Source organism: Pedobacter cryoconitis, from assembly GCF_003259615.1.
Classification (GTDB): Bacteria; Bacteroidota; Bacteroidia; order Sphingobacteriales; family Sphingobacteriaceae; genus Pedobacter; species Pedobacter cryoconitis.
Genome location: NZ_QLLR01000026.1, coordinates 1 through 94,229, shown reverse-complemented (window position 1 = coordinate 94,229; position 94,229 = coordinate 1). Strand labels below are relative to the sequence as shown.

At 40.0% G+C, this 94,229-nt stretch carries 90 protein-coding genes; 45 read left to right on the top strand and 45 right to left on the bottom strand.

Going from position 1 to position 94,229, the window contains the following annotated elements; all coding sequences use genetic code 11:
- Positions 1-387: 387 nt before the first annotated feature.
- Positions 388-1,875, bottom strand: coding sequence for a DUF4270 domain-containing protein (locus tag LY11_RS20335; RefSeq protein WP_111635461.1), 1,488 nt, complete (start codon positions 1,873-1,875; stop codon positions 388-390).
- A gap of 23 nt (positions 1,876-1,898) precedes the next feature.
- Complete coding sequence (locus LY11_RS20330) at positions 1,899-2,729, bottom strand: glycogen/starch synthase (RefSeq protein ID WP_111635460.1); 831 nt, start codon at positions 2,727-2,729, stop codon at positions 1,899-1,901.
- 119 nt (positions 2,730-2,848) lie between these two features.
- Between LY11_RS20330 and panC the strand changes: the two genes are divergently transcribed.
- The 3 genes from panC (at position 2,849) to LY11_RS20315 (ending at position 5,340) form a co-directional block, all read left to right on the top strand.
- Positions 2,849-3,715, top strand: coding sequence for a pantoate--beta-alanine ligase (gene panC / locus LY11_RS20325; RefSeq protein ID WP_394340919.1), 867 nt, complete (start codon positions 2,849-2,851; stop codon positions 3,713-3,715).
- A gap of 44 nt (positions 3,716-3,759) precedes the next feature.
- Complete coding sequence (gene panD / locus LY11_RS20320) at positions 3,760-4,110, top strand: aspartate 1-decarboxylase (protein ID WP_111635459.1); 351 nt, start codon at positions 3,760-3,762, stop codon at positions 4,108-4,110.
- Positions 4,111-4,200: 90 nt separating this feature from the next.
- Positions 4,201-5,340 carry an acyl-CoA dehydrogenase gene (locus tag LY11_RS20315; protein ID WP_111635470.1) on the top strand — a complete coding sequence of 380 codons (1,140 nt, stop codon included), beginning with the start codon at positions 4,201-4,203 and terminating at the stop codon, positions 5,338-5,340.
- A gap of 64 nt (positions 5,341-5,404) precedes the next feature.
- Here LY11_RS20315 and LY11_RS20310 read toward each other — a convergent pair whose 3' ends face one another.
- Positions 5,405-5,752 (bottom strand): phage holin family protein, encoded by a 348-nt coding sequence (locus LY11_RS20310; RefSeq protein ID WP_111635458.1) that lies wholly within the window; start codon positions 5,750-5,752, stop codon positions 5,405-5,407.
- 18 nt (positions 5,753-5,770) lie between these two features.
- On the opposite strand from LY11_RS20310, the gene LY11_RS20305 reads away from it, so the two are divergent.
- The 4 genes from LY11_RS20305 to infB all read left to right on the top strand — a co-directional run bounded on the left by LY11_RS20305 (position 5,771) and on the right by infB (position 11,255).
- Positions 5,771-6,205, top strand: coding sequence for a hypothetical protein (locus LY11_RS20305; protein WP_111635457.1), 435 nt, complete (start codon positions 5,771-5,773; stop codon positions 6,203-6,205).
- Between the two features lie 206 nt (positions 6,206-6,411).
- Positions 6,412-6,876, top strand: coding sequence for a ribosome assembly cofactor RimP (gene rimP, locus LY11_RS20300; protein WP_111635456.1), 465 nt, complete (start codon positions 6,412-6,414; stop codon positions 6,874-6,876).
- Between the two features lie 2 nt (positions 6,877-6,878).
- Complete coding sequence (gene nusA / locus LY11_RS20295; RefSeq protein ID WP_111635455.1) at positions 6,879-8,114, top strand: transcription termination factor NusA; 1,236 nt, start codon at positions 6,879-6,881, stop codon at positions 8,112-8,114.
- 72 nt (positions 8,115-8,186) lie between these two features.
- Positions 8,187-11,255, top strand: a complete 3,069-nt coding sequence (gene infB / locus LY11_RS20290; RefSeq protein ID WP_111635454.1) for a translation initiation factor IF-2 — start codon at positions 8,187-8,189, stop codon at positions 11,253-11,255.
- 127 nt (positions 11,256-11,382) lie between these two features.
- On the opposite strand, the gene LY11_RS20285 is transcribed toward infB, so the two are convergent.
- Complete coding sequence (locus LY11_RS20285; protein WP_111635453.1) at positions 11,383-12,618, bottom strand: glycosyltransferase; 1,236 nt, start codon at positions 12,616-12,618, stop codon at positions 11,383-11,385.
- Positions 12,619-12,863: 245 nt separating this feature from the next.
- On the opposite strand from LY11_RS20285, the gene LY11_RS20280 reads away from it, so the two are divergent.
- Positions 12,864-13,715, top strand: coding sequence for a hypothetical protein (locus LY11_RS20280; RefSeq protein ID WP_111635452.1), 852 nt, complete (start codon positions 12,864-12,866; stop codon positions 13,713-13,715).
- A gap of 11 nt (positions 13,716-13,726) precedes the next feature.
- Here LY11_RS20280 and LY11_RS20275 read toward each other — a convergent pair whose 3' ends face one another.
- Positions 13,727-14,680 carry a nucleotide-diphospho-sugar transferase gene (locus tag LY11_RS20275; protein ID WP_111635451.1) on the bottom strand — a complete coding sequence of 318 codons (954 nt, stop codon included), beginning with the start codon at positions 14,678-14,680 and terminating at the stop codon, positions 13,727-13,729.
- A gap of 314 nt (positions 14,681-14,994) precedes the next feature.
- On the opposite strand from LY11_RS20275, the gene LY11_RS20270 reads away from it, so the two are divergent.
- Complete coding sequence (locus tag LY11_RS20270; RefSeq protein WP_111635450.1) at positions 14,995-15,816, top strand: glycosyltransferase family 2 protein; 822 nt, start codon at positions 14,995-14,997, stop codon at positions 15,814-15,816.
- Positions 15,817-15,836: 20 nt separating this feature from the next.
- Here the strand turns inward: LY11_RS20270 and LY11_RS20265 are convergent, their stop codons facing one another.
- From LY11_RS20265 to LY11_RS20245, 5 genes are all read right to left on the bottom strand, one after another.
- Entirely contained in the window at positions 15,837-16,652 is an 816-nt protein-coding gene (locus LY11_RS20265) for a DUF5672 family protein (RefSeq protein ID WP_111635449.1), read from the bottom strand.
- Positions 16,653-17,759, bottom strand: a complete 1,107-nt coding sequence (locus LY11_RS20260; RefSeq protein ID WP_111635448.1) for a glycosyltransferase family 4 protein — start codon at positions 17,757-17,759, stop codon at positions 16,653-16,655.
- A gap of 28 nt (positions 17,760-17,787) precedes the next feature.
- Entirely contained in the window at positions 17,788-18,510 is a 723-nt protein-coding gene (locus tag LY11_RS20255) for a glycosyltransferase family 2 protein (protein ID WP_111635447.1), read from the bottom strand.
- Positions 18,511-18,522: 12 nt separating this feature from the next.
- Entirely contained in the window at positions 18,523-20,349 is a 1,827-nt protein-coding gene (locus LY11_RS20250) for an ABC transporter ATP-binding protein (RefSeq protein ID WP_111635446.1), read from the bottom strand.
- Between the two features lie 88 nt (positions 20,350-20,437).
- Positions 20,438-21,340: a glycosyltransferase gene (locus tag LY11_RS20245; RefSeq protein ID WP_111635445.1), complete on the bottom strand. Its 903-nt coding sequence runs from the start codon at positions 21,338-21,340 to the stop codon at positions 20,438-20,440.
- A gap of 84 nt (positions 21,341-21,424) precedes the next feature.
- Here LY11_RS20245 and meaB point away from each other — a divergent pair, with 84 nt between their 5' ends.
- Positions 21,425-22,318 (top strand): methylmalonyl Co-A mutase-associated GTPase MeaB, encoded by an 894-nt coding sequence (meaB, locus tag LY11_RS20240; protein WP_111635444.1) that lies wholly within the window; start codon positions 21,425-21,427, stop codon positions 22,316-22,318.
- 9 nt (positions 22,319-22,327) lie between these two features.
- Here the strand turns inward: meaB and LY11_RS20235 are convergent, their stop codons facing one another.
- The gene (locus LY11_RS20235) at positions 22,328-22,984 is read right to left on the bottom strand and encodes a glycosyltransferase family 32 protein (RefSeq protein ID WP_111635443.1); all 657 of its coding nucleotides are present in this window, start codon (positions 22,982-22,984) and stop codon (positions 22,328-22,330) included.
- A gap of 6 nt (positions 22,985-22,990) precedes the next feature.
- Positions 22,991-24,289 (bottom strand): aminopeptidase P family protein, encoded by a 1,299-nt coding sequence (locus tag LY11_RS20230; protein WP_111635442.1) that lies wholly within the window; start codon positions 24,287-24,289, stop codon positions 22,991-22,993.
- A gap of 169 nt (positions 24,290-24,458) precedes the next feature.
- Here LY11_RS20230 and LY11_RS20225 point away from each other — a divergent pair, with 169 nt between their 5' ends.
- From LY11_RS20225 to recG, 4 genes are read left to right on the top strand one after another with little or no spacing between them, the layout of a single operon-like run.
- A complete protein-coding gene (locus LY11_RS20225; protein ID WP_111635441.1) occupies positions 24,459-25,805 on the top strand; it encodes an OmpA family protein in 1,347 nt (448 codons plus the stop codon).
- A gap of 52 nt (positions 25,806-25,857) precedes the next feature.
- Positions 25,858-26,016 (top strand): DUF6728 family protein, encoded by a 159-nt coding sequence (locus LY11_RS27250; protein ID WP_311676427.1) that lies wholly within the window; start codon positions 25,858-25,860, stop codon positions 26,014-26,016.
- Positions 26,017-26,019: 3 nt separating this feature from the next.
- Positions 26,020-26,400 carry a RidA family protein gene (locus tag LY11_RS20220; RefSeq protein WP_111635440.1) on the top strand — a complete coding sequence of 127 codons (381 nt, stop codon included), beginning with the start codon at positions 26,020-26,022 and terminating at the stop codon, positions 26,398-26,400.
- 53 nt (positions 26,401-26,453) lie between these two features.
- Positions 26,454-28,559, top strand: coding sequence for an ATP-dependent DNA helicase RecG (gene recG, locus LY11_RS20215; RefSeq protein ID WP_111635439.1), 2,106 nt, complete (start codon positions 26,454-26,456; stop codon positions 28,557-28,559).
- A gap of 12 nt (positions 28,560-28,571) precedes the next feature.
- On the opposite strand, the gene LY11_RS20210 is transcribed toward recG, so the two are convergent.
- Positions 28,572-29,780 (bottom strand): serine hydrolase domain-containing protein, encoded by a 1,209-nt coding sequence (locus LY11_RS20210; RefSeq protein ID WP_111635438.1) that lies wholly within the window; start codon positions 29,778-29,780, stop codon positions 28,572-28,574.
- A 137-nt stretch (positions 29,781-29,917) separates the two neighbouring features.
- On the opposite strand from LY11_RS20210, the gene fumC reads away from it, so the two are divergent.
- The 6 genes from fumC to LY11_RS20180 are packed head-to-tail and all read left to right on the top strand — an operon-like array spanning position 29,918 to position 34,142.
- Entirely contained in the window at positions 29,918-31,315 is a 1,398-nt protein-coding gene (gene fumC, locus LY11_RS20205; protein WP_111635437.1) for a class II fumarate hydratase, read from the top strand.
- Between the two features lie 37 nt (positions 31,316-31,352).
- The gene (locus tag LY11_RS20200) at positions 31,353-31,814 is read left to right on the top strand and encodes a fumarate hydratase (protein WP_245952843.1); all 462 of its coding nucleotides are present in this window, start codon (positions 31,353-31,355) and stop codon (positions 31,812-31,814) included.
- Between the two features lie 9 nt (positions 31,815-31,823).
- Positions 31,824-32,624, top strand: a complete 801-nt coding sequence (locus LY11_RS20195; protein WP_111635435.1) for a S1/P1 nuclease — start codon at positions 31,824-31,826, stop codon at positions 32,622-32,624.
- A gap of 4 nt (positions 32,625-32,628) precedes the next feature.
- Entirely contained in the window at positions 32,629-33,069 is a 441-nt protein-coding gene (locus LY11_RS20190; RefSeq protein ID WP_111635434.1) for a low molecular weight protein-tyrosine-phosphatase, read from the top strand.
- A gap of 3 nt (positions 33,070-33,072) precedes the next feature.
- Positions 33,073-33,633 carry a DUF1543 domain-containing protein gene (locus LY11_RS20185; RefSeq protein WP_111635433.1) on the top strand — a complete coding sequence of 187 codons (561 nt, stop codon included), beginning with the start codon at positions 33,073-33,075 and terminating at the stop codon, positions 33,631-33,633.
- Between the two features lie 50 nt (positions 33,634-33,683).
- Positions 33,684-34,142: a ferritin-like domain-containing protein gene (locus LY11_RS20180; RefSeq protein ID WP_111635469.1), complete on the top strand. Its 459-nt coding sequence runs from the start codon at positions 33,684-33,686 to the stop codon at positions 34,140-34,142.
- Between the two features lie 59 nt (positions 34,143-34,201).
- Here LY11_RS20180 and cphA read toward each other — a convergent pair whose 3' ends face one another.
- Positions 34,202-36,817 (bottom strand): cyanophycin synthetase, encoded by a 2,616-nt coding sequence (gene cphA, locus LY11_RS20175; RefSeq protein ID WP_111635432.1) that lies wholly within the window; start codon positions 36,815-36,817, stop codon positions 34,202-34,204.
- 588 nt (positions 36,818-37,405) lie between these two features.
- On the opposite strand from cphA, the gene LY11_RS20170 reads away from it, so the two are divergent.
- From LY11_RS20170 to LY11_RS20155, 4 genes are all read left to right on the top strand, one after another.
- Positions 37,406-38,281, top strand: a complete 876-nt coding sequence (locus tag LY11_RS20170; protein WP_111635431.1) for a cyanophycinase — start codon at positions 37,406-37,408, stop codon at positions 38,279-38,281.
- A 4-nt stretch (positions 38,282-38,285) separates the two neighbouring features.
- Positions 38,286-39,128, top strand: a complete 843-nt coding sequence (locus LY11_RS20165) for an isoaspartyl peptidase/L-asparaginase (RefSeq protein WP_111635430.1) — start codon at positions 38,286-38,288, stop codon at positions 39,126-39,128.
- 22 nt (positions 39,129-39,150) lie between these two features.
- Positions 39,151-39,822: a tetratricopeptide repeat protein gene (locus tag LY11_RS20160; protein WP_111635429.1), complete on the top strand. Its 672-nt coding sequence runs from the start codon at positions 39,151-39,153 to the stop codon at positions 39,820-39,822.
- A gap of 216 nt (positions 39,823-40,038) precedes the next feature.
- Complete coding sequence (locus LY11_RS20155) at positions 40,039-42,168, top strand: carboxy terminal-processing peptidase (RefSeq protein ID WP_245952842.1); 2,130 nt, start codon at positions 40,039-40,041, stop codon at positions 42,166-42,168.
- A 60-nt stretch (positions 42,169-42,228) separates the two neighbouring features.
- Here the strand turns inward: LY11_RS20155 and LY11_RS20150 are convergent, their stop codons facing one another.
- Positions 42,229-43,152 carry an SPFH domain-containing protein gene (locus LY11_RS20150; RefSeq protein ID WP_111635427.1) on the bottom strand — a complete coding sequence of 308 codons (924 nt, stop codon included), beginning with the start codon at positions 43,150-43,152 and terminating at the stop codon, positions 42,229-42,231.
- 124 nt (positions 43,153-43,276) lie between these two features.
- Between LY11_RS20150 and LY11_RS20145 the strand changes: the two genes are divergently transcribed.
- On the top strand, positions 43,277-43,462 hold the full coding sequence (locus LY11_RS20145; RefSeq protein ID WP_111635426.1) for a hypothetical protein: 186 nt from the start codon (positions 43,277-43,279) through the stop codon (positions 43,460-43,462).
- On the opposite strand, the gene LY11_RS20140 is transcribed toward LY11_RS20145, so the two are convergent.
- Together LY11_RS20140 and LY11_RS20135 are read right to left on the bottom strand one after the other, a co-directional pair.
- Positions 43,459-44,568 (bottom strand): CapA family protein, encoded by a 1,110-nt coding sequence (locus LY11_RS20140; RefSeq protein ID WP_111635468.1) that lies wholly within the window; start codon positions 44,566-44,568, stop codon positions 43,459-43,461. The two genes, LY11_RS20145 and LY11_RS20140, sit on opposite strands and share 4 nt — an antisense overlap.
- Positions 44,569-44,637: 69 nt before the next feature.
- Positions 44,638-45,192: a C40 family peptidase gene (locus LY11_RS20135; RefSeq protein WP_041878629.1), complete on the bottom strand. Its 555-nt coding sequence runs from the start codon at positions 45,190-45,192 to the stop codon at positions 44,638-44,640.
- 235 nt (positions 45,193-45,427) lie between these two features.
- Between LY11_RS20135 and pdhA the strand changes: the two genes are divergently transcribed.
- From pdhA to hisS, 3 genes are all read left to right on the top strand, one after another.
- Positions 45,428-46,423: a pyruvate dehydrogenase (acetyl-transferring) E1 component subunit alpha gene (pdhA, locus tag LY11_RS20130; protein ID WP_068404218.1), complete on the top strand. Its 996-nt coding sequence runs from the start codon at positions 45,428-45,430 to the stop codon at positions 46,421-46,423.
- A gap of 32 nt (positions 46,424-46,455) precedes the next feature.
- Complete coding sequence (locus LY11_RS20125; RefSeq protein WP_111635425.1) at positions 46,456-48,120, top strand: pyruvate dehydrogenase complex dihydrolipoamide acetyltransferase; 1,665 nt, start codon at positions 46,456-46,458, stop codon at positions 48,118-48,120.
- A 72-nt stretch (positions 48,121-48,192) separates the two neighbouring features.
- Entirely contained in the window at positions 48,193-49,593 is a 1,401-nt protein-coding gene (gene hisS / locus LY11_RS20120; protein WP_111635424.1) for a histidine--tRNA ligase, read from the top strand.
- Here hisS and LY11_RS20115 read toward each other — a convergent pair.
- From LY11_RS20115 to LY11_RS20095, 5 genes are all read right to left on the bottom strand, one after another.
- Positions 49,590-50,360 (bottom strand): dienelactone hydrolase family protein, encoded by a 771-nt coding sequence (locus LY11_RS20115; RefSeq protein WP_111635423.1) that lies wholly within the window; start codon positions 50,358-50,360, stop codon positions 49,590-49,592. The two genes, hisS and LY11_RS20115, sit on opposite strands and share 4 nt — an antisense overlap.
- Before the next feature lie 42 nt (positions 50,361-50,402).
- Positions 50,403-50,873 carry a nuclear transport factor 2 family protein gene (locus LY11_RS20110; RefSeq protein ID WP_111635422.1) on the bottom strand — a complete coding sequence of 157 codons (471 nt, stop codon included), beginning with the start codon at positions 50,871-50,873 and terminating at the stop codon, positions 50,403-50,405.
- Between the two features lie 206 nt (positions 50,874-51,079).
- On the bottom strand, positions 51,080-52,537 hold the full coding sequence (locus LY11_RS20105) for an SDR family oxidoreductase (RefSeq protein WP_111635421.1): 1,458 nt from the start codon (positions 52,535-52,537) through the stop codon (positions 51,080-51,082).
- Entirely contained in the window at positions 52,534-53,892 is a 1,359-nt protein-coding gene (locus LY11_RS20100) for an ABC1 kinase family protein (protein WP_245952841.1), read from the bottom strand. The genes LY11_RS20105 and LY11_RS20100 overlap by 4 nt, the downstream gene beginning before the upstream one ends.
- Entirely contained in the window at positions 53,837-54,493 is a 657-nt protein-coding gene (locus LY11_RS20095; RefSeq protein ID WP_111635420.1) for a TetR family transcriptional regulator C-terminal domain-containing protein, read from the bottom strand. The genes LY11_RS20100 and LY11_RS20095 overlap by 56 nt, the downstream gene beginning before the upstream one ends.
- Before the next feature lie 192 nt (positions 54,494-54,685).
- Here LY11_RS20095 and LY11_RS20090 point away from each other — a divergent pair, with 192 nt between their 5' ends.
- The 3 genes from LY11_RS20090 (at position 54,686) to LY11_RS20080 (ending at position 58,630) form a co-directional block, all read left to right on the top strand.
- Entirely contained in the window at positions 54,686-55,030 is a 345-nt protein-coding gene (locus LY11_RS20090; RefSeq protein ID WP_146610879.1) for a hypothetical protein, read from the top strand.
- A gap of 144 nt (positions 55,031-55,174) precedes the next feature.
- Positions 55,175-57,493: a TonB-dependent receptor gene (locus tag LY11_RS20085; protein WP_111635418.1), complete on the top strand. Its 2,319-nt coding sequence runs from the start codon at positions 55,175-55,177 to the stop codon at positions 57,491-57,493.
- A gap of 147 nt (positions 57,494-57,640) precedes the next feature.
- Entirely contained in the window at positions 57,641-58,630 is a 990-nt protein-coding gene (locus tag LY11_RS20080) for an alpha/beta fold hydrolase (protein WP_111635417.1), read from the top strand.
- 38 nt (positions 58,631-58,668) lie between these two features.
- Here the strand turns inward: LY11_RS20080 and LY11_RS20075 are convergent, their stop codons facing one another.
- Complete coding sequence (locus tag LY11_RS20075; protein WP_245952840.1) at positions 58,669-59,448, bottom strand: M90 family metallopeptidase; 780 nt, start codon at positions 59,446-59,448, stop codon at positions 58,669-58,671.
- Entirely contained in the window at positions 59,448-60,464 is a 1,017-nt protein-coding gene (locus LY11_RS20070; protein WP_211321615.1) for a Gfo/Idh/MocA family oxidoreductase, read from the bottom strand. Before LY11_RS20070 ends, LY11_RS20075 begins: the two co-directional genes overlap by 1 nt.
- Before the next feature lie 133 nt (positions 60,465-60,597).
- Here LY11_RS20070 and LY11_RS20065 point away from each other — a divergent pair, with 133 nt between their 5' ends.
- Positions 60,598-60,942 (top strand): hypothetical protein, encoded by a 345-nt coding sequence (locus tag LY11_RS20065; protein WP_111635416.1) that lies wholly within the window; start codon positions 60,598-60,600, stop codon positions 60,940-60,942.
- A 92-nt stretch (positions 60,943-61,034) separates the two neighbouring features.
- Here the strand turns inward: LY11_RS20065 and LY11_RS20060 are convergent, their stop codons facing one another.
- The 4 genes from LY11_RS20060 to LY11_RS20045 form a co-directional block, all read right to left on the bottom strand.
- The gene (locus LY11_RS20060; protein ID WP_183866226.1) at positions 61,035-61,715 is read right to left on the bottom strand and encodes an OmpA family protein; all 681 of its coding nucleotides are present in this window, start codon (positions 61,713-61,715) and stop codon (positions 61,035-61,037) included.
- Positions 61,716-61,928: 213 nt separating this feature from the next.
- On the bottom strand, positions 61,929-63,209 hold the full coding sequence (locus tag LY11_RS20055) for a replication-associated recombination protein A (RefSeq protein ID WP_111635414.1): 1,281 nt from the start codon (positions 63,207-63,209) through the stop codon (positions 61,929-61,931).
- Positions 63,210-63,302: 93 nt separating this feature from the next.
- Entirely contained in the window at positions 63,303-64,619 is a 1,317-nt protein-coding gene (locus LY11_RS20050) for a DEAD/DEAH box helicase (protein ID WP_211321614.1), read from the bottom strand.
- A gap of 133 nt (positions 64,620-64,752) precedes the next feature.
- Entirely contained in the window at positions 64,753-65,556 is an 804-nt protein-coding gene (locus LY11_RS20045; RefSeq protein WP_111635413.1) for a DUF4197 domain-containing protein, read from the bottom strand.
- A 153-nt stretch (positions 65,557-65,709) separates the two neighbouring features.
- Here LY11_RS20045 and LY11_RS20040 point away from each other — a divergent pair, with 153 nt between their 5' ends.
- Both LY11_RS20040 and LY11_RS20035 read left to right on the top strand, forming a co-directional pair.
- Entirely contained in the window at positions 65,710-66,288 is a 579-nt protein-coding gene (locus LY11_RS20040) for an RNA polymerase sigma factor (RefSeq protein ID WP_111635412.1), read from the top strand.
- A complete protein-coding gene (locus LY11_RS20035; protein WP_111635411.1) occupies positions 66,281-67,186 on the top strand; it encodes an energy transducer TonB in 906 nt (301 codons plus the stop codon). The genes LY11_RS20040 and LY11_RS20035 overlap by 8 nt, the downstream gene beginning before the upstream one ends.
- A 61-nt stretch (positions 67,187-67,247) precedes the next feature.
- Here the strand turns inward: LY11_RS20035 and LY11_RS20030 are convergent, their stop codons facing one another.
- From LY11_RS20030 to LY11_RS19995, 8 genes are all read right to left on the bottom strand, one after another.
- The gene (locus LY11_RS20030) at positions 67,248-68,276 is read right to left on the bottom strand and encodes an inorganic phosphate transporter (RefSeq protein WP_111635410.1); all 1,029 of its coding nucleotides are present in this window, start codon (positions 68,274-68,276) and stop codon (positions 67,248-67,250) included.
- Between the two features lie 11 nt (positions 68,277-68,287).
- The gene (locus LY11_RS20025) at positions 68,288-68,929 is read right to left on the bottom strand and encodes a DUF47 domain-containing protein (RefSeq protein WP_068404177.1); all 642 of its coding nucleotides are present in this window, start codon (positions 68,927-68,929) and stop codon (positions 68,288-68,290) included.
- An 87-nt stretch (positions 68,930-69,016) separates the two neighbouring features.
- Complete coding sequence (locus LY11_RS20020; RefSeq protein ID WP_111635409.1) at positions 69,017-70,042, bottom strand: sensor histidine kinase; 1,026 nt, start codon at positions 70,040-70,042, stop codon at positions 69,017-69,019.
- 41 nt (positions 70,043-70,083) lie between these two features.
- Entirely contained in the window at positions 70,084-70,869 is a 786-nt protein-coding gene (locus tag LY11_RS20015; RefSeq protein WP_111635408.1) for a TIGR03915 family putative DNA repair protein, read from the bottom strand.
- A gap of 1 nt (position 70,870) precedes the next feature.
- Entirely contained in the window at positions 70,871-72,127 is a 1,257-nt protein-coding gene (locus tag LY11_RS20010) for a putative DNA modification/repair radical SAM protein (protein ID WP_111635407.1), read from the bottom strand.
- A gap of 45 nt (positions 72,128-72,172) precedes the next feature.
- Positions 72,173-72,826: an HD domain-containing protein gene (locus LY11_RS20005; RefSeq protein ID WP_111635463.1), complete on the bottom strand. Its 654-nt coding sequence runs from the start codon at positions 72,824-72,826 to the stop codon at positions 72,173-72,175.
- A 38-nt stretch (positions 72,827-72,864) separates the two neighbouring features.
- Complete coding sequence (locus tag LY11_RS20000) at positions 72,865-73,116, bottom strand: helix-turn-helix domain-containing protein (RefSeq protein WP_111635406.1); 252 nt, start codon at positions 73,114-73,116, stop codon at positions 72,865-72,867.
- Positions 73,117-73,297: 181 nt separating this feature from the next.
- A complete protein-coding gene (locus LY11_RS19995; RefSeq protein WP_111635405.1) occupies positions 73,298-74,503 on the bottom strand; it encodes a THUMP domain-containing class I SAM-dependent RNA methyltransferase in 1,206 nt (401 codons plus the stop codon).
- A 71-nt stretch (positions 74,504-74,574) separates the two neighbouring features.
- Between LY11_RS19995 and LY11_RS19990 the strand changes: the two genes are divergently transcribed.
- The 4 genes from LY11_RS19990 to LY11_RS19975 all read left to right on the top strand — a co-directional run bounded on the left by LY11_RS19990 (position 74,575) and on the right by LY11_RS19975 (position 79,927).
- A complete protein-coding gene (locus tag LY11_RS19990) occupies positions 74,575-74,943 on the top strand; it encodes a DUF3127 domain-containing protein (protein WP_041887175.1) in 369 nt (122 codons plus the stop codon).
- 149 nt (positions 74,944-75,092) lie between these two features.
- Complete coding sequence (locus tag LY11_RS19985) at positions 75,093-76,919, top strand: sensor histidine kinase (protein ID WP_111635404.1); 1,827 nt, start codon at positions 75,093-75,095, stop codon at positions 76,917-76,919.
- Positions 76,920-76,931: 12 nt separating this feature from the next.
- Positions 76,932-77,624: a response regulator transcription factor gene (locus LY11_RS19980; RefSeq protein WP_068404157.1), complete on the top strand. Its 693-nt coding sequence runs from the start codon at positions 76,932-76,934 to the stop codon at positions 77,622-77,624.
- Positions 77,625-77,671: 47 nt separating this feature from the next.
- The gene (locus LY11_RS19975) at positions 77,672-79,927 is read left to right on the top strand and encodes a helix-turn-helix domain-containing protein (protein WP_111635403.1); all 2,256 of its coding nucleotides are present in this window, start codon (positions 77,672-77,674) and stop codon (positions 79,925-79,927) included.
- On the opposite strand, the gene dapF is transcribed toward LY11_RS19975, so the two are convergent.
- Positions 79,924-80,739 (bottom strand): diaminopimelate epimerase, encoded by an 816-nt coding sequence (dapF, locus tag LY11_RS19970; RefSeq protein WP_111635402.1) that lies wholly within the window; start codon positions 80,737-80,739, stop codon positions 79,924-79,926. The genes LY11_RS19975 and dapF overlap by 4 nt on opposite strands.
- 276 nt (positions 80,740-81,015) lie before the next feature.
- Here dapF and LY11_RS19965 point away from each other — a divergent pair, with 276 nt between their 5' ends.
- From LY11_RS19965 to LY11_RS19950, 4 genes are all read left to right on the top strand, one after another.
- Positions 81,016-82,551 (top strand): Do family serine endopeptidase, encoded by a 1,536-nt coding sequence (locus tag LY11_RS19965; RefSeq protein WP_111635401.1) that lies wholly within the window; start codon positions 81,016-81,018, stop codon positions 82,549-82,551.
- 220 nt (positions 82,552-82,771) lie between these two features.
- Positions 82,772-83,452 (top strand): succinate dehydrogenase cytochrome b subunit, encoded by a 681-nt coding sequence (locus LY11_RS19960; protein WP_111635400.1) that lies wholly within the window; start codon positions 82,772-82,774, stop codon positions 83,450-83,452.
- A 29-nt stretch (positions 83,453-83,481) separates the two neighbouring features.
- Positions 83,482-85,461, top strand: coding sequence for a fumarate reductase/succinate dehydrogenase flavoprotein subunit (locus LY11_RS19955; RefSeq protein ID WP_111635399.1), 1,980 nt, complete (start codon positions 83,482-83,484; stop codon positions 85,459-85,461).
- A 23-nt stretch (positions 85,462-85,484) separates the two neighbouring features.
- Positions 85,485-86,255 carry a succinate dehydrogenase/fumarate reductase iron-sulfur subunit gene (locus tag LY11_RS19950; RefSeq protein WP_111635398.1) on the top strand — a complete coding sequence of 257 codons (771 nt, stop codon included), beginning with the start codon at positions 85,485-85,487 and terminating at the stop codon, positions 86,253-86,255.
- Positions 86,256-86,335: 80 nt separating this feature from the next.
- Here the strand turns inward: LY11_RS19950 and LY11_RS19945 are convergent, their stop codons facing one another.
- From LY11_RS19945 to LY11_RS19935, 3 genes are all read right to left on the bottom strand, one after another.
- Positions 86,336-88,201 (bottom strand): M56 family metallopeptidase, encoded by a 1,866-nt coding sequence (locus LY11_RS19945; RefSeq protein WP_111635397.1) that lies wholly within the window; start codon positions 88,199-88,201, stop codon positions 86,336-86,338.
- A complete protein-coding gene (locus LY11_RS19940) occupies positions 88,198-88,575 on the bottom strand; it encodes a BlaI/MecI/CopY family transcriptional regulator (RefSeq protein WP_111635462.1) in 378 nt (125 codons plus the stop codon). Before LY11_RS19940 ends, LY11_RS19945 begins: the two co-directional genes overlap by 4 nt.
- A gap of 164 nt (positions 88,576-88,739) precedes the next feature.
- Complete coding sequence (locus LY11_RS19935; RefSeq protein ID WP_111635396.1) at positions 88,740-89,015, bottom strand: hypothetical protein; 276 nt, start codon at positions 89,013-89,015, stop codon at positions 88,740-88,742.
- A gap of 336 nt (positions 89,016-89,351) precedes the next feature.
- On the opposite strand from LY11_RS19935, the gene LY11_RS19930 reads away from it, so the two are divergent.
- Positions 89,352-90,377 carry a sensor histidine kinase gene (locus tag LY11_RS19930; RefSeq protein WP_111635395.1) on the top strand — a complete coding sequence of 342 codons (1,026 nt, stop codon included), beginning with the start codon at positions 89,352-89,354 and terminating at the stop codon, positions 90,375-90,377.
- A gap of 18 nt (positions 90,378-90,395) precedes the next feature.
- On the top strand, positions 90,396-91,145 hold the full coding sequence (locus tag LY11_RS19925; RefSeq protein WP_111635394.1) for a LytR/AlgR family response regulator transcription factor: 750 nt from the start codon (positions 90,396-90,398) through the stop codon (positions 91,143-91,145).
- Between the two features lie 44 nt (positions 91,146-91,189).
- Here LY11_RS19925 and LY11_RS19920 read toward each other — a convergent pair whose 3' ends face one another.
- A complete protein-coding gene (locus tag LY11_RS19920) occupies positions 91,190-91,924 on the bottom strand; it encodes a lysophospholipid acyltransferase family protein (protein WP_111635393.1) in 735 nt (244 codons plus the stop codon).
- A gap of 6 nt (positions 91,925-91,930) precedes the next feature.
- Positions 91,931-92,485: an NUDIX domain-containing protein gene (locus tag LY11_RS19915; RefSeq protein WP_111635392.1), complete on the bottom strand. Its 555-nt coding sequence runs from the start codon at positions 92,483-92,485 to the stop codon at positions 91,931-91,933.
- 110 nt (positions 92,486-92,595) lie between these two features.
- Here LY11_RS19915 and LY11_RS19910 point away from each other — a divergent pair, with 110 nt between their 5' ends.
- Positions 92,596-92,934 carry a hypothetical protein gene (locus tag LY11_RS19910; protein WP_111635391.1) on the top strand — a complete coding sequence of 113 codons (339 nt, stop codon included), beginning with the start codon at positions 92,596-92,598 and terminating at the stop codon, positions 92,932-92,934.
- A 28-nt stretch (positions 92,935-92,962) separates the two neighbouring features.
- Here the strand turns inward: LY11_RS19910 and LY11_RS19905 are convergent, their stop codons facing one another.
- From LY11_RS19905 to LY11_RS19895, 3 genes are all read right to left on the bottom strand, one after another.
- Positions 92,963-93,379: a hypothetical protein gene (locus LY11_RS19905; protein WP_111635390.1), complete on the bottom strand. Its 417-nt coding sequence runs from the start codon at positions 93,377-93,379 to the stop codon at positions 92,963-92,965.
- Positions 93,345-93,770, bottom strand: coding sequence for a hypothetical protein (locus tag LY11_RS19900; protein WP_111635389.1), 426 nt, complete (start codon positions 93,768-93,770; stop codon positions 93,345-93,347). The genes LY11_RS19905 and LY11_RS19900 overlap by 35 nt, the downstream gene beginning before the upstream one ends.
- Before the next feature lie 139 nt (positions 93,771-93,909).
- A partial coding sequence (locus LY11_RS19895) for an IS3 family transposase (RefSeq protein ID WP_211321613.1) occupies positions 93,910-94,229 on the bottom strand: 320 nt, incomplete at its 5' end.

Below are 94,229 nucleotides of genomic sequence, written 5' to 3'. Positions count from 1 at the left end.
TGAAGATTAATGAAATTATAATTTTCCCTTTGACTAACCCATGGACAACTGCGGACAATTGCAGACAGCTGCGGACAATTGCGGACATTTTTTACGCATCAGGATAATCTTTAACGCTAATAGCTTACATTGGTGGAAAAGCACCTATTTATTATGGGAAGTTTAACGGGTAAATTTGTAAAGGGAATTCTGGGCGATTTCATTTTTAAAGCAGCAGTTTGGAGTACTGGTTGTTTCAAAAGGTATGTACTGGGCATATTGAAACAATAAAGCAAAATCAGGGACTGACATAACTCTTCCTTTACAGTCCGGTAGCAGGCTGAAAAACGGCTTAAAACAAAAACGGCCGCCCTGTTGAAGGCGGCCGTTTGTATCCTGGGTTAAAAACTAATTCGGGTTTTTAACGTAATAAATATTAAGTCTTATTTTCCGGTTTGCTGGGTTGTTGAATGAGCCGATTACTGCTCTTCCCGCAGAGGTTGCATAAGGCTGCAGATTAAATTCTGTTGTTGCCGTTGGGGCCAGGTAAGTCCCGTAATCAATAGTTTTTCCGTCAACAATATCCTGCACATAGCTGGTCACTACAAAAGTGTAGCTCTTTTTCGTTTTGTCGTAGAATCCTCCGAAAGGTAAGATTGCCCTTGGGTCACCAGTTGGGTTTGTAGTGGAAGCGACATTGTTATCCGGCAGATTCTGTCTTTGTTTCGCCAGATCTAATCTGTACAAAGAAAGACGTGGTGGTATTTTAAAGGGAACTGAATCTGTTGGATCACTGATGTCAACTACCAATTCAGCTTTGTTAATTACAATTTTCGTCCCTAAGGAAGCTTTCAGGTTCTTCAGGTATGGGAAAGTGATTTTGTTTCTCACTCCACTCATCGCCTGCAAATAAGTTACTGCATAATCTGCAGGAGTTTTGATCTGAGCTGCGATAGCTGTATTGGTATAATCATGTTTAACAGATGCGGCAACTGGTCCTGCGGTTGCAGAGATAGGAAATTGTGCTGCCACAGTATCTCTAAGTGTTGCCGTAGTTGCATTTTGCTTTTTATAATAAATCTCCAGGTTAGAATTGCTGCCTGCGAAATCAAAGAACATGACTGCTCCGGGTTTTCCGGAAACCAGGCTTGCGGTTACTTTCAGTCCTTTAAATGCAGCTGCTAAATTAGCGTTTGTGCTTAAAGTTACAGAGTCCAGTGCCATGATCTTACTTTTGATCAATGCTGCTGACAATTTAATCCTTACTTGCGGAGCGGCATTATATGCAGTGTCTACTGCTCCGGGGATTACTCTGAGTACTCTGACAGAAGAACCTGGTCTTGGCGTTATTGTTGCCGATCCAAGAACATCTGTTGACGCATAAGTTGCGGTATTCAGGAAAGCTGTCTGAGTCGAAATATTCGTATTTAACTGGGTAACCTGAACATTGAATGTTGAAGTACTGTCGCCATAAAACTGTGCGAGCTGGCTTCCGATAGTGGCCTGTACTGATGCAGGAACTGCAGTGTTTGTGGCGTAAGACATCACCAATACTGCAGAGTCAATTTCAGCAGCTGTACCAAAACTGTAGGTGGTACCTGATGGTAAGCCTACTGCCATTGCCAGACTTGCTGTAGTTGAACCGAAAATCGGATCAGCCATTTGTCCCAGTGGGTATCTGACTAAACCAACAGCTGAGCCTGTAGCTGCAGGAGGGTAAGTAGAAGCAGGGTCATCTAATTCAGTGCGGGAAGTAACCGTAACTGTATCTAAAAGAATCCCACTGACTGCGTTAGCCGGATTAATATCTAAACCAATAGAACTGGAGTCTTTACAAGACGAAAAAAGAAAAAGACTTATCAACAGTGTCAATAAGTCTAGTTTTGAAAATTTCATAATTAATTTAATAATACCTGAGTTTATGCTATTGAAACCAATTCATCATTCGAGATTTCTTCATATAAAGCGTAGAAGTTCTCGAAATTTTCGGTTAAATTAAAGGCTAAAGTTGGCTTATTTGAATCTTTAACAAATTTTAACACATCAGCATCAATTTTCTCATCGGCTAAAACTACAGCGTCAGCGTAAGTAATTGCACCAATATGCAAAGTATTGCTGTCTGCATTTTCGAAAACTTTGGTGTCGTCTGCTGTCATGTTGTTCATCACTGCTTTTTTATGCAAATCAGCATGTAAAGTTTCAGTGAAGCAGTTTTCATAAACAGAATAAACAACTTTAGAGTTCTTAAATGTAGGGTCGTTTTTGTAAGAAGTTTTGATGTAAACAGGAACCAATGAAGTCATCCAGCCATGGCAATGCACAATATCCGGTGCCCAGCCTAACTTTTTAACAGTTTCCAGCGCGCCTTTGCAAAAGAAGATTGTTCTTTCGTCGTTGTCTGCATAAAACTTGTTTTCTTTATCTCTGAATACATACTTGCGCTGGAAATAATCTTCATTATCCAGGAAGTAAACCTGCATACGGGCTGCTGGAATTGATGCGACTTTGATAATAAGCGGGTTGTCATTGTCATCAATCATGATGTTCATTCCTGATAAACGAATAACTTCGTGCAGCCTGTTCCTCCGTTCGTTGATGTTACCGAACCTAGGCATAAGAATCCGGATCTCAAATCCTTTTTCTTGCATTGCCTGAGGCAATTGACGGGTAATCTCTGAAATTTTGGTGAGTTCCAGGAAAGGCGACATCTCGTGTGTAACAATCAGTAGCTTCGTTTTTGCCATCTCCATATTTGTGAATAAATATTTATGTTAAAGAAAAGATAATCAAGGGGCAAAGGTAAGCAATTTATTCAAATTTATCAATATCTTGCTTAGATGTTTTGTTGGGATTATATAATTAACCAACTTTGGACTTTGAAATTTTACAACCCGGTTTGGAAGTTATAAATACAATAGCAGGATTAAATAGCTTGCTGAAGCCACTAAAACTGGCTCAACAAAAAATAGCATTAGTGCCTACAATGGGTGCTTTGCATAAAGGACACGTATCTCTCGTTAAGATCGCTCAGCAACATGCAGATGTTGTAGTATGCAGTATTTTCGTGAATCCAACGCAGTTTACTGACCCTAAAGACCTGGAAAAATATCCCAGGCCACTACAGCATGATATTGAAATGCTGCAGGAAGCGGGATGTGATTATGTGTTTATGCCGTCCGTCAAAGAAATGTACCCTTCGCCTGATAACTGGCATATCGACCTCGGGCCAGCGGAATTTCTGCTGGAAGGAGAGTTCAGAAGAGGACATTATCAGGGCGTAACCCAAATCGTTAAAAAACTTTTTGATGCAGTTGATCCTGATCTGGCGTTTTTTGGTCAGAAAGATTTTCAGCAGGTACTGATGATCCGCAATATGGTCGCTCATTTCAATTTGCCGGTCAAAATTGTTTCCTGTCCGATTATCAGAGAAGAAGATGGGCTGGCTATGAGTTCGAGAAATATTCACCTTTCTGCAGCAGAACATGAGCATGCTTTGATCTTAAGCAAGGCACTGAGTTATGTGAAAGATCATTTTCAGGCAGAAATTATAGAAATCTTATTAAAAGAAGCCATAACTATCATTCAAAGCGTAAAAGGAGTAGAGCTCGATTATTTTACGATTGCGAACAGTGAGACGCTTCTTCCGGAAAATGATAAGGCGGCACAGCACCTGGTTGCCCTGGTTGCGGCAAAAGTCGGAGAAACCAGGCTGATCGATAACATGATGCTCAACTGACAAGAATTACAATGAATCAATATAATATTATCTAACTTTACAGCATGATTATCGAGATATTAAAATCGAAAATACACCGTGTCAGGGTGACACAGGCGGAATTAAACTATGTGGGCAGCATCACTATTGATGAGGACCTGATGGATGCCGCGAATATCATTGCTAATGAAAAGGTACAGATTGTCAATAATAATAATGGGGCAAGATTTGAAACCTATGTGATTAAAGGTGAACGCGGTAAAGGTACAGTATGTTTGAACGGTGCGGCTGCAAGGCAGGTACAGGTTGGAGATACGTTAATTATCATTTCTTATGGCTCTTTACCTATTGAAGAGGCTAAATTGTATAAGCCTATCCTGGTGTTCCCTGATGATAACAATCATCTTCTAAAATAATTATTTTTCGGAAAGATACTATGCAACCATAGTATCTTTCAGTTTGAAATACTAAATTTGGCAAAAAGTAATTTTCCAAAAATAATTATTATGCTATTTCAACTAAGTGAAGAACAATTGATGATCCAGCAGGCTGCGAGAGATTTCGCGCAGCATGAATTAAAGCCTGGTGTAATTGAAAGAGACGAACATCAAAAATTTCCGGCAGAGCAGGTGAAAAAACTTGGCGAACTGGGTTTTTTAGGGATGATGGTTTCAGAAAAGTTCGGTGGAAGCGGTTTAGATGCGGTTTCATACGTGCTGGTTATGGAAGAGCTTTCTAAAGTTGATGCCTCAGCCTCAGTGGTGGTTTCTGTCAATAATTCTTTAGTTTGTTATGGCTTAGAGGCTTACGGCTCTGAATTTCAAAAAGAAAAATATCTTACACCTTTAGCTTCAGGACAACAGATCGGTGCATTCTGTTTATCTGAGCCAGAAGCAGGTTCTGATGCAACTTCTCAGCAGACTACTGCAGAAGATAAAGGGGATTATTACCTGTTGAACGGAACAAAAAACTGGATCACCAACGGAAGCACGGCTTCTACTTACCTGGTTATCGCGCAAACACATCCTGATCTTAAACATAAAGGAATCAATGCTTTCATTGTAGAAAAAGGCATGGAAGGCTTTACAATTGGTCCGAAAGAGAATAAAATGGGTATCCGCGGGTCTGATACACATTCTCTGATGTTCAATGACGTTAAAATTCCTAAGGAAAACAGAATTGGCGAGGATGGATTCGGGTTTAAGTTTGCGATGAAGACTTTAGAGGGTGGCCGTATTGGTATCGCTGCTCAGGCTTTGGGTATTGCAGCTGGTGCGTATGAATTGGCGCTTGATTATGCCAAACAACGTAAATCATTCGGTAAACCAATTGCAGAACATCAGGCGATTGCCTTTAAATTAGCGGACATGGCTACAAGTATTGAAGCAGCAAGAATGCTGGTTTATAAAGCGGCATGGTTAAAAGATCAGGGGCTGCCTTATACATTAGCTGGCTCTATGGCCAAATTATATGCTTCGAAAGTGGCGATGGATGTGACTGTTGAGGCTGTTCAGGTACATGGCGGCTATGGATTCGTTAAAGAATACCATGTGGAGCGTTTAATGCGTGATGCAAAAATTACACAGATCTATGAGGGTACTTCTGAAATCCAGCAAATGGTAATTTCAAGAGAGATATTAAGATAATATAGTCCAATAAAAACTTTGTAAAGGGCCGTTTCCTGTTTTGGAAATGGCCCTTTTAATTTGGTTAATCGTTATCAGTACCGGCAATTGTACCGAATAAAGCTTTGATTATAGCGACAACAATGGCTAAAAATGCAGCAGCAAAGAAGCCGGAAGTATTAAATCCTGACATCATACTGTCTACTAACAAGATCATTAATACGGTAATGATGAAAGACATCAGGCCCAGTGTAAGAAAGTTAATAGGAAAAGTAAGCAGTCTTAAAATAAAACCGATGGTCGCATTGGCCAGTGCAATCAGCACGGCAGCTATAATAGCAGTGCCGAAACCGTCGATATGAACGCCCGGAACAAGGTATGAACCCAGCAGCATGGCCAGACCCATCAATAAAATTTCAATAATAAGTTTCATAATGGTTAGTTTTAAAAAATGTACAGCTGTTTATTAAAATTACCTCCGCTGCTGTTTGGGATGGCTTGTTTAATGTCATGTTCTTCAGCAAATAATAAGCCACTTTCTGTCCGGTTTTCAGCGGATAGTACTGCAATTATCCTTTCAGACATTGATCCGGCTGGTTTAGGGCTGATCAGGAACATACCCGGGGTAGATACCGCGCATGCAGATTTAATTACTGTTTTAGAGACACCTGCTGATGAGGATACAATCAGCATGGAACATAATGTACCCGGTAAGCTTGAAGTAACAGACAGTACTTTGGTTTTTAAACCTGCTGAATCATTTATTTCAGGAAAAAATTATTTAGTGATCTCCTATATGAATGCAAAATTTGCCAGCACGGAGAAAATAATCAGCGGCCGGCTAAATCATAGTGTAAAGCCTCAGCAGGTCATGCTAAAGCGTTAAGGCTTTAATAACACCTGCTTTTATTTTTTTTTTATTTTCTGTTTCAGGCTGTTATTTAATTTTTTTAAATTAGATCTGGTAAACAACAATGGATTTACAAGCGGTATTTGTTTTTATTTTTGAAATAAAATCCCTACCTTTGCACTGATATAGAGGGGCAAGAGGGGGCAGATGTCCCCTCTTTTCTTTTATCCGCAAATTGGTTTATGCAAGTAGAGAAGAGAGTAATAGAATTAGTAGAGGAAAAAATTTCGGACAGACCGGAGTTGTTTTTAGTGGAGGTAAAGCTGTTGCCTGGCAATAAGTTAATCATTCATGTAGATGGTGATCAGGGCATCAGTATTCAGGATTGTGCTGCAATTAGCAGACATGTTGGATTTCATCTGGAAGAAGAAAATACTATTGAGAAAGCATATAACCTGGAAGTTTCCTCTCCTGGTGTCGGCGAGCCGTTAAAGCTTCAAAGACAGTACGAGAAAAACATCGGACGCGAATTGAGTGTTAAAGTTACCGGAGGTGATATTATGGAAGGAAAACTGCTGGATGTAAATGCACAGTCGATCACCATTGAAGCGAAAGTAAAAGAAAAAGGAAAGAAAGCACAATTGGTTGAAACCAGTCTGGACTTTAGTAATATAATAGAAACAAAGGTTTTAATTTCATTTAAATAAAAATGAGCAATATTAATTTAATCGATTCATTTCAAGAATTCAAAGAGTTCAAGAACATCGACCGTCCTACGGTGATCAGTGTGCTGGAAGAAGTATTTCGTAGCATGTTACGTAAGAAATATGGTACTGATGAGAATTGTGATGTAATTGTTAACCCTGACAATGGTGATTTAGAGATCTGGCGTACAAGAAAAGTAATGGAAGACGGCTTTTCTGAAGATGATGATCTTGAAATTGAACTGGCTGAGGTTAAGCAGTTAGATGCAGATATGGAAGTTGGAGACGACTACATTGAGCAGATTACTTTAGAGAGTTTTGGAAGAAGAGCAATTTTAGCTGCACGTCAGACACTGGTATCTAAAGTACTTGAATTAGAGAAAGACGAGATCTTTAAGAAATATAAGGACAGAGTTGGAGAAATCGTAACAGGAGAAGTTTACCAGGTTTGGAAAAAAGAAACGTTAGTACTGGATGATGAGGGTAATGAGTTGATCATGCCTAAAACTGAACAGATACCAGCTGATTATTTCAAAAAAGGTGATACTGTACGTGCGGTAATCTTAAAGGTGGATATGATGAATAGCACGCCAAAGATTATCATTTCAAGAATTGCTCCTGAGTTTTTACAGCGTTTGTTTGAAATTGAGGTTCCTGAGATCTTCGACGGTTTAATTACAATTAAGAAAATTGTTCGTGAACCAGGGGAACGTGCTAAAGTAGCCGTGGAATCTTATGATGACAGAATTGACCCGGTGGGTGCTTGTGTTGGTATGAAAGGTTCACGTATTCATGGAATCGTGAGAGAACTTAAAAATGAGAATATTGATGTAATCAATTTCACTAATAATATTTCTCTTTATATCACCAGAGCTTTGAGCCCTGCTAAAATCACTTCGATCAAATTGGATGATGTAACCAAACATGCTTCGGTTTACCTGAAGCCTGACCAGGTTTCTCTTGCAATTGGCCGTGGCGGACATAATATCAAGCTTGCCGGTAAATTAACTGGTTATGAGATTGATGTTTACCGCGAAGCTGGTGAAGAAGATGAAGATGTGGATATCGAAGAATTCTCGGATGAAATCGATAGCTGGATTATCGATGAATTGAAATCAATTGGCTGTGATACAGCAAGAAGCGTACTAGCGCTGTCAGTAGACGAATTAGTAAAAAGAACTGATCTGGAGGAAGAAACTATTAAAGAAGTTATCAGTATATTACAGTCAGAATTTGAATAAGCGTTGACTTGATGAGAAAAAACAAGAATAAACGTTACTTTTGTATAAGAATTAAGAAAAAATAGGATATCAATGTCAGACGACAAACCAATAATTTTATTCAAAGCAGTTAAGGAACTTAACGTAGGGATAGCTACGGCCGTTGAGTTTTTAGAAAAGAAAGGCTTTTCTGTTGAGAATAAACCCACTACTAAACTCTCCCGCGATATGTATAATGCATTATTGAAAGAGTTTCAGGGAGATAAAATCGTAAAAGAAGAAGCCAATCAAATTGTTATAGGTAAAATTCGTCGTGATGAACCTGAAGTAACTGAAAAAGTTGCGGATGCACCTAGAAAAAATGTTGAATTCGAAAGCGAGGGCATTTTAATCAAGAACCTTCATTCCTACACTCCTCCTACAGTTGAGAAACCTAAGGAAGAAGTAGCTCCTGTACCTGCTCCTGAAAAAGAAGCAGTAGTAGAAAAGGAAACTGAAAAGGTTGAAGAAGGCGCATTGAAAGGTGTTAAAATTGTAGGGAAAATTAATCTTGATGATTTAAACGCTAAAACCCGCCCTGCAAAAAAAGAAGAACTTCCAGCTGCTGAAGTTGTGAAAGCTGAAGCTCCGGTTACACCGGCTGCTCCTGTTGAAGCACCTGCACCAGCAGCGATTATCCCGGAGGCACCTAAGGTTGTTCAGGAGGAAGTTAAGCCAGTAGAAAAACCTATTGAGGCTAAACCTGTTGAAATTAAACCTGAAGTAGTTAAAGCTGTGGAAGAAGAAGTTAAAGAAGAAAAACCAAAACCTGTGGAATCACCTGTTGTTAAAGCAGAGCCGGTTAAAGAAGTTGTTGCACCAAAAGCGGATAAACCTGACGAAGTTGAGGTTATCAAAGCCCGTTCTGTAAAACTTTCCGGACCAAATATTATTGGTAAAATTGTCTTGCCGACAACACCTGAACGTAAATCGCAACCTGTCGCTTCTTCGGCGGACAGCAATGACGCGAAAAGGAAACGCAAGCGTAAAAAGGCTCCGGGTGCACCTGGACAGAATCAGTCGTCGGGAGGTAATCCTTCAGCGCCTGGTCAGCAGGGAGGAAATAATCCTGCTACACCTGCAAAACCTGCGGGCGTGCCAACTTTTACCAACAGACCTGATTTCAGGAACAATACAAACAATACTGCCAACAGGCCTAACTTTAGAAACAGCAAACCAGGCGGACCTGGAGGCTCTAAAGAAGAACCTACGGAAAAAGAAATACAAGATCAGATTAAAGCAACGCTTGCACGTTTAAGCGGAGCTGGTAAATCTGGTAAATTTGCACAGCGTGCAAAACTGCGTCGTGGTAAACGTGATGATGTGGCTCTTTCTGCGGAAGAAGCTGCAATGGAACAGGAACTACAGTCTAAAGTGTTGAAAGTAACAGAATTTGTTACGGCAAACGAATTAGCGAGCATGATGGATGTACCGGTTACCAAAATTATTGGTACTTGTATGAGTCTGGGTATGTTCGTTTCGATCAATCAGCGTTTAGATGCAGAAACATTAACGATCGTTGCAGATGAGTTTGGTTACGAAATACAATTCGTTAAACCGGATGATGAAGGCGATAGTATCATTGAAGAATTAGATAATCCTGAAGATTTAGTACCAAGAGCACCGGTAGTTACGATCATGGGTCACGTCGATCACGGTAAGACCTCTTTACTGGATTATATCCGTAAAGCGAATGTGGTAGCTGGTGAAGCTGGTGGTATTACACAGCACATTGGTGCTTATATGGTAACTACACCAACTGGTAAAAAAGTAACCTTCTTAGATACACCGGGTCACGAAGCCTTTACAGCGATGCGTGCACGTGGTGCGAAAGTAGCAGATATTGCAATTATTGTTGTTGCAGCGGATGATGCAGTGATGCCTCAGACTAAAGAAGCAATCAGTCATGCTCAGGCAGCTGGCGTTCCTTTGGTATTCGCCTTCACAAAAATTGATAAACCAGGTGCAAACTCTGATAAGATCCGTGAGCAGTTATCTGTCATGAATATCTTAGTAGAGGATTGGGGTGGTAAATTCCAGTCTCAGGAAATTTCAGGTAAAAGCGGCTTAAACGTTGATCTTTTACTAGATAAAGTATTATTAGAAGCTGAATTGTTAGAATTAACAGCTAATCCTAATAAACGCGCTACTGGTAGTGTAATTGAAGCGACCTTAGATAAAGGACGTGGTATTGTGACTACTGTACTGGTTCAGGCTGGTACATTAAAAGTAGGTGATCCGATTTTAGCGGGTAGCTACAGTGGTCGTGTGAAAGCGTTATTTAACGAACGTGGACAAAAAGTAGAACAAGCAGGACCTTCAGTACCAGTACAGGTATTGGGTATGCAGGGCGCACCTACAGCGGGTGATAAATTCAATGCTGTAGAGAATGAGTCTGAAGCGAGAGAGATTGCAAACAAACGTTTACAATTGATGCGTGAGCAGGGCTTGAGAACTCAGAAACACATTACACTGGATGAGATTGGCCGTCGTTTAGCGATTGGTAACTTTAAAGAGCTTAACCTGATTGTTAAAGGTGATGTGGATGGTTCGATTGAGGCATTGGCCGATTCATTACTGAAACTATCTACTGAAGAGATTCAGATTAATATCATCAGTAAAGCGGTAGGTCAGATCTCAGAATCTGATGTATTGTTAGCTTCGGCTTCTGATGCGATTATTATCGGTTTCCAGGTTCGTCCTTCTTCAGGTGCAAGAAAACTTGCTGAAGCTGAGCAAATCGATATTCGTCTGTACTCAATCATCTATGATGCGATCAACGAGATCAAAGCTGCGATGGAAGGTATGTTAGCTCCGGAATTCCAGGAGAAAATTACTGCCAACGTAGAGATCAGAGATACCTTCAAAATCACGAAAGTGGGAACAATTGCTGGTTGTATGGTCTTGGATGGAACGATTACCCGTAACAGTAAGATCCGTATCGTAAGAGACGGTGTGGTTGTCTACACTGGTGAGCTGGCTTCACTGAAACGTTATAAAGATGACGTGAAAGAAGTAGCAAGAGGTTACGAATGTGGTCTGAACATACAGAACTTTAATAACATTGAAGTTGGTGATATTGTTGAAGCTTACGAACAAGTAGAAGTTAAGAGAAAACTATAAGTTTTCAAACCCTTATAACCAGAACACCCTGCTGTTCAATTCCTTTTAAGGTTTGAATCAGCAGGGTGTTTTTTATGTTATGAATCTATCGCTGAAGAAAGGATAAAATAGCATTTATCCGCTTCAACTACCGTACTTTTTTAAACTGGTATAGTAGTTTCTTCAAGAATTCAGGGCTTCCATGCAAGTCAATGCACCTTTTGATATAATCGTTTACAAGGTCGGTAGAAAAGTCCTTGAACAGCGGCTTTTCATGTTCATGACTGTTCATTCCAAGATGTTTGAATATCAGGAGTTCCATACTTCTCACAATATCATTTGCTCTGTATTCTTCCTGTACCTTTTGTCTGGAAGAAGCGGCTAATTTCAATCTGAAGTCTTTATTTTTATAAAGCAGCCGGAGCGCATTGGCTATTTTTCTTTTATCGTGTCTGACTACCAGGCCAGTGTGGTGATTGTCTACTAGTTCTACCTGTGCATTGTCTCTTTTTTTAGTACTTACAGTAACTACAGGTATGCCGGCTACCATAGCTTCTGCAATGACCATCCCAAAACTTTCGCCAATAGCACTGATGGCCATGTAAACATCCATAGCCTTATAATAGATTAGCAGTTGCTGCAGATCACTCGTGTTTTCGAAAATAATAAGCCGGTCGGTGATTCCCAGCTTTTCTGCATGGTCCCGCATTTTTGGAGTAGCACCTACCAGTAAAAACCGTGCTTCAGGTACTTTGGCCGCAAATTCTGCAAATGCATCCAGGGTAATTGTATCGAACTTATGGTCATCGGCTCTCCCTATCCGGCCGGCAATGAATGTATTCTTCAGGTTGTTTTGCTGTTTGAAACTGGCAATCTGGGCGGCTGTTGGTAAAAGGCTGGTGATATGATCTACATCTACCGGATTATGGAGTACTTTCCTTTTATAACTGAAATTATCTGGTAAATTCTTATCTTTTTCCATTCTTCTAATCAGGATCATTTTAGAAACATAGAGATCATAATCAAGAATAGGATAAAAAGGAGAATTATCGAATGAGCCGAATACATTTGTCTGCATTACGATTTTAGGCTTATTGGCATTGATTACACTGAAAAGATCATGAGGCAGTTCACCGCCATGGTGCCAGTGGAATACATCGGTTTCTTTCAGCAGCTCTGCCAGCTGGTTCAGGTCTCCGTTAAGAACAATTACCTGAATACCCAGGTCTTCGATTAGTTTAACACGGGCACCGCCCTCTTTTAAAGCGACTGCAGTAACTTCAAAATATTCTTTGTTAAGGAACTTGCTGAAAAGCTGAAGTACATATTCTGTTCCGCCTAATCCCAATTGATTTACGGCTTCGATAACTCTTATTTTACGCATAATTTTTAAAAGATATTGCTGTCTGATCAACTTTGTGCAGCTATATTTTTTTATCCTTTTAAAGGATTAACCAGAATAAGTGGCTAATTTCATGTTTTTTTTCTTAATTATCGTTTTTTAAAAAGATTATTACCAGGAAATATTAACCTGATTTACATAAGAAAGAGAACTACCTGTTTAGGTTTTAAATAGTTAAATTAAATGATGAAATTGCGGCATTATTTCATCAGAGATACAAATTTTAAATGAGTGTTATAAAAGCCGGATACCTGATTGCCTATGATTATGAGTTTGTGAAAAACTCATTGCCCAGAGTATATGACCATGTTTCAGAAATTATTTTTGCTGTCGATATTGATCGTAAAACCTGGTCTGGGGTTGATTTTGTAATACCAGATGAATTCTGGGACTGGGTATCAGCCTTTGATACCGGCGATAAGATCACTATTTATCAGGATAACTTTTATATTCCTGAGCTGTCACAGATTAATTGTGATACCAGAGAGCGGAACATGCTTGCTGAGAAAATGGGGCAATGTGACTGGTATATTCAAATTGATTCTGATGAGTATTTTGTAGATTTTGGTGCCTTTGTACAAAAACTAGAAAACTATAAACCAACTGAGCCAACTACTGTAAAATGTACTGTAGCGGCTTTGTATAAGCAGGTGTCGTCTGGTTTTCTGGTGGTTAACAAATCTACAGAAACCCTGTGTTTTGCGACCAATAATCCAGTCTATGATATGGCCAGAGACAATACATCAGGTAATAAATATGTGTATTGGGATGATTTGGTTTTACACCAGAGCTGGGCAAGAAACCCCGAAGAAATTAAACTGAAGTTAAGGAGCTGGGGACATAGCCCTGATTTCGATATTGAAAGTTATTACAACCTGTGGAATGCGGTTGATGAGTTTAATTGTTATTGCCTCAGAAATTTTCATCCGTTCACTCCTGAAATGTGGCCTGAATTACTGGCTGTTAAGGGAACAATTGATGAGATATTAAATTCGCCAGAGATAAGGGCAGTAGTTTCCCTTCCTCCTGTTAAAAAGAAAGGGCTGCTGTCCAGAACATGGAAACAAATAAGGGGCTAAACAGGCTCCGGTTAGCTTCTGGAAGTTTTTTTGAATTGGCTTTTGATCCATCTTTTAAATCGTCTCCTCAGCAGGTTATGTTTCCTGATGCGTTCTTCCAGGTCGAACTCCCTGTTTAGTACGGCATAATCAGCTTCCTTGTCTGGTAGGGTATACTTTGGATAGGTGACTTCACTAAACTCTTCTAAAGGGATATTTGAATATTTATTATTTGAGTTTACGGTGTGAGTAGCATCCGCTCTGAATCCGATATTGGAAATCAGGTTGACATTTGGCATGACTGATAAGCCATTATTAAAAAAATTAAGGAATGCAAGCTGGTAATCCCATGTATCTATTTTGCCGGCCTTGAGGTCTTTAAAAATATTGACCCACATAGTAACCAGCATCGGAGTGGAAAAGATATTACTCAGTTGTGTATGTACTTCTTCCAACTGGTACATTATAAGGTCTTTATCGTAATCTTTCCATACCCTTTTCCAGCTTGCCCAGCCCCATACATGCGTTTGATTGACAAAGAAAATACTGTCATTTCCCCTTTTGTCGCCTAACATCAGGTTGCAGCCGGAAATATGCCTGATACGTGTATCTGTTCTGTATCTTTCCAGCATCGTATCGCAGTAATAAAAAAAGCTGTTTGAAGGCAGGCAATCGTCTTCTAGTATAATTCCTTCTTCCTCTTGTTCAAAAAACCAGTCTATAGCAGACGATATTGCATTTTTGCAGCCTAGGTTGGTGCTGCGATATAGCGTTTTAACATCGCACTCCCAATCTATCTGCGCCGCAACCTGCAGCGTTTCAAGGCAGAGGACCTGATCATCGGCCCGGTCTTTTCTCGGCCCGTCTGCAGCAATATACAGCCTGGATGGTCTCGTCTTTCTGATTTCATTAAAAACCTGTGCCGTGGTATCCGGCCTGTTGAAAATAAGAAATAATATTGGCGAGCTTGTTTTATAATCAGTCATAAATAAAGTAATCGGTATAGTGGCCTGGATTTAGACCGGCAGATGTCTGCTAGTCAAAAATATAAATTACATCCTGAATTCGGGCAATAAATTTAGGGCAGTTTGTTTTGCTGTAACAGGGGTTTTTCAGTCTGTCTGATAGCTGTACCTGTTACGGAATAGGATTTTTAAGAGTTAAATGGGTTTAAAAACTTACCTTTGCTATAGTAATTCCGAAAAAGATATTACTGCAGTAATTTATTATATCACAGCGATGAATGCAGTCTTTTAAGTAGCAGATTCAATTCATCATTATTAACAACGACTTAAGTTAAATGGCTGATCGTATTTCTGTAGCACTGGTTATTTCAACCTACAACTGGCCAGAGGCTTTAAAACTTGTATTAGAGAGTGTTTTAAAACAAACCATACTGCCCGATGAAATTGTTATTGCAGATGATGGCTCGGGGAAAGAAACCTATGATCTGATTCGGTCCTATACAAAGCGCTTTAATATACCGGTAAAACACTTTTGGCATGAAGATAATGGTTTCCAGAAAACGATTATCCTGAATCAGGCTGTTCTGGGTACAGCATCAACTTATATTGTTCAGATAGATGGTGATATTATTCTGGAAGAACACTTTATTGAAGATCATTTAAACGCAGCTGAGCAGGGTTATCACGTGCTGGGTAGCAGAGGGCTTCTCACGGTAGATAAGAGTAAGGAATTACTGAATGGCAATAGCCTGGGCTTTATTTCGGCTTTTTCGAAAGGTATTAACAATGGGTTCAATATTATCCGTTTTCCCCTGGTTAAATCTTTTTTTGTGACAAAAAGGAAAAGATCAAATAATTTTAAAGGGTGCAACTGTGCTTTCTGGAAAGCGGACTTCTTAAAAGTGAACGGGTATAATAATGGTTTAACGGGCTGGGGACATGAGGATATAGAACTGGGCGCCCGCTTTATTAACCTTGGGATCACTCAGAAGAAAATTAAAATGGTCGCAATCTGTTACCACATTTATCACAAGATAAATGACCGCGGCAGCGAAAAAAGCAATTACAAAGTTTACCAGCAGACCGTAAATGATGGAAATTATTATTGTGAGAACGGTTGCGATAAAATGGAAGTTAATGCAGCCTTATTGAAATAATAACTGCACTAAAATAATGATTATGCAGAGGGAAATACAACACCTTCTTTTTCGAGGATAGGCTGCCAGAAATTAAGATTTCTGTCCCATGCATGGCAGCCAAAAGGAAGTTTCCCACCGGTGATTATCAATGCGTGTTCACAGCTGTTTTCAAAGGAGAAATGAGCGGCTTTTTTATAATCCGGAATATTCAGCCTTTTACTTTTCCTGTTTACTTCCAGGCTCCAGTATACGTCTTCACCAAAATGGTATTCAGGCCGGCTGTTGTAAAAATCTATCATCTGGTGATCTTCCATACAAATAATATGGAATTTCTGGATATTGCGCAGAGAAAATCCGCCGTTACCCACCCGGTTTTCAAACTGCATGTCGCTCGGAAGATCAGTGCCTGGCTGTTTAACATTCTGTTTGATATGACGGGCAATCCGGAATTCATTTTTTATTTTTTTAATCAGATCAGGATAGGGTGCTTCTCTAAGCCATGGAGCTCCGATATAATCGTACCCTTGTTCGCACCAGTAGCGTAAATCATCTCTGAATACAAATACATCAGGCTGATAGATCAGCATATATTTGTAAGCCAGAAATTTCTCATAAAAAGAGGCATTCCGCATGAGCTTGTTATAACCTGCCGGATTCTTGAAAAACTCATCCTCAAACGAAACCACGTCATCAAACTTGAAGTTGTAGGCACTCAGACTAAGACTATGGGGCTTGATGGCAATGATTTTATAACCGGAGAGCATCTTGAAGCATTGCTGAAGCGAAATTTCTTCAAGAGGATCAAGTTTGACCTTATATAAAGGTACTATAACGGTAGCTATTTCCTGAGTCATTTAAGATTTAATTAAAGAAGTATAACAGTCCAGGGTTTGATCCAGACAATTTTGAAAAGTAAATTTTTGAAGCTGCTCATACCCGTTGTTAACAAGCCCCTCCCTTTTTTCAGGATTGCTGATCAGGGCAGACACGGTCTCCCTGATGGAAGAAACAATTGCAGGATTAAAATAACCCACTGCATTACCGCCTACTTCTGGTAAGCAAGAGGTATTACTGCAGGCAACAGGACATCCAGCTTTAAAAGCTTCCAGTATAGGAAATCCAAAGCCCTCCTCTATGGATGGATAAATGAACAGTAACGCGTCCCTGTAAAGTTGCGCCATCTGAGCGTCGGACGCATTGATTTGAGTCGTATACTGCAGTATATTATTTCTTGCCAGTAAATCCAGTTCCGCCGGATTAAATTCTCCCCCGCCAGCACAAATCAGGTGAAGCTTCTCTTCGCTGGTTATCAGCGGTGAAATAGCTTCGACCATAGCCACAAAGTTTTTATAGGGTGTATATCTGTCCCCAACATAAAGTAAGTACCGCTGTGGAAGGGATTGATTTGCAGAAACAGTCTTTGTATCGGGTAAGCCGTGATAAATCACTCTTATCTTACTTTCCAGCTGTGGATAGTGGCGTAAAAGTTCTTGTTTTGTAAATATGGAGATGGCAATTATCAGGTCGGCAGCTTCTATTGTCTTTTTTTTCTGGCTGATTACCTCTTCAGCATCATTGAAAATTTCAGGATAGTTTTCATGAATCATATCATGAACGGTAATGACCAATGGCTTTTTCAGGTTTTCTAAAAAATACGGGTTATAATAGGTCGCATGAAAAATATCAAAATCCGATCTTTTTATAGTGCGTTTTGATAACAAGAGATTCCATCGGGTTCTGTTATAGGTTTTTTTGAGAAACAGGCTGCCAATCCCGCTGTTGAGCAATTGAGGAAAGTTACGGATGTAATAATTAGTGGAATAAACTAAAGGAAGTTCTGCGCAGAAATTACTGGTTTTCTCAATACCGGTTATCAGATTTGCAAAATATCTTGTGATACCGCCGTAGTTTTGTTTATCAAACATTTGAGGATCATAGAGTATTTTGAGTTTTTTAGACATGTATGCTTAATTTATGCGATCTGTTTAATCAGTATGGGGTTTTGTCTGCTGCCTGCCTGTTAAATAGCCACCACTTTACTTCTCTGAACTGGAACCGCATCCAGATGATCAGACCAAAGTTTTTTAATATTAAATTGCTTTTATCTTTTTCATACAGCGTATCAATGGATAAAGATGATAAACCTGTTTCGTTAAATTCAGCGATGGTATAATCAACAAATTGAATAGGAAAGCCGGGATCAGCCCAGCACCTCATATTCAGATGATGATCGGCAGCGATTCTGTAACGTTCATCAAAGGTATATTTATCAAATACAATTTTTGGATAAATCATCGCCTGATGACAGATTCCGGTTTTTGCCTGCAAATATGGATTTAAATACCCCATATATTTCTTTTTGCCTTTAAGAACGCTCCCATAATAGATGGTGTTTTGTTCTTTCAGCTCAGTTAACATCCTGGAGAAATCAGGCAGAACAATATCATCTGCGCCTAAAAAATATACCCAATCCCCGGTAATCATTTTTAGGGCCTTATTCATCGCATTGTATATCCCGCTATCTTTTTCGCTGATCCAGTGAGTAACTATATCGCTGTTCCGCTTCAGAATCTTTACCGTTTCGTCCTGAGATAATCCGTCTGCGACGATCACTTCCAAAGGCGTATAATTTTGTTCCTTAATGCTGTCCAGGCATTGCTGCAGATCGGCTGCGGCATTGTAAGTGACTATAATAATTGATACTTTATTCATGGACAGGCAGGATTATTCTGCAAAAGTCTGCATGTTAATTAGTCTTTTGTATACGCCGTCCTGGTTCATCAGTGTGGAGTGCGTGCCTGTTTCTACGATCTGGCCATTATTAACCACCAGGATCATATCTGCATGCTGAATGGTACTTAGCCTGTGCGCAATGATAATGGACGTTCTGTTCTCCATTAACCTGTTTAGTGCGTCCTGAACGAGTTTCTCTGATTCGGTGTCCAAAGCTGAGGTAGCTTCATCCAGCAGCATAACAGGTGGATTTGCTAATACTGCCCGGGCGATACAAATACGTTGTTTCTGTCCTCCGGATAGTTTATTTCCCCGATCTCCAATACTGGTTTCATAACCATTTTCTGTATTCAGAATGAAATCATGGGCATTAGCAATTTTAGCGGCAGCAATAACTTCGTCTCTTGTCGCATCTGGTTTACCAAAAGCAATATTATTGAAAATAGTTTCATTGAAAAGAATGGACTCCTGGTTAACAGTTCCCATCTGGTGTCTGAGGCTATTTAAAGCCACGTCTTTCAGGTTGATGTCATCGAAATAGATATTCCCGGCCTTTGGATCGTAAAATCTTGGGATAAGATCTATCAATGTGCTTTTTCCACCACCTGAAGGGCCAACTAAAGCAACGCTTTGTCCTTTTTTAATGGTGAAACTAACATTACTTAATATTTCTTTTTCACCGTAGTTGAAATATACATTCTCAAAACGGATGGAATCTTTAAAATCTAGTATTTGTATAGGATTTTCAGCATCCGTTAATTCTGGTTTGGTGTCGATCAGGCCTAATACCCTTACTCCAGCGGCTAATCCGGAGTGAATAGAGCTAAATGAGTCAGCCAGTGCTTTAATAGGTTGCATTACCTGTGAAAATGTAGCGATGTATACCAGGAACTTTGAAGGGGTAAGATCTCCCTGGTTCTGCAAAATCATACTTCCTCCATACAGGACGATAAATACAACGACTAGTACACCCAGTGTCTGAGATACCGGAGAAGCTAATTGCTGCCTGCGGGCCATTTTTCTGTTCAGGTCAGAATAAAGCACATTTTCGCTGTGAAACTTATCCTTAATCCGGGTGGTTGCATTAAAGGCTTTAATAATCCTGATCCCGCCAAGGGCTTCATCCAGAAAGCCGATCATTCTTGCAAAGCTTTCGTGAGCTTCTCTGGCCTGCTGCTTTAATCTTTTCACGATCTTACTGATAATAAATCCGGAAATCGGAATTACAAGCAGGGAGAACAGCGTAAGTTTTAAAGAAATTGATAATAATACGGCGATATAAAACAGTAGCTGTAAAGGTTCTTTAAAAACCACTTGCAGGGTGTTCGTTACTGTGCCTTGTACTACCTGTACATCTGAAGCCACTTTTGAGATAATATCACCTTTTTTTTCATTGCTGAAATAGCCAAGGTGAAGATCCATCACATTATTGAAAACAGCTTTACGCAAATTTAACAAGGTATGTACTCTCAGGTCTTCCATGAAGCGCTGCGAGAGGTAGCGGAATAAGTTAGAAAGGAATACACAAGCTACAATTGCCGCACATACAATTTTTAAAGTATATAATTTCCCGTAGGTTTCAATGGTATAGCTTATATAACCGTTGATTTGTCCAATAACGTCAAATGAAGATACTTTATCCATGATCGTCTGACTGGCACCTGCTGTTTTTGAGGCAAAAAGTGTTTCCAGTAACGGACCCAGAAGGGTAAAAAGTACTGTATTAAAAAGGATAGCTAATATGGTAACCAGGGCATAAGGAATAGCGTATTTTTCTATCGGCCTTGCAAAGGTTAGTAATCTAAAATAGGTCTTCATTAAAATTTAGAAATTTTTCAAAGTTAAGGAATTACTAGCTTTATTTATAATATGACCACATAACGTGTTTCTTTGCCTTGTAAACACCCTATTTTATGATTTTATAATTTTTATATTCACCAATCCGCCATCCGGTAAGCATTTCGATCCTGTGCAGGAACATTCTCCGTGGTGATAAATCTATCCTGGTAGGGTCATGTTTAAAAACCCAGTCCTGAGCGGCGATAGTTTTCTTCATCACCTGCGGGTGTGCTTCTTCAAAGGGGGCAAGAATATCTGCAATGCTGCCAAAATCAAATGTTTTGTACTGCTTGTAGTTTTCCAGTACCTGCTCTTTTGGCTGATAGTAACTGCCGAAGCTTTTTACTTTTCCCAGCAACAAATCAGGGTTCCGGCAGTAAGAGTAGTGAAATATACGGGCATTCAGCAGTTTAACATGTAGCTTTCTGCTGTTGGTGTTGTTTTCGTAATCTGTTACTGAAGGATAACTTCTGAACCCTTGTGAATCTTTATAAGAATAATAAGAAGGATCATTTCTGATAATCCTTATTTCTCTGCGGTGCCATTTTCTGGTTGTCCCTCTGTGTTTATAATCCCCTATGAAATGAAGAAAATCAAATAAGAAACCTTCCACTTTTTTGTCGTGCAGGTTATCTTCCATTGCTTTTTTTATTTCAGCAAGGTCATCCTCATGGAAAACTTCATCAGATTGAATATGAAACGCCCAGTCTCCGGTTACTGCTTTCAGGCCGATATTGGACTGCTGAGCGAATACTTTGCCCCCTTTGATCAAATCATCATCCCATACAGTATCTATAATCCTGATCTTAGCTGAACCAATAGCTTCGATAGCTTCGCGTGTTCCATCGTCCGATTTACCGACTACTGCTATAAATTCATCACATAAAGGGAGTACAGATTTTATAGACTCAATTACAGGGTATCCGTATTTGAAACTATTTCGCATATAAGTGAAGCCGCTTACTTTCATTTTAATCGAATTACTAATTATTTATTTTGCTAAAGAATATATATTCTGGTTCTTTGCAGGCAAAGATAGCTTAACTTTTTGCCAATGAAAACCATACCTCAATATTTGTCGGCCATACAAGAAGGCGATTATTTGTCCTTAGCACGGGTATTGACACTTATTGAAAATTCTCTTCCCGGCAGCAGTGAAATACTCAAACAGCTTGTGATTAATCAGCAGACTCCGGTAATCGGGATTACTGGTCCTCCGGGGGCTGGTAAAAGTACGCTCGTTAATGCGATGATTGACAGGCTGAGCGCGCAGGATAAAAAAATCGCAGTTTTGGCTGTTGATCCTACTTCTCCTTTTAACCTGGGCTCTTTATTAGGTGACAGGGTGCGGATGTCTGCACATTTCAATAAGCCCAATGTTTTTATTCGTTCTGTGGCCACAAGAGGGTCAGTTGGAGGGCTTTCTGCAAAAATTATTGAAATGACAGATGTTTTAAAGGCATCGGGTTTTGATTATATTATTGTAGAAACAGTTGGTGTTGGTCAGTCAGAGATTGAAATTGCAGGTTTGGCAGATATAACATTAGTTGTTTTAGTGCCTGAAGCAGGTGATGAGATTCAGCATATTAAATCAGGGCTCATGGAAATCGGTGATGCTTTTGTCGTTAATAAAGCAGACCGGGAGGGGGCTGATAGTTTCGCAAATCAGCTGAAAAAAATGCTGCATCAACGTGTTCATGCGGTGCCGGTCTTTAAAACAGTTGCAGATAAACAGACTGGCGTTGATGAATTGCTGGCCTGGCTTACGGGACTGGAAATTCAGAAGAATGAGAAGAAACTATTTTTGTATACTGAAAAGGCATTCAAATTAATACAGAATGATAGAATGCAGGACGTGGTGAAAGCTGAACTTCAACAGGAAATTGCTGAAGTTCTTGAACAGAAAGATTTTAATCTTTATCGCTTTATTGGGGCCTACCTTAAATAAAAGGCGGTATCAATCTGGCTTAAGCACAGGGGTGGTCAGCTGCATTTTTTTCCAGTGATCGCCTTTTTCATATAAGAAAAACTTACCCAGTTTATATTTTACTTTTAAATAGCCATTGTAATCTGTACCCAATATCCGGTGCGGGATCTCTGGATTATTTTTTAAAGACTCCACAATGGCTTTGGTATAAACAGTGGGCCCGGTCATCTGGTGAACATCATGCGGGTATTTATTCTGACGGATGTTATCAAGGACCATATCCATTGTCTTTTTCAAAAACGGATGTCCGGGGCTGTAAATCAGTGCCCATTGTGCAAATAAATCAGGATTTCCTTCTCTGGTAATGATTGCAGTATCGTCTGGCTGAATAAACTGGTTCAGGCTTCCGTTAATTCCGCTGTCAATGTCTACATAGACTCCACCTTTCTTATATAAGACTGCATAGCGGAAAAAATCTGCTTTAGCTGCGCCTATATTTATCTTTTTATAAAGTGACAAAACTTCTGCCCCATATTCCTGAGTCAGGAAGGCTTCGATTCGCTGATCATCATAAAACTCATAACTATAATCCTGGTTTTTCTTCCTGAACCGGGATATATGCCAGCGGGTTAATAAGGGCAGTTTAGACGTTTTGAAGGTCTGGTGTATAATTTTTGGTATAGACATGATTTCTTATAAGGTTGAGCTGTTCATAATTTCTTCTATTTCTTCAGCATCAATTGGGGTATTCGCCATTAAGTCGATGTTTCCATCAGCAGTAAGTAGTATGTTGTTTTCCAGCCGGATACCAAACCCTTCTTCGGGAATATAAATTCCGGGTTCACAAGTCAGCAGGTTTCCTTCTTCGAAAGGGGTATAGCGGTTTGCAAAATCATGAACATCAAGCCCGAGGTGATGGCTGATGCCGTGCATAAAGTATTTTTTATAGGCCGGATATGCCGGGTTTTGATTCTTTACGTCCTCCATGGAAATTAGTTTCAACCCGACCAGCTGCTCAGTCATCAGCTCACCGACCTTTCCATTATAGTCGTTTCCCGAAATACCAGGCTTCATTAGTTTTTTAGCTTCCTTCAAGACCTGGTGTACTGCGTTGTAAACACTTTTTTGCCGGGGTGTAAATTTGCCGTTTACAGGAATAGTGCGCGATAAATCTGCATTGTAATTTGAATATTCTGCGCCAAAATCCATCAGAATAAGCTCATTATCTTTACAGATCTGGTTATTATCGCCATAGTGAAGGATGTTTGCGTTGTTACCAGCAGCAATAATTGGGGGATAGGCATGTCCGGTAGCTTGCTGACGGATAAATTCATGGATAATTTCTGCTTCGATTTCATATTCAGTTACCCCTGGCCTGGTAAAATTAAGAACTCTGATAAAAGCATCCCTGGTGATCGCACAGGCTTTTTGAACCAGCTGAATTTCTCCGGCGGATTTTGAGGCTCTGAGCTGACGCATAATTGGTGCGGCTCTTTCGTAGTGGTGTAATGGATATTTAGCCTTCATTTCTGCAATAAAACGAATGTCACGGTAAGCTACGGTATGTGCCTTACTGTCATTCTCATTTGTATTCAGATAAATATGGTCCGCATAAGTGATGATACTGTGAAGAATATTATCAAAATCTTCTATCCAGTATATCTTTTTTATACCTGAAGCACTTTCTGCCATTGCTTTAGTATATTTATGGCCTTCCCATACTTTAATATGCTCATTTGTCTGTCTTAAAAACAGGACTTCTCTATATAATGGATTAGGACAATCAGGGTAAAGCAGTAGTATTGTGTTCTCCTGGTCTATTCCGGTAAGATAAAACAGGTCACAATTTTGTTTGAAAGGAAAATTCTGATCACCACTCCTTGGGAACTCATCATTGGCATTGAATATAGCTAACGAGTTGTTTTTAAGGTGTTTATTGAAATTTAATCTGTGATTAATAAAGAGTGTGTTTTCTATATTCTGATATTTCATATCCTGCTTTATCGGTAGACAAATAAAGGGAAATATATCGAATTCTTAAAATTTGTTAAAATTGGAACGGAGTTTGTATATACCTTGTGAGAATTAAAAATTTGTTTAATTTTGCTACACAAAAAAATTATACATTTTTAAATTTGTTTAACCTTAAAAAAGAAAAATTATGAATTATTCTACTTTAAAGAAGGGTTTAGCAGTTTCTTTTGTTGCTGTAATGGGTGTTACTACTCTTGCTTCAGCTCAAACTGATTCTACTTCCACTTCATCTTCAGCTAAAGTGTTTGGCGGAAGAGGCCAGTACAGAACTTGGTCAATTGGTGTTAATGCTGGTGTTTTATCTCCATTCGTTGCGATTGGTGGATCAAATGACTTCAAAAACGCAGACGTTAACTTAGGTTACGGTGTTTCATTGAAAAAACAACTAGGTCATGCTTTCGGTTTAGAAGGTAACATTTTCCGCGGAAAAGTTTCTGGTACAAACAAAGATATGCCAGGTGGTCAACAAGGTGGTATCTCTAGCTTCGAAACTCAAATTGGTTACGCAGCAGACATTAGAGGTGTTGTTAACGTTGCTACAGTAGATTTCTTACGTCGTGAAAACTCAGTTAACTTCTTCGTTACTGTTGGTTACGGTTTAGTTGCTTATGCTCCTAAAGTAACAGCAGCAGGTGGTGCAGTTACTGACTGGAAAGACAAAGCTGGTGATAACCATGACAAAAAATACGTTAAAGAAGCTTACATCCCAGTTGGTGCTGGTGTGAAATTCAAAGTTTCTGACCGTGTTGCTTTTAACTTAGGTTACACTATGCACTTCATTGACAGTGATAACTTTGACGGAGTTTACGCTAAAGGAACAACTAAAGATAAATTCTCATACGGTTATGCTGGATTAGAATTCTCATTAGGTTCTAAAGCTAAACCAAACCTTGACTGGGTTAACCCTCTTGCAATTATGTATGATGAGTTAAAAGACCCTTCATTACGTCAAGAAGTTGAAGCACTTAAAACTCGTGTTTCTAACGTTGAAAAATCTGTTGAAGATTTGAAAAAAGATAGCGATGGAGACGGTGTTTCTGATCAATTCGACAAATGCCCAGGAACTCCTGCTGGTACTGCAGTTGATGGTTCAGGATGTCCACTTCCTGTTGCAGCAGCAGCTACAGTAGTAAATGCTTCTAACGCAACTGGTTTCGAAACTATCCAATTTGAATTCAACTCTTCAGTTTTAAAAACTGAATCTTACCCTACTTTAGATAAATTATCTTCAGTATTGAAAGAAAGCAATGGTAAAGCCTTAGTAAAAGGTTATGCTTCTAGCGAAGGTACTGCTGCTTACAACTTGAAATTATCTAAAGACAGAGCAAACTCAGTAAAAACTTACTTAGTTAACTCTGGAGTTAGTGCAAGCAAAGTTGCTACTAAAGGTTTAGGTGAAGCAAATCCAATCGCTTCTAACGATACTGAAGAAGGTCGTATCCAAAACCGTCGTGTTGAAACTTCAAGAAACTAATATTTCTTAAACAACATAGAAAAGGGTTCTGATTTATCAGAGCCCTTTTTTTATGCGCTGGATTTTATACATTTGTGTTATGTACTTTTTTAGAAAAAAAGATCCGAACAGGCCAACTAGTATTGACATCAAAATCATGCATGTCATCAATGCGCTTGCTATCTCAATTTTCATCATTGGAATTACTTTGAAACTTTTACACTGGATATAAATCATGAAGACAATCATCAATACCTCGAATGCGCCAGCTCCGATCGGCCCTTATAGCCAGGCTGTATTAGCTAATGGATTTTTATATGTATCCGGACAAATCCCAATTAACCCTGCAACTGGAGAGCTTACACAGTCTTCTATCAAAGAAGAAACTGAACAGGTAATGCGTAACCTGAATGCTGTATTACTGGAAGCGGGTTTTGAATTCACACATATCCTGAAATCAACCATATTTCTGTCAGACATGGATTTATTTGCTGAGGTTAATGAAGTTTATGGTTCTTACTTTGAGTCTGACTTTCCTGCACGTGAAACTGTAGCGGTAAAAGGATTACCTAAGGGCGTAAATGTAGAAATCTCAGTGATTGCTTATAAAGGATAAGAGCTTTCTGCAGTGTAATACCGCTGATCATATTAATACTAACTACCAACAGCTTGTTTGCTTCTGATTTAGATACAACGATTGAATTTTTGAAAGGAGTAGGCCCTAAACGTGCTGAAATTTTACAAAAAGAATTAGGTATATATACTTATGCTGACTTGCTGGGTTGTTATCCTTTCCGGTATATTGACCGGACACGTTTTTATAAGATAAATGAGCTCGATGCTGATTTACCTTACGTGCAGATCCTTGGACGGATTACCGGCAAGGAAACTATAGGGGAGAAACATAAGAAAAGAATTGTAGCCAGGCTGACCGATGAAACCGGAACAATTGAACTGGTCTGGTTTCAAAGTTTAAAATGGGTAGATGAAAATGTGATGCGCGGGAAGGTATATATTGCCTTTGGCAAACCAACCGTTTTCAATGGTTCCTACAGCATTTCTCATCCCGAAATGGAAAGTTACCCCAGACCTGCTACACTGACTGGAAATCTGACTCTGCAGCCTGTTTACAACTCTACAGAAAAGCTGAAGAAATTTTCGCTTGATAGTAAAGGGATCCAGAAAATGCAGGCTTTGGTTATTGAACAATGTCTGCAGGAAATCAGGGAAACAATTCCTGCTTATATTCTGGATAAGTACCGGATGGTTAACCGCCGGGAAGCCTTGTTAAATATTCACTTTCCTAAAGATACCACTGCTTTACAAAATGCACAGCGCAGGCTGAAGTTTGAAGAATTATTCTTTATCCAGCTTCAGCTGTTAAGTAATAAACAATTCAGAGAACTGAAGTTCAAAGGACACCTTTTTAGTACAGTTGGGGAGAGGGTGAATACTTTCTATAAAGATATTCTGCCATTTGAGCTGACAGGTGCGCAAAAACGGGTCATCAAAGAAATCAGGCTGGATACCCAGCGCGGCATCCAGATGAACAGATTAGTACAAGGCGATGTTGGAAGTGGAAAAACAGTTGTCGCTTTAATGAGTATGCTGCTTGCGAATGACAACGGTTACCAGGCTTGTATGATGGCTCCTACTGAAATTCTGGCGCGTCAGCATTATCATTCTATCTCTTCATTACTGGATGGAAGACTGATTAAAGTTGACATCCTGACAGGTAATACGACCAAAAAACAAAGGGTACTTTTACATGAACAGTTAGAGGCAGGGGAAATCGATATTCTGGTCGGTACACATGCACTGATTGAAGATAAAGTAGTCTTCAAAAATCTCGGCCTGGTCGTTATTGATGAACAGCATCGTTTTGGTGTAGAACAAAGAGCCAAGCTCTGGCGTAAAAACAGTACACCTCCGCACATCCTGGTAATGACCGCCACGCCAATTCCAAGAACACTGGCCATGACTTTATATGGAGATCTGGATGTTTCCATGATCGATGAACTCCCTGCGGGAAGAAAGCCCATTGAAACTAAACATTTGGTGGAAGGGCAACGGCTGCGGATGTTCGGTTTTATGAAAACGGAGATTGCAAAAGGCAGGCAGGTTTATGTAGTTTACCCATTGATTAAAGAGAGTGAAAAACTGGATTTACTCCATTTGGAAGCCGGTATAGAACAAATGCGTTATCAATTTCCACTACCAGATTTTCAAATTAGTATTGTCCATGGGCAGATGCCTAATAAGGATAAGCAGTATGAAATGCAGCGGTTTATAGATGGAAAGACTCAAATCATGGTGGCAACAACGGTGATTGAGGTTGGTGTAAACGTTCCTAATGCTTCTGTAATGATTATTGAAAATGCAGAAAGGTTTGGGTTATCACAGTTACATCAGCTGCGCGGAAGAGTGGGCAGGGGGGCAGAACAATCCTTTTGTATCCTGATGTCTGGCGAAAAGCTAAGCAGAGAAGGCAGAAAGAGATTGGAAACGATGGTGATGACCAATAACGGGTTTGAGATCTCAGAGATTGACCTGGAATTGCGCGGGCCAGGAGATCTTTCTGGTACGATGCAAAGTGGGGTACTGGATTTAAAACTGGCAGATTTAGTGAAAGACCAGCAGATCCTGCACGAAGCCAGAAATACGGTGATTGAGGTTTTTCAGCAAGACCCTACGCTTTCTTTACCGGAAAATGCTTTGTTGAAGCGCTTTGTCGATAAAAAAAGCAGAGGGATCGCTTTGGATAAAATATCTTAGAATCAGATTTTCTTAATCTTCATCACTTCCTGGCATAGAGCCTTTTCCTGTATAAGCACCTTTTCTGATCACCGGAACACCCAAATGTTTATACAAGTCATCTAAGTGCATCAAACTTCCATTGGTCAGGTTACCCAGGAAAACAATGACAATGTTCTTTTGGATGTCGCGCACATAAATGTGACGGAAACCATGCCACCAGCCCGTATGGTAAACTACTTTACGTCCGTTTTCTCCGTCATACATTCTCCAGCCGTAACCATAGTTGAAGTGGCCGTTGATAGCTTTATTATGACCTGTATAAGCAGAATCAAGACTTGCTTGTTTTAATAACCTTCCTTTTTTCAGGGCGTTATCATATAAAACCAGGTCATGAATTGTACTGTAAATACCTTTGTCACCTACCGGACCATCCAGGAAATTTTGTACTACTGAATATTTCCAGGTACGGTCATGGCCAACTACATCAACAGGTATTTTAGAATAAGCAGTAGTAGAATATACGTGTGTATGTTTCATGCCCGCAGGTTTGAAAACATTTTCCATCATATAATCTGAGTATTTTTTGCCGGTTACTTTTTCAATAATAGCACCAAGCACCATAAAATTGGAGTTATTGTAATGAAATCTTGTATCCGGTTTAGCATAACGGTTAGGTTTATATTGTGCAATGAGGTTCATTACATCAAGATTACTCATCGGTTTCTTTTTGTCTTTCCATACGCCGTCGCTGAAATATACATAGTTCATCATTCCGCTGCGGTGTGTAAGCAAAAGCTTGACAGTGATGTCTTCGTAAGGAAAATTAGGATAGAATTGTTTAACGTTATCTGTTAATTTAAGTTTACCCTGTTCCACAAGTTGCATGATGGCAACTCCTGTAAATGTTTTAGTAATAGAGGCCAGTTCAAATTCAGAATTGATCTTTAAACTGTCACGGTGAAGATAATCTGCCCACCCAATTGCTTTTTCATAAAGTATTTTACCGTCTTTGGCAACGAGCATATTTCCGTTAAACCCATATTTCTTGTGCAGGTTATCTACAAAATTAGCGATCCATTTGTCCCCTTTGGCCGGGTCATATGAAATGAGGAGGCTATCAGCTTTATCATCATTTACGGTTCTGATCTTCGGGTCCTGATGTTTTTTGTTAGCATGTGAACAGGCACTAATGAGAAAAGTGGCGAGTAAAGCCACGGGAAAAAAGGTACGGTAAGTCATGAATTAGATTAGTCTTTTTTGAAGCCTGAAAAATAAACAATATTAAGCCTTTAAACGCAAAAGAGTTTTAAACATTATCATATACTTTACATTCTTCTATAGAGATAAAAGCTTATTTTTGAAAAAAAACAAAAGAAATGAATTTTAGAACCGAACACGACACCATGGGCGAAGTTCAGGTCCCTGCTGATAAGTATTGGGGTGCACAAACTGAACGTTCACGTAATAATTTTAAAATTGGTCCTGAGGCTTCCATGCCAAAAGAGATTATCCATGCTTTTGGTTATCTCAAAAAAGCTGCAGCACTGGCTAATCAAGAACTTGGTGTGCTTGCAAGCGATAAAGCAGAATGGATTGCTAAAGCATGCGATGAAGTAATTGCCGGAGCTTTAGATGATCAGTTCCCACTGGTTATCTGGCAGACAGGTTCTGGAACCCAGAGCAACATGAACTCCAATGAAGTGATTGCAAACCGTGCACATGTGATGAACGGTGGCAGCCTGGCAGATGAGAAGAAAATTCTTCATCCGAATGATGATGTCAATAAATCACAATCTTCAAATGATACTTACCCTACAGCGATGCACATTGCGGCATATAAACAAGCTGTGGAAATTACTATACCAGGTTTAGAAAAACTGGAAAAAACATTAAAAGCCAAAGCGGTTGAGTTTGCTCAGATCGTGAAAACAGGAAGAACTCACTTTATGGACGCAACTCCATTAACGCTGGGTCAGGAATTTTCAGGTTATGCGCAGCAAATTACCAACAGTATCAGAGCAGTTAAAAATGCTTTGGTTATGATTACTGAATTAGCTTTAGGCGGTACTGCGGTAGGAACAGGATTGAATACACCAAATGGGTATGATGTACTGGTTGCCCGCAAAATTGCTGAACTTACAGGTTTACCATTTGTAACTGCGCCAAACAAGTTTGAGGCATTGGCTGCACATGATGCTATGGTAGAATTATCTGCTGCTTACAAGCGTACTGCTGTAGCTTTAATGAAAGTGGGCAATGATGTGAGAATGTTAAGCTCAGGTCCGCGTTCGGGTATTGGTGAGATCATCATTCCTGATAACGAGCCAGGATCTTCTATTATGCCGGGAAAAGTTAATCCTACGCAGCCAGAAGCATTAACGATGGTTTGTGCACAGGTAATGGGTAATGATGTAACTGTAGGTATTGGCGGCAGCAACGGACATTTCGAACTGAATGTTTTTAAACCGGTCATTGCAGCGAATGTATTGCAGTCGGGAAGATTAATTGGTGATGCTTGTGTGTCATTCAACGATAATTGTGCGGTAGGTATTTTACCAAATTTACCAGAGATCAAAAAACATCTGGAAAACTCTTTAATGCTGGTTACAGCATTGAATCCGCATATCGGTTATGAGAATGCGGCTAAAATTGCTAAAAAAGCACATAAAGAAAATAAAACACTTCGCGAAGCTGCTGTAGAACTGGGCTTATTGACCAGTGAGCAATTTGATGAATGGGTAAGACCAGAGGATATGGTAGGTAGTTTAAAATAACATGAATAGATACCATTATCTAATTATTCTATTTTGTTTGATAGCGTCTCTCGGTTGCGAGAGGCGCGCAAACGTTCAGGGTAATGGAGAAACATTTTTACAGGGGGTATGGAGTCAGGATAGCATCACCAATGCGTCTAAACTGATGAATTATACACACCACCAGGTGAAAATTACCTGTGACTCATTTTACGTTGACCTGACGACACATTCAAAAGTCAACTATTATGAGGACCCTTGTTACAATAATGGCGTTTGGAAAGAATATGCAAAGGGTGTATATCAAGTAAGAAAAGATAGTTTGTTCTTAGAAGGAACCTATACTAAAGCTAATTATAAGCAAAAGGTTTCCGGTTGTTATACGGTTGGAATATACAGGAAAAGTTTCCTGATCAAGTCAAAGGACTCCACTCATCTTTCTTTACAAAGTTTGAGTGATCAAAGGGACGTTAACCTTGTTCTGAAACAAAAAATCAAATGTGTACCGCAAGAATTATAAAATAAAACAATGATTTCAGTAGTAAATATAAAAAAGGTTTGTATCGCAGTTGCATTGATTGCTTACCTGCCATTGAATGCAGCAGCCTGGGGACAAACAGGACATCGTATTGTCGGACAGATTGCCGACTATTATCTGACTGCAAAAGCCCGCAAAGCTGTAAAACAGGTACTGGGAAATGAAAGTATGGCAATTGCAAGTAACTGGCCGGATTTCATCAAGTCAGATACGTCATATAACTACCTGACCAGCTGGCATTATGTAAATATCCCTGGTAATCTGGATCAGAATGGGGTGTTTAACTTCCTGGAAACAAGTAAGGAACCTAATGTTTATAACAAGATTCCCGAAATGATCAAAATTCTTAAGGATAAGAAAAGTACAGCTGAACAGCAGCAAATGGCTATGCGTTTACTGATCCATATGGTAGGCGATGTACATCAGCCGATGCACACGGCAAGAAAAGAAGATCTTGGCGGTAATAAAGTCAGTGTAATGTGGTTTGGTCAGCGTTCAAATCTTCACCGTGTGTGGGACGAAGAGCTGGTTGACAGACAGCAATTAAGCTATACGGAATATGCGACGGCTATTAATCATCCTTCGAAAGAGCAGTTTACGAAATGGAGCCATGATTCTCTGAAAGAAACTGTTTATGAGTCTTATGTAGCGTGCAATAAAATATATGACAAAACGAAGGCTGATGATAAATTAAGTTACCGTTATAACTTTGATTTTATTGATCTGATGAATGAGCAGTTGTTAAAAGGTGGGGTACGTTTAGCACAGATTATTAACGATATTTATTCATAAGCCGATGAAGATTCTGATGGTTTGCCTGGGTAATATCTGCCGTTCTCCGCTTGCAGAAGGGATTGTGAGGCAATTGATTGCCGAAAAAGAACTGGATTGGGAAGTTGCTTCTGCCGGAACAGGAAACTGGCATACCGGGCAGCCTGCAGATAAAAGAAGTATAGCTATAGCTAAAAACTATGGATATGATATTTCCAGACAACGTGCCCGTCTTTTTGGACAGGAACTGTTTGATGAATTTGATCATATCCTGGTAATGGATAAGAACAATCTACGTGATGTATTAAAATTGGCGGCAAATGAAGAACATCGTCAAAAAGTAAGGTTGTTTTTGACGGATGAAGATGAAGTTACTGACCCTTACTTTGATGATCAGTTATTTGACCCGGTTTTTTTAACGATAGAAAAAAGAGCAAAAAATCTGATAGAAGAATTAAAAAAGTAGAGAATGGAACCTTTGAAATTATATCAAATATTACTTGGATGTAAACCTGCTGGCAGAAATACAGAACAACATGATGTGTTTTTTGCAGTAGGGACCTGTTTAAAGGATCTGATCCCTCAAATTATGGAATTCTGGCCTGAAGCGAATGGTAAGATACATCTGGATGCCTGGAGAGAAGTTACAGCAGTAGAAGGATTTAATATCTCGATCGTTGAGAAAGCATTAGCGCATGATCAATCACCGCGGGCTTTATTTTTCCTGAACCTGGGCGGTTATAAAAAAGATGAATTTGATGAACTGCATTACAGAATGCTTTTGGTCGGAGGAGATAAAGCTGAAGTGATTAAAAAGGCTAAAGAATCTGCATTCTTTCTGCATACGGGTTTTGAGGGAGCACCTTCTCATATCGATGATAAATATGGTGTTGATGTGGATGACATTTTTGAAATTGAAGAGGTGTTGTCAGCTGATCTTAAAGAACGTTATCAGATTTTAATAGCTCCTGCTGAAACAACAGTTAAGGACGAAATTCACCTGGGTTATCTTCCTCTGAAAAATTTGTAAAACTTTTCTTTGGGGCATGCGTTACTTCCATGACTAAATTTTTTAGAGACATGGAAAACACTAAAGTAAACCCAGAAACACTGAACGACCTGATTCAAATTAATAATGACCGTATTGCTGGTTATGAAAAAGCTATTCAGGAATTATCACCGGAAGACAGTGATCTGAAAGAATTATTTGTGAAAATGATCGCAGAAAGCCATAAAATTAAATTGGCTTTAGCAACTGCAGTTCAAGGTACAGGTACTGATATGGAAACTGGAACTACAACATCTGGTAAAATATATCGTGCCTGGATGGATGTGAAAGCCGTATTTACCGGCCATGATCGCAAAACGATCTTAAACAATTGTGAAGCTGGGGAAGATGCCGCACAAAGAGCTTATAAATCAGCTCTGGAAGAGGAAGGTCTTTCTGCAGATACAAGAAGCTTGATTACACAACAAAAATCGGAGCTGCGTGCGTCTCATGACCAGATTAAAGGGTTAAGAGATCAGACCGCATCTTAAAATTATAGCAAACAAAAAGCCTGAGCATATCGCTCAGGCTTTTTGTTTATAGGGTTTGACTAAATACCAAACTCTTTGTCGAGGTACTCTGTTACTTTTTCTATCGCACTATCAATAGTATCACTCAGAATCGTAATAAAAGAACCTGATTTCGCTGTGGCTATTAAAAACTGAAGACAGTCAGCGGAGTCATTATTGATAATGATTTCCATGTTCGGTTTAACTTCTCTGATACCTGAGATCAACAGATCTATGATTTCCTGCGGCTGACGGCCACGAAGATACCTTTCCTGACAAATGATAATTTTGTCAAACATTTCTGCAGAGATACGGGCTGTTTCTTTGATGTCTTCATCACGTCTGTCGCCGGTTCCTGAGATTACGCCGATATGTTCTGTCGCTTCAATTGTTTTCAGATAGTCTTTGATCCCGTTAAATCCATTGGAGTTATGCGCAAAATCAACAAGGATTTTAAACTCTTTGAATTTAAAGATGTTCATTCTTCCTGGCGTTTGTGCAGCAGAAGGAATAAAGGTTTCCAGGGACATGCGTATATCTTCGATCTTATACCCCCATAAGAAGGTAGATAGGGTCGCAGCCAGTACATTCTGGATCATGAAATCAACACTACCGCCAAAAGTTAACGGGATATGCGTTACTTTATCTACCCTGATCTTCCAGTCCCCTTTTTTGATCGTGATATATCCGTTCTCATAGATTGCTGCTGAACCGCCTTTTTTACAGTGCTCTACAATCACAGGATTGTTCTCATCCATGCTAAAGTAAGCGACTTTACAATCTGCAGTTTCAGCTATTTTAACGCAGTATTTATTGTCTGCATTCAGTACTGCCCATCCGTCTCTTTTAACCGCTCCAATAACAACTGCCTTTACTCTGGCCAGATCATTTAAGCTATGAATATCTGCAATTCCAAGATGATCTTCCTGTATATTGGTTACTACGCCAATATCACAACGTTTAAATCCAAGTCCTGCTCTCAGAATACCACCTCTTGCGGTTTCTAACACGGCAAATTCCACGGTAGGATCTCTCAATATAAATTCTGCACTTACTGGTCCTGTGGTATCTCCTTTCATCAGCATGGTATTCTGAACGTAGATACCATCTGAAGTTGTGAAACCAACCCTTGTTCCATTGCTTTTTACAATATGTGCAATCAGCCTTGTTGTAGTTGTTTTCCCATTTGTACCCGTTACGGCAATGATTGGGATTCTGTTAGCTTTACCGGGAGGATATAACATATCAATTACCGGGGCAGCAACATTCCTTGGCAGGCCTTCACTTGGAGCAAGGTGCATCCGGAATCCCGGTGCAGCATTAACTTCCAGGATGACACCACCATTTTCTGTAAGTGGTTGTGTCAGGTTTTGCGCCATGACATCAATTCCGCAAATATCCAATCCGATGATACGGGATATACGCTCACTGATGAAAATGTTTTGCGGGTGAACAAGATCAGTTACATCTATAGACGTTCCACCTGTGCTCAGGTTAGCTGTTGATTTTAAATAAACAAGCTCTCCGTTTGGCACAACAGTTTCCAGTGTATAATTCTTTTTAGATAACAGATCAAGGGTATCGCGGTCAACAAGTATTTCTGTTAAGACATTTTCATGTCCGTAACCGCGGCGCGGATCTTCGTTTTCTTTATCAATTAATTGCTGAACAGTGGCAGTTCCATTTCCGGTTACATGAGCTGGAACGCGTAAGGCTGCGGCAACCATTTTATTGTCGATAACCAGGATTCTGAAATCGTAACCTGTAATAAAGCTTTCAATGATTATTCTTCTGGAATACTGTTTTGCATGTTCAAATGCAAGTTTAGCAGCTTCTGGTGTTTTAACATTGATGGATGCGCCTTTACCGTGATTTCCATCCAATGGTTTAAATACCAGCGGAAAGCCGATACTTTCAATGGCATCATCCAGTTCGCTTATATCAGAGATTGTAACTCCATTGGCCACTGGTATAGCCGAATCTTTTAAAATTCGTTTAGTCTCATCTTTATCTCCGGCAATATCTACAGCGATACTGTTTGTCCTTTCGGTCATGGTTGCTCTGAAGCGCACCTGATTTTTGCCGTAGCCTAATTGGATTAGAGAGCTTTTGTTTAGTCTTATCCATGGAATATCCCTTGCTATGGCTTCATCTACGATAGATCCGGTACTTGGGCCAAGGCGTTCCATTTGTCTTAATTCCCTTAAGCGGTGAATGTCAAATTCAAGGTCGTAATCAAGGTTGTCGATCAGGGCTTCTGCGATTCTAACACTGGCTTCTGCAGCATAAATACCTGCTTTTTCTTCCAGGTAGCTGAATACTACATTGTAAGTCCCTTCTGTTTTGGTTTGTCTTGTTCTTCCAAAACCAGTATCCATACCTGCAAGGGTCTGGATTTCCAGGGCAATATGTTCAATGACGTGCCCCATCCATGTACCTTCTTTAATACGGGCAAAGAAGCCTCCGGGTTCACCTTTCGAGCATCTGTGCGTAAATAAGCTTGGAATCATTTTTTCCAGACGATCACCAAACCCATCAATCAGATTTGTCGGACGTTGTTCCATGTCCTCCAGATCTAATCTCATTTGTATTAGTTTTTTCCTGTTGACCGACCAGATATTTGGTCCCCTTAGCACTTGAATGCCGAGTATTTTCATATATGTTATTTATTGTTTTTTAATGGTGATGAAGCTTGCCAGGCTGAAGGGCTCTGGCAGGTTTCATATATGTTATTTATTGTTTTTTAATGGTGATGAAGCTTGCCAGGCTGAAGGGCCCTGGCAGGTTTCATATATGTTATTTATTGTTTTTTAAAGGTGATGAAGCTTGCCAGGCTGAAGGGCCCGGGCGGGTTTTACCCAATGAAACAACCAGTTTCATCCTTCATTTGTTTTTCAGTAATATTTCTTTAACAGTGAACCTGTTGTCCCCGAGGACTGTCCTGGCTTCAGGATTAATTCGATTTTGTTTTCAATAAAGGCTGTGTATGGATAATTCCGTTGTTGTCTAATTAGGTTTTTTCGTTAAAAACGCTGTTAAACGGTTAATCAATATATGAATGTTTTTTTATAAATAGCCGAAGTTATCCGCTTAAAAACACTTAAAATATAAACGTGCATAAATTTAATCAAAGAATTGGATAATAAAGGAATAATTGTTGTTTGCACACAGATTATTGATTAAATATGGTAATATTTAAACTAATGAATATATATTTGAGATTTTAGGCTAAGAAAACAAATAAAATGGCTCCAAAAGGTAAATTGATAATTATTGGTGGTGCAATAAATACCGGAAGTTTTACTGAAACACAATTCGGACTACCTCAGAATATGAATTTCTTTGAGCGTGGTATTCTAAAACGTATTACTACTGAATCTGTTAAAGGCACTTCATCCCGTTTCGAAATCATTACAACAGCATCGCTGGTTCCTGAAAAAGTTGGGGAAGAATATATTAAAGCTTTCGCTCAGCTTGATGTACATGATGTTGGCGTACTTAATATCGTCAATAGAGAGCAGGCAAATGATCTTCTCAATTGTAAAAGGGTTAAGGCGGCCGACGTACTGGTATTTACCGGTGGAGATCAGCTCCGGTTATCTTCTATTTTTGGAGGTACAGCCATACATGAAATCTTGCTTGATAAATATGAGAATGAAAAAGTTGTAATTGCGGGTACCTCTGCAGGTGCTGCGGCAAGTTCTAAAAATATGATCTACCAGGGTAATAGTAAAGATGCCCTGTTAAAAGGAGAAGTCAAAATTACTGCCGGACTCGGTTTTATCGATGGCGTAATCGTAGACACTCATTTCGTACAACGTGGCAGGATCGGGCGCTTGCTTTATGCAACAGCCAGCAGTCCGGGGATACTTGGAATTGGCCTGGGAGAAGATACAGGTTTGTATATCTCCAATGGCAATACCATGGAAGCAATCGGTTCGGGGATGGTTATCCTTGTTGACGGAAGAAGTATGTCAGATACCAATCTTACGGATGTAGAAATGGGGCAGCCGGTTTCTATTAAGAATATGGTCGTTCACGTGATGTGTGACGGAGATATTTATGATCTTACAGCGCATCAGTTAACTATTCATCATCCAAAAGTTATACCTACACCCTAATCGTATGAAATTAATTATCCACGGCGGTTTTTTTAGTGAATCTTCCACCAATCAGAAAACTAAAAAAGCGAAGCAAGACGCGTTAGCTGAAATTGCTTCACTGTCTCATGCTTATCTGCAATCTCATACTGCGCTGGAAACTGTAGCTTATGCAGTTAATTTGCTGGAGGATAATATTCTTTTCAATGCAGGACTGGGCTCACAAATTCAAAGTGATGGTAAAATAAGACTGAGCGCTTCCATTATGGATGGAAAAACACAGAAATTTGCAGGGGTAATTAATATTCAGGATGTTCAGAACCCTGTCCGGATTGCTTCATTACTCTTAAATTATGAAGACAGCGTATTAAGCGGAGAAGGTGCAATACAATTTGCCAGAAATAATAAATTCCCCTATTTTGATCCGGTTATACCTCAGCGCTTAGCTGAATTCGAATTGAAACTTAATCAGCAGAATAACAAAGGAACAGTAGGTTGTGTAGCGCTGGACGCTGCTGGTAATCTTGCTGCGGCAACCTCTACCGGGGGAAAAGGTTTTGAAATTCCATGCAGGGTCAGTGATTCCGCAACTGTAGCAGGGAACTATGCAAATAACCACGCCGGAATTTCCTGTACCGGAGTAGGCGAAGATATTGTGAGTGTCGCGCTATCGGCCCGGATTGTGACCCGCGTTACCGATGGCTTTACCTTAAAGGACGCTTGTGACAAATCTTTCCGGGAATTGAAGGCAATCGATGGCTTTGCAGGTGTAATCGGAATTACCGCTGCTGGAGAAGTCTACCACACTGATTCACATCCCTATATGGTATGGGCTTCTTTTGATGTTAGTTTACAGGTGTTTAACTAAAATATATATATATATTTGTAATATGTATAAACTCTGTTTCGCTCTGCTATGCCTGGGATTCTCCGGGTCAGCAATGGCACAAACAAATACCTTTGTTCAGCAAGAACCACTCTCAAACAATGGTTCGATCACTATTGCTGTATCCGGAGCAGATGGTGATTTCTACTTTGAACAGGCTGAGAAGAATGAAAAGAACGGGGATTTAAACGATGCGGTTACCCTTTTTGGAAAGGCCGCCTTTGAATACAATAACTCTAAGAATTTTTCCCGTTACGGTGCCTCTCTTTTAAGATTGAGCAATGTTCATTACTTAATGGAGCACTATACAGAGGCAGAACAGGTAACCTTAAACGTTGCCCTTAAAACCTATTCAAGATTCGGAAACAGAGTCGGACAAATGGCTTCTTATAACCAATTAGGTAAAATTTATTTAGCATCAAATAAGCTGACACAGTCCATGTGGTTTTTTACCCAGCAAGGGATTTTAGCCAGACAAGTCAATAATAACTCCGCTTATATCGACTCTATACTTGGTCTTGTGCAGGTGAAAATGAAGAAAAAAGAATATTCACTGGCCTTAAAGGATATAAACCGTGCAGAATTATTCGCTAAAACGACTAATTTAAGCCAGTTTAAGGGGCAGTTTAAACAAGCCAGAACCTCTATCGCAGAAAAGAAGAGTTCACTAAAATAAAATTACCTATTATTAAGCTCCTTTGAAAATGCTGTTTACGTGTGTGTTAGCGTTTATTTTAATCGTTAACATAGATCGTATTGCCTACTATTTAATTATCTTTGGTAAAGATTACAGAAAAGAGACAGTATAATACTGTCTCTTTTCTGTTTATTTGAGAAATTGGTATCATATTGGTTGTTATTATAAAAAATGGATTTTAAATTATTTAAAGAGATGTTGAAAAGAATATTACTGGTCACCTTCACTGCAGCTGTACTTGCCTGCTCGGCCGCTCCAAAACCACAACAACTGGTTGAAGGTATCCCTAATATTAAGCCTGATGAGCAACAGAGTTTGGTATGCAAGGAAATCGTGGCGCTTATAGAAAATTATAACTATAAGAAATTAACAGTAAACGATTCTATTTCCTCTCTTGTGCTTGATAAATATATCAAGGCATTGGATCCCTATAGAAGTTATTTTCTTGCCTCAGACATTAAAGATTTCGAACAATTCAGGACTACATTGGATGATGCTTTCAGAGCAGGTGATCTAAGTGCACCATTTTATATTTTCAACGTTTATTCTAAAAGATATAACGAAACCCTGAATTATGCAATGGCACATATCAAGGACAAATATGATTTCAACCAGAATGATACTTATGTATTTGACAGAGAGAAAATGCCATGGGTAACTTCTACAGCTGCCTTGAATGATATTTGGAAAAAGAGAGTTAAATATGAACTGATTAATTTAAAGATCGCTGGTACTGCTGAAGCTAAAAATGTAGAAACATTGACTAAAAGGTATCAGAACCTGAAATCACAGTCTTCTAAATTGAATAATCAGGATGTATTCCAGATGATCATGGATGCTTTTACAGAAACCATTGATCCGCACACTAATTATTTTAATCCAGCTAAAGCTGTTCAGTTTAATGAAGATATGGCACGTTCCTTTGAAGGGATCGGTGCACGTCTGCAACTGGAAAATGATGTACTGAAGATTTCAGAGATCATTCCTGGCGGACCTGCTTTCAAAAGCAAGCAACTCAACTCTGGTGACAGAATTATTGCTGTAGGACAGGCAACAGGAGAATTCGAAGATATTATTGGATGGAGAATTGATAACTCTGTTGCTAAGATTAAAGGCCCTAAAGGAACTAAAGTAAGATTGAAAATTATTCCTGTAGGTCAGGATATGTCTTCTAAACCAGTGATCGTAGAAATGACGAGAGAGAAAATCGTGATGGAAGATCAGTCTGCTAAAAAAGAAGTTAAAACTATTGAGTCGAATGGTAAACCCTATAAAATAGGGATCATCACTGTTCCAGCATTCTATGCTGATTTTAAAGCAGCTAATGCAGGTGACCCGAATTATAAAAGTACAACCCGTGACGTAAAACTATTAATTGATACCCTGAAAAATAAAGATAAAGTTGATGCGATTGTAATGGACCTTCGTGCCAATGGCGGCGGCTCATTGTTAGAAGCTATTGATCTGACAGGGTTATTTATAGATAAAGGGCCTGTAGTTCAGGTTAAAGACTTAAAAGGAAATGTAGAAGTTAGCAATGACGAACATCCGGGTGTGGCCTGGGCTGGTCCTTTTGGTGTTATGGTAGATCGTTTGAGTGCTTCGGCCTCAGAGATCTTTGCAGGAGCCATTCAGGACTATGGAAGAGGAATTATCATCGGTACACAAACTTATGGTAAAGGAACAGTTCAGTCATCAATTGACTTAAACAAACTGGTTACTCCTTCTGTGCTGCAACGTTTGGCAAACCTGGTTCAGAAAGGTTCTCCGGCTTCTGGTTTAACAATCAAAAGTGGAAAAGATGCCCCTCAACTAGGACAGATCAATCTGACTATGGCTAAATTCTATCGTGTAAACGGTAGCAGTACACAACATAAAGGAGTAATGCCTGATATTACCCTGCCATCTTTCTACCCGATGGATAAAATTGGTGAAGACACAGAAACATCAGCATTGCCATGGGATGAGGTTCAAAAATCTAACTTTATTCCAGTTGCAAACTTAGCTGCTGTGAAACCAGAACTGGTTAAACTGCATGAGGCAAGAATGGAAAAATCACTGGATTATAAAGTGCTGATCCAGGGAATAGCGGACATGAAGAAACGTGATCTGGAGACTTCTGTTACCCTGAATGAAGGTAAACTGAAAGCAGAAAGAGATAGTCTGGAAGCTAAATCTCTGGAAAAAACCAATAAACTGAGAGCATCAAGAGGTTTGCCACCAGTTAAAAAAGGAGACAAGGTCAAGAAGAACGAAGACTTCGACTTCTTCCAGGATGAAAGTCTGAGAGTAATGGGAGATTTTATCCAGCTTAAGCAGCAATAACAACAAATCCATAAATGAAAAAGTCCCTTCTCAGCTGAAAAGGGACTTTTTTTATGCCTGTTAATTTTTAGGCTTCTGGAATTGCATAGCCATCATTTCTTTCATCGTTTTGTTCATCCCGTCAGTAGAACCATCAAGGAAAATCACATTACCATCACTGTTTTCTGCGAAATGCTTAATAGATTCAGTCCACATCGTAAACAAGATTACAGAAATATCGAGGTTTGCTTCTTCCATTTCCTGAGCTGCTTTAGTCATACCATGTGCAACCTCAGCTCTGAATAAAGCGATACCCTGTCCACGTAATTGTGCCGCTTCACGTTCAGCTGCTGCGGCAATTTTAATCGCATTACCATCGGCTTCAGCACCTTTGGTTTTCGTAATCAACAGCGCTTGTCCTTCATTCTCGGCAGCTGCTTTAAGGTTATTTGAAGCTACTACACGGCTCATAGAACGCATAATTTCATCGTCGAAAGTAATATCATTTAATTGCAGATCCTGTAAATGATAACCCCAGGACTCCAATACTATATCAATTTGTTCCTTTACGTGCATTACGATCTCATTTCTCTGCGCTAAAACATTGGCTTGTTTCTGAGTCGCTACATATGCCCTGATCGAACCCTCAATAGTACGAATCAGTGCCTGCATTAAATTGGTCGCATCTACGAACTTAAAAGCGACATTCTTGATTGTTTCTTCATCGTGATTCAGAACAGAATAGAGCAGCATGGCCTTAAAATAGACATTGGCCTGATCTTGTGTTACCGCCTGAAAGGACAACTCTACTGAGCGGTTCTGTATAGAGATCCTGGAATAGATTACCTCGATAAGCGGAATTTTAAAATTTAGTCCGGGTCTTAGTTGCCGTCTGTATTTTCCAAAGACCGTAACAACTGCAATTGTACCTTGCTTTACCGTTACAAAAGAGCTAAAAAGCACGATCAGGACAAAGAAGAAAAAAATGTACATGGCGTAATTCATGATTAATAATTTAATAAGTTAAACTTTTTCAAGATACGCAATAACTATCATATGCAAATCTTCGGGGGCTTAAACACTCCGGGCACAGATATTGTATAAGAAGATTTGAATTAACTTAATCATCATGAACGTAAAAAGAATTTTTGGTACAATCTTAACTATCCTTGGCATTATCGGCCTGATCTATGCAGGTGTTGGATTTGTAAAACATACGATGATGACGCGTGAACTTTTAGTTTCAGCAGCAATCAGTATCATCTTCTTTTTCTCCGGTATCAGCCTGGTCAAAAACACGAAAGATGAATCTTAATCCTTCATCCGGATCTGTTGACCGGTAAATTGCAGGTGATGGCCAGGGAAATCGGCAGCTGTTAAAGAGACTATCTTTTTGAAAGCAGTTTGTGCTGTATCTAAAGTAAGACGGTGAACTTTATCTTGTTTGACTGAAATTACATCAGCATATAGAAAATCTCCCTTGCCATTGATCTTAACCTGTAAAAGCGGGGCAAAGCCATTAGGGCCTTTTAAACTAAACATTCCATAGGTACAGAAATTACCAAGACTGTAGGCAATAAACTTATTCTTGTAGACTTCCACCGCGCGGGTAACATGCGGGCCCTGTCCCAATACAATATCAGCACCGGCATCAATTACCGCATGGGCGAAAGCATAAACGTCCCCCCGGTTTTCCTTGTAAAAGATCTCATTTGTTCTGGGTACATGTTCAAACCTCGCACCTTCGCCACCACCGTGGAAAGAAACAATCACAATATCGACCTGCTTTTTAAGAAAAGACACTAATTGCTTCGCACTATCTGCCTGGTTGATGGAAACCGTACCTTCATTAGGCGCGAAAGCGCAGAAACCATATTTTACACTGTCTTTTTCGAAAATAGTATAAGGATGAGAAGTTAAGCCCGCATAGTTGATTTCCAGTGAATCCAGGATTGCCGCACTGCGTTTTCTTCCCTTCCAGCCAAAATCTCCCACATGGTTATTCGCCACACTGAGTAAATTAAAGCCCGCCTGCTTATAAATTCCTGCATAACGTTCCGGCATTCTGAAAGCAAAACAACTATTGCCAATGGTATCCTTACACTTCGTTGATTTCCCGCTGTTCAGAAAACAGCCTTCCAGATTCCCGAATACAATATCGCCCTTTAAAAAAGACGCTACATTTTTAAAGCTGCCAACCGCATCATCAGGGGGCAGATTTGATTTCGAAGGGTAAGCAGAACCCAGCATCATATCGCCAACTGCAGTAATGGTCAATGTGTCTTTTTTAGACCTTAAAGTTGTATCTCTTTGAATAGCTGAGTGTTGTTCAGCTGCCATATTCACATTTCCTGTGCAGCTCAGTAAAATCAGGCTGGTTGCTACAGCAAGCAAAATAAAGCCGGTTATTTTAGTTTTCATCTTTTCATTCATAAAAAAATCCTTCTAAATTAATTTAGAAGGATCGTATAGCTATTGGTATAGAAGATATTATTCTTCGATTAAATCTTTTTTAGCAGATTCAAGAATCCGTCCGCCCTTATAAAAGAAGCGTGAATAATAAGGCTCATTCAAATTGCTGATTACAACACCTCTTGAAGAAGATGCGTGTGCAAAGCGGTTGTCACCTAAATAAATTCCGATATGTGTGATTCTTGTACTTCTGATTTTAAAGAAGACTAAGTCTCCTTCTTTGAGTTCATCTTTAGGTAGCGGGTCTACCATGCTGAAGATGTCCCTTGAATTTCTTAACAATGTAGTGTTGAAAACTTTGTCGTAAATCGCCTTGGTAAACGCTGAACAATCTATTCCTTTCTTGGTATTTCCTCCAAACCGGTAAGGTGTTCCTATCCATTCATAAATGAATTTGTAGAGCTTAACGTTAGATGTCGCGTCAACTGCGATACCCATAACCTGGGAGAAATATTGGGAAGCTAAGTTATCAGGATCCTCTAATTTGTTGGTTTCTTTTGTTTTAGTTTGCGCGTTTAAAGCAGTCACGCTGCACAAAGCAATAAGGGCAGAAAACAAAAATTTTTTTATCATGTTACACTGTTAAGTTTGGGTAATAGGCACTTGCACTTAAACGTACACCAGCTAAGGCTTATTGTCAGGTTGTCAAAACTATGTAAATAAGATATGTTATCCAAATGTATTTTGATGAAATGTATGAGTTATTAACATTTTACGGTCATTGCTCACATCCATTTTACACTAATCCTTCGATATATTACAATAAAAAAGTAGATTTGCTCTCATAAATAAAAATCAATAGCCAAAAATGAGTGCAGTAGAAATTAATAAGGATACCTATCTGAAGTGGTTTGAGTCGATGTTACTAATGCGTAAATTCGAAGAGAAAACTGGTCAACTTTACGGACAACAGAAAATCCGTGGTTTTTGTCATCTATACATCGGTCAGGAGGCTGTTGTTGCCGGAGCGATTTCTGCATTACAACCTGAAGATTCTATGATCACCGCTTATCGTGATCACGCTCATGCTTTGGCGAAAGGTGTAAGTGCAAACAGTATAATGGCAGAAATGTACGGTAAAGCTACCGGCTGTTCCAAAGGTAAAGGTGGTTCAATGCACATGTTTAGCAAAGAACATAATTTTTATGGTGGTCACGGAATCGTAGGTGGTCAGATCCCATTAGGTGCAGGTATCGCATTTGCTGAAAAATATAAAGGGACTAAAAATGTTAACGTTTGCTATATGGGTGATGGTGCTGTTCGTCAGGGCGCATTAAATGAAGCCTTCAATATGGCCATGTTATGGAAACTTCCTGTAATTTTTGTTTGTGAGAACAACGGTTATGCAATGGGAACTTCTGTAGAGCGTACAACTAACATGTTAGACCTATATAAAATCGGTTTAGGATTCGATATGCCATGTGCTCCGGTTGACGGAATGGACCCTGTTGCTGTTCACAACGCAATGGATGAAGCCGCACAGCGTGCACGTAATGGTGAAGGACCAACCTTCCTGGAAATGAGAACTTACCGTTACCGTGGACATTCGATGTCTGACCCTGCTAAATATCGTACTAAAGACGAATTAGAAGAATATAAAGCTAAAGATCCGATTGAATCAGTAAGAGAAACTATTCTGAACGAAAAGTATGCTGATCAGGCATGGATTGAAGAAATTGAAGCTAAAGTGAAACAGATCGTGGATGAATCTGTGAAATTTGCTGAAGAGTCACCATGGCCGGAAGCATCAGAATTATATACTGATGTTTACGTGCAACAAGACTATCCATATATCCAAGATTAATTTTACAACCTATTTTCAATTGATATTATAGAATGGCTGAAGTAGTTAAGATGCCCAAAATGAGCGACACCATGACCGAAGGGGTAATGGCGAAGTGGCATAAAAAAGTTGGCGATAAAGTTAAAAGTGGAGACGTTCTGGCAGAAGTAGAAACCGATAAGGCGACTATGGATCTGGAATCCTACTGGGATGGCACCATCCTTTTTATTGGTGTAGAAGAAGGTAAAGCTGTTCCTGTTGATGCTGTAATTGCAGTTATTGGTAAAGAAGGCGAAGATTATAAAGCTGCTCTTGACGCAGAAGGTGCTGCTGCACCGGCAAAAGAGGAAAAAGCTGCGGAAGTAAAACCTGCTGAAGAAGCTCCCAAAGCTGAAGCAAAAGGTGCTGCGGTAACTGATGCTGATCTGGAAAAACAAGGCGTTACAGTAGTACGTATGCCATTGTTAAGCGATACCATGACTGAAGGCGTAATTGCTGAATGGCATAAAAAAGTAGGTGATAAAATTAAAAATGATGACATCCTTGCTGATGTGGAAACCGATAAGGCGACTATGGAAGTAATGGGTTATGCAGATGGAACTTTATTACATATTGGAGTAGAAAAAGGTGCTGCTGCGAAAGTAAACGGTATCATCGCGATTGTAGGTCCGGAAGGATTTGATATAAGCGGTATCTTAAACCAGGGTGATGCTCCGGCAAAACCTGCTGCAGATAAAGCTGACGCTCCTGTTAAAGAAGCTGCTGCTGCTGCTGCTGCTGCTCCTGCAGAAGCACAGGAAGAAACACATACAGCTGACGGTTCACGCCTGAAAGCTTCTCCTTTAGCTAAGAGAATTGCAAAAGAAAAAGGTATAGATCTTGCACAGGTTGCAGGTAGTGCTGATGGTGGCCGTATCATTAAAAAAGATATTGAGAACTTCAAGCCTGCTGCTGCGGCTGCAAAAGGTACAGAAGCTGCTTCAGCCCCTGCATCTGCTGAAAAATCAGCACCAGTTCTTGCACAATATATCGGCGAAGAAAAATATACAGAGAAACCAGTTTCTCAAATGCGTAAAGTAATCGCGAAAAGATTATCAGAAAGCTTGTTCACTGCACCGCACTTCTATCTTACGATGAGTATTGATATGGATGCTGCGATGGCTGCACGTGTGAAGATGAATGAATTCTCTCCGGTTAAACTTTCATTCAATGATTTAGTGATCAAAGCAGTGGCTGTTGCTTTAAAACAACATCCAAACGTGAACTCTTCATGGTTAGGAGATAAAATCCGTTACAATGAGCACGTGAACGTAGGTGTAGCTATTGCCGTTGAAGACGGATTATTAGTTCCGGTAGTACGTTTTGCTGATGGAAAATCATTGTCACGTATCTCAGCTGAGGTTAAAGATTTCGCACAACGTGCAAAAGCTAAAAAACTTCAGCCTTCAGACTGGGAAGGTTCAACTTTCACCGTATCTAATTTAGGTATGTTTGGTATTGATGAATTTACAGCGATTATTAACACACCTGATTCTTGTATCCTTGCTGTAGGCGGGATTTCACAAGTACCAGTAGTTAAAAATGGTGCTGTTGTTCCTGGAAATGTAATGAAAGTTACTTTGAGCTGTGATCACCGTACGGTAGATGGCGCTACAGGTGCTGCATTCTTACAAACATTCAAAGCATTATTAGAAGAACCAGTAAGATTATTGGTTTAATAATATTGAAATATTTAAAAAGCTGCTTCGGCAGCTTTTTTTATGCGTTCTACTTTTTGTACTTTTGCCCCCATGTCAAACATTAAACCGTCTTTAGCAAAAGGAACCCGTGATTTTTCACCTCAGGAAATGGTGAAACGTAATTACATATTCGATACCATCAAAAAGGTATTTAAGAAATATGGTTATGCTGAAATACAGACTCCTTCGATGGAAAATCTTTCTACCCTGACTGGTAAATACGGTGATGAAGGCGATAAACTGATTTTTAAGATCCTGAACTCAGGAGATTACCTTTCTAAAGCCAATGCGGATCATTTAAGCAATTTAAACTCTAATGCACTGATTTCGTCCATTAGTGAGAAAGCATTACGTTACGACTTAACTGTACCCTTTGCACGCTACGTAGTGATGCACCAGAATGATATAGCCCTTCCTTTCAAACGTTTCCAGATCCAGCCCGTATGGAGAGCTGACAGACCTCAAAAAGGACGTTACCGTGAATTTTATCAGTGCGATGTGGATGTAGTAGGTTCAGAAAGCCTGTTGAACGAAGCTGAATTTGTACTGATCTACCAGGAAGCACTCTGCAACCTGGGAATGACTGACTTTACCATTAAACTGAATAACCGGAAAATCCTTTCTGGAATTGCTGAAATTATCGGTAAACCAGAACTGATCATTGACATGACCGTTGCCATCGATAAACTGGATAAGATCGGTTTTGAAGGCGTAACCAAAGAACTGCTGGAAAGAGGCTTTACAGAAGATGATATTACGCAGTTAAAACCAGTAATCCTTTTAGAAGGAACAAATGCAGAAAAACTAGACCGTTTAAAAGAAGTGCTGGCAACTTCAGAAGTCGGATTAAAAGGAATTGCTGAAATTGAAACAGTATTTACCTATGTACAGGGCTTGTTAAAAAACAGTGATTTGAGACAACCGGATCTGGAACTGGATATTACATTAGCCCGCGGCCTGAACTACTATACTGGCTGTATCTTCGAGGTGAAAACCAATGAAGCAGCAATGGGTAGTATTTGCGGAGGTGGCCGTTATGATGACCTGACTGGAATGTTCGGATTAAAAGGACTGACAGGAGTAGGGATCTCTTTCGGAGCTGACCGTATTTATGATGTTTTACAAGAATTAAACCTGTTTCCGGAATCTGCCGCCGCCGGAACAAAAGTGCTGATCAGTAACTTTGATGCAGAATCAGAACTTTACGCTTTACCTTTATTACAACAATTAAGAGACGCGGACATTGCTGCAGAACTTTACCCATCCTCAGCAAAACTTAAAAAACAGATGGGTTATGCAGATGCTAAATCAATCCCTTATGTGATCCTGATCGGAAGTGATGAATTGCAAAGCGGCATCCTGACTTTCAAAAATATGAATACAGGCGAACAGCAGAAAATTACTGCTGCTGCCATTATTGAAATACTTAAAGCAGAAATATCAGCCAGTTAATTGGCTAATATTTCATCGAAGAATAACAACATATGTTTCCATGACCTTTTCGAGGCCAGCTCATTATAGGCTGCGCCTTTGGAATTGTCATTGCCCGCTTCACGGTCGGTGAACGCATGTACAGCATTCGCGTACTCAATCATTTGCCAGTCTGCTTTTGCAGTTCTCATTTCCTGCTGAAAACCTAAAACCTGTTCATTGGTCATAGATGGATCATCCGCGCCATGTAAAACCAATACCTTGGTATGAATAGGATTTACAGCTCTTTCACCAGCATATTGTGCCAGACCGCCATGGATAGAAACAACACCTTTAACAGGCATATCAGCTCTGGCAGCTTCTAAAGCTCCCGTACCCCCAAAGCAATAACCAATCACAATGATTCTGGATGGATCAGCACCCGCTTTCACTAATTGTGCTAAAGCAAGCTTAATTCTTTGCTGGTAAGCAGCAACATTCTTTTTATAATAACCCGACTGCTGGCCGGCTTCTTTTGCATCTTTCGGGTAATGTCCCTCCCCATAAATATCAGCTACAAAAGCATAATAACCCAGTCCGGCTAATTTTACGGCTGTTTCTTTCGCATTGTTATCTATCCCTTTCCAAGCTGGTAAGATCAGTACCCCTGCTTTTTTTTGTGTGGCTTTGGCGGGTGAAATCACGAGCCCTTTTAATTGCTGCTGGCCATCCTGGTAAGCAACAGGTTTAAGCTGTGCGAAGGAGCCAGAAACGATCAGTGTCATAGCGATGGTAAGTATTGGTTTCATCTATTTATTTTTTTAGTATAACAAGCAATGAATGTATAATGTTTAATTGCGGGCCGCCATGTATAAACGCAGGTTCTCTGCCGCCCGTTTGCGGACCTTATTTTTCAGAAAGTTTGTCCAGCCCAATAAAATGCCCGGTAAGCCCAAAGCCTGGCTTGACCATTTATAAAAACTGAAATGATCTTCATGCTGAACAATCTTTCCGTTTTCAAAAATGAAGGATGCTTTAATCCTGTTGACTACCTTTTTCCCGGTAGCAGAAAATGTATAATGTGCTACCCATTCAGCAGTGCCTGTTTCCCCGTCTGTTTGGACATGGTTGTATTCCACACGCAGATCTTTACCGCTTTTAATCAGCATTTCCCACATGCTGCGAACCTGTTCAGCATTCAGATCTCTAAATGCAGCATCACTGAAAGTGGCGTTATCGGCATAACAAGCTTGCATGCCCTTAAAGTCTTTGTTCTTAAAACAAGTGTAAAAATGATGAATGAGGCTTTCGTTAGGTTTCATAGGAGTAAATGATGTCTTTTTTTGGACAACACTAATATATGTATAATTACGGAGCGGTAATGCTAATCAGCTGAGGCTAATCCGGGTAGAATGTGGAAAGGTTGAAAAATAATAGAAATGCTTTGAAACCTTTTTAATTCATTTACGTCTTATATACAAGTTTAAGGTTAACAGAGGTATAGTTGTGGCGACTATACCTTTGTCTTTTAAATGACTTCAGTATTTGAAACGTAGGTGGTAATCTGTCTCGCCATCCCTTTAAAAAGAAAAATATGAAAGGGAAACATCGCATACCAATAAATCCTTCCCCATAACCCTGAAGGTCTGAAAGTTGCAATCTGCGATAGAAATGACTCCCCGCGATAATTAATCACCTTGAATTCAAGCCATGCTTCTCCCGGTACTTTCATTTCTGCATAAAGCAGTAACCTCGCATTTTTCTTATCCGCAAGCAGTACCCGCCAGAAATCAATTACATCGCCCGCATGTATAGAAACCGTGTTGGTACGGCCTCTCCTGGTACCCACACCACCAAATAGTTTATCAATAAATCCCCTTAAATTCCAAAGCCAGTCTGCATAATACCAGCCCCGGCTTCCTCCGATGCTCCAGATATTATCGAAAACTTCTTCAGTTTGCCGCTTAAAGGGCATTTTAACTTTGTATTCCAATACACCATTCTGAGGAACCTTCACCTGATCCATGAAAGAAGTGTCCAGATAACCTCTATTTAAGGCATCCTTCCAGCTCGACACAATCGAATGTTGCTCAATCTTTTCAAAGGCCAGCTTCAACGCCTTTTTATAAGTAAAACACGGGCCGGGTACGATCTCTTTGATCCGCTCATCTTTGCAGATCACCTCGTTTTTCATGCTGTCAACCAAGCTTCTCGCTAAAGAATAAGGTACAGCAGTGACTAAATAAAGCCATAAAGAAGATAACCTGGGCGTGAGTACAGGGACAGTGAGTATCCAGCGCTTCAGATTTCTGGAAGCCGCATACTGGAGGATCATTTCCTTATAAGTCAGAATATCCGGGCCCCCAATATCAAAAATGTGGTTAAAAGCTTTTTCATTCAATAATACGCCGGTCAGATAACCCAGCACATCACGGATACCAATAGGCTGACACCGGGTATTGACCCATTTAGGCGCAACCATAACCGGGAGTTTCTCCGCAAGATCACGGATAATCTCAAAAGAAGCGCTGCCCGATCCGATAATGATAGCTGCCCGCAATATGGTAAAGGCGATGCCTGAATTTTTAAGTTCATCTTCTACAGAAAGCCGGGAAGTTAAATGCACAGAAAGATGAACATCATTCGCAATCCCGGTGAGGTAAATCAGCTGACGGCATTTTGTCTGCTGTATTGCTTTCACAAAGTGCATGGCCGATTCAGCTTCCAGCTCAGCGAACTTTTGGTTTCCTGAAGACATCGAATGTACCAGGTAATAGGCGGCATCAATATCTTCAGGTATATTCTTTAAAGATTCTGGTTGTAATAAATCGGCAGTAATAATTTTAACCTGATCATCAAAATCAGACTCTTCTGCAAAACGGCGCTGATCACGAACCATACAAACCACTTCATGTCCCTGTTCCAGTAAAACAGGTAACAATCGGGTGCCTATATAGCCGTTTGCGCCGGTCAGCAGGACTTTCATGTAATGTGCGGATTGAAAGTATCTGTTTTGACGAAGGCTTTTAATTCCTGTAAAATTGTGTATAAACCAAAGTTTGTACGGTTCACATAAATGAAATGTTTTACCCCTCTGGCCTGTTTAAACTCTGGCATTTTGGCGATCTTCTCTCCATAAACATACAACTGAGCAAAAAACTCAGGCTGACTGAAGTCAAAAGTTTTGCTGGTATAAGGTTTTGCGAACAACTGGATCATTTCCAGGTAAGCTTTATAATAAAACTCAATTTGTGCAGCATCATCCCCCGGATGTATCATTTCCAGCTTTCTGAAAGCTTCAATAGTTTTGTTTTTATCCTTGATCACATCCGATGAAATCAGCGAAAAGAAAGGAATATAGAAATCATCAGGCAACTCTTTAATACAGCCAAAATCTATGACCCCTAATTTCTCATCCGGAGTAATCATGAAATTTCCGGGATGCGGGTCTGCATGTACAGCCCTTAACTCATGCTGCTGGAAATTATAAAAATCCCATAAAGCCTGTCCGATTTTATTTCTGAGTTCCTGAGAAGGATTGGTCTGAAGAAATTCTTTAAGATGTAAGCCTTCAATCCAGTCCATCGTGATGATCCTTTTACCCGAAAGTTCAGGATAATAAGTAGGGAAGACCACGTTATTCAGATCCTTGCAAGCCTCAGTGATCTCAATAGAACGGCGAACTTCAAGCTCATAATCTGTTTCCTCTAACAAACGTTCCTCTACCTCTTTGATATAAATGTTAAGCTCTTTCTCACTCATCCCCAATAAACGGAAGGCAAAAGGTTTTACCAATTTCAGGTCTGAAGAAATGCTGTCTCCAACACCCGGATATTGAATTTTAACCGCTAACTTTTTGCCATTCAGCTCTGCCTCATGCACCTGTCCGATAGACGCTGCATTCGTAGAAACCAAGTTGAATTTATCATAAATCGCTTCTGGTGTTTTACCGAAGTTCTTGGTAAATGTCCGGACAATCAGCGGCCCTGAAAGCGGCGGCGCATTATATTGTGACTGCGTAAACTTGTCTACATAAGATTTAGGGAGGATATTTTTATCCATGCTGAGCATCTGTGCAATTTTCAAAGCACTTCCTTTCAACTCGCTCAGCGATTTATAAATATCGGTCGCATTATCCTCGTTCAGCTCATCCCTGCCCAACTGCGGATTGAATAGCTTTTTAGAATAATGTTTGATATAATTTCCGCCAATCTGAAACCCTGTTTTAACGAATTTAGCAGAGCGTTCTGTTTTAGTTACTGGAATACTATTTTGTTCAGCCATGTTATTGTCTACCCCTGCTTTCTGCAAACTTTCCGTTTCTGGATAAGAACTTACCATACTCTAAAAGATTATCAATAGGAGAACGCTGAAATAAATCAAAGGTCACATTGATCCCTTTTTCGATAGCTTCATCCGTTTTTTCAAAGTCGGTACTGTCATCATTCACCCAGAAATTCAGGATGAAGGCAAATTGAACCCAAAGTGCATCTTTATACCTTTTGGTGAAAAATTTACGGTCTGCCAGTTCTCCTGTTTCCAACCCTTCATTAATCAATTCCTCTGCGAAGTTCTCGAAAATAGGTTTCACACCCGACAATACTTTCGGTGTAGCAAATCTATCCTGATGACTTTTAAGACTGTACACAATAAAGCTTCTGTGTTTCTTTAGTAATTCTACATAACTGTAGAAAAAGGACAGCATTCTGTCTCTTGAAGAATACTGCGCCCAAACTTCCTGTTGCTGAATAGCGTCGATTGCTTCGACAGTCAGGTCCACCCAGACCATTTTTTCAATACTTTCGAAAGAGCCATAGAACTCGTAGAATTCAGCCTCTGTAATCTTTAATTTTTTTACGAAACTATAAACTGATTTGGGTTTTTCGTCCTGCGTTAACACATAATCGATGTAAGCAGTTCTGATTTGTTGAGACGTTGCCATACGTTTTTCTTTAAATAACGATTTATAGCTTAGAATAGTTTTCCAAATGCGTTATTGAAACGGCGTGTGACTGAATAAGGGCATTCGGATGACATATCGGCGGATGAATTTGTCATATAATTTATGCTATATCAAAGCAATGTTACCGGAAGATTACCTGAATTGTGCAGATTTGATTACTTTTGTGTCTAATTGAACAACAAACGCTTACATATCAGCCGGATTTTCGCGACGTTACTGTTGATGGTTTTTGCCATTGCACTTACGCCCTGGAGCTCTCTTCATCATCATGAAGAGCAGCCAGACTATTGCGTTAAAGACGGTAAAGAATGTTTGCATAAGTTTCACGTGGGCAGCGAAAGACACAACTGTCTGATCTGTTCCGCACATTTCGAAAAAGACTATTATACGACTGCAGTAGCTTATCAGGCCACACTGGAAAGTAAAGCCATAGTGAAAAACTATGCTTTAACAGGTGCTTGTTATACTGCATTGATCAGTACTTCTCTTCGCGGGCCCCCTGCAGCCCAGGTATAGACAATTCTAATTGATTGCTGGCATTGATGGGTTTTACCCGGACGGCTTCAGGCAATATTATCCAAAAGAGACACACATTTGATCAGGAAACCTGAATGGGCTCCGGCTCAGGAATGCTTCGTATAAAAAACACCATACAGACATATGAAAAAGATACATCTATTACTAGTTGTACTACTTTCTGCTTTTATTTTTACCAGCACATTTGCGGCTGATGTAGCTGAATTTAAAGGCAAAATTATTGACGCTCAAACTAAAACACCATTACCAGGTGCTTCAATCACTATTCCTGATTTACGCACCTCTGCAATCACTAACCAAAATGGAGAATTTATCTTCAAGAATGCACCTGCACACGGACGCTTCCTTGTTCAGGTTAGTTATATCGGGTATAGAACAATCACACAATTAATTGACTTTTCAAACCCCGGAAATCTTGAATTCGCTTTACAGCCAAGCGTGATCGAAGGCAGAGAAGTGGTTATTACCGGTTCAGCATCCAGTTCTGATAACCGTAAAAACTCGACCTCTGTCACTACTGTAAGTAAAGCAGATTTATTATACCGTCCGTCTACGAACCTGATGGATGCGATTTCGCGTGTACCGGGCGTGTCTCAGATTACTACGGGGCCGGCAATTTCAAAACCAGTTATCCGCGGTCTGAGTTATAACCGTGTCGTTACTTTAAATGACGGTGTAAAACAACAAGGACAGCAATGGGGAGACGAACATGGAATTGAAATCGATCAGTATAGTGCAGACCGTGTAGAAATTCTAAGAGGCCCTGCCAGTTTAATGTACGGCTCAGACGCTTTGGGCGGGGTTATCAATATCCTGGATGGATTACCAGCACCTGAAGGAACTTTAAGGGGTGAATTTCTGACGAATTATTCTACCAACAATGGAATGACCGGTAATTCATTAATGTTGCAGGGAAATGAAAATGGCTTCATCTACAAAGCACGCGGATCTTACAAAAATGCTTATTCTTATAAAACACCAACAGAATATGTCCCGAATTCAGGTTTCAATGAGACTAACTTTGAAGGACAGGTTGGATTGAATAAAAAATGGGGATATGCGCATTTAGACGCTTCTGTTTTCCGTACTAATATTGGTTTTTATGATCCCGTAAGAAACGATGCAGGTCAGCTGGTTGATGCTGACGGTAACCCTTTTTCTGATGCACAAAATAAAGACAGAACAGTAGCTTATCCTAAACAAGACGTACGTCACTATAAAATCGCGTTAAACAGTAATATTCTTTTAGGGGAAGGCAGTTTGAAAGCAACCCTGGGTTATCAGCACAATTTGCGCAGAGAACTGGGTGAGGCTGATGCAGGTCCTGATTTATTCCTGAACAGTTATACATACAGTTATGACCTTAAATATTCGTTCAAAGAAGTGAATGGCTGGGCACCGGTTATTGGTGTTTCCGGAGAATATATCCATAGCTTAAATACGACTGGCAGTGAACAATTGATCCCTGATTTTGATACGCAGGCATTCGGTGGTTTTGCTTTTGTTAAAAAAACATGGGATGATGATACCTTTAATGCAGGTGTGCGTTTTGACCATAGAAAAATGACGGGTAAAGAGTTTAGCGGGGAATCAAACTATCCTGCATTCAGCAATAAATTCTCTCACATTACCGGAGCCTTAGGGTATACCCACGAATTTAATGAGGCTTTTAGTTTTAAAGCAAATGCAGGAAGTGCTTTCAGAGCACCGAATATTGCAGAACTGGCCTCTAATGGCGTACATGAAGGTGTATTCCGTTACGAAGTAGGTAATCCAAATCTTAAACCAGAGAAGAGTTATCAGTTTGATGCTTCCTTTGATTATCAAAATCAATACGTAAGCGCGAGTTTGGGTGGTTTCGCCAATTTTATCAATGATTATATTTATTATAACACAGACGGAACAACTAAAGTTGTAGATGACAGGCCTTTCCCTGTGTACAACTTTGTACAGAATAATGCCTTTTTACGTGGTATAGAAGCATCGTTAACTTTACACCCGGTTAGTTTTATCCACTTTGAGAATGGATTCTCTTATACCAGGGCAACAAACCGTACCACTAAACAATCACTTCCATTTATTCCTGCAGCTACTTTACATAACGAATTACGTTTTGAGCCAACTCTTGCCGGTACTTCTCATTCTTATGTTTCTGTAGGAATTGATAACTACTTTAAACAAACCAAGATTGATAGCTTTGAGCAGCCAACTTCAGGTTATACCTTGTTAAACGCTGCTATTGGAACAACGTTGAAACTAAGTAAAAACCAGGACATCACGATTTATGCAGCTGGTAAGAACTTATTAAATAAAGCTTACTATGATCACCTGAGCCGTTTTAAACCAGGAAGATTAAGTGATGAAGACCCAACTTTGGGTATTTACAACATGGGACGCAGTATCACTTTTGGTGTAACGCTTCCATTTACGTTGAAAAAATAGCACACAACACACCACAAATAAACACACACACGTTTGTAACGAAACCCCGCTTCCTGTTAAGGAACGGGGTTTTCTTGTAAAATAATCGTTAGTTTTAGAACTTTCAACTTCCTGCTTTGTTTGTAGGTACTAAACGATTGAGATTATATGTTCAAAAAACTACTGCTGCCAGCAATCCTTTTATTTTGTCTGTCTTTTTCTGCATCTGCACAACAGGCAGATACCCTGTCTATTACCCTGGAAAATGTAAAATATCCTTACCCGGTAAAATACTTTCCTATCCATACCGAAGGACAAGATATTAAGATGGCCTATATGGATATTGCACCTGTACAAAATGCAAATGGCAGGACAGTAGTTTTATTTCATGGTAAAAACTTTGGCGGATATTACTGGACTAATGTAATCAAGGCTTTAACCGGCAGAGGATTCAGGGTTGTTGTTCCTGATCAGATCGGATTTGGTAAATCTTCCAAACCATTTATTCATTACAGCTTTCATCAGCTTGCGCGCTGGAATAAAGCATTGTTGGATACCTTAGGTATTCAGAAAGCAAATATCCTCGGCCATTCTATGGGAGGGATGTTAGCCACCCGGTTTGCGCTGATGTATCCGCAGACTACAGAAAAACTATTGCTGGAAAACCCTATCGGGCTGGAAGATTACCGCGCCTTTGTCCCTTATGTAACCACAGAAGAACAATATAAAACAGAATTGAAAGCTACGGCAGAAAGTATCAAAAAATACTATCAAAGCTCTTACTTCACCGTGTGGAAACCTGAATATGATGAATTAGTCAGAATAGGTGCGGGAGTGACTTTCAGTTCGGACTACGCGCGCTGGGCAAAAGTAGCAGCAATGACCTTTACAATGATCTACGAACAGCCAGTGGTTTATGAGTTCCAGAACATCACAGTTCCAACAATTCTGTTTATTGGTAAAGAAGATAAAACGATAGTTGGTAAAGGCTTATTAAGCCCTCAGCAACAAGCATTGCATGGACAGTACAAAGTACTCGGAAAACAGATTGCAGGCAGGATACCTAACGCCAAGCTGATTGAATTTGATGGTAGTGGCCATATTCCTCACCTGGAAGTCCCTACAGAATTTACAGTTGCTTTATTGGGCGGGTTATAAGAACAAATTATAAGAACCTGCCCAGGCAGGTTCTCCATTTATTTCTTTACCGGATCTTGTGAGAAAGTTGCGGCAAGGATCTGATACAGCTCAGGGTGTTTCTCTTTGAACTGCGCTGGCTTTTCAAAGAAATATTCTGACACTACTGCAAGGAATTCAGCTTCATTGGTCACCGCATACGGATTAATATCTGATTTACCAGCCTCAATCCTGCTGATTTCCTGGTGGATCATTTTTACCCACGGAATAATATACTGATGCGGCATCAGGTTTTCAGGAATACCATCTGTTGCCCCGTCCGATTTATCCAGTAAGTGTACAAACTCATGGATCGCAGTATTCTCCTTATCTGTACTGATAGAAAATCCTTCCAATAACGCAGAGCGGGATAAAATCATTTGTCCGTTCATATAGCCCGTACCGACCATTCCAAGAATATTCCGGTCACCACCTTCAAACTGAAAGTCTTTATTAAAAGTATCAGGGTATAAAATTACAGCATGGAGATTCTGATACTTCCATTGCCCGAATCCAAAAACCGGAATAATTGCACTCGATGCAATTAATAAACGATCTGTGGCATCAGGCACAAGGTCTATACCTTCCACACGCACATAACTTAAGAAGTCCAGCAGCATTTGCTCAAACTTTAAACGGTTATCCTGGTCTAAATGCTGATAATAAGCCACGTGACTCAGCAAAAGCTGCCTGTCAGTTTCATTCATCGCATTTTGTGAAACTTGTTTAGTTTTTTTACTGCGGAAAATGAAATATAGTGCAACTATAAAGGCGGCGAGTAAGATCAGGTAAGGCATCATTATTCTGCCTCCAGGATTTCAAGCTGAGCCAGGATCTCTTCTTCTTGTATCGGATAAACTTCTTTATGGACCAGTGCCTGATAAACTGCTTCAAATAAGGAAATATAACTGGCAGGTTTAGAAGGAACCAAACGTTTTGTTCTTTCTCCACTCTCACTGATTAAAGTTAATACCGCTTCTTTTCCCTTGGCTTCAATTCCAAAACCAGGCTCATTGGGCTTAATTCCCTTTAACAATTGTTCTTCCTGTACATCCGCCCGTTCTTTAATAAAACTCCCGTTTTTTCCATGCAGTACAAAAGAAGGCTGAATATCAGTCACCATCATATTGGCATGTACAAAAACATTCAAACTATCCGGATAACTCAAATGGATCGAGAAGAAATCATCTACCTGTGTATTTTCCCTGTTTTTACCTAATACCTTATGAAATGATAGCGGTTTGCCAAAAATACTGATCGCCTGATCTACTAAATGCGGCCCAAGGTCATACTGTAAACCACTGGCTGCAATCGGCTCTTCTTTAAAGCTTTTTACACCGATACTTGCTTTATACCTGTCAAACCGGAAGTGGACCTCTGACAATTTACCCAGTTTATCACTTTTAATGATGTTTTTTACGGCTGTAAAATCGCTGTCCCATCTGCGGTTCTGGTAAACGAACACCTTTTTGCCCAGAGATTCAGCTAATTTAAAGATTTCGATAGCTTCTGCAGAAGTGGCTGCGAATGGCTTTTCCACCAAAATATGTTTACCCGCATGCAATGCTTGTTTAGCATACTCATAATGCGTGTTATTAGGCGTATTGATAACGATCAGGTCAATCTCTTTGTCATTTAGCAATTCGTCAGTGCTATCATAACTGATGATACCGGCGAAATCTTTCTCTGCATTTTTTTGATTCCGTTCCGTAACTGCATGCAGTTTAAACCCCTGATGTGCAGTCAGAAAAGGGCCGTGAAATATTTTGCCGGACATGCCGTAGGCCATCAGGCCAGTCGAGATTACTTTAGTCATCAATTGCTCTATTTGAGCAGCTAAATTAGTCAATCAAAAAATTGATGTTTTAATAATATTGTCATAAACCGTTTAACTCTTTGTATTTATTCAATAAATAGGAAGCAGGCTCTTATATTTTTTATCTTTGTGTATGAAGCCCGCAGAAATACACGCAAAATGGAAACTTCTACAGCAAAAAATTGCTGAAGAATTTGACTCCGATATACCTGATTTAAAGGTAATGTTATTTTTGATAGGCGTTCAGGAATTAGGTAAGGGGCCAGGAAAGTACAGCAAACGTCAAAAAGAAGAGCTGATGCACATTGCCACTTGCCGTTTAATGAGTGAAATGGGATTTTATGAGCTTGAAGGTCTGGATCAGGACGGATGGCCACATTGGAAACTGGTGAAACAAGTTCCCTCATTTGCCATGATGGAGCAGGAGCTGCTCTTGAAATCTCTGGCTATTCATTATTTCGAAGACATCTATCAATAAGACAGGATAAAAAAAATCTATCGCCAAAAAAAAGCCGGAGTATAATTACTCCGGCTTTTTATGTTATTAAAATAGGTAGATCTTAATATTTTTTAGTTGTTAGCTTGTTGCGCTTGTTTTTTCAATTGATCATTCGCTACAATAACGATCTCAACTCTGCGGTTAGCAGCTCTTCCAGCGTCAGTTGCATTGTCTGCAATTGGTTCAGAGAAACCTTTACCTACAGTAGTTAAACGTGACGATGGTACACCTTGTGTAACTGCATAAGCTTTAACAGATGCTGCTCTTCTTTCTGAAAGGCTCATGTTATAAGCTTCAGTACCTTTATTGTCTGTATGACCAATAACTTTGATTTCAGTATCAGGATATTTTTCCAATGATCCCGCTAATGATTTTACGTTATCTTTTGCTTGTGCTTTTAAGTTTGCACTATCAAAATCGAATAAGATACCACTATCAAATTTTACAATAATACCTTCACCTTCACGTACTACTTCTGCGTTTGGAATAGCATTCTGAATTTCAGCTGCTTGTTTATCCATACGTTTACCGATGAACCCACCTGCAGTACCACCAATTGCACCACCTAAAATTGCTCCAATTGCAGTGTTACCAGCTTTTTTACCAATAATAGCACCTAAAACACCACCAGCAGCAGCACCGATACCAGCACCTTTTTGTGTTTTTGTTAAACTGTCACATCCTTGAAAACCCATGGCAGTTAAGGATAAAGCGATGCTGAATGCAGCTATTTTAAATTTCGAAGTAATCATGATAATAAATTAGTTGTTTATAAGGGCATTTACTCAAAGGTGATGCCAAGTGTAAGTTTTTTGTGATTTCTTATGATAAGACAGAGATTTTGTATAAATTTCCGGGTATAACTGACAGGAGATTGTCTGAAATTATCGAAATTGACTACAATTCTGTACAATTTGTTTTGAAAAAGATAATTAATTGGCACAAATGTTTAGTCACTATCAAAGCTAGTAACCATACTTATCTTTCCAGTTTTGCTTCAGCTTTTCCCGGAGTTTCTCTTCTGCCGGATTATGGCCGGGATCATAAAGTTTAGTTCCGCTGATCAGCTCAGGCAGATATTCCTGTGCGGCAAAGTTGCCTTCATACCCATGAGAATATTTATAATCTTTCCCATAGCCGATGTTTTTCATCAGTTTAGTCGGTGCATTCCTGATATGCAGCGGAACAGGTAAATTACCAGTCTGTTTAACGAGCTGTTGTGCTTTATTAATCGCTTCATATGATGCGTTACTTTTGACTGAAGAAGCCAGATAAGTTACCGCCTGCGAAAGAATAATCCGGGCTTCAGGATAACCAATTACATTGACCGCCTGGAAGCAATTATTTGCTAACAATAAAGCATTCGGATTGGCATTGCCAATATCTTCAGAAGCCAGGATCAATAACCTTCTGGCAATAAACAGCGGATCTTCACCACCTTCAATCATCCTGGCCAGCCAATAGACCGCGGCGTTGGGATCGCTTCCCCTGATAGACTTGATAAAAGCAGAGATAATATCATAATGCTGTTCCCCGGCCTTATCATATAAAGCGAGGTTCTGCTGTGCATGTTTCAATACATTTTCGTTGGTGAGCACAATCGTATCCCCACCGATACCGTTCACTGCAATTTCAAGAACATTTAATAATTTCCGGGCATCACCGCCAGATAAACGGATTAAAGCCTCATGCTCTTTTATGGTAATTTTCTTTTCCTTCAGTGTTACATCTTCGCGGATTGCAGTCTGCAATAAACCAGACAGTTCTTCCTCATCCAGGGATTTCAGGATATAAACCTGGCAGCGGGATAATAAAGCGGAAATAACTTCGAAGGAGGGATTTTCTGTGGTCGCACCAATTAAAGTCACCAGTCCGCGTTCTACCGCGCCAAGTAAGCTGTCTTGTTGTGATTTGCTGAACCTGTGAATCTCATCAATAAATAAGATCGGTAAACCCAGAAAGCTATCTTTTAATAGTGCTGCCTTATCAATGACTTCGCGAATATCTTTTACACCAGAATTGATTGCACTCAGGTTAAAAAACGGACGATCCAGTGTCTGAGAAATGATATAAGCTAAAGTAGTTTTTCCGACTCCGGGAGGGCCCCAGAAAATCATTGACGGAAGCTGGCTACTTTGTATGGCTTTGCGCAAAACGGCATCCGGTCCTACCAAATGTTGTTGTCCAACATATTCGTCCAGATTCTGCGGACGCATGCGTTCTGCTAATGGAGGTAGGTTTTGCATAAATGTAAAGATAAAAAAACAGGAGCAATAAAAATTGCTCCTGCCTTAGAACTGCTTAAAATTTACATGAATAAGCGATAAGCAGTTTTTATATTAATCAGCTTTTGGTGCTGCACCTTCTGCTTTTGGTGCAGAACTTTCCGCTTTTGGTGAAGAACCCTCCGCCCTTGGCGAAGAACCTTCAGTTTTAGGTTTCTTTTTCCAAAACTTGCGCTGAGGTGCTTTTCTGTCTCTGTTATTTTCTGGTCTTGAAGACGAAGTTGCTGCTGTTTCTACCGGTGCTTCCCCTAAATGTTCAGGTAAAGGCATCCTTTCAATAGTCTTGTCAATCAGCTTTTCAATGTTGGCAAACTTGCGTTTATCCTTATCATTCACTAAAGTGATCGCTGTACCTGTAGTTGCGGCTCTCGCTGTACGGCCAATCCTGTGAATATAATCTTCAGGATCATGAGGTACATCAAAATTGATCACCAGTGAAATCCCTTCTACATCAATTCCTCTGGAAAGTACGTCAGTTCCAATTAATACCGGAACGCGTTTATTCTTAAATTCTGATAAAATAGCTTCTCTTTCCTTTTGTCCGAGATCGGAGTGGAAAGCCTCTGCTTTAAAGCCAAGGCCACGGAAAACTTTACCCAGGTTTTTAACTTTTTCTTTAGTAGAAGCGAAAATCAAAATACTTGGGAAATCAACATTTTTCATCAGCTCAGTCAGTAATTTTACCTTTTGGGTATCATGTACAATATAAGCCTGCTGATTAATCCCTGCTGCTGGTTTAGATATTGCAATACTGATCTGCTCAGGGTCCTTTAATAAAGTGCCCGCAAGCTTTCTTATTTTAGGAGGCATCGTTGCAGAGAACAATACCGTCTGTCTTTTTTCCGGAAGGAAACTTACAATGCGCATAATATCATCATAGAAGCCCATGTCGAGCATTCTGTCTGCCTCATCCAAAACAAGGTGCTGTAACTGATCCAGTTTCAGCAGTCCTGAAGAAAGATGAGAAATAAGTCTTCCTGGTGTAGCAATGATAATATCGACACCTTCACGCATACTTCGCTTCTGCTGTTCATAAGCAATACCGTCGCCACCACCGTATACGGTTAGTGAGCTGATATTCGTGAAATAGGAGAGTGCTTCAACCTGCAGATCAATTTGCTGTGCAAGTTCACGTGTAGGGGCAAGGATAAGCGTATTGTTATGTCGGTTCTCCGTCTGGCTGATCATATTCATGACCGGCAGCAAATAAGCACCTGTTTTACCTGTTCCCGTCTGGGCACACGCAATCAAATCTTTTTTTGCTAAGATAAGGGGAATTGCTTCCTGTTGTATGGGGGTTGCATTTCTGAAACCCATTGCTAATAAACCCTCTAATAAATCAGGGTTAAAATTAAAATCTTTAAAATCCAATATACTTGTATGTTATTCGTAATTGTTCTGCATAAAAGTAGCCTTTATTTTTAATCTTATGTAGATTTTTTTGAGGGCTATAAAGCTTGCAATCAATATTTAGCTTAATTTAAATTAATCTGATGATTAATTTTTATTTTTTCTGATCGGCGTAACCAAATACTTTCTGAAGTATAGGCGTGTTACGTACACCTAAATTATTTCTGATGGTCAATTCTTCCTGTGCAACCTGAATAAACATCCCTTCTACCGCTTTTTGGGTTACATAACCCTGCAGATCAGTCGTGACCGGTTTAACCATTGGTAATTTATTATACTGTCCGGTCGCATCGCCCCAATATTTAGCTGCGCCGACTTTGCTTAAACTCGCATTTACAACGGGTCTGAATTTCTCTAAAAGCTGTGCTGTAGTTGCTTTTTTAAAGTATTCAGTAGCTGAATTTTCCCCGCCTAATAAAATATTTGTAGCATCTGTAATTGTCATTTGTTTGATCGCAGATACAAATATAGGTTTAGCTTCTTTCGCTGCATCCTCAGCTGCTCTGTTTAAACTGGTCACTACATTATCTGCCAGGGAGCCCAGGCCAATGCTTCTCAATGTTTTCTCTACTTTCTGTGCTTCAGGAGGGAATAAAATTTTAACTGCCATATTTCCCAAAAAACCATCCTTCAAAGATAACTGGTCCGCTCCTTTAGAAATCCCTGCTTCCAGTGCCTGTTTAATCCCTGAGCCTATTTCTAAATTCGAAGGCTTGGCTATCGTACCAGTTGTGGCGGTAGTCCCCGTAGTTTGAGTTGCTGTTTGCGTAGTAGCAGGCTTAGTCTCTGTTGCAGATTTTACTTTCTTTAAAAGGTTCCCGAGGGATTGACTTTGTGCAGTATAGCTATTGAATGCGATCGCTGCAAAAGCCAGGGATGCGAGTTTGATTTTATTCATGATTGTGGTATGAAATCAATAGTAAGCAAATTTCTGGCCATTAAGTGCTGATTATCAATTTTATCTATTGATATATCTGCCTTTTTCTAATTTAAACAAGCCCGGAGTCAGAAAATATTTTTATACTTGAAGAGAATTTTCCACTATATACAATTGAAATTTATAAAGAATACAACAGGAATCAAGGATGCCGATGATGCAGCCCTTCTTTTACGGTACAAAAGTACGGGAAGTCTGGACGCATTGGGTACGCTTTATAACCGGTATATGCACCTGGTTTACGGGGTCTGTCTGAATTATTTCAAGGAAGAGGAAGCCAGTAAAGATGCGGTTATGCAGATTTTCGAGGAACTGGTCGTGAAATTAAAGATTCATGAGGTGCAGAATTTCAAAAGCTGGCTGCACGTACTCACCAGAAATCATTGCTTAATGGCACTGAGGAAGTTAGCTAAAAGCAATACCGTGTCTATTGACGATACTTTTGTGGAAAACACCGACTTTGTGCATCTGGATATAGATGATACCAAAGAAACGCAGTTGACCGTTATGGAAAAGTGCATGGAAACCCTGACCGAAGAACAGCGCAAGAGCGTTGACTTATTCTATCTTCAGGAAAAATGTTATAAAGAAGTAGCCGAAATAACCGGTTATGAAATGGTCAAAGTAAAGAGCTATATTCAAAACGGGAAAAGGAATTTGAAAATTTGTATAGAGAAAAACAGCAGTGAATAACGATTGGTTAGATATAGAATTACTGGAAGACTACCTGGATGGTAAGCTTGACAGCAAAGCTATGCACAAAATTGAGAAGCAGGCGCTGGAAGACCCTTTTGTTGCGCAGGCACTGGCAGGGCTGAGTGAATCGCGGGGAAGGGCAGTGCAAAATGTCTCTTTGCTTCAAAAACAATTGTATGAGCGTATTGCACAGCAGCAGGTAACCAAAAAGGAAACTGTGTTTACCTGGCAGCGCTTAAGTGTTGCAGCAGCTGCGGCAGTCATGTTTATCTCGGTAAGTATTATGTTTTTCATGAAAGACAGAGAGAAACGTGAAGAAATAGCTAAAAACCAGCCAAGAAAAGTAGAAGTAAATATTGCACCTTCACCAGCCCAGGCAGTTATTGACTCTGCAAAAAATGATATTTATGCCGCTAATGTTCCAGCTAAGAAAACTAAACCTGTTATTGTCGGCCAGGGAGTACCTTCAGCCAATACACAAGACGAAGTTATCAGCGGGAGAATTGCAAAAGGCTATTCCATGCAGGCTGTACCTGTTAAACCAGCAGACAGCACCACTACAGCTGATGTTCCGGTACAGGCTATGGCCAGAATGAGTAAAGTGGTGGCAAAAGAAGCAGTGACTACCGCAGTTCAATCCGTATCCACTCCTGTAGGCGGCTGGGTAAATCTGGACACCTACCTGAATGACCACAATAAATTGCGTGGCACAGGGGACAGGCTCGTAGAATTAAGCTTTTTGATAGACAGCGAAGGAAATCCGGCTGATTTAAAAGTAACCAAAGGCATCGATAAACAATTTGATGAAGAAGCTATCCGGCTCATTAAAGAAGGGCCCAAATGGGAACAGCCTAAAAATAAAGAAAGCAGGGTAGTTTATACTGTTGCCTTCTAAAGAAAAAGCCCTTGAACATCATGTTCAAGGGCTTTTTTAGGATAGAATAAATTTGTTCTTTTTAAACAACTCCCAGGCCCGGGAAGAAAAAGTCAACCAGTTTGAAAATAATAGCGGCCAGTACTGCTGAAACAGGAATAGTTAAAACCCATGCCCAAAGCAAACTTACCGTTACTCCCCATCTTACTGCGGAAACCCTTTTTAATAAACCAACCCCAACAATAGAACCTGTAATGGTATGCGTGGTAGAAACCGGGATACCGAAGTGTTCTGTGATTCCAAGAGTTACCGCACCTGCAGTTTCTGCTGCTACGCCCTCAAAAGCATTGACCTTTGTAATTTTTGAACCCATTGTTTTTACAATCTTCCATCCACCGCTCATGGTCCCTAAAGAGATAGCCGCGTAACAAGTAAACGGAATCCATTCTGGCATTGTATCGCCTGTTTTTAATACTTTCGCTGCAACCATGGCTACATAAATGATCCCCATTACTTTTTGCGCATCGTTACCACCATGTGTGAAACTTAATGCTGCAGAAGAGATCAGTTGTAGCTTTTTAAACCATTTTTCTGCAACCGAAGGTCTTGCATTTTTAGAAAGATGCAACAGGATAATGGAAATGATTACCGAGATAAACATACCAATTACAGGAGCAAGCACAATAAAAGCGACAATCTTCAGGATCGGGGCCAGGTTAATTGCTGACATAATCCCAAAACCTAATGAACCCGCTTTAGCCATACCAGCACCCGCAAAACCACCCACTAAAGTATGTGATGAACTTGAAGGGATACCGTACCACCAGGTAAATAAATTCCAGGTGATTGCTGCTAAAAGTCCGGCGAGGATCACCTCCAGGGTAATGAAATTCTCTACAACCGTTTTAGCAATAGTGTTTGCAACTTTGTGATCTGTAAAATAGAAGTAAGCAGCAAAATTAAAAAGTGCTGCCCAGAGTACCGCCTGAAAAGGAGTAAGTACTTTTGTCGATACAACCGTTGCAATAGAATTGGCCGCATCGTGAAAACCATTGATATAATCGAAACCGATAGCCAGTACAATTACGACGATCAATAAGGGTGTAAGCATTTCGTTGAATTTTAAGCGTTTTTAACCAATATAGATTCCAACACATTTGCTGCATCTTCACATTTATCTGTAGCCATTTCAAGTGTTTGAAGAACTTCTTTTTGCTTAATCAGTTCAATTGCATTGGTTTCAAATTCGAATAACCTTGCGATTGCGATATTACAAACATAATCCGCTTGATTTTCACCACTGTTGATGCGTACACAGGCATCAGCAATGACACGGATGTTCTTAAAGCTTCTCAATTCTTTGATGGCTTTATCTAAATCTGTACACATTTCAACCAGTAATTCAGCCAGTTTAATCATGGCATCGCCGATATTCGTGATGTTATACAATTCTATATTACTTGCTGAAGCATGAATATAATCTGCAATATCATCCACCGCACTTGCCAATGCGTGAATATCTTCCCTGTCGAAAGGCGTGATAAAGTTTTTGCTTAGTTCTAAGAAGATAGAGTGGGTAATATCATCACCAACGTGCTCAAGGCGTTCAATCTCCTTTATATATTCTTTTCTTTTTTCCAGATCTTTGGTACTTAAAGCAAGAAAAAGTGCTTCTGAGATCTTCAATACATTACTTCCGGCTTGTTCAAACAGCGGTTGGAATTTTTTGTCTTTTGGTGTAAAGAACTTAAAAATATTATTCATGTTAACTATAAGATATGGTTACAAAAGTAGGATCGCAATGTTAAGTTAGTGTTAAGTGTTAACATAAAAGGAATATTTCTTTAAATCTTAACCGATTTTTTGAAGCGTAAAGGCAAAAGTAGTCCCGATTTGCAGGGTACTTCTAACCGATATAATTTGCTGGTGTGCTTCCAGAATATGTTTCACAATAGCCAGCCCTAAGCCAGTTCCGCCAACTTCTCTGGAGCGGTGAGAATCTATTCTATAGAACCTTTCAAACAATCTTGGCAGATGTTTCTCGTCGATTCCGATGCCGTCATCTGTAACCTCAATCAGGTATTGATCATGCAATTCAAAAATCTTGATGGCCGTAGATCCGTTCTCTTTACCATACTTGATGGAGTTGGAGATCAGGTTAATCATGACCTGTCTTATTTTCTCCCGGTCGGCATTCACAAAAGCCGGGTGCATATATTTCTCTTTAAATGACAGCTGAACTTTTCTTTTGCCTGCTTTGTCTTCCAGGCCTTCCATGACTTCTTTAGCCAGCAGCACGAAATCAAATTTCCGGTAGTCGATAGGCACCTCGCCCGATTCCAGTTTCGAAATTGCGTCCAGATCGTTAATCAGGTAGCTTAAGCGCTCTACATTTTTTTCTGCCTTTTGTAAAAACTTAACAGCCATTTCCGGATCATCCAGCAAACAGTCCTGTAAAGTTTCTATATAACCCTGAATCGCAAACAGCGGGGTCTTAAATTCATGAGATACATTAGAAAGGAATTCCCTTCTGAACTGTTCCTGTTTTTTAAGCAGATCAATTTCCTGCTTTTTGGCACCTGCCCATTCTTTAACCTCATGTTCTACATCATTGATCGGATCAGTACTCACATATTCGCCCAGCGCATCTTTCAGGTCTTTCCCTAATTTCAGATTGTGAATTAGTTTATAGATCAGTTTGATCTTAGAATAGATATATTTTTCCAGCAGGTAATAAAACATGATAAAACTCGTCACAAACGAAACCGCAAAAGAGACGAGCATAAAATACCAGCTTTGCTGAAAATGGAAATTGACCAGCCCGATAGACAGGCCAACTGCGAGTGCAGTAATTAAAACCAGGACACTTAACTTCATAAGGGCAATTTACGAGATAATAATCAAACGGAATATTAAATTTAGAATTCGGGCTGATCCTGCTCAAATTGTTTTTCAGTCAAGTATTTCCAGTATCTTTTGGGTACATGCTGTACATGTAATTTCGTGTTTTTCCGGGCTTGAATATTTGTGCTTTTGAAGTAGTCTTTCCAAAGCAGGGCATATAGGTTTTCCTTTGCAGACACGATAGGGTTTGCTATTCCTGTTGTTTTTGGCTGCTGCTTAAAATCGATGTTGATTTCTTCGACTTTGCTCAGGTCATAAAATAAACCATAGTCTCTTTTCAAATCATAAATGATCCACTGCTGATCTGCGTACCGGTTTTTGAAAAGGGTGAGAATTAAAGGCAGGACATTAAAATCCGGATCAATTCCACAATAGAATATACCGTCTGCATTATGCTGAAAGCGGATAAAAGCTTCCATCCTGTGTTTTTCGCGCTCTACTTTTTTGGCTATTTTGCTTAAGGCCAGTACATAAGGATTGCCATAGTTATTTTCTATAGCCGGGCCTTCTGCAAATAGATAACAGGCAAACTCAAATAATGCAGTATACCCTTCTTCCAGTTCGGAGAGATAGGTGCAATAAAACTTACGAAGCGAAGCTTTGGATAATTTGGATTGCAGGCCTCTCCAGACCCGGTCAGCCTTTTCCCGTTCATTCACGATTTGCAGGCAAGGCATAAAAGCATCCGGCTGGAAAGTGGCTTCAGTCTGGAGCTTTACCTGCCCGGGTTTACGTTCAAACCAGTTAAATACGGCACATAACAGCCCCTCAAAACTTCCATCAAATACGTAGTTATACATTTTAAAAAAGAATAAGCTGGCTGGTATCGTACTTCAGGTATTTACTCTGACTTTCGGCCTGTATAAATGATTTAATCTGGCTTCCCTGGTAATCCTTTAACTGGTAGGGGCTATCTGCACATTTGATGAAATATTTGGCCCGGTTATAAGCTACCCCGATTTTTTTAAGCTGATCTATCCGCAGTTTCCCGAATTTACGCGCCTGTACAATCTTTTTTGCAGAAGTAACCCCGATTCCGGGAATCCGAAGGATGACTTTATAGGCTGCAACATTAATATCCACCGGGAAATGCTGCAGGTTACGTAAAGCCCAGCTTAATTTAGGATCAATGTCAATATCAAGGTGCGGGTTCGCGTCATTCAGCAGTTCATTGACATGAAAGCCATAAAAGCGCATGAGCCAGTCTGTTTGATATAACCTGTTTTCTCTGATTAATGGGGGCTGAGAACCGATCATCGGAAGCCGGTTGTCGTAACTGATCGGAATATATCCGGAATAATAGACTCTTTTTAGTGAAAAATCCTTGTAAAACAGCGCTGCGGTCTGCATAATCTCCTTGTCAGTCTCGGGGGTTGCACCAATCACCATTTGTGTACTCTGGCCTGCAGAAACAAATTTGGGCGTACTTTTGATGATTTTTCGCTCTTCTTTGAACTGTACAATCTGATTTTTGATGAAGCCCAGCGGCTGGGTTACCTGCTGATGCGTTTTTTCAGGAGCCAGCAATTTAAGGCCGCTTTCAGTAGGCATTTCCAGGTTAATACTCATCCGGTCTGCATACATACCCGCTTCCCTGATCAGCTCTTCGCTTGCGCCGGGAATTGTTTTTAAATGGATATAGCCATTGAAGCGCTCTTCCAGTCTGAGCTTTTTTACGACCCTAAGCAAGCGCTCCATCGTAAAATCAGCATTCTTGAAGATTCCTGAACTCAAAAACAGGCCTTCAATATAATTTCTTCTATAGAAATTCATCGTCAGCTCTACAACCTCTTCGACCGTAAATGCTGCTCTTGTGATATCATTGCTTTTTCTGGAAACACAGTAGGCGCAATCAAAAATGCAATGGTTGGTCAGCAGGATTTTCAACAGGGAAACACACCTGCCATCCTCGGTATAAGTATGGCAGATCCCGGAAGCATGACTATCTCCCAAACCCTTATTGTCATTTTTTCTATTTCCTCCGCTGGATGAACACGATACATCGTATTTGGCGGCATCAGCCAGAATATTCAGCTTTTCTCTAAGACGTTCAGACATAATGCTATATTTACTAACAAATATAGCATTTAAATACTAATTATTTTAGCTTTTCCCTTCCCATTCTGAATAAAATTGTTCCAGGTAAAGCAGCATGAACTGGTGTCTTTGTTCAGCAAGCTCTTTTCCTGTCCTGGTTTTCATCAGGTCTTTTAAGCGCAGCAGTTTCTCATAAAAGTGATTGATCGTAGGGGCTTCAGAATTTTTATAAGCTTCTTTGCTCATATTCAGCTCTGGCTTGATTTCCGGATCGTAGAGTACCCTGTTTTTATAACCGCCATAAGTGAAGGCCCTGGCAATTCCGATGGCACCGATCGCGTCTAAGCGGTCTGCATCCTGAACAATGTCGAGCTCTTTAGAAGAGAATTCAATTTTTCCGAGACTTGCTTTATAACTCAGATTTCTGATGATTTGCTGTACTTCCAGAATCATCGCTTCGGTAAGGCCGAGTGAGTGCAGAAAGTTACCTGCCATTTTCGGCCCGATTTCTTCATCGCCGTTATTGAACTTGCTATCGGCGATGTCGTGTAATAAAGCAGCAAGGGTGACCAGAAGTAAATCTCCACCCTCTTTTGTATGGATACCTAAAGCAGTTTTGTAAACCCTTTCAATATGAAACCAGTCGTGACCAGCCTCTGCTCCCTGAAGAGTATCTTTTACAAAACTGATTGTTTTTTCTTTTATAATATCAAAGTCCATTTGCATGAAACAAAGATATTATAATTCAGATTATTTCATTATTGCTCTAAACGTACGCCACGGCTATGATCCATCGCAATTAACTCTGTTACCTTGACATCCAATACAGATGCAATATGGAATAATCTTTCTACAGTAAGTTTGCTATAGCCCAATTCAATTTTGCTATAAGCATTTTGAGAAATTGTCAGCTTGGCGGCCAGGTAATCCTGCGTATAATTCCTAAACTCTCTCACTTTTCTGATGTTAGTGGCTACAATTTCCGGTTTTAAATCCAGGAGGTCTTTCATAATCTAAATTAGTCGTGTTGATTAACTAACGTAATTGAAAAGTGTACGGATTTCGGATTTTAAAAAAAATATTCCTTGTGGTGGTTAACATGCAACACAACCTAGCTACAACCTCTGCTTTTATGCCATAAAAAAAGACCTGTCCGGGCGGACAAGTCTAATATATTTCTTTTTTTAAGATTTAATCTTCTGCTTTATGCTCTTTAGGCTGAGGTCTTTCTTCTTCAGCTCTGCGCGTACCATCATACAATTCATATTCCATCATACGGCAATCTAATTTACCATTGTAGAATTCAACCTTGCGTGATGCTTTTAATCCGATTTTTTTAGCCAGATCAGGATTACCTGTGAAAATATAGCCACTGTAACCTTTACAATCTTTTTTCAGGAAATCACCAATACGTTTGTAAGTCAGTTCCAGTTGAGAGTGAACACCTAAACGTTCTCCATACTCAGGATTAAAGACCACAACACCTTTTCCACCTTCAGGAACCGGCGTATCTGCGAAATCGCAAACTTCAAAAGTAATCAGCGTATCCACACCAGCAGTCTGTGCATTTTTACGGCTGATGTCAACCGCATCTTCAGATAAATCTGTTGCGACAATCTGTAAATCAATATTTTTGATCACCTGTTCTTTAAGAATTCTGCGTTCTGCGAAGAATACCTCTTCATCATAACCCAAAACGTGCATAAAGCCATAGTTCATGCGGAATAAACCAGGTCTTCTGTTTGTCGCTAATAATGCAGCTTCAATTGCCAGTGTTCCTGAACCGCACATCGGGTTGATAAATGGTGATTTCTGATCCCAGTTTGTACTCATCACCACACCAGCAGCAAGCGCTTCCAGCATCGGTGCTTTTCCAGGAATTTTACGATAACCGTGTTTCGCTAAAGTTTCTCCTGAAGTATCGATGAAAATATCTGCTTCGTCGTCTTTCCAGTACAGGTGGACAACAGTTTTGTTTGCATCTGAACCTGAATTCGGACGCATTCCTTTTTTGTCTTTTATTCTGTCAACAATCGCATCTTTAACTTTCAGATTGGTGAATAGCGGGGTTGTTATTGTTGGATTATCTACGTTGGAAGTCACCGAAAAATACCCTGAAAAATCAATCAGATCTTCCCATGGCATATCTACCAGTTCACGGTATAATTCTTCTGGATTATTGACTTTAAAGCTATTTAAACAGTATAAGATCTGGCTGGCACATCTTAAGTTTAAATTTAGTTTAATACACTCTGTCAGTGTGATGTTAAGCTCTACTCCCGTAGGGAAATCTCTTACGATTTCATAGCCAAGCGCTTTTACCTCTTCTACCAAATAAGGCGAAAGTCTTTTGTTACAGGTTAAAATAACCTTACTTTTGTTGTGGAAAACTTGCATAATTATTGTGCTAAGTTATCAATAATAATATAGAGATTTGAACTAGTCAATAGAATAAAAGAGTTATTGTTATGGAATTAAAAGGAAAAGTGCACGAAATCGGTGCATTACAGCAGGTGAGTGAGACTTTTAAAAAGCGTGATCTCATTATTGAATATGCAGAAAACCCAACTTATCCTGAATATATCAGGTTCGAGGCTTTACAAGATAAAACTGCTTTATTTGATAGCTTGAAAACCGGTGATGATGTAGAAGTTTCATTCAATCTGCGCGGTCGTCCGTGGACAGATAAAATGGGTAAAGTTTCTTATTTTAATAGTTTAGTAGTTTGGCGTATCAATGCACTGACAAATAGTGGTGCAGCGGCTTCAACTCCACAATATGCTCCCCCTGCAGATTTAAACAATGCACCGGGTGAGGAAGATGACCTGCCATTCTAAGCATCTTTTTAGAAACATGGAGTGGTATAAAAATGCCAGGAATTATTTCCTGGCATTTTTTTTTGTGCCTGGCATTTGAACCTTACGTGTTAAATTTTGTTAAAATAGAACTTATTGCCTCAGTCTATGCTTATTTTTGACTTTCGAGAATGAAAAAGAGAAGTCTTTGGTTAATCACCGCCCTCATGACCATAGCTCTGCTTGGCGTGTTTGTAATGCAGTTGTATTACATCAGGGAAGCTTACAGGCTTAAATCTCAGCTTTTTGAACAGGAAGTTAACCAGGTATTAAGCGCTGTTGCCGATAAGGTGCAACGTTTAAACGCGGTAAATCATATCAATAAGAAAGATCTGGAATGGCGGATTAAGGAAGAAAATCAACGCCGTGACCGTACCCGCCAGCTCATTGACCTGGATCAGAAATACAAAGAATTAGAGAGAAAAAGAAAATACGATCAGCGCAAGCAAATGATTGACGAGCTCAATTATCAGGATGCAATGATCCGGAAAATGTACCTGAGCCCGACTATAATTTCTGAAACTGATTTCTATGCCCTGGAAAACCGGGCAACGACTCCGCTGAATGTGGATGTGAATGTAGGTTTTGATGCCAATCTGAATATGATTGGAAGTAACGTGCAGAAAACTTTCAGGCTTGGCTCTGTTAAAACGTTTGATATAGAGCCTACAAAATTGCCGGACAGTATCCGGTACCTGGTCTATAGCCGTTATGACAGCAGGCCATTAAGGGTTTCTTTGCCTAGTTTGAATGGCGATATGCGGTTAAAATTCAAAGTAGAAGATGAGATTGCCACCAGGCGAAGAAATCATGCTTTGAAGGAATTACAGGCAGATACGGTACGTTTACTGGATGAAGGTAGTTTTAATGTGCTGGAAGCTGCGGCTAAAGAAATGAGTCAGCTGGATGTTCCATTGGCGCAGCGTGTTTCGAAGGGTACTCTTGATACTTTACTTCGGGCAGAACTGGCGAATAAAAACATCAACCTAACGTATGACTTCTGGTTGAAAAGCCTGGTCAGTGACCGCTTGGTATTCCGAAAAATATCTTCACTGAGCGGGGGGATATTACCCGCCAATACTTATAAAACAGCCCTTTTCAGCAATGATGTACTGAGAGATCCCGGTATGTTATATATTAACTTTCCGAATAAAAACGCGGCCATCTTTAACAACCTGAGTGTAACGATGGCCTCTTCTGCCGGTTTATTGATTGTGCTGATCTCTATTTTCTCTTATACACTTTATGCGATATTGAGACAGAAAAAGATCGCTGAAATGAAGACTGATTTCATTAACAATATGACCCATGAATTCAAGACCCCGGTTTCTACGATCATGATTGCCAGTGAAGCACTTCGGGACCCTGAAATTCAGGAGGATAAGAAACGTGTCAGCAGGCTTGCGGGAATTATATACGATGAAAATGTTCGTTTGGGCAACCATATTGAACGCGTGCTGAGTATTGCGAGGCTGGATAAAAAAGAATTGAAGTTAGAGGAAGAAGATGTAGAAATGAATGAGCTGATTGCAGCTGTGGCAGATAGCATGAGCCTTCAGTTACAGAAAAAAGAAGCTACTTTGACCTTAAACCTTAACGCATCCAACGCGCTGGTCACAGGGGATGAGCTGCATTTGTCAAATGTAATTTATAACTTAATAGACAATGCAAACAAATACAGTATTGACCCGCCTCAGATTATATTAAGTACAAGGAGTGCTGGTAAATGTTTGTATATAGATATTGAGGATAAAGGGATCGGAATGACAAAAGAGCAATGCAAACGTGCTTTTGATCAGTTTTATAGAGTTCCAACGGGAAATTTACACGATGTAAAAGGGTTTGGGCTCGGCTTAAATTATGTTCAGGACATCATTACCCAAATGAACGGAACAATAAAGTTAAAAAGTGAGAAGGATAAAGGAACAGTATTTGAAATAATTATACCCCTAAAATAACACGATATTAATATGAAAATTCTATTGGTAGAAGATGATCCTAATCTTGGAATGCTGCTGCAGGACTATTTACAACTAAAGGGTAAATTTGATGTAGTGTTATGTGTAGATGGTGAGGAAGGGCTGCGCGCTTTCAATAAACAGGCTTTCGATTTATGTATCCTGGATGTGATGATGCCTAAAAAGGATGGTTTTGCTTTGGGTAAAGAAATCCGGAAGGTCAATGAAAATATCCCTATTATTTTTGCGACGGCAAAAGCAATGATGGAAGATAAAGCCTCTGCCTACGATTTAGGGGGTGACGATTACATTACCAAACCTTTCCGGATAGAAGAACTTTTACTTCGGATCAATGCTTTATTAAAACGTGTATCTGCAAAGGAAACCAAGGTTGCCGCACCGGTTCAGTCTCAGTTCCAGATTGGCAGTTATACCTTTGATTATACCACACAGCTGATTCAGCATAACGGGCAGCAGCAGAAACTTTCCACTAAGGAAGCCGAGTTGTTACAGTTGTTATGCTTAAAACAAAATGCAGTGCTTACACGCGAAGAAGCTTTGCTAAGTATCTGGCATGATGACAATTACTTTAACGGAAGAAGTATGGATGTGTTCCTGAGCAAACTCCGTAAATACTTAAAAGAAGACCCGAAAGTAGAGATCTTAAATGTACATGGCAAAGGCTACAAACTTTTGATTAATTAGTTTCTAGAAAGCTTTAGTACCTTTGCTTTTCAAAATAGGTGCAAAATATGAGTGAATACAACCCTGCTGAGCTAGCGGCTAAATTTATCAATTATACTTCAAGGCACATTTTCCTTACGGGGAAGGCGGGAACCGGGAAGACTACATTTTTGAGAAATTTAATTGAGCTGACGCATAAAAAAGCGGTTATTGTAGCCCCTACAGGGATTGCTGCGATCAATGCTGCAGGGGTAACGATCCATTCCCTATTTCAGCTGCCGTTTGGGACTTACCTGCCAAAACAACCTGCCGTTGAGCCTGTTAATCAGCAGTATAATACCCCAAGATCTATTGTTCGTCATTTGCAGATGAACACCACCAAAAGAAGGATATTTCAGGACCTTGAATTATTGATCATCGATGAGGTGAGTATGCTGCGTGCAGATTTACTGGATGCGATTGACATGGTGCTGCGCTATATCAGAAAGAACAACAACAATTTTGGAGGCGTACAGGTTTTGTTTATCGGAGATCTTCACCAGTTGCCTCCGGTTGTCAAATCTAACGAGTGGCAGCTTTTGGGCGAGTTTTATAAAAGTGTTTATTTCTTTGATGCACATGCACTGTACCACAATCCTCCGGTATATATAGAACTGGAGAAGATCTACAGACAGGCAGATTCTGTATTTATTGATCTGCTAAATAACCTGAGAAATAATGAAATCACAGCAGAGAACATCACGCTGCTGGAGAAATATTATAAAGCAGGTTTTGAGCCTGCAAAAGATGATAAATACATCACCCTGACTACCCATAACCAACGTGCGGATACTTTAAATAAAAAGAGCCTGGAAGAGCTTGGCGGGAAGTCTTATTTCTTCAAGGCCACCGTAGAAGATGAGTTTTCTGAAAACTCTTATCCGGCCGAACATCTGCTTGAACTGAAGCTGGGTGCCCAGATTATGTTTATCAAGAATGACCAGAGTGGGGACCGCCGTTATTTCAATGGAAAAATAGCCACTGTTATTCGTTTGGGTGACGATGGTATAGAGGTAGAAACAGAAGGGGAAAGAGAAAAGATTATCCTGGAAAAGTTTACCTGGAAAAATATAAGATACAGCAATCATAAGGTTACGAACGAGATTGAGGAAGAGGTTATTGGTAAGTTTATCCAGTATCCGATTAAGCTGGCCTGGGCAATCACGGTACATAAAAGCCAGGGTTTAACTTTTGATAAGGCCATCATTGATATTGGGAATGCCTTTGCACCGGGACAGATTTATGTGGCATTGTCACGTCTGCGGTCGCTGGATGGTTTAGTGCTGACTTCTCAGATTTCAAGAACGGGGATCAGGCAGGACCAGAATGTGGCGTTGTTCTCCAAGAACAAACAGCAAGAAGAAGAGTTGAAGGAGCAGATCACCCAGGAGAGCCAGATTTTCCTGAAAAGTTATCTGATCACTTGTTTTGATTTAACACCGCTTGATAATTACGTTTATGAACATGTGCATTCTTACAGCAAGGACATTAATAAGTCTGCGAAGCAAAAGCATGTTAAATGGGCGCAGCTGCTGCTCAAAGATCTGAGTGAAATTAAGGCCAATGCGAATAAATTCTTAACGCAGCTTCAGCGTTTATGTAATGACCAGTCTGCTGAGGGGCTGGCTAATCTATTGGTGAGAACTACAGCGGCAGAGAATTATTTTAATCCGCTGATCCTGGATCTTTCCAGACGTATTTTCGAAAGGATGGAGCTGGTGAAACAGGATAAACAGGTCACAGCTTTCCTGACTGAGTTACTGGAAATGGAATCGTTGTTTTATGAGCAGTTCAAAAAGATAAGAAAGGCTACCGGACTGTTACAAGCGACTATCAACGGAACGGATTTCACGAAAACTGATGTCGGTTCTTTATTGAATCAGAAAGAGCGTGAAGCACAGATGAAATCTGTTTATGCGATGCCGAATAAACTGGACTTTACAGCTAAAAAGGAAAGGCCGAAGAAAACAGCTGCGCCTAAAGCACCAAAAGAAGATACAAAAGTAGTTTCTCTGGAGCTGTTTTTAAAAGGGAAAACTATTCTGGAAATCGCTGAAGAACGGAAAATGGTGATAGGTACTATAGAAGGGCACTTAGCACATTACGTGGCTTTACAGGAGATTTCTGCGAAGGATATTTTGGGCCGTAAAAAGCTGGACAATATCCTTGAAGCTATCAAGCAATTGAAAACTATGAGTTTAGCACCCATCAGAGATCATCTGGGCAAGAGCTTTACTTTCGGGGAAATCAAGATAGGCATTGCTGCCCATCTGGCTGAAAACTAGAGTTGTTTAATATTTCCTTCGAAAACCAGTTCTGCCGGCCCGCATAGAAACACTTTGGTGAATTCATGTCCGTCATAATCGAAGCCAACACGCAGGTTCCCGCCGAGTACTTCTATTTCGGTTACCTGGCTGCCAGTTTTACCATGATGTTTAGCTATAGCTAATGCAACAGCAGTAACTCCGGTCCCACAGGCAAAAGTTTCGTCTTCTACACCGCGTTCAAAAGTGCGTACAAACAGGTGATCGCCTTTGTCTTCTACGAAATTTACATTAATCCCTTCTTTTTTGTAAGTCGTATTGTTACGAATTTTGCTGCCTTGTTTAAAGACATCCATTTCTTTAAGCGCAGTTACCTGTGCTACATAATGCGGAGAACCGGTATTCAGCACATAGGCTTCCCCGTCTCTGCTGATTTCATGAACATCGATCATTTGCAGGTCTACCCAATTGCCTTTTGCTGAAATTTTGGCATAATGAGGGCCGTCAACTGCCAGAAAGTTAGTTTGCGTGTCTATGATTCCTAAGTGTTTAGCGAAGGCGACAATACACCTTCCCCCGTTTCCGCACATACTGCTCAGGTTTCCGTCTGCATTGAAATAAATCATTTCGAAATCGTATTCTGAGTGGTTCTGAAGCAGCATCAAACCGTCTGCGCCAACGCCAAAACGCCTGTCACACAGTTGGTGGACAATATTATTATCCTTATATTGAAATGTTTGGCTGCGGTTATCAATTAAAACAAAATCATTGCCTGCACCCTGGTATTTATAGAAATGTGGTTTTGACGGATCGGTGGGTTTGGTATTTAACATTTTTTAACAATTAAGGGATGCTTCGGTGACACAAATATCGTTGTATTGGTATTAACTTTGAGTAATACGAACAAAGAAACACACACAAATGAAACCTGCATGAGTTTGAATGCTCAAATTACTGAATAAAGTTAGGCCCATGCAAGCTTCGATACCATTAAATACATAAATTAACAAACTGATGAAACCATCATGTGCAGCACAGCACAAATATAAGCGAACAGAACTAAGTAGCACATGATAGCTTCATAACCATTAAAAAACAATTATAAACTGATGAAAAAAATAGCATTAATAGTTTTAGCTGCATTCATTGGAGGTGCAGTGGCAATTGGCGGTTATAAAATGTTTGAACGCAGTTCAAACGGAATGACACTAACTGAAAAGCAAAATGTTCTTTTTGCAAGTAACCCATCAAAAATTTCTTCAACGGGGGCAGTTGACTTCGTTCAGGCTGCGGCTGCGGTTTCCCCGGCAGTAGTTCATATCAGAACAACATTTAAAGCAGAAGGTTCAGACGCAGGAGGCGCAGGCTCTCCAATGGATATGATGGAAGAATTCTTTGGCGGGCGTGGCGGCAGAAGATCACGTGCACCAAGAGCAGCTTCTGGTTCAGGAGTCATCTTAACGCCTGATGGTTATATTGTAACCAACAACCACGTAGTAGATAACGCAGATAAAATTCAGGTCGTTCTTTCAGACCGCCGTAAAGTAGAAGCTAAGGTAATTGGCAGGGACCCGAATACGGATCTTGCTTTAATCAAAGTAGATGCTTCAGACTTACCAGTAGTAAAAATGGGTAACTCTGATAACGTTCAGGTAGGAGAGTGGGTATTGGCAGTTGGTTTCCCATTAGATTTACAAACCACGGTAACTGCTGGTATTGTTAGTGCTAAATCCCGTGCAATCGGTATTTTAAACAGAGATCAGCAGCCTACTGAAGAGGAATATGAAGAATACCAACGTACTGGTAAAGCACCTGCAAGAACAAACAGTGCAATTGAATCGTACATTCAGACTGATGCGGCCATTAATCCTGGAAACAGTGGTGGTGCGTTAGTAAACGCAAATGGTGAGCTGATTGGTATCAATGCTGCGATTGCTTCTCAGACTGGTACAAACGAAGGATACGGATTTGCTATTCCTGTAAACCTTGCTAAAAAGATCTTGGAAGATTTCAAAAAATATGGTAGTGTAAAACGCGGTTATGTAGGTGTTACTTTCCAGGAATTGAATGCTGATGCAGCAGAAAACCTGAAAATCAGTGATGTCTCAGGACTGTATGTAAATGATGTGATGCCAGACGGTGGTGGCGCAGCAGCAGGAATTAAAAAAGGGGATATTATCAAAAAAGTAGAAGGCAGAGAGGTTTTTGCTTCTCCTGATCTTCAGGAAAAAATTGGCCGTATGAGTCCTGGTGATAAAGTGCAGCTGACAATTTCAAGAGACGGAAAAGAACAGAATGTAAACGTTACTTTAAAAGGTGATGAAAGTTTAAATAAAGCGAAAACGCGTGTTGCTGCAAAAACTACAGGAACAACAATGAGTAAACTTGGCGCTTCATTTGCACCGGCATCGCCAGCAATTAAAGCTAAGTTTGGCGCTAAAAGCGGAGTTGTAGTCACTGCTGTTGAGCCTGGTAAGGCGTTTGATAACCTGGACATCCCAAAAGGATTATTAGTGACCAGTATCAATGGTAAACCAGTGAACAGTGCGAAAGATGTGGAGGCAGCATTGCCAACTTCTAAAAACGGAAAGACGACTGTAGCGGGAATCGGACCTAATGGGAATTACACTTTCAGCTTTAACTAAAGTACCAGATTTTAAAGATTTAAAACCGGGAAGCAATCACAATTGCTTCCCGGTTTTTTTATGGCCCCATGTTCGTGTAATTTGCACAATAACCCCCTAAAAGCATAAAACTTAGAACGTTTCTAAATAGTTTATTTATTGATTTTAACTGGAATTCTTGTATAAATTAAGTCATTTATTAAATACTTTTGCAGGAATAGAACTCAAAAATATAAATCTAATGGCTAGTTTCGGAAACGCTTTTTCCTCGTCTATAGGAAAAAAACTAATAATGGGTATCACCGGCCTGTTTCTTATTTTATTTCTAATTGTGCATTGCTTTATCAATTCGTTGATATTTCTGAATGACGGTGGTTTAACATTCAATCTTGGTGCTCACTTCATGGCTACAAACTGGTTAATCAGAGGGTCAGAAGTTATACTGATGGTTGGTTTGCTTTTACACATTGTACAGGGCCTTCGTCTGACTTTTCAAAATCAGGCTTCCCGTCCGGTAAAGTATGCAGTGAATGATGGAAATGCAAATAGTAAATGGTACTCCCGCTCCATGGGATTATTAGGGACATTATTGTTAATCTTCCTGATTGTGCATTTATCTAACTTTTGGGTAGTATCTCGTTTTACAGGTATCCCGACAACAGATGCAAATGGACATGAAGATTTGTACGCAGTAATGAGAGAGACTTTTCAAAATGTTTGGATCGTGATTTTATATGTCCTTGCAATGGCGTCCTTAGCTTACCATTTATTACATGGTTTCGCTTCTGCATTCCAGACCTTAGGATGGAATCACAAGAAGTATAGTCCGCTTATCAAAGGCTTTGGTGTATGGTATTCGATTATCGTTGCCTTACTTTTTGCAGCTATGCCTATTGCAGTGCATACAGGACTTATTAAATAAAATTTCGAACGTATAAAACGCTAAATAAAATGGCAGATTTTAATGCAAATATACCGGAAGGGGAACTGACCGTGAAATGGACTAAACTGAGGTCTTCAATGCCTCTGGTTAATCCGGCGAATAAAAGAAGTATAGAAATTGTAGTAGTAGGTTCAGGACTTGCAGGTGCTTCGGCAGCAGCAACTTTGGCCGAAATGGGATATAAAGTTAAATGTTTTTGTTTCCAGGATTCACCAAGAAGAGCGCACTCTATTGCAGCTCAGGGTGGTATCAATGCAGCAAAAAATTATCAGAATGATGGTGACAGTGTTTACCGTTTATTCTACGATACAATTAAAGGTGGTGATTACCGTGCCCGTGAAGCAAACGTTCACCGTTTAGCTGAAGTAAGTGCGAATATCATTGACCAGTGTGTGGCTCAGGGTGTTCCTTTAGCAAGAGAGTATGGTGGATTACTGGATAACCGTTCATTCGGTGGTACTCAGGTTCAGCGTACCTTTTATGCTGCCGGACAAACGGGTCAGCAATTGCTATTAGGCGCTTACAGTGCTTTAGAGCGTCAGATCGGTATGGGTAAGGTTGAAATGTTTACCCGCCATGAAATGCTTGAAGTTGTTAAAATTGAAGGTAAAGCACGTGGTATTATTGCCCGTAACTTAATTACAGGTGAACTGGAACGTCACTTCGGTCATGCGGTATTGTTAGGAACTGGTGGTTACGGAAACGTATTCTATCTTTCTACCAATGCAATGGGAAGTAACGTGACTGCTGCCTGGAAAGCACACAAAAAAGGAGCTTTCTTTGGTAATCCTTGTTTTACCCAGATCCACCCTACGTGTATCCCGGTATCAGGAGATCACCAGTCGAAATTAACCCTGATGTCTGAGTCATTACGTAATGACGGACGTATATGGGTTCCTAAGAAAAAAGACGATCAGCGTAAAGCAACAGATATTCCTGAAGAGGAAAGAGATTATTATTTAGAGCGTCGTTATCCTGCTTTCGGTAACCTTGTTCCACGTGATGTGGCTTCAAGAGCTGCCAAAGAGCGTTGTGACGCTGGTTACGGTGTTGGTGTTTCTAAACTGGCTGTATACCTGGATTTCAAAGCAAATACAGAGCGTTACGGACGTATTGAAGCTTCAGTACACAATATCCACAATCCGGATAAAGAAACCTGCATGCGCTTAGGCCGTGACGTTATCAAAGAGAAATACGGAAACTTGTTTGACATGTACAAACAAATTACCGGTGAAGATCCTTATGACTTACCAATGCGTATTTATCCTGCGGTTCACTATACAATGGGCGGACTATGGGTAGATTATAACCTGATGACTACTATACCGGGCTTATATGCTTTAGGTGAAGCTAACTTCTCAGACCATGGTGCTAACCGTTTAGGTGCTTCTGCTTTAATGCAGGGACTTGCGGATGGTTACTTTGTAATCCCTTATACTATCGGTTCTTATATTTCTAAAGAATTGGCTACTAAAGCAATTCCTCTGGATCACCCTGCATTTGTAGAGGCAGAAGCTAGTGTTAAAGCTATCCTTGATAAATTCATTTCGATTAAAGGAACAAAATCTGTAGACTTCTTCCACAAGAAATTAGGTAAGATCATGTGGGAAAAATGTGGAATGGCCCGTAATGCAAAAGGACTTTCTGAAGCGATTGTAGAAATACAGCAATTGCGTAAAGATTTCTGGTCTGATTTACGTGTTCCAGGTATAGCAGAAGAATTCAATCCTGAATTAGAGAAAGCTGGCCGTGTGGCTGACTTTATCGAGTTAGGTGAGCTGATGTGTATGGACGCTTTGAACAGAAATGAATCATGCGGAGGTCACTTCAGAGAAGAATATCAGACTGAAGAAGGTGAAGCCTTAAGGGATGATGAAAACTATGCTTACGTATCTGCATGGGAATACAAGGATGATGTTAAGTTTGAACTTCATAAAGAGGAGTTGAAATTCGAAAACATCAAAATTGCACAAAGAAGTTATAAATAATCTAGTACTAAAATCTCAATATCATGAGTACAGGAAATATGAATTTAACGCTGAAAATCTGGCGTCAGAAGAATAACAAAGCCAAAGGTAATTTGGTAGACTACAAAATATCAGAAATTTCTCCTGATATGTCTTTCTTAGAAATGTTCGACGTTTTAAATGAGCAGCTAATTAATAAGGGTGAAGAACCAGTAGTTTTCGACCATGATTGCAGAGAAGGTATTTGCGGTGCATGTTCAATGTATATTAACGGAAGACCACATGGACCAAAAGAGGGTATTACTACCTGTCAATTGCACATGCGTTCTTTCAAAGATGGTGATACTATCGTGGTAGAACCATGGAGAGCGAAAGCTTTTCCGGTTATTAAAGATTTAACGGTAGATCGTACTGCATTCGATAGAATTATTGCAGCAGGAGGGTTTATTTCAGTGAATACGGGTAATGCGCAAGATGCGAATGCACTGCCAATCCCTAAGTTCCAGGCAGATTTATCTTTCGAGGCGGCAGCTTGTATTGGTTGCGGTGCTTGTGTGGCTACTTGTAAAAACGCATCTGCAATGTTATTTACTTCGGCTAAGATTTCACAATTGGCATTATTGCCTCAGGGTCAGCCAGAACGTTACCGTCGTGTACAGAGTATGGTTGCACAGATGGATGCTGAAGGTTTCGGTAACTGTACCAATACTGGTGCTTGTGAGGCTGAATGCCCTAAAGGAATTTCTTTAGAGAATATTGCACGGATGAACAGAGACTTTTATTCCGCAAAATTTGTTTCTGAGGAAGAAGTTTAATAGATTTAGACAACGAGACAAGGATTTAACACAGAACCCCGGCTTTTATAGCAGGGGTTTTGTGTTAAATCCTTATTTTTTTAACCTTTCTTTTTGGTCGTAATGACCACAACTCCATTCTTCGCTGCCTCGCCATATTGTTTCAGGGCTGCTTCACCTTTTAAGACATTCATACTTTCAATGTCACTGGGATCTATATTTTTCAGGTCTGTCTGATCGGTCAGACGTTTGCCATCCACAACATAAATCGGTTTCGGAATTATATCAATACTGCCGCTTTGGTTTTGCTTATCTTCCTGTTTAACTTTTTCCTGATCTAAAGTAAAGCTGATCGGCAGATTGAATTTAACCCTTACCGGCTCTCTGCCATTATAACCAGGTGTCCATTTCGGGGAAAGTTTTAGTACTCTGATTGCTTCTTCATCCATTCCTGATCCAAGGGCACGGACAACTTTAATATCTGTTAGTCGTCCATCTGCTTCTACGATATAAGAGAGAAATACTTTACCTTCAACCTTGTTTTTTAAAGCTTGCTCAGGATATTTCACACTTTTAGAAATGAACTTATCGAAGTTGGCCATTCCTCCCGGAAAAGATGGTGGAGTAGTCAGCGTCACATAATCGTAAACGGGCTCTTCTTTAGCCTCAGCTGTTTGCTCGCCCTGAGCAGCCGCACCAGTGATGGTAATTAAATTTAAAAGCTTATATCCTTTCATTGCAGCGGCGTTTTTATTCTTTAACGGAGTTGCTGCATCCTTTAAACGAAAGGCAACTGTAAGGCTGTATTTGCCATTATTTACCGACTTAAAGCCATCAAATGCGGAAATGGCTCTGATCACTTCAGCATCACATCCTGCGCCAAGCTGCGTGCCTGCACCGATGTTTTTAAGCTCACCGTTTTGAAGGGTAAAATTAATATGAACATTCCCTTGCAATTGACGCTGGTAGGCGACTGCTGGGTATTTAATGCTTTTAGCTAAATAACTGTAAAGCGGAGTCCATTCGTCGGTTTGCTGTATACTATTGGTATTATTCGTATTGCTGTGGATTAAAACAGGTAGAATGGCCTCAGCAGCGGAAACCGGAGCTTCAATCTTTTCGGCAACAGTTTTCAGGTTTTCATTTTTACTGATCACCGCTGAAGAGAAAAGTAAAGTAACTGCGAACAGGGGTAAAAACAAGCCATATTTCAATATTGCTGTTTTAGCGGAGCGTTGTTTGTGAAGCATGATAATTCGTTTTTTAAGGAGTGATTTATTGAAAAAACTATTGGTTAGCACGTGCTGGCCGACTCCCATGGCCCGGCTTAAAAGCAGCAGGGCATAACTTTCTTTGTCCCCTTGAAAGCGGGCGGCTTCTTCATCGGCGAGGTATTCGTGAATATGTTTTATGGTAGTTTTGTAGGCATAAATAATAGGGTTGAACCATACCAATGCGCCTATAAGTTCGAAGAACAGGACATCGAAGCTATGGAGTTGACGGCTATGGATTTCTTCATGTTTTTCAATCGTGTGCAGCCCTGGAAGTGCATGGTCAATAACGCGCTGACGAAAGAAAGAGAAGGCCATGCCTGTTGAATTTCCCTTCAGCAGTTTTTGTATGGTAATTAGTTGATAGACGAACCTGCACAGGAAAAAAAGGGTCCCTGCAAGGTAGGTCCAGACTAATACGGTTATGAGCTTATCATGTTGTCCCTGATCGGCTGATATGGTCCCCTGGGCCATCATGGTGAGCTGGTCTATGCTGATTTTAATTTGTTGTGCGGCAGGCTGTCTGACAAACCACTCCGGTCTTAGAAATGGAATGACCAGAGAAAGCGTGCCCGCAGCAAGCAAGTAGATCCGGTTGAGCAGAAAGTAGGTTTCTTTAGCCAGCAGCAAGCTGTAAAATGCGTAAAATATAACCAGGTATATATTTACCTGCAGGAGATAGTGGGCCCAGGTCATTTTGCTTTATTTTTAAGTTTGCTGATCATTTTAAGAATTTCATCTACATCACTTACGTCCATTTTCTCTTCCTTCACAAAAAATGAGAACATGCTTTCTACGGAGTTTTCAAAGTAACCGCCGAGTAGTTTTGCTGTGGCGTGACGCTTATAATCTTCTTTGGATACCAGGGCATGGTACTGATGTGCTTTTCCAAAGGCCTCATGGCCAATAAATCCTTTAACTTCCAATATTCTGATAATGGTGGATACGGTATTGTAAGCTGGTTTTGGTTCTGGCAGGAAATCCATCACCTCTTTGACGAATCCTTTCTCAATTTGCCAGACAATCTGCATGATTTGTTCTTCGGCTTTTGTTAAGTCTTTAATTTCTATAGGGTCCATATTCTTGTGGTTAGGCTGTAACTAAAAAACTAGTTATATAAATGTATGAACTAATCCTTTAGTTTCAAAGAATAAGCACAAAAAAAATGGTGATCATCCAATCACCATTTTTTTAACTATTAACTAAAAACTAAATTCTTGAGAAAAGGGGAGGTTTATCTTCCCTGGTATGCTGAAACTTTCGCAACTTCATTTGCGGGTGCAGCTTTAGCAGTGATTTCACTACCTGTGGTCATATTTGAAGGGCCTGTTATGGCAAAAATCATCATCACAAAAACAGGGATCAACAATAATATAAAAGGAGAGACATTCGTTAACTTTTTCATGGTATAAGAGGCTATATTATTTAAAGCGTTGATTTTTGATTGGTATGAAACAGCCAGGCTATTGTTTACAGTAGTGTCGATGTATTGAAGAGTTGCTGTTTTCATAGGATTATATTTGTTTTTTAACGGTGATGAAGCTATCATGTGCTAGTTTATTTTGTTCACTTCGGATTGTGTAGTGCTGCACATGATGGTTTCATAATTGTTTCGTTTTGATGAAACAAATAGACTTATAAAATTAATGTTGTGAAAATGTATTATACCAAGTGGATATAATTATAGATCAACGGGTTATTTTGCCCATAAGTCCGGAATATCCTGTTTTCGGGCGTTGGTAGAAAAAAAATGCCAGTTCGTCGAAACCTATGGCTTAAAAACGTTACTTTCATTACTTTGAGCAGTCGCTATAGCCGACTTCTTTTTTTAAACGACAAAATTCAAATGAAAGATAAAAGAGCACTGATTGTACATTCTGTTTACTGGTTATTTCTTGGGGTTATTATGGCCCTGATTATATTTTTCAGTAAAGAGCGGATGACAAAGGAGTACATTCTTGTGGGGATCTGCTATTTTTCCATTATCAATATCTCTATATTTTATATTAACTACACGCTTCTTATCCCCCAGTTGCTGAAAAAGTACTGGATCTACGTACTTTCTATTATAGGGTTGATTATAGTCATGATGTTTTTAAAGACGGGACTGGCTTTACTGTACCGCGATGTGATGCTGGAGCAGACCAATCCTAAAACCGGGGTGACCAAACACACGGACATTAATCTGTACATGATCAGCTCGGTATTTATCTCTGGCTTTTTCATCATTTCCAGCTGTCTGATCAAGTTTATGCTCGACTGGTTTAGCAACATCCGTATTCAGCGCAGCCTGGAAACAGAGCGGAAAGACATGGAGCTGCAGTTCTTAAAATCACAACTTAACCCGCACTTTCTTTTCAACTGTTTAAATAATATTTATTCGCTGGCCTATCAGAAATCCGATAAAACAGCAGATGCCATTTTAAAACTGGCGGAAATCATGCGTTATATGATCTATGAGAGTAACGATAGCTGGGTTGCTTTGAGTAAGGAGATTGAGTATGTACAAAGTTATATTGAGCTTCAGAAACTAAGATTTAAAAATGGTGCTGCTGTGGAACTCACCCTGAACGGGGAGATAGATAATCAGCAGATTATTCCTTTAATCCTGATTTCCTTCGTAGAAAACGCTTTCAAACACGGGGTGGCTAATGATCCGAAAGACCCAATCCGCATTAATATCATTGCAAACCAGAAGATCCTGCATTTCAGTATTACGAACAAGAAAAGTAACGGAAATAAGGATGAAGTAGGAGGGGTGGGCCTGAATAACGTGGAGCGCCGGTTACAATTACTTTATCCGGAAAGGTATAAGTTAAATATCGTAAATTCGGCTACCCATTATACAAGTGAGCTCATGCTTGACATATAAAAAGATAAAACTATTACAATGACACTAAAATGTATAGCTGTAGATGATGAGCCTTTAGCGCTTGATATTATTGAGGATTACGTCTCAAAAGTGCCCTTTCTGGAGTTGGTGACAAGGACTGAAAATGCCATTGAAGCCTTACAGCTTGTTCAGGCGGGAGGAATCGATCTGGTATTTCTGGATATTCAGATGCCTGACCTGACGGGGATTCAGTTCCTTAAAATTGCCAATAACAAAGCCAAATACATCCTGACAACTGCTTACTCACAATATGCGCTGGAGAGTTATGATTTAAATGTATCAGATTATCTGCTGAAGCCAATCGCCTTTGATCGTTTTTATAAAGCTGTAGAGAAGGTTCATAACCAGCATAAAAGCAATGCTGAAGCAGTACCGGCTCCTGTGCCTGCCCCTGTGTCGGCACCCGTTGCAGCGGCGATCCAGCCTGTTCAGGATTTTATCTTTGTGAAGACTGAGCACAAAATTCAGAAAATTGAACTCAGTGACATCCTTTACATCGAGGGACTGAAAGACTATATCTCTATTTTCACTAAAAACGAAAGGGTAATCACGCTTCAGAACATGAAGAAGATGGAAGAAACATTACCTTCTACTCAATTTATCCGGGTACACAAATCCTATATCATTGCCCTGGATAAGATCGAAAGCATAGAACGCAGCCGTATTGCCATCTGCGGAAAGATCATCCCTATAGGAGATACCTACCGTGATGAGTTTTTCAAAAGAATAGAGAATAGAAATATCTAAAAGTATCAGCCAGAAATAACCTGTCTATCAATTTAACAGCCGGACTACTGCTTCAGGAACTTCCTGATGGCCTGTTCGGCTGCCAATGTTAATTCTTCCGGGTTCAGGCCTGCAGTTGGAACAGGCGGCAGAACAGTCCACCTGATCTTCTCTCCGCAACTTAGCGGAAAAGCCCCATACTGTACAATCTTCCAGGAATTTTCAATTGCGATCGGGACAATCAGCGCATCAGGGGCCGTTTTCAATAAAGTAGCAATCCCTCCAACATGAAAAGGCTTCATCAGGCCATCCTTAGCCCTTGTACCCTCCGCAAAGATCATCGCTGACCAATTGTTGTCTTTCATCCTTCTGCCAAGCTTAATGATTTCAGAAACGGCCTGTTTACTATCCTTACGGTTGATATTTGCGCCACCCCCATACTTCAGGTTAAAAGAAATCGAAGGAATGCCCTTAGTCAGTTCAATCTTTGAAATAAACTTGACATGGTGGCGCTTTAAAAACCAGATAATCCCGGGAATATCATACATACTCTGGTGATTAGCCACAAAAATAATGGGTCTGTCAGTTGGCAGCTCCTGTTGGTTCACAAAGGTGATTGAATTGCCTAAAAACACCTGGCAATAAGTAAGGAAAAAATTCAGGTAATCAACCGATACCTTATGCGCTTTATAACCAAAAAGGCGGAAACACACCCATTGAACGGGCTGAAAAACGACTAGTGTCAGGAAAAAGAAAAAGTAAAATACGGGAGTAAAGATATATCCCAAAAATTTGTTCATATAATTTTATAGTTTGCCTTCGAGTAATAATATTTTAGTTTTCAGTAAAGCTGCAACGCTCATACTATCGGTAATTGCCCCGTCCATAACCATTTGATAAGCTTCCTCAAACGGTAACTTCCGCAAAACGAGCTCTTCAGTCTCTTCCGGTTCGGCTTCCCCCATGGTCAGGCCTCTTGCAATATAAATGATGGCCAGCTCATTGCTTACCGAATTGGATAAGTGCATCCTTTGTATCTCTGTCCATTCGGTCGCAATCAATCCCGTTTCCTCTTGCAACTCACGCTTGGCACTATCCAGCGGTTCCAGGCCTAACGGGCCGCCTCCTTCAGGAATCTCCCAGCTATAAGCCTTCAGCGGAAAACGATACTGTCCCACAAGCCACGTATTCATGTCCTGATCCAGCGGTAAGATACCAATTGCGTAATTCCGGAAATGTACCTCCCCGTAAATACCCTTTCCGCCAGACGGATTAAGCACCTGATGTTCCGTAACCCCAATCCAGTTATTCTCATAAATCTTTTGGCTATCCAGAATAGTCCAGGGATTGTGCTCTTCCATGCCCGCAAGTTACAAAATTTCTAAAAAGTATAAGGGAACTGTAAATCTAAACCATGCAACAATTTGCAAACTCAGCTGTTCTATTATTAATCAAATAAAAACACAACCATATGTGGGGAGATCAACCATGGGATAACGACCCTGCCGCGGATTGGTACGGCACGATGATGAAAAAAACAGGTCTGGCAGCTCACGTTCGTAAAACCCTGTCAGAAGAACTCCATAAAGACAGTGCTGATGTCCTCCGGGCTGCCGCATTCTGTCTTGTACAATTCGGCCGAATTTACGTATGGCCAACCAAAGAGCTCAAAGATGATCTTAAACTTGGAATAGCCGCACTAAAACAAGTCCTCGAAGATGACGAGTACTGTCATTCCATAGAAATCACCGTTGAAGTTCGCGCGGAACTCGCGGAACTCGGAGAAAGATTAAATACATATATCTGGTAAAAGGATCAAAAATATAACCAAGTGTATGTTATATCTTAGGAATCTTTCTGTTGGAATCCTTGATATAGTGGATCAAGCTTTTTTTCTGACATTCACTTAGGCTGTCGAGCTTTTTATTGCCATGCTCCTTAAGCATAGGTTCCTTAGTGTATAGACTATCGTGCTTTGTTTTAAATATGTAATCGCTTAATTTTAAGCTATCAGTTGCAGCTACTTCTGAAAATATTGGGATATCAGAGAATGTCCTTTTTTCTCCAGCGGAATGACAACCAGAACACCCTACATCAGACAATATAAAGCTGCCGGTATACTTCCTTAAATCTCCGCAGGTATCAGTTAATGTTTTGACTAATTGAGTGTTTTCTCTACCCGTATTACTTGAACATGCAATAACAACGCAAATAAGCAAACTACCTAAATTTAGCTTTATTAAATTTGAAACCATACTTTGAGTTATTTAAAAATTTCTGCAATTTATTTCTTGTGTCAAGCCCTGGATTAGCATAAGAACCTTTATACATGTTTTCTATCTCATGAATTAAATAATCATTCATCAATGTTCTCTCAGTATTTGACACCTGTAATCTATTTTTACCACCCATATAATACATCAGACTGGTTTTCTGCGTAGCATTGTATAGATCATCTAATCCCAAAATATGGAAAAATTCATGAGCTGCAATATTTGGATAATTTGTCCAGCGATTATAATCAACACTAGTCGGGCCGCCTCTATCACTTGTTAAACCACCAGTTACTGAAGCATCCCCGGATGTGAAACCAATTTTATCAACTACAGCCAGAATAAAATCGTTACCAGCTATTTGACTAAGCATTTTAATCTGTTCTAGTCTAATAATATAGTTAATCTTATAATGCAGTTCTGCTAAAAGTCCTGTCTAAAAGTATAAGAAAAGGTATATCTGAATCTTATCCTAAGGGTTCTGGAATTGCAACATTAAAGTTGACATTTAGTTAAGCGGCAATATTTTGTTTATTTAAGTTTCTACCAAATTCTTCTGGGGACAAGTACCCCAGTGTAGAATGTAATCTTTTACGGTTATACCAAGTCTCTATATATTCAAAAACGATGAGTGCTGCCTGCTCTTTGTCTGTGAACTTATGCTGATACACACATTCAGCTTTGAGCGTCTTGAAGAAGCTCTCCGCTACTGCGTTGTCCCAGCAATTTCCTTTTCTGCTCATGCTTCTGATGATCAAAGGATTTTTTTCCAGTAAGCATCTGAATTCGTTGCAAGCGTACTGAACTCCGCGGTCAGAATGAAAAATCAGCT

Bases quoted from the DNA above. Each gene is read 5' to 3' on its own strand.
- LY11_RS20030 (WP_111635410.1), bottom strand. From the start codon at position 68,276: ATGCTTACACCCTTATTGATCGTCGTAATTGTACTGGCTATCGGTTTC.
- hisS (WP_111635424.1), top strand. From the start codon at position 48,193: ATGTCAAACATTAAACCGTCTTTAGCAAAAGGAACCCGTGATTTTTCA.
- LY11_RS20100 (WP_245952841.1), bottom strand. From the start codon at position 53,892: ATGGTAAGTTCTTATCCAGAAACGGAAAGTTTGCAGAAAGCAGGGGTA.
- LY11_RS19985 (WP_111635404.1), top strand. From the start codon at position 75,093: ATGAAAAAGAGAAGTCTTTGGTTAATCACCGCCCTCATGACCATAGCT.
- LY11_RS20010 (WP_111635407.1), bottom strand. From the start codon at position 72,127: ATGTCTGAACGTCTTAGAGAAAAGCTGAATATTCTGGCTGATGCCGCC.
- LY11_RS20280 (WP_111635452.1), top strand. From the start codon at position 12,864: ATGAGTGTTATAAAAGCCGGATACCTGATTGCCTATGATTATGAGTTT.
- LY11_RS20170 (WP_111635431.1), top strand. From the start codon at position 37,406: ATGGCTCCAAAAGGTAAATTGATAATTATTGGTGGTGCAATAAATACC.
- LY11_RS19955 (WP_111635399.1), top strand. From the start codon at position 83,482: ATGGCAGATTTTAATGCAAATATACCGGAAGGGGAACTGACCGTGAAA.
- LY11_RS20165 (WP_111635430.1), top strand. From the start codon at position 38,286: ATGAAATTAATTATCCACGGCGGTTTTTTTAGTGAATCTTCCACCAAT.
- LY11_RS19925 (WP_111635394.1), top strand. From the start codon at position 90,396: ATGACACTAAAATGTATAGCTGTAGATGATGAGCCTTTAGCGCTTGAT.
- LY11_RS19930 (WP_111635395.1), top strand. From the start codon at position 89,352: ATGAAAGATAAAAGAGCACTGATTGTACATTCTGTTTACTGGTTATTT.
- LY11_RS20145 (WP_111635426.1), top strand. From the start codon at position 43,277: ATGAACGTAAAAAGAATTTTTGGTACAATCTTAACTATCCTTGGCATT.
- LY11_RS19980 (WP_068404157.1), top strand. From the start codon at position 76,932: ATGAAAATTCTATTGGTAGAAGATGATCCTAATCTTGGAATGCTGCTG.
- LY11_RS20060 (WP_183866226.1), bottom strand. From the start codon at position 61,715: ATGATTACTTCGAAATTTAAAATAGCTGCATTCAGCATCGCTTTATCC.
- rimP (WP_111635456.1), top strand. From the start codon at position 6,412: ATGCAAGTAGAGAAGAGAGTAATAGAATTAGTAGAGGAAAAAATTTCG.
- LY11_RS20055 (WP_111635414.1), bottom strand. From the start codon at position 63,209: ATGCAAAACCTACCTCCATTAGCAGAACGCATGCGTCCGCAGAATCTG.
- LY11_RS20335 (WP_111635461.1), bottom strand. From the start codon at position 1,875: ATGAAATTTTCAAAACTAGACTTATTGACACTGTTGATAAGTCTTTTT.
- LY11_RS20190 (WP_111635434.1), top strand. From the start codon at position 32,629: ATGAAGATTCTGATGGTTTGCCTGGGTAATATCTGCCGTTCTCCGCTT.
- LY11_RS19910 (WP_111635391.1), top strand. From the start codon at position 92,596: ATGTGGGGAGATCAACCATGGGATAACGACCCTGCCGCGGATTGGTAC.
- LY11_RS20075 (WP_245952840.1), bottom strand. From the start codon at position 59,448: ATGATGCCTTACCTGATCTTACTCGCCGCCTTTATAGTTGCACTATAT.
- LY11_RS19945 (WP_111635397.1), bottom strand. From the start codon at position 88,201: ATGACCTGGGCCCACTATCTCCTGCAGGTAAATATATACCTGGTTATA.
- LY11_RS20025 (WP_068404177.1), bottom strand. From the start codon at position 68,929: ATGAATAATATTTTTAAGTTCTTTACACCAAAAGACAAAAAATTCCAA.
- LY11_RS20330 (WP_111635460.1), bottom strand. From the start codon at position 2,729: ATGGAGATGGCAAAAACGAAGCTACTGATTGTTACACACGAGATGTCG.
- LY11_RS27250 (WP_311676427.1), top strand. From the start codon at position 25,858: ATGCGCTGGATTTTATACATTTGTGTTATGTACTTTTTTAGAAAAAAA.
- LY11_RS20250 (WP_111635446.1), bottom strand. From the start codon at position 20,349: ATGAAGACCTATTTTAGATTACTAACCTTTGCAAGGCCGATAGAAAAA.
- LY11_RS20115 (WP_111635423.1), bottom strand. From the start codon at position 50,360: ATGAAACCAATACTTACCATCGCTATGACACTGATCGTTTCTGGCTCC.
- LY11_RS20315 (WP_111635470.1), top strand. From the start codon at position 4,201: ATGCTATTTCAACTAAGTGAAGAACAATTGATGATCCAGCAGGCTGCG.
- LY11_RS19990 (WP_041887175.1), top strand. From the start codon at position 74,575: ATGGAATTAAAAGGAAAAGTGCACGAAATCGGTGCATTACAGCAGGTG.
- cphA (WP_111635432.1), bottom strand. From the start codon at position 36,817: ATGAAAATACTCGGCATTCAAGTGCTAAGGGGACCAAATATCTGGTCG.
- LY11_RS20220 (WP_111635440.1), top strand. From the start codon at position 26,020: ATGAAGACAATCATCAATACCTCGAATGCGCCAGCTCCGATCGGCCCT.
- LY11_RS20080 (WP_111635417.1), top strand. From the start codon at position 57,641: ATGTTCAAAAAACTACTGCTGCCAGCAATCCTTTTATTTTGTCTGTCT.
- LY11_RS19935 (WP_111635396.1), bottom strand. From the start codon at position 89,015: ATGAAAACAGCAACTCTTCAATACATCGACACTACTGTAAACAATAGC.
- LY11_RS20015 (WP_111635408.1), bottom strand. From the start codon at position 70,869: ATGTATAACTACGTATTTGATGGAAGTTTTGAGGGGCTGTTATGTGCC.
- LY11_RS20070 (WP_211321615.1), bottom strand. From the start codon at position 60,464: ATGACTAAAGTAATCTCGACTGGCCTGATGGCCTACGGCATGTCCGGC.
- LY11_RS20150 (WP_111635427.1), bottom strand. From the start codon at position 43,152: ATGAATTACGCCATGTACATTTTTTTCTTCTTTGTCCTGATCGTGCTT.
- infB (WP_111635454.1), top strand. From the start codon at position 8,187: ATGTCAGACGACAAACCAATAATTTTATTCAAAGCAGTTAAGGAACTT.
- LY11_RS20005 (WP_111635463.1), bottom strand. From the start codon at position 72,826: ATGGACTTTGATATTATAAAAGAAAAAACAATCAGTTTTGTAAAAGAT.
- LY11_RS19950 (WP_111635398.1), top strand. From the start codon at position 85,485: ATGAGTACAGGAAATATGAATTTAACGCTGAAAATCTGGCGTCAGAAG.
- LY11_RS20195 (WP_111635435.1), top strand. From the start codon at position 31,824: ATGATTTCAGTAGTAAATATAAAAAAGGTTTGTATCGCAGTTGCATTG.
- LY11_RS20185 (WP_111635433.1), top strand. From the start codon at position 33,073: ATGGAACCTTTGAAATTATATCAAATATTACTTGGATGTAAACCTGCT.
- LY11_RS20260 (WP_111635448.1), bottom strand. From the start codon at position 17,759: ATGTCTAAAAAACTCAAAATACTCTATGATCCTCAAATGTTTGATAAA.
- LY11_RS20155 (WP_245952842.1), top strand. From the start codon at position 40,039: ATGTTGAAAAGAATATTACTGGTCACCTTCACTGCAGCTGTACTTGCC.
- LY11_RS19900 (WP_111635389.1), bottom strand. From the start codon at position 93,770: ATGCTTAGTCAAATAGCTGGTAACGATTTTATTCTGGCTGTAGTTGAT.
- LY11_RS20135 (WP_041878629.1), bottom strand. From the start codon at position 45,192: ATGATAAAAAAATTTTTGTTTTCTGCCCTTATTGCTTTGTGCAGCGTG.
- LY11_RS20210 (WP_111635438.1), bottom strand. From the start codon at position 29,780: ATGACTTACCGTACCTTTTTTCCCGTGGCTTTACTCGCCACTTTTCTC.
- LY11_RS20065 (WP_111635416.1), top strand. From the start codon at position 60,598: ATGAAGCCCGCAGAAATACACGCAAAATGGAAACTTCTACAGCAAAAA.
- nusA (WP_111635455.1), top strand. From the start codon at position 6,879: ATGAGCAATATTAATTTAATCGATTCATTTCAAGAATTCAAAGAGTTC.
- LY11_RS20105 (WP_111635421.1), bottom strand. From the start codon at position 52,537: ATGAAAGTCCTGCTGACCGGCGCAAACGGCTATATAGGCACCCGATTG.
- LY11_RS20235 (WP_111635443.1), bottom strand. From the start codon at position 22,984: ATGTCTATACCAAAAATTATACACCAGACCTTCAAAACGTCTAAACTG.
- LY11_RS20225 (WP_111635441.1), top strand. From the start codon at position 24,459: ATGAATTATTCTACTTTAAAGAAGGGTTTAGCAGTTTCTTTTGTTGCT.
- LY11_RS20020 (WP_111635409.1), bottom strand. From the start codon at position 70,042: ATGAAGTTAAGTGTCCTGGTTTTAATTACTGCACTCGCAGTTGGCCTG.
- LY11_RS19965 (WP_111635401.1), top strand. From the start codon at position 81,016: ATGAAAAAAATAGCATTAATAGTTTTAGCTGCATTCATTGGAGGTGCA.
- LY11_RS20270 (WP_111635450.1), top strand. From the start codon at position 14,995: ATGGCTGATCGTATTTCTGTAGCACTGGTTATTTCAACCTACAACTGG.
- LY11_RS19975 (WP_111635403.1), top strand. From the start codon at position 77,672: ATGAGTGAATACAACCCTGCTGAGCTAGCGGCTAAATTTATCAATTAT.
- fumC (WP_111635437.1), top strand. From the start codon at position 29,918: ATGAATTTTAGAACCGAACACGACACCATGGGCGAAGTTCAGGTCCCT.
- meaB (WP_111635444.1), top strand. From the start codon at position 21,425: ATGAAAACCATACCTCAATATTTGTCGGCCATACAAGAAGGCGATTAT.
- LY11_RS20310 (WP_111635458.1), bottom strand. From the start codon at position 5,752: ATGAAACTTATTATTGAAATTTTATTGATGGGTCTGGCCATGCTGCTG.
- LY11_RS19915 (WP_111635392.1), bottom strand. From the start codon at position 92,485: ATGGAAGAGCACAATCCCTGGACTATTCTGGATAGCCAAAAGATTTAT.
- LY11_RS20110 (WP_111635422.1), bottom strand. From the start codon at position 50,873: ATGAAACCTAACGAAAGCCTCATTCATCATTTTTACACTTGTTTTAAG.
- dapF (WP_111635402.1), bottom strand. From the start codon at position 80,739: ATGTTAAATACCAAACCCACCGATCCGTCAAAACCACATTTCTATAAA.
- LY11_RS20255 (WP_111635447.1), bottom strand. From the start codon at position 18,510: ATGAATAAAGTATCAATTATTATAGTCACTTACAATGCCGCAGCCGAT.
- LY11_RS19905 (WP_111635390.1), bottom strand. From the start codon at position 93,379: ATGGTTTCAAATTTAATAAAGCTAAATTTAGGTAGTTTGCTTATTTGC.
- LY11_RS20160 (WP_111635429.1), top strand. From the start codon at position 39,151: ATGTATAAACTCTGTTTCGCTCTGCTATGCCTGGGATTCTCCGGGTCA.
- LY11_RS20045 (WP_111635413.1), bottom strand. From the start codon at position 65,556: ATGAATAAAATCAAACTCGCATCCCTGGCTTTTGCAGCGATCGCATTC.
- LY11_RS20245 (WP_111635445.1), bottom strand. From the start codon at position 21,340: ATGAAAGTAAGCGGCTTCACTTATATGCGAAATAGTTTCAAATACGGA.
- panD (WP_111635459.1), top strand. From the start codon at position 3,760: ATGATTATCGAGATATTAAAATCGAAAATACACCGTGTCAGGGTGACA.
- LY11_RS20275 (WP_111635451.1), bottom strand. From the start codon at position 14,680: ATGACTGATTATAAAACAAGCTCGCCAATATTATTTCTTATTTTCAAC.
- LY11_RS20095 (WP_111635420.1), bottom strand. From the start codon at position 54,493: ATGGCAACGTCTCAACAAATCAGAACTGCTTACATCGATTATGTGTTA.
- LY11_RS20140 (WP_111635468.1), bottom strand. From the start codon at position 44,568: ATGAAAACTAAAATAACCGGCTTTATTTTGCTTGCTGTAGCAACCAGC.
- LY11_RS20230 (WP_111635442.1), bottom strand. From the start codon at position 24,289: ATGAAATATCAGAATATAGAAAACACACTCTTTATTAATCACAGATTA.
- LY11_RS20000 (WP_111635406.1), bottom strand. From the start codon at position 73,116: ATGAAAGACCTCCTGGATTTAAAACCGGAAATTGTAGCCACTAACATC.
- LY11_RS19960 (WP_111635400.1), top strand. From the start codon at position 82,772: ATGGCTAGTTTCGGAAACGCTTTTTCCTCGTCTATAGGAAAAAAACTA.
- LY11_RS20125 (WP_111635425.1), top strand. From the start codon at position 46,456: ATGGCTGAAGTAGTTAAGATGCCCAAAATGAGCGACACCATGACCGAA.
- LY11_RS20180 (WP_111635469.1), top strand. From the start codon at position 33,684: ATGGAAAACACTAAAGTAAACCCAGAAACACTGAACGACCTGATTCAA.
- LY11_RS20265 (WP_111635449.1), bottom strand. From the start codon at position 16,652: ATGACTCAGGAAATAGCTACCGTTATAGTACCTTTATATAAGGTCAAA.
- LY11_RS20085 (WP_111635418.1), top strand. From the start codon at position 55,175: ATGAAAAAGATACATCTATTACTAGTTGTACTACTTTCTGCTTTTATT.
- LY11_RS19920 (WP_111635393.1), bottom strand. From the start codon at position 91,924: ATGAACAAATTTTTGGGATATATCTTTACTCCCGTATTTTACTTTTTC.
- LY11_RS19995 (WP_111635405.1), bottom strand. From the start codon at position 74,503: ATGCAAGTTTTCCACAACAAAAGTAAGGTTATTTTAACCTGTAACAAA.
- pdhA (WP_068404218.1), top strand. From the start codon at position 45,428: ATGAGTGCAGTAGAAATTAATAAGGATACCTATCTGAAGTGGTTTGAG.
- LY11_RS20305 (WP_111635457.1), top strand. From the start codon at position 5,771: ATGTACAGCTGTTTATTAAAATTACCTCCGCTGCTGTTTGGGATGGCT.
- LY11_RS20285 (WP_111635453.1), bottom strand. From the start codon at position 12,618: ATGCGTAAAATAAGAGTTATCGAAGCCGTAAATCAATTGGGATTAGGC.